The sequence below is a fragment of the Chitinophaga filiformis genome, from assembly GCF_021646545.1.
GTDB lineage: Bacteria > Bacteroidota > Bacteroidia > Chitinophagales > Chitinophagaceae > Chitinophaga > Chitinophaga filiformis_A.
In genome coordinates this window covers 57,672-161,588 of record NZ_JAKIRP010000021.1, presented here as the reverse complement: position 1 = coordinate 161,588, position 103,917 = coordinate 57,672, and the positions used below count along the sequence as shown (strand labels likewise).

Annotated in this window: 76 protein-coding genes and 1 other RNA gene (1 of these 77 cut by a window edge); 47 read left to right on the top strand and 30 right to left on the bottom strand. The window is 47.5% G+C overall.

What is annotated here, in order from left to right; genetic code table 11:
* The 4 genes from L3C95_RS32370 to L3C95_RS32355 form a co-directional block, all read left to right on the top strand.
* The coding region (locus tag L3C95_RS32370) for a T9SS type A sorting domain-containing protein (protein ID WP_236394893.1) at positions 1-4,065 on the top strand (4,065 nt) is incomplete at its 5' end.
* A gap of 410 nt (positions 4,066-4,475) precedes the next feature.
* Positions 4,476-9,563: a gliding motility-associated C-terminal domain-containing protein gene (locus L3C95_RS32365; RefSeq protein WP_236394891.1), complete on the top strand. Its 5,088-nt coding sequence runs from the start codon at positions 4,476-4,478 to the stop codon at positions 9,561-9,563.
* A gap of 38 nt (positions 9,564-9,601) precedes the next feature.
* Positions 9,602-10,600, top strand: coding sequence for a type IX secretion system membrane protein PorP/SprF (locus tag L3C95_RS32360; protein ID WP_236394889.1), 999 nt, complete (start codon positions 9,602-9,604; stop codon positions 10,598-10,600).
* Positions 10,601-10,615: 15 nt separating this feature from the next.
* Entirely contained in the window at positions 10,616-12,457 is a 1,842-nt protein-coding gene (locus tag L3C95_RS32355; RefSeq protein ID WP_236394887.1) for an OmpA family protein, read from the top strand.
* Here the strand turns inward: L3C95_RS32355 and L3C95_RS32350 are convergent.
* A complete protein-coding gene (locus L3C95_RS32350; protein WP_236394895.1) occupies positions 12,448-13,797 on the bottom strand; it encodes a sigma-54-dependent transcriptional regulator in 1,350 nt (449 codons plus the stop codon). The genes L3C95_RS32355 and L3C95_RS32350 overlap by 10 nt on opposite strands.
* Positions 13,798-13,895: 98 nt before the next feature.
* Here L3C95_RS32350 and L3C95_RS32345 point away from each other — a divergent pair, with 98 nt between their 5' ends.
* The 4 genes from L3C95_RS32345 to L3C95_RS32330 all read left to right on the top strand — a co-directional run bounded on the left by L3C95_RS32345 (position 13,896) and on the right by L3C95_RS32330 (position 18,085).
* Complete coding sequence (locus tag L3C95_RS32345; RefSeq protein WP_236394884.1) at positions 13,896-14,579, top strand: hypothetical protein; 684 nt, start codon at positions 13,896-13,898, stop codon at positions 14,577-14,579.
* 499 nt (positions 14,580-15,078) lie between these two features.
* On the top strand, positions 15,079-16,305 hold the full coding sequence (locus L3C95_RS32340; protein WP_236394883.1) for an acyltransferase family protein: 1,227 nt from the start codon (positions 15,079-15,081) through the stop codon (positions 16,303-16,305).
* 15 nt (positions 16,306-16,320) lie between these two features.
* Complete coding sequence (locus tag L3C95_RS32335; RefSeq protein WP_236394881.1) at positions 16,321-17,406, top strand: sensor histidine kinase; 1,086 nt, start codon at positions 16,321-16,323, stop codon at positions 17,404-17,406.
* Complete coding sequence (locus L3C95_RS32330) at positions 17,378-18,085, top strand: LytR/AlgR family response regulator transcription factor (RefSeq protein ID WP_236394878.1); 708 nt, start codon at positions 17,378-17,380, stop codon at positions 18,083-18,085. The genes L3C95_RS32335 and L3C95_RS32330 overlap by 29 nt, the downstream gene beginning before the upstream one ends.
* 158 nt (positions 18,086-18,243) lie before the next feature.
* Here L3C95_RS32330 and L3C95_RS32325 read toward each other — a convergent pair whose 3' ends face one another.
* The gene (locus L3C95_RS32325; protein WP_236394876.1) at positions 18,244-19,707 is read right to left on the bottom strand and encodes a S8 family peptidase; all 1,464 of its coding nucleotides are present in this window, start codon (positions 19,705-19,707) and stop codon (positions 18,244-18,246) included.
* A 438-nt stretch (positions 19,708-20,145) separates the two neighbouring features.
* Here L3C95_RS32325 and L3C95_RS32320 point away from each other — a divergent pair, with 438 nt between their 5' ends.
* The 6 genes from L3C95_RS32320 to L3C95_RS32295 all read left to right on the top strand — a co-directional run bounded on the left by L3C95_RS32320 (position 20,146) and on the right by L3C95_RS32295 (position 30,555).
* Complete coding sequence (locus tag L3C95_RS32320; protein ID WP_317207727.1) at positions 20,146-21,345, top strand: GTP-binding protein; 1,200 nt, start codon at positions 20,146-20,148, stop codon at positions 21,343-21,345.
* 133 nt (positions 21,346-21,478) lie between these two features.
* Positions 21,479-22,084, top strand: coding sequence for an RNA polymerase sigma factor (locus L3C95_RS32315; RefSeq protein WP_236394874.1), 606 nt, complete (start codon positions 21,479-21,481; stop codon positions 22,082-22,084).
* Between the two features lie 15 nt (positions 22,085-22,099).
* Entirely contained in the window at positions 22,100-23,071 is a 972-nt protein-coding gene (locus tag L3C95_RS32310; RefSeq protein ID WP_236394873.1) for a FecR family protein, read from the top strand.
* Complete coding sequence (locus tag L3C95_RS32305; RefSeq protein ID WP_236394871.1) at positions 23,062-26,616, top strand: SusC/RagA family TonB-linked outer membrane protein; 3,555 nt, start codon at positions 23,062-23,064, stop codon at positions 26,614-26,616. Before L3C95_RS32310 ends, L3C95_RS32305 begins: the two co-directional genes overlap by 10 nt.
* Before the next feature lie 25 nt (positions 26,617-26,641).
* A complete protein-coding gene (locus L3C95_RS32300) occupies positions 26,642-28,171 on the top strand; it encodes a RagB/SusD family nutrient uptake outer membrane protein (RefSeq protein WP_236394869.1) in 1,530 nt (509 codons plus the stop codon).
* A gap of 662 nt (positions 28,172-28,833) precedes the next feature.
* The gene (locus L3C95_RS32295; RefSeq protein ID WP_236394867.1) at positions 28,834-30,555 is read left to right on the top strand and encodes a CocE/NonD family hydrolase; all 1,722 of its coding nucleotides are present in this window, start codon (positions 28,834-28,836) and stop codon (positions 30,553-30,555) included.
* 207 nt (positions 30,556-30,762) lie between these two features.
* Here L3C95_RS32295 and L3C95_RS32290 read toward each other — a convergent pair whose 3' ends face one another.
* Entirely contained in the window at positions 30,763-30,897 is a 135-nt protein-coding gene (locus tag L3C95_RS32290; RefSeq protein WP_236394865.1) for an alanyl-tRNA synthetase, read from the bottom strand.
* A gap of 147 nt (positions 30,898-31,044) precedes the next feature.
* Between L3C95_RS32290 and L3C95_RS32285 the strand changes: the two genes are divergently transcribed.
* From L3C95_RS32285 to L3C95_RS32270, 4 genes are all read left to right on the top strand, one after another.
* The gene (locus L3C95_RS32285) at positions 31,045-31,647 is read left to right on the top strand and encodes a phospholipid scramblase-related protein (RefSeq protein WP_236394864.1); all 603 of its coding nucleotides are present in this window, start codon (positions 31,045-31,047) and stop codon (positions 31,645-31,647) included.
* A gap of 148 nt (positions 31,648-31,795) precedes the next feature.
* Positions 31,796-32,392: a chemotaxis protein CheB gene (locus tag L3C95_RS32280; RefSeq protein ID WP_236394862.1), complete on the top strand. Its 597-nt coding sequence runs from the start codon at positions 31,796-31,798 to the stop codon at positions 32,390-32,392.
* Between the two features lie 78 nt (positions 32,393-32,470).
* Entirely contained in the window at positions 32,471-36,379 is a 3,909-nt protein-coding gene (locus L3C95_RS32275) for a CheR family methyltransferase (protein ID WP_236394860.1), read from the top strand.
* Positions 36,380-36,606: 227 nt separating this feature from the next.
* Positions 36,607-37,068, top strand: a complete 462-nt coding sequence (locus L3C95_RS32270; RefSeq protein WP_236394858.1) for a carbohydrate-binding protein — start codon at positions 36,607-36,609, stop codon at positions 37,066-37,068.
* A 931-nt stretch (positions 37,069-37,999) separates the two neighbouring features.
* Here L3C95_RS32270 and L3C95_RS32265 read toward each other — a convergent pair.
* Positions 38,000-38,521, bottom strand: coding sequence for a hypothetical protein (locus L3C95_RS32265; protein WP_236394857.1), 522 nt, complete (start codon positions 38,519-38,521; stop codon positions 38,000-38,002).
* Between the two features lie 427 nt (positions 38,522-38,948).
* On the opposite strand from L3C95_RS32265, the gene L3C95_RS32260 reads away from it, so the two are divergent.
* A complete protein-coding gene (locus L3C95_RS32260) occupies positions 38,949-42,209 on the top strand; it encodes a SusC/RagA family TonB-linked outer membrane protein (RefSeq protein ID WP_236394855.1) in 3,261 nt (1,086 codons plus the stop codon).
* An 11-nt stretch (positions 42,210-42,220) separates the two neighbouring features.
* On the top strand, positions 42,221-44,068 hold the full coding sequence (locus L3C95_RS32255) for a RagB/SusD family nutrient uptake outer membrane protein (protein WP_236394853.1): 1,848 nt from the start codon (positions 42,221-42,223) through the stop codon (positions 44,066-44,068).
* Positions 44,069-44,377: 309 nt separating this feature from the next.
* On the opposite strand, the gene L3C95_RS32250 is transcribed toward L3C95_RS32255, so the two are convergent.
* Complete coding sequence (locus tag L3C95_RS32250; protein WP_236394851.1) at positions 44,378-45,604, bottom strand: NADH:flavin oxidoreductase; 1,227 nt, start codon at positions 45,602-45,604, stop codon at positions 44,378-44,380.
* A gap of 496 nt (positions 45,605-46,100) precedes the next feature.
* Here L3C95_RS32250 and L3C95_RS32245 point away from each other — a divergent pair, with 496 nt between their 5' ends.
* Positions 46,101-46,616 (top strand): hypothetical protein, encoded by a 516-nt coding sequence (locus L3C95_RS32245; protein WP_236394850.1) that lies wholly within the window; start codon positions 46,101-46,103, stop codon positions 46,614-46,616.
* Between the two features lie 112 nt (positions 46,617-46,728).
* Here L3C95_RS32245 and L3C95_RS32240 read toward each other — a convergent pair whose 3' ends face one another.
* Positions 46,729-47,331 (bottom strand): Crp/Fnr family transcriptional regulator, encoded by a 603-nt coding sequence (locus L3C95_RS32240; RefSeq protein WP_236394848.1) that lies wholly within the window; start codon positions 47,329-47,331, stop codon positions 46,729-46,731.
* Between the two features lie 149 nt (positions 47,332-47,480).
* Between L3C95_RS32240 and L3C95_RS32235 the strand changes: the two genes are divergently transcribed.
* The 11 genes from L3C95_RS32235 to L3C95_RS32185 all read left to right on the top strand — a co-directional run bounded on the left by L3C95_RS32235 (position 47,481) and on the right by L3C95_RS32185 (position 59,300).
* A complete protein-coding gene (locus L3C95_RS32235; RefSeq protein ID WP_236394846.1) occupies positions 47,481-48,776 on the top strand; it encodes a PQQ-dependent sugar dehydrogenase in 1,296 nt (431 codons plus the stop codon).
* Positions 48,777-48,778: 2 nt separating this feature from the next.
* Positions 48,779-49,252 carry a c-type cytochrome gene (locus tag L3C95_RS32230; RefSeq protein ID WP_236394844.1) on the top strand — a complete coding sequence of 158 codons (474 nt, stop codon included), beginning with the start codon at positions 48,779-48,781 and terminating at the stop codon, positions 49,250-49,252.
* Positions 49,253-49,361: 109 nt separating this feature from the next.
* Positions 49,362-50,297, top strand: a complete 936-nt coding sequence (locus L3C95_RS32225) for a bifunctional helix-turn-helix transcriptional regulator/GNAT family N-acetyltransferase (RefSeq protein WP_236394842.1) — start codon at positions 49,362-49,364, stop codon at positions 50,295-50,297.
* Between the two features lie 361 nt (positions 50,298-50,658).
* A complete protein-coding gene (locus tag L3C95_RS32220) occupies positions 50,659-52,500 on the top strand; it encodes a glycoside hydrolase family 76 protein (protein ID WP_236394839.1) in 1,842 nt (613 codons plus the stop codon).
* A 228-nt stretch (positions 52,501-52,728) separates the two neighbouring features.
* Positions 52,729-53,910, top strand: a complete 1,182-nt coding sequence (locus tag L3C95_RS32215; protein WP_236394838.1) for a CapA family protein — start codon at positions 52,729-52,731, stop codon at positions 53,908-53,910.
* A gap of 12 nt (positions 53,911-53,922) precedes the next feature.
* A complete protein-coding gene (locus L3C95_RS35170) occupies positions 53,923-54,618 on the top strand; it encodes a C40 family peptidase (RefSeq protein WP_236394836.1) in 696 nt (231 codons plus the stop codon).
* 272 nt (positions 54,619-54,890) lie between these two features.
* Positions 54,891-56,528, top strand: a complete 1,638-nt coding sequence (locus tag L3C95_RS32205; RefSeq protein ID WP_236394834.1) for an acyl-CoA carboxylase subunit beta — start codon at positions 54,891-54,893, stop codon at positions 56,526-56,528.
* Positions 56,529-56,561: 33 nt separating this feature from the next.
* Positions 56,562-57,014 carry a ribonuclease HI gene (gene rnhA, locus L3C95_RS32200; RefSeq protein ID WP_236394832.1) on the top strand — a complete coding sequence of 151 codons (453 nt, stop codon included), beginning with the start codon at positions 56,562-56,564 and terminating at the stop codon, positions 57,012-57,014.
* A gap of 196 nt (positions 57,015-57,210) precedes the next feature.
* A complete protein-coding gene (locus L3C95_RS32195; RefSeq protein WP_236394830.1) occupies positions 57,211-57,765 on the top strand; it encodes a YceI family protein in 555 nt (184 codons plus the stop codon).
* 40 nt (positions 57,766-57,805) lie between these two features.
* Positions 57,806-58,834, top strand: a complete 1,029-nt coding sequence (locus L3C95_RS32190) for an LLM class flavin-dependent oxidoreductase (RefSeq protein WP_236394828.1) — start codon at positions 57,806-57,808, stop codon at positions 58,832-58,834.
* A 67-nt stretch (positions 58,835-58,901) separates the two neighbouring features.
* Positions 58,902-59,300, top strand: coding sequence for a hypothetical protein (locus L3C95_RS32185; RefSeq protein ID WP_236394826.1), 399 nt, complete (start codon positions 58,902-58,904; stop codon positions 59,298-59,300).
* Here the strand turns inward: L3C95_RS32185 and L3C95_RS32180 are convergent.
* Positions 59,297-61,708, bottom strand: coding sequence for an ABC transporter permease (locus L3C95_RS32180; RefSeq protein WP_236394824.1), 2,412 nt, complete (start codon positions 61,706-61,708; stop codon positions 59,297-59,299). The two genes, L3C95_RS32185 and L3C95_RS32180, sit on opposite strands and share 4 nt — an antisense overlap.
* Positions 61,709-61,891: 183 nt before the next feature.
* Here L3C95_RS32180 and L3C95_RS32175 point away from each other — a divergent pair, with 183 nt between their 5' ends.
* Positions 61,892-62,533: an START domain-containing protein gene (locus L3C95_RS32175; protein WP_236394822.1), complete on the top strand. Its 642-nt coding sequence runs from the start codon at positions 61,892-61,894 to the stop codon at positions 62,531-62,533.
* 11 nt (positions 62,534-62,544) lie between these two features.
* On the opposite strand, the gene L3C95_RS32170 is transcribed toward L3C95_RS32175, so the two are convergent.
* From L3C95_RS32170 to L3C95_RS32140, 7 genes are all read right to left on the bottom strand, one after another.
* The gene (locus tag L3C95_RS32170) at positions 62,545-63,039 is read right to left on the bottom strand and encodes a hypothetical protein (RefSeq protein WP_236394820.1); all 495 of its coding nucleotides are present in this window, start codon (positions 63,037-63,039) and stop codon (positions 62,545-62,547) included.
* A gap of 532 nt (positions 63,040-63,571) precedes the next feature.
* Positions 63,572-64,708: a hypothetical protein gene (locus tag L3C95_RS32165; protein ID WP_236394818.1), complete on the bottom strand. Its 1,137-nt coding sequence runs from the start codon at positions 64,706-64,708 to the stop codon at positions 63,572-63,574.
* Positions 64,709-64,728: 20 nt separating this feature from the next.
* Positions 64,729-65,169: an SsrA-binding protein SmpB gene (gene smpB / locus L3C95_RS32160; protein ID WP_236394816.1), complete on the bottom strand. Its 441-nt coding sequence runs from the start codon at positions 65,167-65,169 to the stop codon at positions 64,729-64,731.
* A 110-nt stretch (positions 65,170-65,279) separates the two neighbouring features.
* Entirely contained in the window at positions 65,280-66,128 is an 849-nt protein-coding gene (gene accD / locus L3C95_RS32155; RefSeq protein ID WP_236394815.1) for an acetyl-CoA carboxylase, carboxyltransferase subunit beta, read from the bottom strand.
* Between the two features lie 209 nt (positions 66,129-66,337).
* Positions 66,338-67,405, bottom strand: a complete 1,068-nt coding sequence (gene fbaA / locus L3C95_RS32150; protein WP_236394813.1) for a class II fructose-bisphosphate aldolase — start codon at positions 67,403-67,405, stop codon at positions 66,338-66,340.
* A 243-nt stretch (positions 67,406-67,648) separates the two neighbouring features.
* Positions 67,649-68,470: a helical backbone metal receptor gene (locus L3C95_RS32145; protein WP_236394811.1), complete on the bottom strand. Its 822-nt coding sequence runs from the start codon at positions 68,468-68,470 to the stop codon at positions 67,649-67,651.
* A gap of 27 nt (positions 68,471-68,497) precedes the next feature.
* A complete protein-coding gene (locus L3C95_RS32140; RefSeq protein ID WP_236394810.1) occupies positions 68,498-69,856 on the bottom strand; it encodes a pyridoxal-phosphate dependent enzyme in 1,359 nt (452 codons plus the stop codon).
* A gap of 528 nt (positions 69,857-70,384) precedes the next feature.
* Here L3C95_RS32140 and bioD point away from each other — a divergent pair.
* From bioD to L3C95_RS32085, 11 genes are all read left to right on the top strand, one after another.
* Positions 70,385-71,011, top strand: a complete 627-nt coding sequence (gene bioD, locus L3C95_RS32135; RefSeq protein WP_236394808.1) for a dethiobiotin synthase — start codon at positions 70,385-70,387, stop codon at positions 71,009-71,011.
* 11 nt (positions 71,012-71,022) lie between these two features.
* Positions 71,023-71,604, top strand: a complete 582-nt coding sequence (locus L3C95_RS32130) for a 5-formyltetrahydrofolate cyclo-ligase (protein WP_236394806.1) — start codon at positions 71,023-71,025, stop codon at positions 71,602-71,604.
* Positions 71,605-71,606: 2 nt separating this feature from the next.
* Complete coding sequence (gene lpxK / locus L3C95_RS32125; RefSeq protein ID WP_236394804.1) at positions 71,607-72,674, top strand: tetraacyldisaccharide 4'-kinase; 1,068 nt, start codon at positions 71,607-71,609, stop codon at positions 72,672-72,674.
* A gap of 11 nt (positions 72,675-72,685) precedes the next feature.
* Complete coding sequence (gene rnr / locus L3C95_RS32120; protein ID WP_236394802.1) at positions 72,686-74,818, top strand: ribonuclease R; 2,133 nt, start codon at positions 72,686-72,688, stop codon at positions 74,816-74,818.
* Positions 74,819-74,856: 38 nt separating this feature from the next.
* Positions 74,857-75,828 carry a polyprenyl synthetase family protein gene (locus L3C95_RS32115; protein ID WP_236394800.1) on the top strand — a complete coding sequence of 324 codons (972 nt, stop codon included), beginning with the start codon at positions 74,857-74,859 and terminating at the stop codon, positions 75,826-75,828.
* A gap of 89 nt (positions 75,829-75,917) precedes the next feature.
* Positions 75,918-77,567, top strand: coding sequence for an amino acid permease (locus tag L3C95_RS32110; protein ID WP_236394799.1), 1,650 nt, complete (start codon positions 75,918-75,920; stop codon positions 77,565-77,567).
* Positions 77,568-77,676: 109 nt separating this feature from the next.
* Positions 77,677-78,129, top strand: a complete 453-nt coding sequence (locus L3C95_RS32105; RefSeq protein WP_236394797.1) for a DoxX family protein — start codon at positions 77,677-77,679, stop codon at positions 78,127-78,129.
* 94 nt (positions 78,130-78,223) lie between these two features.
* Positions 78,224-79,252, top strand: coding sequence for a Smr/MutS family protein (locus tag L3C95_RS32100; protein WP_236394795.1), 1,029 nt, complete (start codon positions 78,224-78,226; stop codon positions 79,250-79,252).
* 34 nt (positions 79,253-79,286) lie between these two features.
* Positions 79,287-79,677, top strand: an RNA gene (rnpB, locus tag L3C95_RS32095) — RNase P RNA component class A.
* A 64-nt stretch (positions 79,678-79,741) separates the two neighbouring features.
* Positions 79,742-80,149, top strand: a complete 408-nt coding sequence (locus tag L3C95_RS32090; RefSeq protein ID WP_236394793.1) for a DUF4870 domain-containing protein — start codon at positions 79,742-79,744, stop codon at positions 80,147-80,149.
* A gap of 189 nt (positions 80,150-80,338) precedes the next feature.
* Positions 80,339-80,968, top strand: coding sequence for a hypothetical protein (locus L3C95_RS32085; RefSeq protein WP_236394792.1), 630 nt, complete (start codon positions 80,339-80,341; stop codon positions 80,966-80,968).
* Positions 80,969-80,970: 2 nt separating this feature from the next.
* Here the strand turns inward: L3C95_RS32085 and L3C95_RS32080 are convergent, their stop codons facing one another.
* The 11 genes from L3C95_RS32080 to panC form a co-directional block, all read right to left on the bottom strand.
* Positions 80,971-81,831, bottom strand: coding sequence for a sigma-70 family RNA polymerase sigma factor (locus tag L3C95_RS32080; protein WP_236394790.1), 861 nt, complete (start codon positions 81,829-81,831; stop codon positions 80,971-80,973).
* 65 nt (positions 81,832-81,896) lie between these two features.
* Positions 81,897-83,573 (bottom strand): hypothetical protein, encoded by a 1,677-nt coding sequence (locus tag L3C95_RS32075; protein ID WP_236394788.1) that lies wholly within the window; start codon positions 83,571-83,573, stop codon positions 81,897-81,899.
* Positions 83,574-83,770: 197 nt separating this feature from the next.
* Complete coding sequence (locus L3C95_RS32070) at positions 83,771-85,474, bottom strand: S8 family serine peptidase (protein WP_236394786.1); 1,704 nt, start codon at positions 85,472-85,474, stop codon at positions 83,771-83,773.
* Positions 85,475-86,108: 634 nt separating this feature from the next.
* Positions 86,109-87,638, bottom strand: coding sequence for an aldehyde dehydrogenase family protein (locus tag L3C95_RS32065; RefSeq protein WP_236394784.1), 1,530 nt, complete (start codon positions 87,636-87,638; stop codon positions 86,109-86,111).
* A 124-nt stretch (positions 87,639-87,762) separates the two neighbouring features.
* Positions 87,763-88,650, bottom strand: coding sequence for a DUF1338 domain-containing protein (locus L3C95_RS32060; protein WP_236394782.1), 888 nt, complete (start codon positions 88,648-88,650; stop codon positions 87,763-87,765).
* 9 nt (positions 88,651-88,659) lie between these two features.
* A complete protein-coding gene (gene panB / locus L3C95_RS32055) occupies positions 88,660-89,475 on the bottom strand; it encodes a 3-methyl-2-oxobutanoate hydroxymethyltransferase (protein WP_236394780.1) in 816 nt (271 codons plus the stop codon).
* A 59-nt stretch (positions 89,476-89,534) separates the two neighbouring features.
* A complete protein-coding gene (locus L3C95_RS32050; protein WP_236394778.1) occupies positions 89,535-90,416 on the bottom strand; it encodes an exopolyphosphatase in 882 nt (293 codons plus the stop codon).
* A gap of 76 nt (positions 90,417-90,492) precedes the next feature.
* Complete coding sequence (gene ppk1, locus L3C95_RS32045; protein ID WP_236394776.1) at positions 90,493-92,649, bottom strand: polyphosphate kinase 1; 2,157 nt, start codon at positions 92,647-92,649, stop codon at positions 90,493-90,495.
* A gap of 227 nt (positions 92,650-92,876) precedes the next feature.
* Positions 92,877-93,899, bottom strand: a complete 1,023-nt coding sequence (locus L3C95_RS32040; RefSeq protein WP_236394774.1) for a lysylphosphatidylglycerol synthase transmembrane domain-containing protein — start codon at positions 93,897-93,899, stop codon at positions 92,877-92,879.
* A gap of 25 nt (positions 93,900-93,924) precedes the next feature.
* A complete protein-coding gene (gene panD / locus L3C95_RS32035) occupies positions 93,925-94,269 on the bottom strand; it encodes an aspartate 1-decarboxylase (RefSeq protein ID WP_199658714.1) in 345 nt (114 codons plus the stop codon).
* A 125-nt stretch (positions 94,270-94,394) separates the two neighbouring features.
* Positions 94,395-95,252 (bottom strand): pantoate--beta-alanine ligase, encoded by an 858-nt coding sequence (gene panC, locus L3C95_RS32030; protein ID WP_236394772.1) that lies wholly within the window; start codon positions 95,250-95,252, stop codon positions 94,395-94,397.
* 109 nt (positions 95,253-95,361) lie between these two features.
* On the opposite strand from panC, the gene L3C95_RS32025 reads away from it, so the two are divergent.
* From L3C95_RS32025 to L3C95_RS32015, 3 genes are all read left to right on the top strand, one after another.
* The gene (locus tag L3C95_RS32025; RefSeq protein ID WP_236394770.1) at positions 95,362-96,180 is read left to right on the top strand and encodes a glycogen/starch synthase; all 819 of its coding nucleotides are present in this window, start codon (positions 95,362-95,364) and stop codon (positions 96,178-96,180) included.
* A 179-nt stretch (positions 96,181-96,359) separates the two neighbouring features.
* A complete protein-coding gene (gene metK / locus L3C95_RS32020) occupies positions 96,360-97,613 on the top strand; it encodes a methionine adenosyltransferase (protein WP_236394768.1) in 1,254 nt (417 codons plus the stop codon).
* Positions 97,614-98,184: 571 nt separating this feature from the next.
* Complete coding sequence (locus L3C95_RS32015; RefSeq protein ID WP_236394766.1) at positions 98,185-98,610, top strand: nucleoside deaminase; 426 nt, start codon at positions 98,185-98,187, stop codon at positions 98,608-98,610.
* A gap of 61 nt (positions 98,611-98,671) precedes the next feature.
* Here the strand turns inward: L3C95_RS32015 and L3C95_RS32010 are convergent, their stop codons facing one another.
* The 5 genes from L3C95_RS32010 to L3C95_RS31990 all read right to left on the bottom strand — a co-directional run.
* Positions 98,672-100,372: a GMC oxidoreductase gene (locus L3C95_RS32010; RefSeq protein ID WP_236394763.1), complete on the bottom strand. Its 1,701-nt coding sequence runs from the start codon at positions 100,370-100,372 to the stop codon at positions 98,672-98,674.
* Between the two features lie 115 nt (positions 100,373-100,487).
* Entirely contained in the window at positions 100,488-101,063 is a 576-nt protein-coding gene (locus tag L3C95_RS32005; RefSeq protein WP_236394761.1) for a gluconate 2-dehydrogenase subunit 3 family protein, read from the bottom strand.
* On the bottom strand, positions 101,060-101,842 hold the full coding sequence (locus L3C95_RS32000) for a hypothetical protein (protein ID WP_236394759.1): 783 nt from the start codon (positions 101,840-101,842) through the stop codon (positions 101,060-101,062). The genes L3C95_RS32005 and L3C95_RS32000 overlap by 4 nt, the downstream gene beginning before the upstream one ends.
* Positions 101,843-101,845: 3 nt before the next feature.
* The gene (locus L3C95_RS31995) at positions 101,846-103,006 is read right to left on the bottom strand and encodes an acyltransferase family protein (protein ID WP_236394758.1); all 1,161 of its coding nucleotides are present in this window, start codon (positions 103,004-103,006) and stop codon (positions 101,846-101,848) included.
* Positions 103,006-103,917: the 3' portion of a hypothetical protein gene (locus L3C95_RS31990; RefSeq protein ID WP_236394756.1), read on the bottom strand. Its footprint extends 768 nt past the window's final position; the window shows 912 of its 1,680 coding nt (coding positions 769-1,680); the start codon falls outside the window, past its right edge; it ends in the stop codon at positions 103,006-103,008. The genes L3C95_RS31995 and L3C95_RS31990 overlap by 1 nt, the downstream gene beginning before the upstream one ends.

Sequence of the window (103,917 nt, the reverse complement as noted above, 5' to 3'; positions counted from 1 at the left end):
GCACCTGGTAAGTACTTTGTAACAGCAACTACAGCTAATGGTTGTTCTACTAAGGACAGTGTAACTGTAGCTCAGGATATCAATAAACCAAACCTGACCATCGCCACACCTCCGGTCCTGACTTGTGATAGAACCAGTGTGAGTCTGACGGCATCCTCTACTACTGCAAACACCACCTTCACATGGACAGGTAGAGGCGTCGGTCAGAATCCGATAAGTGTGACTGCTCCGGGTAAATACTATGTGACGGCAACAACAGCTACTGGTTGTTCTACTATCGATAGTGTAATTGTAGCTCAGGATATCAATAAACCGAACCTGACCATCGCTACACCACAGGTATTGACTTGTGATAGAACAAGTGTGAACCTGACGGCATCATCTACTACGGCTAATACCACCTTCACATGGACAGGTAGAGGCGCCGGTCAGAATCCGATAAGTGTGACTGCACCTGGTAAGTACTTTGTAACAGCAACTACAGCTAATGGTTGTTCTACTAAGGACAGTGTAACTGTAGCTCAGGATATCAATAAACCAAACCTGACCATCGCCACACCTCCGGTCCTGACTTGTGATAGAACCAGTGTGAGTCTGACGGCATCCTCTACTACTGCAAACACCACCTTCACATGGACAGGTAGAGGCGCCGGTCAGAACCCGATCAGTGTGACTGCTCCTGGTAAGTACTTTGTAACAGCAACTACAGCTAATGGTTGTTCAACTAAGGACAGTGTAACTGTAGCTCAGGATATCAACAAACCGAACCTGACCATCGCTACACCACAGGTACTGAACTGTGATAGGACTACCATCAACTTAACGGCGTCATCTACTACAGTTGGTACCACCTTCACATGGACAGGTAGAACTGCAGGTCAGAACCCGATCAGTGTGACTGCACCTGGTAAGTACTTTGTAACAGCAACTACAGCTAATGGTTGTTCAACTAAGGACAGTGTAACTGTAGCTCAGGATATCAATAAACCAAACCTGACCATCGCTACACCACAGGTACTGACTTGTGATAGAACCAGTGTGAACCTGACGGCATCATCTACTACTGCTAATACCACCTTCACATGGACAGGTAGAACAGCGGGTCAGAACCCGATCAGTGTGACTGCACCTGGTAAGTACTTTGTAACAGCAACTACAGCTAATGGTTGTTCAACTAAGGACAGTGTAGCTGTAGCTCAGGATATCAATAAACCAAACCTGACGATTGCTACACCTCAGGTACTGACTTGTGACAGAACCAGTGTGAGTCTGACGGCATCCTCTACCACTGCAAATACCACCTTCACATGGACAGGTAGAACAGCAGGTCAGAACCCGATAAGTGTGACTGCACCTGGTAAGTACTATGTGACCGCAACAACTGCCAATGGTTGTTCGACTATAGACAGCGTGACAGTAGCTCAGGATATCAATAAACCAAACCTTTCCATCGCTACACCACAGGTATTGACTTGTGATAGAACCAGTGTGAGCCTGACGGCATCATCTACCACTGCAAATACCACCTTCACATGGACAGGTAGAGGCGCCGGTCAGAACCCGATCAGTGTGACTGCACCTGGTAAGTACTATGTGACCGCAACAACTGCCAATGGTTGTTCAACTATAGACAGTGTAACCGTAGCTCAGGACATCAATAAACCGAACCTGACTATCGCTACACCACAGGTACTGACTTGTGATAGGACTAGCATTAACTTAACGGCATCATCTACCACTGCTAATACCACCTTCACATGGACAGGTAGAACAGCCGGTCAGAATCCGATCAGCGTAACCGCTCCGGGTAAGTACTATGTGACCGCAACAACTGCCAATGGTTGTTCAACTATAGATAGTGTAACTGTAGCTCAGGATATCAATAAACCAAACCTGACCATCGCTACACCACAGGTACTGACCTGTGATAGAACCAGTGTGAACTTAACGGCATCATCTACTACCGCCGGTACTACCTTCACATGGACAGGTAGAACAGCAGGTCAGAATCCGATCAGCGTAACTGCTCCGGGTAAATACTATGTGACCGCAACTACAGCGAATGGTTGTTCGACTAGGGACAGTGTGACTGTGGCTCAGGATATCAACAAACCGAACCTGACCATCGCTACACCACAGGTGCTGAACTGTGATAGGACTACCATCAACTTAACGGCGTCATCTACTACTGCTGGTGCTACGTTCACATGGACAGGTAGAACTGCAGGTCAGAATCCGATAAGTGTAACTGCACCTGGTAAGTACTATGTGACCGCAACAACTGCCAATGGTTGCTCTGCTATAGACAGCGTGACAGTAGCTCAGGATATCAATAAACCAAACCTGTCCATCGCTACACCACAGGTATTGACTTGTGATAGAACCAGTGTGAGCCTGACGGCATCATCTACCACTGCTAATACCACCTTCACATGGACAGGTAGAGGCGCCGGTCAGAATCCGATAAGTGTAACTGCACCTGGTAAGTACTATGTGACCGCAACAACTGCCAATGGTTGCTCTGCTATAGACAGCGTGACAGTAGCTCAGGATATCAATAAACCAAACCTGTCCATCGCTACACCACAGGTACTGACCTGTGATAGGACAAGCATTAACTTAACGGCGTCATCTACTACAGTTGGTACCACCTTCACATGGACAGGTAGAACTGCAGGTCAGAACCCGATAAGTGTGACTGCTCCTGGTAAGTACTATGTGACCGCGACAACTGCTAATGGTTGCTCCAGCATAGATAGTGTAACTGTAGCTCAGGATATCAACAAACCAAACCTGACCATCGCTACACCGCAGGTACTGACATGTGACCTGAAGAGTATAAACTTAACCGCATCATCTGGTACGCCAAACACTACCATCACCTGGACAGGGTTTGCAGCTGGTCAGAATCCGGTAAGCGTAAATACTTATGGCAAATACTATGTAACCGCTACAGCTGCGAATGGTTGCTTTAAGAAGGATAGCGTAACAGTTATACAGAACATTACACTCCCTGCCGATGTACAGGCCAGCAACGACGGACCGCTGATTTGTACAAAGACGATGGTGAAGATTACAGGTAACACTACTACCGGAAATGTTTCTTACGCGTGGACCGGACCTGGTAATTTCAGTGTAACTACCAAAGATGCGAATGTAAATACGAAAGGTACCTATTCGTTGAAGGTTACCAACAATGCGAATGGATGTTATGTTACTACTTCCACAACAGTAGATCAGAACATTACACCTCCTGCAAACGTACAGGTAAGTAACGACGGGCCGCTGACCTGTGATAATGACATCGTTACACTGCAAGGCAGATCCGATCTCGGAGGCGCTACCTACCAATGGACCGGACCTGGAGTCAATAACGAATCGACAGCAACGATTTTTGTTACAAAACCCGGTACATATACACTGTTGGTAACAAATCCAGGCAACGGCTGCTTCGTCTCTACGAAAACAGAGGTAAAAGAAGATAAGAAACGGCCGGATGCAATTATTAATGCACCTGCAGCAATGCCTGAACCGCTGACCGAAGACGTGATCACAGCACAGACAGTTGTGAACGCAACGTATGCATGGACACTGACTTCGCCTGATGGTAGCTGGCAGATGATAGATGGCGATAAAGCCGCAACGCTGATATATCAGTCTGGTAATGCAGGTGTCAACGGAACATTTGAGCTCATCGTAACAGATAGAGGCAATGGATGTCAGAACACCGCACGACTGACGTTGACGGCAGTACCTGCTACCAATACTATGGCTTTAGCAGCGAAAGCCCCGAAAGCCCCGCCAGTGGAATACAAAACTTATCCTAACCCGTTTGTCGATAAAGCGTTCATCACGTTCAAGTCGCCGGTAAACGGAAAAGTGACAGTAGAGATCTATAACGCCCTCCAGGGACATATGGAGAAACTGTTATTCAATCAGCAGGTACGATCGGGAGAAACGTACAAGTTGACATTGGACGGCGGGACGCTGCCAGCAGGTGTACACTTCTGTGTCATAAAAGCTAACGGAATCACATATACGAGCAGGCTGTTACTCGTCAGATAAAATTATAACAGCCGGATATTTATTCTCTTGCATGCTTTGGACGCTTTCCTTTACAGGAGAGCGTTTGAAGCATGTGAGAAAATTGTCCATAATAGTATTTTATAGATGAGTTTTATTTCTTATTGTTAAGTAATTATATTATTTTTATATTAATAACAATAACAGCGAATAACCATCAGTTTTACACCTATAATACCCTTAATCTATGCACAACTTTACAAGTACCTGTATCCTGTTGACTTGCCTGCTGCCAGGTAAGGTTAGCGTTTTATAGACAAACTCATAGTAGCACCCAATGTTTGTCTGAAATAAATATTAACACTACGTATATTCTGTTACGTGATAGATGCTGATCATCCTGTCTGACCAGGATGCATGCTGCATACTATACGTTAAACTGCTGTTGCCTTATGTATCAGATATCTGGTTCTAACAACACTTGCCTGCCTGTATATTCGCGGCGGCTGCTTCCCCTGTTTATAAAGAAATGGTACAGTGCCGTAATACTATTGGCATTAAGTACACTCTTAGGTGGTTGGCTATTAGCCATGAATCGTCCGCCCGATGACAGAAAGATGAAACAACCAGCCGTCGCGCTTCCAAAAATGGCAGACGGTGTGGACATATTCGATGTGGCACGCGCCGAGGAAGGAGGCGGTCATGGTACTATTGCCTTTAGAATGCTGAATGGGGCAGTGGCGCCGGTTGACATAGAGATCATTTATACCATCAATGCCACAGTGACAAACGCCGCCATCGATGGTGTAGACATTTCCACCTTACAGACCACTATTATATTGCCTGCAGGACAAACAGAAGTGCTGCTGGATATTGCTGCTATAGATGATTCATTTATTGAAGGTGATGAGAACCTTGAAATTACAATGACATCAGCCCAGGGAACGGATGGTGTTGATTACCTGACACCACACCGCGGACTTACCACCACCGTCATAGATAATGATAACCGCATCAGCATTGAGAGAGTGAACAACGGACAGGAATTGGGTAGCGGTAACGCAAGTGACGGAAACTTCCTCATCAGTTTACCGCCGTCTCTTACATTCAATGAAGATATCCATGTGAAATATGCCATAGGCGGTACCACTACTGCTACTGGTGGCCCTGGCGCCACGTATGACTATAATAATACCACGCTGACAGGAGATGTAGTATTGCCTGCTAATACCAACAGCCTGACACTGCCGGTCAGGGTGAACGATGACCAGCTGGTGGAAGGAAATGAAATAGTGGAGATGACAATTCAGGACAACAGTTTCTCGGCGGTATCCAATATAAAATTCTCCTTTAATCCAACGAAGAAGACAGCCACTGTTCTCATTGAAGACGATGATATCAATGTCCCTATTGGCGTGCAGAGTACTGCCAACGGGAAAGAGCCTGGCGGCACTGGTAATGACGGTAGTTTCACAGTAGGCTGGCCAAACGGATATGCTGCTGCCGTAAGTGTGCTGGTGAGATATACAATAACCGGTACGGCAACAAATGGCGCGGACTATAATACGATCACGCTGACAAAAACAATTCTTGCAGGCACCAGCAATGTAACGATACCGGTAACAGTAAAGGATGACGCGACTATAGAGGGACCGGAAACCGTGATCCTGACTATCACTACCTTAACGGGTTTGTCAGGTCTGACAATAGGCAGCAGTAATAATCCAGGTACAGTTACAATAGCGGATAATGATGTGAAAGCATCGCAGCAATGGAAGAGCGCCAGCTATCCTGGTGCTGCTACCGGAGCTCCCGTGAAGGCGGGAGAGCTGATCACCTATACGGTGCATGTCCGCAATACAGGGAATGTTAATCTTACCAATGTAATCATCACTGATAATATCCCCGCCAATACACAGTTTGTTAGTGCGGATGGCGGTATAGTGCCTGACGGCACCGGTAAACTCACCTGGACAATCCCTGCGATAGCTGCAGGCGTAACAAATGAGGTCCGCCGTTTTACAGTAAGAGTGGCGAACGACCTGACGGGTGTTACTAATATTACAAATACCGCATCAGTGGACAATGGCGATGGCACGGGCGGTCATCCAACGACGCAGCCTGATCCAAACAATCCTGATAATCCGCATCCTACTCCTGACCCAAATATTCCATCTACAGACGTACCTGTTGATGGCGGCGGTAATAAATCCGCTAACTGGAAGAGCGCCAGCTACACAGGTTCCGGTGCTGCCGGAAAAGTGAAGTCAGGCGATCTTATTACTTATACTATACATGTACGCAACACCGGTCATATAACGATTCCCAGTGTTGTCATCAAGGATAATATACCAGCGTACACTGTATTTGTAAGCGCAGATGGTGGTGTTGTTCCCGATGCTACGGGTAAACTCACCTGGACCCTTACAAACATTCCTGTAGGTGCCGCTGATGTGACCCGCAGTTTTGTGGTAAGAGTGGCAAATGATCTGACTGGGGCAACCAGCATTATCAATACTGCTGGTGTTGATAATGGTGATGGCACCGGTGAACATCCAAGTACGCCACCCGATCCTAATAACCCGAATAATCCCCATCCGAGCCCTGATCCGAACGATCCTTCCACTGAAGTGCCCGTTGATCTGATTAAGAAATCTGCTAACTGGAAAAGTGCCAGTTACACGGGCACCGGCACAAATGGTAAGGTGAAGACAGGTGACGAGATCACATACACTATCCATATCCGCAATACCGGCAACGTGACGCTGACAAATGTATTGATCAGCGATATGATGCCTGCATATACCACCTTTGTGAGTGCCGACGGTGGTATAGTACCTGATGCTACCGGGAAACTCAGCTGGACGATCCCGACTATTGCAGTTGGCGCTGCCGATGTAGTGCGCAGCTTCACGGTAAGGGTAGCGGCTGATCTTACTGGTGCTACCACTATCGTCAATACAGCAGACGTAGATAATGGCGATGGCACCGGTGGGCATCCTACTACGCCGCCTGATCCGAACAATCCAAACGACCCACATCCGAACCCTGATCCGAACGATCCTTCTACAGAGGTACCGGTGGATAATAACAAGAGCTCTGCCAACTGGAAGAGCGCAACCTATACAGGTACCGGCGTCGGGGGAAAAGTAAAGGCAGGAGATGAGATCACCTACTTCATACATATCCGCAATACAGGTAACGAAGCGCTCACGAATGTGAACATCAGCGATCTGATCCCTGCTTATACTTCTTTTATCAGTGCAGATGGCGGTATCGTGCCTGATGCGGCGGGCAAACTAAGCTGGGTCATTCAGAGTATCGCCGTGGGCGCACCGGATGTTGTGCGTAGTTTCAAGGTGAGGGTGGTGAACGATCTGACCGGCGTTACCAGTATCGTCAATACAGCTGATGTAGACAACGGCGACGGCACAGGCGATCATCCTACCACGCCGCCTGATCCCAACGATCCTAATAACCCGCATCCGACTCCTGACCCGAATGAACCATCCACAGATATTCCGGCAGATGATGGCGGCAATAGATCTGTTAACTGGAAGAGCGCCAGCTACACTGGTTCCGGCACAAATGGAAAGGTAAGAACCGGAGATATTATCACCTATACAGTGCACGTCCGTAATACAGGTCATATCACGCTGGCAAGTGTCATCGTCACAGATAAGATCCCTGCCTATACGGAGTTTGTAAGCGCTGATGGCGGTATCGTACCGGATGCTACCGGTAAACTCACCTGGACCCTTACCAACATCCCGGTGGGTGGCGCAGATGTGACCCGCAGTTTTGTCGTAAGAGTGGCTACTGACCTCACAGGCGCTACCAGCATTATCAATACGGCCGGTATAGATAACGGAGACGGATCGGGTGAACATCCTAGTACACCACCAGACCCCAACGATCCTAACAATCCGCATCCGAACCCTGATCCAAACGATCCGTCCACAGAAGTGCCGGTTGAACAGGATAAACGTTCCGTGAACTGGAAGAGTGCGGCTTACACAGGTACAGGTATGAACGGTATGGTAAAGGCGGGCGATGAGATCACTTACACTGTTCACGTGCGTAATACCGGTAATGTGAAACTGGAGAATGTGCTGATCTCTGATCTTATTCCTGCTTATACGGCATTCATCAGTGCAGACGGTGGTATTACACCTGACGGCAACGGTAAACTTACCTGGACGATCCCTGAAGTTTTATTGGGCGCAGATGCTGTGCGTAGCTTCAAGGTACGGGTGGTAAACGATCTCACCGGTGCAGGATATATCACCAATACTGCGGATGTAGATAATGGTAATGGTACCGGTGGTCATCCTACCACACCATCTGATCCCAATGATCCTAATAACCCCCATCCGAATCCTGATCCGAATGATCCTTCTACGGAAGTGCCGGTAGATAATGGTAAGCACTCCGACAATTGGAAGAGCGCCAGCTATACCGGAACGGGAGCTAATGGAGGTGTTACAACCGGAGATGAGATCACCTATACCATTCATGTGAGGAACAGCGGCAATGCCACTTTGACGAACGTGGTGATCAGCGACGATATTCCTGCCTATACGGAATTTGTAAGTGCTGAGGAAGGTATAGTGCCTTCTGCCGGTAAACTGACCTGGACGATCGCGCAGATACCTGTTGGTGGCGCTGATGTTACCCGTTCATTTACGGTGAGAGTGGTGGAAGACCTGACAGGGGCAGTGAGTATTACCAATACTGCGGATGTAGATAATGGCAGTGGTAAAGGCAATGAGCCTACACACCCTGCCGATCCTAATGATCCGAATAACCCGATGCCCAATCCTCCGGCTGGTCCGTCGACAGATGTGAAGGTGGATACACTGGTGCGATTTGAAGCCTGGAAGGGAGTCGTTACCGCAAGCGGCGCAGATAAGGCTAGTCCGGGGGAAATACTGACCTATACCATCCACGTACGCAATACAGGCAACGTTAAGCTGCCGCTTATTACCGTGACGGATCCGGTACCTGCGCTCACTACTTTCGGGAGTGCCGGCGAGAATGGTGTCTTCAATGCAGGCAGCAACACGGTTACGTGGGAGGTCAGAGATATCGCTGTAGGCGCTGTTACAGACCTTACGTTTACCGTGAAGGTGGATGATAAGCTGGATTCCGGAGCGGTTATCACCAACACCGCTGTGGCATCTGACGGGAAGACAGATATACCTACATGGGGTTGCGATCCTCATGCGCCCGATTGCAGTGGTACACCGGGTACGGTTATAGGCACCCTGCCGGGAGGTGATCTTGAATTTGCGAATGCCATGAGTCCCAACGGGGATGGTAAGAATGAATACTTCGTGATCAGAGGATTGGAGAAATATCCGCCTGCTGCTTTATATGTATTCAATCGCTGGGGCAGTATGGTATACCAGTCGAAGGCATATCAGAATGACTGGTCGGCGAAGGGACTAAGTGAAGGCACTTATTATTATAAACTGGAGTTGAAATTAGCGGCAGGAATAAAATTATACAAAGGATGGATTGTGATAAAACGAAACTGATGAATAAGGACATTTTTTGTTTTACAAAACAAACAGTTATGTGCTTAAGAAAAGGACTGTTTACGGGTTTACTGATCATCGCCGGAATACACGCCGGCGCCCAGCAGAATGTGCAATTCAGCCAGTACGTATTTAATGGCCTGAGTGTAAATCCTGCCTATGCCGGGTATAAAGATGCCTGGTATCTTAACAATATCTACCGGCAGCAGTGGACAGGTTTTCCTGGTGCGCCGATCACTGCGGCAGTATCTTATGATGGTCCGTTTCGCCCGCTGAAAACAGGGGCAGGTGTAGGACTCGGGGTGCAGTTGATGGCAGATATGGCGGGACCACAAAAGTCATACTCTTTTTATGCTTCTTATGCCTACCGCATTCCGCTGGATGCGGAGCAGACACGCCGTTTATGCTTCGGTGTGGGAGCAGGGGTGACGCAGTATCATCTGGAAGGGAATACCCTGGCATACTTTGATGACGACGATCCCGTTTTCCCCGGAGGTGGGGTGAATGCCTATACACCCGATGCGAGGTTTGGCGTCTATTATCACGCGCCCTCATTTTATGTAGGGCTGTCAGTCATGGACCTGTTCAGCAGGTATACCAGTACTAAATATGCGTGGAAGGGATATAATTATCAGAATATCCGGAAGTCGCAGCATATCTACCTGACGACTGGTGTGATGCTGCCATTGTCCGAGCATCTGCAGTTGAAACCGTCTCTCATGATCAAGGATGATTTTAAGGGGCCTACCAACCTGGATGTAAATGCCATGTTGCTGATCGACCGGGTATTCTGGATCGGTGGTTCTTTCCGTACGGCCGTCCCTGTGTGGAAGAAACAATTGCCGGATGGACTGGAATCGCTGAACGCTGCGAGCGCCATTGTCGAATACTATATTGGAGGGAAATGGCGCGTAGGGTATGCTTATGATTTAAATATAAATGAACTGGCGGGAACACAGGGTGGATCGCATGAGATATCACTGGGTATTCTATTCCCGCAGAAGAAGTTTAGTACATCGAGTCCACGATATTTTTAAAAGGGGGGATTAAACATGTTACGTTGCAAGTTCGTTAAATTGATCATTTTACTTTGTTGCCCCGTGCTCTTATATGCACAGGAAGAGAAAAGCCTGATGGAATTGGGAGATGAGGCATTTATCCGGGAAGAATACGCCGTTGCGGTCAATCTGTATGGCAGGCTTGCAAATAAGAAAGGTAAAAGGGCGCCGCTTAAACTCCTGGAGAAGACAGCACAGTGTTACCGGGAAATGGCCCGCTTTGCAGAAGCAGGGTATTGGTATATGCGTATGATCGAGCATCCTGACTGCCCGTCTGCTGTTATGGCTGCATATGGTGAGATCCAGAAGAACCTGGGAGAATATGATACCGCCAGGTTATACCTGTCCCGTTTCAATCCTGCCAACGCAGATGAGACCCAGTGGAAGAATATGGCCATTGCGGGTTGTGACAGTGCACTGCTGTGGAAGAAAGATACGGTGGCAACCTATGCACTGGAAAATATCAGGGAACTGAGCACCGTAGGCGATGACTGGGTAAGCGGGGTGATGAAAGAGGGGCTTTTGCTTGAATCCAACGGGTACCGCAAAATGGCCCTGACGACAGGATCAGAGCGGAATCCTGACATGGACCCGAGGGTGAATCAACCTTACTTTAAACCATACCTTTTCAGGGAATATGCCCCGGGTAGCAGGGCAAATACCTTTCTGGAAGAAGTGTTACCTGATCTCCTGGGTAAGCTGCCCTACCATGTAGGTCCTGTATGTTATAATAACAGGAAGGATACTATATACGTCACGCTGAATGCAGACGATAAAGACATGGCGGACAAGAAAAAGAAAGGGCCTGTGAACGGACGCCGTTTAATGTCCCTTTACTGGTCTTTCAGGAAAGGGGACCAGTGGTCTCCGCTGGCTCCCGTTACGGCCTTGAACGCTGCCGGAAGTTATACCGGCAATGCCGTATTGAACAGTATCGGCAGTGTTATCTATTTTGTGTCTGACAGGCCGGGAAGTATTGGTAAAATGGATATCTGGTATAGTGAACGGTTACCCAATAACCAATGGGGCACGCCCGTTAACTGCGGACCGGTGATCAACACCCGGTATGATGAGACTTTTCCTACTATTAATGAGCAGGACGTACTTTATTTCTCCAGCAAAGGCCATCCCGGAATGGGCGGCTTTGACATTTTCCGGGCAGAAGGAAGCAGCGCAACGTGGGGCCAGCCCCGTAATCTCCGCAGCCCTTTTAACTCAGGCGCGGATGACCTGGGCTTTATTATGAAAGGCAATAACTATGAAGGCTATTTCGCATCTAATCGCCACGGCGGTGGAGGAGGGGATGATATCTATCGTTTCCTGGAAACACATTTTACAGAAAAGCTGAACGATCCGTCTGCCGGCAAACCGCCAGCACCGGTACCTGCTCCGGATACTACTACCAAAGCGCCTGATAGGACGGTTGCCGATAATACGCCCCCTAAGCCAACACTCAGTCCGACCGACAGTGCAGTGATACATAAGCTGCAGGAGCTACGCTTTCATTATGATTATAACAGCGCCATACTGCTCACCGAATCCAGGGAAATGCTGGATAGGGTAGCAGTGGTGCTATTACAGTATCCAGGCTGGAAACTGATGATACGCTCCTATGCGGATAGCCGTGGCACGGACGAGTACAATATCAAACTGTCGGCCCTGCGTTGTTATGCGGTGATAGATTACCTGATCAAAAAAGGTGTAGCGCCCCGCAGGCTCTATTATGAGAACCTGGGAGAAAAAGAACTGGTCAATCCCTGCGGAAATGGTGTGCCATGTCAGGAGACGGAACACCGGGAGAACAGAAGAACGATGCTGCGTGTAGTTTATAACTGAGTATTGATCCCGTATTCCTCGATCTTGCGATAGAGGGTAGCCAGGCCGATATTCAGCAGGCGGGCAGCTTCGGTTTTGTTGTTCCTGGTATGATGTAATACCTTGATAATATGCAGCTTCTCCACGCTGGCAAGATCAAAGGATGAAAGTCCTGAGGTCGATTTATCTGCAATCTGCAGATCGAGCGGGAGATGTTCTACGGATAAGTCAGCGCCTCCGGCAAGGATCACGGCTCTTTCGAGGACGTTCTTCAGCTCACGGATGTTACCTTTCCATTCGTGGAGCTGCAGCTTTTCGATAAAGGCAGGCGTGATCTGTGGTCTGCGCTGGTTAGTCTTGGCAGAGAAGAAACCTACAAAAAATTCGGCCAGCGCGGGGATGTCTTTCTTTCGCTCTCTTAGCGGAGGCAGGGTAATGGCAAAGACGTTCAGCCGATAGTAGAGATCTTCACGGAAATGCCCTTTTTCGGCCTCTTCTTTCAGATCGCGGTTAGTAGCTGCAATAATCCTGACGTTGACCTTAGTGGGCTTCGTATCGCCTACTTTGATGAATTCACTCGTTTCCAGTACCCTGAGCAACTTACTTTGGAGATCCGGAGGCATCTCTCCGATTTCGTCCAGGAAGATGGTGCCGGTGTTGGCCTCTTCGATCAGGCCTTTTTTATCGCGGTTGGCGTTAGTGAAGGCGCCGGCTTTATAACCGAAAAGCTCACTTTCCAGCAGCTCCCGGCTGAATGCACTACAGTTTAAAGCAACAAAAGGTTTACCTGCTCTCTTACTATTATTATGAATAGCTTGCGCAAATACTTCCTTACCGGTACCGGTTTCTCCCAGTAACAGAACAGTAGTATCCGCAGGAGCCACTTTATTGGCCTGCTCAATAGCGTCGCGGATAGGGCGGGAAGTACCGAGTATGCTGTCAAAACTGTACTTTTTGCCTACCTGGCTTTCCAGTTTTTCGATACGTTTCTGCAGCCGGACCTTTTCAACAGCCCTGTTCAGGAGCGGAATAATGCGGTTATTGTCATCACCCTTGGTGAGATAATCGAAGGCGCCATTCTTAATGGCCTGTACGCCGTCAGGGATATTCCCGTAGGCTGTCAGCAGGATGATTTCTATAGCAGGATATTTCTCTTTCAGCGTTTTGGAGAAGTCGACGCCAGTACCATCAGGCAGTTTCACGTCACAAAGCACCACGTCAATTTCCTCCTTGTCGATTATCTTCTGCGCACTTTTAATATTGCCTGCTTCCAGTACGTTAAAGCCTTCCAATGCAATAATCCTCTTCATGAGGCTACGCAGCTTCTCTTCGTCATCTATTATAAGAACAGTTCCGTTCATAAGATCATTTGCCGGCAAAATTACATATTCCTGGGGATCTTTATCTGATTCGGAAATGTCAGGGGAAATGATCATCTTGTGGCATTATCCTGATACTTATGAGAAACGTTCTAGTCATCATTGCGTTGTTTTGTGCGGGGTGTCTTAGTATGAAGATGCCGGAATTTATACCTGCCCACTCACGGAAAGTAGCCGTAAAATTAAAAGATACGCTTGGTGTAATGACGATGTATATACCGGAGCGGTATGATACTGGCTTCGCCTGGCTGCATCATTCAGATTGTGTGCCCTGCGATGAGATGAAATGTCGTTTTCAACCTAAGTCATCTCCGATAAAAATGGAACGGAGCTATCTCTGGTTCCTCCCGAAGGACTCAATAGATCAGCTTACCATCATTTATCATCCCTACCCCCATCCTTACGACCGTCCTGTTCGTAAGGGTGCGCACTTTGATCGACCTGAGATATATAAGGACAAGTCACGCTATGGAGATGATAGGGAAAATATGAAATTCTGGCCACCAGCCTTAAAATGTCTTGTGCTGGATACCACTTACAAAATTGGTGACAGGCCGTTGTTTGCATTTGGTACGTGTGAGTACGATCCCGAAACGAAAAGATACACCTATCTGCTGAAGGCAGAAACTTGTGTGAGAACTTCTCAAATAGAGTTTGAGTGTAAACTGATCACCGATAAACAGGATTCAATCAGCACTCACTTTATAGAGAATGCTGCAGATGTTCTTCGGACTATACGATTTTCCACGCCCTTATTCGAATAGTTGTTTCGTCGTTGTATCCTGACATTTATTAGATATGTTTTAATCGTCATTGTTCTGCAGGTACAAAGCGATTATTATGGTAGACATTTAATACCAACCACAACCATACTATCATAAGAAAAAATACTCATGATAGCATTTTGTTTTATTTGAGATTAAAAGATGGATAAACGGCATGTAAATTTTCAATCGTTTTCCATATATTTGATTTGCTAAATGGTTGTCGCAGACTGGCATAACCCTTTCATCTGCGCTACACCACCGTCTTACTTTTCATAGCCGCTGACTTCATGCCTATCGCCTTCACAGAGTTATATCCTATTTGAACCGTATTGGTGTTTATAACCAATTCCCATCTTCGGAGTTTATCTCTATAATAACCAGAAAACCGGTGCTCTCCAGGGTAAATAATGCTATTGACCCCGGGAAGCCTGCCATACGTCAAAGAAAGTTTAACAGGTATGCCGGCAGGGATACTTTTGGATAAAACATCCCCGCTATGCAAACTCATACCACTACCAGGCAAGCCTATCTCGACTGGCTGCGTATACTGGCCATCTTTGGCGTATTGGTTTTTCATTCTGCCATGCCCTTTGGAGCTGATCTGGAATGGCACATCCGGAACAGGGAAACCAGTAACCTTTTCCTCGAAATGGTATACTGGATGCACCTGTTCCGGATGCCATTACTGTTCTTCATTTCCGGTACCGTCAGTTACTTCATGCTGCAAAACCGTACAGGCGGTGGTTTTATCGGCCTGCGTGTCAGGAGGTTGCTTATACCGGTGATCCTTGGTATCCTCGTCATTGTTCCGCCGCAGGTTTACCTGGAACGTGTCACACAAGGCTTTAAGGGCAATTTCTGGCAGTTTTACGGCCAAATGTTTTCAACGGGGCCCTATCCTAAGGGAGACATCAGCTGGCATCACCTGTGGTTTGTAGTTTACCTGTTGATCTATGATATTCTTTTTGCACCCGTATTCGTCTGGATCGTCTCTGCCAAAGGCGCTGCCTTCCGCACTGCGCTGCAATGGCTGGAAAAGGGCAAAAGGGTATACCTGCTGGCAGTGCCCGGTATTGTGCTCTACGCATCGCTGGCAAGGCAGTATCCTGAAACGAACGACCTGGTGCATGACTGGTGTTATTTCTTCTACTGGTTATGTTTCCTGCTGCCGGGTTTTATCTGTATTGCACAACCTGCACTGATGAACAGCCTGGAAAATAACCGGAGCACTTCCTTCCTGGTCGCCTTTCTGTCTATTATAGCCCTCAATTACGTGCGCTGGAATGATCTGGAACCATGGGACACGCTGACCAACTGGGAACATGATCCGCGTACTTACGCGTTCCTTGCACTCCGGGCAATCTGTGCCTGGGGATGGGTGCTGACCGCTATCGGCTATGGTAAGAAATACCTCGACAAGCCACATTCCTCGCTGATCTATCTGAACCAGGCTGTTTATCCTTTTTATATCCTACATCAGACAATTATCGTTATCCTTGCATATTATGTTGTGCAAACGTCGGATACGATCGGTACAAAATACCTGTTCATCGTGATATGTACCTTTATCCTGTCAATGGGTATTTTCCATTTGCTGATAAAGCCTTACCCCGTTTGCCGCTTTTTATTCGGTATGAAACCACTGGCGAAAGCTAAAGACAGGAAACAACAACAGGAAAAAAAAGAAACAACAGAAGAGGGAATCTTGTTGCCAGTATCATAATGAAATAACTATTGCATGAGTAATTTCCGTCGATATTATTTCCCGGCCCTTTATGGCCTGATCACCTATTTCAGTATCCGGCTTTTGCTGGATACTGTTACTGGTATGAAATTCTGGGAAAGGACATTGGGTCTGAATATCATTGAGATCAGCGCCTCCATCTTTTTTGGATATCTCCTGATAGGCGCCCACCATTACCTGTACAGGTACTTTGATAAACATTGGGCAGAGATGGATTACCGGCAGCGGGTATGGAAAGAACCAGGTGTTATTACCCTGATGACTGTGCTGTTTCAGAACATTTTCATGCTGCCCATGGCCGCTTTTACTGATGACGGGGCGCAATGGTATGACGTGGCGGATATTAACGTAATACCCCTGTTATATTCACTGATCTATTACGGTATAAGCCGGAGTAATACTTTCCTGCAGGCGTATGTAAATAACAAGGTGAAGCTCCAGGAGGTAATGAATAATCAGCTGCAGGCCGAGCTGAAGTTCCTGAAGTCGCAGCTGCATCCCCACTTTCTCTTTAACGCGCTTAATACTATTTATTTCCAGATGGATGAAGACGTCAACGCTGCCAAGAAAAGTGTGGAGCAGTTCTCTGAATTGCTCCGTTACCAGTTGTACGATCAGCAGCAAACCGTTTCTATCCGGCATGAAATTCAATACCTGCACAGTTTCATCAATCTGCAGAAGGTAAGGGCCTCAGATAAGTTGGTACTAAACCTCCACCTGGACCCGGATCTGTACGATCAACAGGTCTATCCTTTACTGCTGTTCCCCCTGGTAGAAAATGCATTCAAGTATGTAGGCGGAGAATATTGGATCAATATACATGCATCACTGGAACAGAAACGGATACTTTTCAGTGTGGAGAACGCGATCCCTAAGATCAGGATGCCCGCAAAAGCTGGCGGTATAGGGCTGGAGAACCTGAAACGCCGGCTGGAACTTTTATACCCGGGAAAACATACATTTGAGATCAATAAGACAGAACGTACCTTCAGTGTGGCGTTATCTATAGAGACTGAACCTGTCGTTTACCAGACCATAATAACAGAAGCAGATGAAGATCAGATGCGTCATCACGGATGATGAGCCCTATGCAAGAAAAGGATTACAGGGGTACATAGGACAGATCGATTTTCTGGAACTTGTAAGTACCTGCGAGAGCGCCGTAGAGTTAAACACCTTCCTTAAACAGGAACAGGTAGACCTCTTATTCCTGGATATAGAAATGCCTTATCTCTCAGGCATCGACCTCCTGAAGACACTGGCCAATCCGCCTAAAGTGATCTTCACCACCGCTTACGAAAAATATGCTGTACAGGGCTACGAACTGGAGGTGCTGGATTATCTGCTGAAACCTGTTTCTTTCGATCGCTTTATGCGTGCTGCCAATAAGGCTTTTGACTATTTCAGCCTGCAACAGCAGGTAAAACCGCAGCAGGAGTACTTTTTCGTAAAGGTGGACAACAAGCTGGAGAAAGTAGTGATAGCAGATATACTATTTGCAGAAGGGATGGAAAACTACATCGTTATCTACACAAAAGAAAAGAAGCTGATCACACACCTTACGCTAAAGATGCTACAGGAACGCCTGCCGGCTGATAAATTTGTACAGCCGCACAAGTCTTACCTCGTCGCTGTCGACAAGATCGATGCCATTGAAGGCAATACGCTCGGACTTTCCGGATACCAGGTGCCCGTGTCCCGTTACCAGAAAGATGAGATCATGCAGCGCATCCTGCAGGATAAGATCCTTAAACGATGATCAGAAGCTAACGGTCACATGCTGCAGGATAAGAAAAATAGTCAGCAATACAGCACTGCTGCGATTCAATGCCTCTGTCGACAGCAGCATTGTTTGTCGTTACCTGATCACATACACCGGGGTTCGTCCTTAAAGGGGTATGTAGCTGCAAGCGATGATCACAAACCAACTGCCGCATCCGCATTAATAATCCCCCAGCCGAACTTACTGCTCCTGCTATTCGCAAAGCTGGATGCTCTCGCCATCCTGGCAATGATACTGTCCCGAGGATAGCCTGGATATTTACTCCATACAAGTGCTGCAATAGCCGAACAGCTGGCGGTTGCCACTGACGAACCGCCCACCGTGGAAGGAATGTCGCCACTCATGGCAATACTCAGCGGATTCCTGCCAGTAGAAGATTTCTGCATCACAATGGCGAAGTCCACTTTACTACCCGTGTGGCAATTGTCACACCTGTCTCTGAGATTATCTTTCATACCGGTCACTGCCACCACCTGTGGCTGATTAGCGGGGAAGATGACGCCTACAAAGCTGGCAAAGAAAGAAGTGGACGTACCCGCAGCACAGAACATCAGTTTCTGCTTACCGTATGCATAAACGAGGGCATCTTTGATCTGGCCTGAGCTAAAGACGGTACCCATACTCATGCTGATAATCCGTATTGCCGGATCATCAGCTCCCACTACATAGGCGTTGGTAACGCCATTGATAGCATCAGTAGAGAGCAGCACCACATTCTCGGCGGCATGTACAGTAATGAGGTCACAGTTATAGGCAATGCCCGCTGTGTTGCCATCGGTGCCTCGCGGACCTGCCAATACACCTGCCATGCTGGTGCCATGTCCGCAGGGATCGTCAGGACTACCGTTATAGTAAGTGCCGATCTTTTGTATGGTCCTGCCGGCAGACCAGCCCTGGTTGAACATACTGCCCAGATTTTCCTGCTGCGGACTCACACCTGTATCAATGATCATTACTTTGATATGCTGTCCGGTGGACCGCTGCCAGGCCTGTTCTATCCGATGATAGGGATAATTCCAGGAGAGTTTTGCGGCGGGGGATGTCACCGTATAATCAGCACCCGCTACAAGGTCAGTTTTAGCCGAATTATAGCCACAACCGGAGGCAAGGATGTCTGATGCCGCTGCGGCGTCTCTTGGGCTTATATCGCGCATAAATGCCCCATAACCGATGGGTTCTGCATAACGCACCTTAGAGGAGGTACGCAAAGCCCTGACTGTTTCAAAATGACTGATGCGTACGTTCAGGAACCGTAGTTTGTCGGCAGTGGAAGTACGCAGGTCCGTTCTTTGTATGCTGCCTTCCTTTTCTCCGATCATTTGTAGTATTTCGGCTGCGCCGGATGCCGTGGAATATCCTACAGATAAAATACTATCCCCATGCAGCAGTGCGCTCCAGACCATGGTGTCGCTGGCCATCTTCCAATCGAAATAACCATGTGTTTCCAGCTGCTGGTTCACAAAAGCATTGATAGCTGACTTGGGAATGATCTCCTGCGGGTCTTGCCGGGGAGGTGTGAATGGAAGGGTATCTGTTTTACGGCAGGAAGTGGACAGTATAACGACTACGCCCACCATTAGAAAATAAGGGGTCCTCATCTGTTACGTTTTATTTGATTAACAATCCTGACTGATAGATAACGTGGCTGTTGATACGTTTGGGTTCTTACTATTAATTTACGGAAAATTGTTGGGATATACCATTTCCGGACAGAAGTGGTGTGGCTTAGACACCAGTTACAACGACACCAGAAACAGCAAGAAACGTGGCAGCAAACTGCAACCCCAAGCCAGTGGCCGGTAAAAAGCCCCCCCGACCAACGCTTCCTGCACATTCCCCTGCCTTAACCACAATTTCTTTCTCGTCGCGAATTGCAAAGCAAAAATCATTTTAACAATGATTTGGTTTTAATGCTAAATAGTATACATTTGCAACAAAGATGCAAATGATATAGAGTGCAGTGCAGTAGCGCTGTACAGACGCTTCCGGGTACCCTTTATCCCGGTACGGACCTTCTATTTTAATAACTATAACATATGATCCCGAACAGACTGCCTGTTACGGTGCTGAGTGGCTTTCTCGGCGCTGGCAAGACTACTTTGCTCAATCATATCCTTCACAATAAAGAAGGATTGAAAGTAGCGGTTATTGTGAACGACATGAGCGAAGTCAATATCGATGCACAACTGGTGAGGAATGAACAGACACTCAGCCGCACGGAAGAGAAGCTGGTAGAAATGAGCAATGGTTGTATCTGCTGTACCCTGCGCGAAGACCTCCTGATAGCAGTAGAGAAGCTGGCAAAAGAGAGGAGGTTTGATTATCTGCTGATAGAAAGCTCCGGTATCAGTGAACCGCTGCCTGTTGCGCAGACATTCAGCTATCAGGATGAAGCGAACGCCATAGATCTTAGCCAGCTTTCAAGACTGGATACCCTTGTTACGGTAGTGGACTGTTTTAATTTCCTTCGTGATTTCAGCAGTGTTGAATCACTGCAGGACAGGCAGGTCACGGATATGGAAGGCGACCACAGGACGATCGTGAACCTGCTGACAGACCAGATCGAATTTGCCAATGTCATCATCCTCAATAAAACCGATCTTGTTACTCCTGAAGAACTGGGCATGTTACAGGCAGTGATCAGGAAGATGAATGCCAATGCCCGCATCATCCCTTCTTCTTTCGGTAAGGTACCGTTGCAGCATATATTGAACACCGGTCTCTTTGACTTTGAAGAAACCAGTCAGAGCGCAGGCTGGATCGAAGAACTGAACAAATCACATCATACGCCTGAAACAGAGGAATATGGTATCAGCAGTTTTGTGTACCGTAGCAGAAAGCCATTTCATCCGGAACGCTTCTGGCAATATCTGAACAACGACTGGCATTCTAATATCATCCGCAGTAAAGGCCTTTTCTGGCTGGCTTCACGTAAAGATGATGCCTTGAACTGGAGTCAGGCCGGCGGTAGCCTGCGTGCTGAACGTGCTGGGGTATGGTGGTCCAGCATGCCTTACGGTGAGCGGATACGTTATGCATCATTCCTTGATAACGAAGATGAGATCGAAGACAGATGGGACAAACGTTTTGGTGACCGGCACAACGAACTTGTCATCATTGGCAGCCGTCTTGATAAAGATACTATTATAAAGGAGTTGGAGGATTGTCTGTGTAATGAAGCAGAACTTGTAATAATGGAAAAAGGTGGAAGTTTTCCTGACGATTTCCCCCTGTAACCTGACAGAGATGATGAAGGAACGGGGCTGGTCTTTTGAGCCGGCCCCTTATTGTTTTTCGCCAGTTAACGTAAACATAACATATAAGTAAAAGGTCGCTTTATAATTTAGTGCCGCATATCGGCCAACAATTATGATAGAGAACCTGACAGACGCGGAATTGTTATCACTTTCACAAACTGGCGATGAGAAAGCATTTGAGGCGATCATGTATCGGTATAATGTACAGCTGTACAAGTATATCTACACGCGCATCCGTAGTGAACATGATGCAAAAGATCTGTTACAGGAGGTATTTATTTCCTGCTGGAAGAACCGGCATACTATTAATAATATAACAGCATATCTGAAAAGGTCTGTACACTATGCGATTATCGACTGGCAGATAGCAAACAAAAAGCTACTGGCCCGACAAACCACTCTACTGGAAAAGGACGAACCCACCACATACCCTGTAGAAGACCAGCTGATATCTATGGAGATCCGGGAAGAAGTAGAAACAGAGATCTCCCGGATGAATGAGACCATGCGTAAGATATTTGTATCCAGTCGCTGGGAATCCAAATCTATCCCTGAAATAGCCCGTGAGTACGGCCTTTCCGAGCAAACAGTAAAAAATAACCTCTCCCTTGCACTCAAACGCATCCGCCTGCGCCTGGCCGCTTTTTTCCTGATGCTTGTTTACGTTCTGGTAACATTGAGTTTACAATTCCTTAACGGTACCACTTTTCAGTTTTGAGGACTTTACTGATGAATGGGAACATCATCATCAGACAAAGCCGCGCTGTTAGCGCTTTTAGAAAAATACCGTGCCGGTGGGTGTACACCGGAGGAAACTGCCCGTATACAGGCGTGGTTCGACAGTTTTGAAGAACTGCCTGATAGCGGGGAGGTGAAAACTGCTGCTGATGAGGTGGTGGTCAATACGATGCACACGCTCTTCCCACGCAGGGGAGGATCTATAAGATATATCATGCTCAGCGCGGCTGCTGTACTGGTGGTAGCGCTTACCAGTCTGCTTTTTATATACAGGTTCTATATGAAAGCACCGGTCCCTGTCACTTATTCATCGTTTACAACAGGAAACGGTGAACGTAAAAAACTGACCCTGCCGGATGGTAGTACGCTGACCATGAACGGGGGCAGTACGCTGCGTATTCCCTCTAATTTTGGCGATAGTGCAAGAGAGCTGGTTTTTACAGGTCAGGGAACTTTTGATGTCAAACAGAATAGTAAACAGCCATTTATAGTACATACCGGAGATGTCCGCACAGTAGTACTGGGTACTGCTTTCGACGTGAAGGCATATCCTGGGGACAAGGCCTTACAGGTGGCAGTACTGAATGGTAAGGTGCGCATCGAGAAACAGGAGCAGGGCCATACGGAGGTGCTGGCTCCCGGTGTGACTAAAAACCAGCTGCTGACCTATGAAGCGACGTCGGGTAAGCATGAACTAAAGCCCTGTAAAGCCGATGAAATTGCAGGCTGGCAACAGAACAAATTATTCTTTGATCAGGCATCACTGGAAGAGATCGCAGTAATACTAGGGAGACAATACAATACACATATTACGCTCGCCGGCAAGGCGAAGCACAACTGCCGTTACACTTTGCAGTTAAAGAACGAACCGCTGGACAAAGCTTTGGTGCTGCTACAGCAGCTGTCGGGGATCTCTTATGTCGTAAACAACAATGAAATAAAAATCAATATTTCGTCATGCGAATAAAATGTAATGCGCCAACAACAAAGCGGCAGTTACGACTGCTCGTCTTATTTCTTTTTGCTCATGTGATCTGTTTTGCAAATGATGTGCAGAATCAGTATGTCACTGTTACCGTACGCAAAGCGCGTATCAGTTTAAACGTAAAAAATCAGCCCCTCAAAAATGTGTTCCTGCTTATCGAGCAGAAGACAGGCCTTTCCGTAGGCTACAATGCTACTGCAATCAATGCTATGGAACCTGTAAGCTACAAGGCAGATGACGAAATGTTGTCTACCGTATTTCAGGACCTGCTGAAAGATTACCAGGGTACAGTAAAGCAGGTGGATGAGAGCCACATCTTCCTGAAACTGGAAAAAAGAAAGGTGGTGGAAAAAGTAGTGCTGCCCGTGGCTGCCATTGCTGCTACGCCGATCGTAGTATCGGGTACAGTGACTGACGAAAACAATCAGCCGGTACCCGGTGTAAGCATTCATGAGAAAAATACTAGGAAAAATACGACCACCGATGCAGGTGGTAAATACAGCATTGCTGTCAATACCGGTGATGTGCTGGTATACAACTTTATCGGTTACGCTCAGCAGGAGATAACTGTAGGTGCTGAAAACATGATCAATGTACAACTGAAAGTGCAGAACAGTCAGTTGAAAGAGATCGTGGCTATCGGTTACCAGTCCGTCAGGAAGAGCGATGTAACCGGCGCTATTTCCAGTGTGAAAGCAAGTGAGTTGAACCTGACATCTCCTTCCGTAGGGCAGGCCCTGGTAGGTAAAGTAGCAGGCGTACAGGTATCGCAGGTGAGCGGTGCGCCTTATGCCAGCACGAAAATCCGTGTACGTGGTATCGGTTCCATCAATGCCGGTTCCAACCCGCTGTATGTAGTAGATGGTTATCCGATGGATAATGATATTTATATCAACCCGGAGGATATTGAGTCTATCGATATCCTGAAAGATGCTGCTTCTGCGGCTATCTATGGTTCCCGCGCTGCCGGCGGTGTGGTGATCATCACTACCAAACGTGGTAAGGAAGGCAAAGGTAAGTTTGAATATGATATTCAGTCAGGTGTAAACCAGCTGGCCAGGAAAGTAAAGCTCCTGAATGCAGACGAATTTGCACAGCTGATGATCGACGGCAGGAACAACTCCTACCAGGACCTGGTGGTAAACAGAGGGCTACAGTGGACTGATGCGATGTTCTCTGACGACAACGCCACGCGTGTGGCGAAAGTGGGTAACGCTAACTCTGTGCAGATCGATCCGACCTTTTACGACTTCGCCAGTCAGCAAATGATCAAGCCGAAATACAATACCGACTGGCAGGACCTGCTGTATCGCAATGCGATATTCAGCCGTCATAACCTGTCATTCTCCGGCGGTAGCAAAGAAGTAAAATACTATATCAGCGGCGGCTATCAGAACCAGGATGGTATTATCCTGAATACTGGCATTAAAAAGATCAACTTCCGTGCAAACATTGACGGTCAGATCAACTCAAAGCTGAGAGCGGGTATGAACGTTTCCTATACTAACAACCAGAACAAGGAAACAGAGGAAGGTCGCTGGGACCATAACCCGATTATGGCTGCATTGCTGATGCTGCCTACTTACCGTGCATATGACGACAATGGCAGGATTGTGAAGAATGAAGTGGCTGCGCTGTCTGCTACCTACGGTTATAACAGCTTTGAAAATCCATTAGCCATTGCGCAGGAGATCAACATCCGTCGTAAAGGCAATCGCAGTACCTACAATGGTTATGCTGTTTACCAGCTGCTGCCGGAATTGTCTGTGAAGGCCAACCTGGGTATGACCAATTATGCTGAGAAGTATGACTATTATTATCCGACCAGTCTGAGTAGCGGTGTAAATGCACCTTACTCCACACAGGCAAAGGCTGCCGCGAACGCAAAAGCGAAGAACACCGGCATCACCGATCAGCTGGGTGAGTTCACCGCCAACTATAGCAAACAGTTTAACAAGCATAAGTTAGATGTGCTGGGTGGTTATACCGTACAGAAAACGACCGGCGACATCCTGGAAGTAAAAGCCCAGGGATTCCAGGACGATCGTATCCAGGAGTTGAACGCTAAAGGTGCGGACGCTGCACTCTTCACGCTGACAACGGCCTCTAAGTATACCTATACACTGGTGTCTTACCTGGGTCGTATCAACTACAATTATGATAACCGTTATTACCTGACTGCCTCATTCCGTACTGATGCATCTTCCCGCTTTGGGCCTGAAAATCGTTGGGGTAACTTCCCTTCAGTAGCAGCGGGCTGGAACATCTCCAATGAATCATTCTACCATGATTGGTTAGGACAGCATTCTACACTGAAACTGCGTGCCAGCTGGGGCTTGAGCGGTAATAATAACATCGGTAACTACAACTCTATCCAGGTAATGGGTACGCCTACCGGTGTGCCATTGGGTAACGGTACCGTGAATACCGGCACTTTCGCAGGTGGTATCAAAGATCCGAAGATTGGCTGGGAGTCTACTTCACAGTATAACGGTGGTCTGGACATCGGATTGTTCAATGGCCGTCTGAATGTGATCGCTAACTACTACCTCAGTTATTCTTATAACCTGTTGTTCAATCAGCCCATCTCCGCTATTGCCGGTGCTACCACCGTGCTGACCAACCTGCGTGATTCCAAGATCCGTAACAGGGGTATTGACTTACAGCTGGATGCAAGAGTGATAGATGGCAATGATTTCCGCCTGAACTTCGCCGGTAACATCTCCGTGAACCGTAACAAGGTACTGGACATGGGAGGTGCAAATACGATCCTCACCGCAGGTGCGGAGCGTTCTTATCTGACGCACATTACACAGGCCGGACAGCCGGTAGGTATGTTCTACGGTTTCAGGGTGCTGGGCGTGGCTACAGAGGCCAATTATAAAACACTGGCGCCTTCAGCTTCCAGCTCTAACCCTTTACATCCGGGCGACCTGTACTTCTATGACAAGAATGGCGATCATGTGGTGAACGATGCTGACAAAGATGTGATCGGCAATCCTTATCCGAAGTTTACTTACGGCTTTAACCTGTCTGCTACTTATAAAGACTTTTATTTCTCTTCTTCCTTCAATGGTTCTTACGGCAACCAGGTGCTGGACGGGCAGGATTATTACCTGTACAACATGGAAGGTTCCGGCAACCAGTATGCCGATGTAGCACAGCGCTTCCGTTCTGTTAGTCAGCCGGGCAATGGCAAAGTATACCGTGCTTCCCGCGCAGGCACACAGAGTAACAGCACCCGCTTGTCTACCTTCTACCTGCAGGATGCATCATATTTCAGGTGTACCAATATTGTGCTGGGTTACAACTTCAGGTTCCGCAGCTTACAGGAGAAACTGGGTGTGACAAAGGCAACCATATTCGCGAGCGTAGACAACGCATTCACCATCACCAAATACAAAGGGTATAACCCGGAAGTAGATTTTAACGGAAACAGTACTAACCCGAACCTGGCGCCTGGCGTTGATTACGGTATGTATCCGCTGGTGCGTGCCTATAATGCCGGTGTTAAACTTGCTTTCTGATCTATTGACGCTTAAACAAAAAAGAATGAAGAAGAATATTTCGATTATACTGGGTTTTGCAGCTCTGCTGGCAACATCCGCATGTAACAAGGATTTCCTCAACCAGACGGATCCAAACAGCCAGACGGTGGGTAATTATTTCCAGACTGAGAACGACGTACTGCTGGCCGTGAATGGTGTTTACCAGGCCCTGAGAAGCAATAATGCGCTCGGGGAGAGCAGTGGACTGTTTTCGGAAGAACGTTCTGACAATACCGGCCGTAACGACAACCAGTCGAACGCCGGTGAGCCTTTCCAGTTTGGCGATTTTTCGCTGCTGCCAAGCAATACCTATCTGAAGTCGCACTGGGTAGACATGTACCAGGTGATCTCCAGGGCCAATCTGGTGTTATCCAACATCGATAACGTCACTTTCGCCAGTGAGGATACAAAGAAAGGTTATGCTGCTGAGGCGAAGTTCGTGCGTGCACTGATCTATTTCCACATGGTGCGCAAATGGGGCGATGTGCCTTTGGTAACAAAACAAATGACGCTCGATGAGGTGAGGGCTAATACCTTCCGTTCAAAAGATACTGCCGTGTACAGCCAGATCGTTGCCGATCTGCTGGATGTGGTGAACAGTTCCCTGCCCAATTTCCAGACAGGCACTAATGTTGGCAGGGTATCCAAAGCTGCGGGTAACGCATTACTGGGTCAGGTATATCTGACCATGGCGCTTACCATCGATAATGGCAAGCGTGACGAAAATCTCGCGAAGGCAAAACAATACCTGATGGCATGTTACGACATGCGTAAGTTCGGCGCGCTGAAAGAGATCCCTTATACGGACGTTTTCAGTGTAGATAAAAAAGGCACTTGTCCTGAGCTGATCCTCCAGATCGTGTACAAACAAGGCGATGCAACGTATGCTTCCAATATTGCAGCCAGTAACCAGGCGAACGGCGAGACCATCAACTCACAGAAAACCGCCAGCGGTGTAGGTGGTAACGTAACCGGAGACCTGATCAATGAGTATGAGAACAATGATCTGAGAAAGGATTTCTCCGTACACTTCGCCAATGCGAGCAACGTGAAGGACTGGTACATCACCAAATACCGTGACGTCAGCGATGCCGCAGGCAAGAACGGGTATGGCGGTAACGACTTTATCCTGATCCGTTATGCAGACGTCATCCTGATGTTGGCGGAGGTGAATATGTACCTGGGCGACAATGCCACAGCTATCCAGTTCCTCGATATGGTGCGTGAAAGAGCTGGCATGCCGGCTTATGCAACCGCTATGCAGGATGCGGCCTACAGCGCAAAATTCCCCACACTGAAACTGGCTATTCTGCATGAGCGCCGTGTGGAGCTGGCGTTTGAAAATCACCGCTGGTTCGACCTGCTGCGCACGTTCACCACACAGGAGCTGGTGGATTATTTCCATGCAAAAGACCAGGCGTCTTTTGGTATTGCAAAGTTGAGCAATTTCTCAACAAAAGACCGGTATTATCCGATTCCGTTTGACGAGTATAAACTAGATCCTGTAAGAATGTATCAGAATACAGGATATTAATACGATAGATGAATGCAACAGGGGACGCTTCCGTAAAAGGGGCGCCCCCTTTTTTATGCGTATTATTGACCGGGGAAATTGTATTCCGGACCCTCGGGGCGTTGCATTTTCGTTTTGGGGTTGTGCCCATTTTTGGGAACCGGGTGGTTGAAACCCCGCGCTACAAACACACAACCCCTGGCGGGGTTGATTGATGTTTTGTTACCCGGTTTATTGTGTAAGGGTTCGGTACCAACGGTGTACCAATGGCCTCATCTTATGTTCATCCTACGTTTTGAACGTAAGATGAACATAAGATGAGGCCATTGGTACACCGTTGGTACCGGATTGGTACCGGAGTGGATCGGATTACTTTTATGTACCTGATACTCGCTTTCATACCGCTTTGATACCGCTAATCCTACGTTGATCCTACGTTCATGAACGTAGGATCAACGTAGGATTAGCGGTATCAAAGCGGTATCAAGACGGCATTAAACAGCATGGTTTACTACAGAAAAACTTTACAGTTTTATTGCGGAGGTGCAGAATTGACTTTACAGCTGATGGTACATTCAGTGTTCCTTTTCCACCGGCCATAAAGACCTCCCTTGCTTTTTATCATCTTTTCACTATATTCATCGCAGATAAACCTACTCCTGTTGATCAGCCAAATCGAAACTATGCGTAAATGTCTGTTGTTCATTTCCTTAGCCCTCTTTATCTTTCCTTGTAGCCCACTTTCCGCGCAAACGAAACAGTATGTCACTGACAGTAGTTTACAGGTACCATTGAAGGATGGTACGATGCTGAGCTGTATGCTGGTGTATCAGAAGGGTGCTAAATGGCCTTTACCGGTTGTTTTAAGGATTAGTTGTTATCCAATGGCTGCTGATACCACCCGGGCACAGTTCGTGGCAGATAGCGGCTATGCAGGCGTTTTTGTCTATAACAGGGGGAAAGCCCGTTCAGGGGGTAGTTTTTATCCTATGGAGAATGATGCGGCAGATAATTACCAGGTGATCGACTGGATCAGTAAACAGGCCTGGTGTAACGGCAAGGTGGGTATGTACGGAGGTTCCTACCTGGGATTTGCGCAATGGGCCACGGTGAAGAAAGTACATCCTGCCCTCAAGACCATTGTGCCGCAGGTAGCAGTAGGACCGGGCATCGATTATCCTAATCCGGGCGGGATATTTCTTACCTACAGCCTGCAATGGCTGAAACTGGTGAGGAACAATCACTACATGGACCTGGCCACCTTCCAGAACGAAAAAAAATGGAAGGACCTTAACACCGAATATCTCTTGCGGGGCCTGCCTTTTAATAAGCTGGATTCCCTGGAAGGAGACGGAACGGATACGGTGTTTCAACGCTGGATCACCCATCCCGGCAATGACGATTTCTGGCAGCGGATGACGCCAACAGTGGAGGAGTTCTCCCGGATCGGCATCCCCATCCTGACCACAACCGGTTATTTCGATGATGACCAGCGGGGTGCTATGCACTATTACAACATGCATAACCGATACGGACCGAAAGAAGGGGTTAATCAGCACTACCTTTTCATCGGGCCTTTTGATCACGCCGGCGGACAGGGAGGTCCACGGAGGAATGTCATTCCCCCGTACCAGATCGATACGGTTGCCATGGTAGACCAGAAACAGCTGGTGCTGGACTGGTTTAATTATACGCTGAAAGGAGGGAAGAAACCGGCCTTCCTGCAGGACAGGATCGCGGTATTTGCAATGGGAGAGAACAAGTGGCATTACTTTCCTTCGATAGAAAAAATGAACCGCGATACGCTGTCTTTCTATCTCCCTGTTAAGTCGGGAGAAACCTTACACACAAGGAAAAGAGGAGGGAGGCCGCTGACATTCTCCTATGATGCTGCTGATCCTGTTGATGATACTATTGTGATCTATGACGGCGCCAGTTCTATCATTACAGAAGGGGTTTTCAGGAAGAAATATCTGCTGACTTTCAGCACTCCGCCTTTAAAGGAAGATATGATCATCAATGGGTCCATCACTGCAAACCTTTGGTTGTCTTCAGGTACACCCGATGCAGACATCATGATCAGTTGGTGGGAGATAGATGCCAACGGAAACAAATGGCCGCTTTCACATACTGTACAACGCTTGTCTTTAAGTATCGATAAGACAAAACCTGTTTACTGGAAGCAAAACGAAGTACATCATATCACGCTGGATGACAGCCACTGGATCTGTAAACAATTGAAAAAGGGGAGCCGTATTGTAATGACTATCAGTCCGGCGTCAAACCTGTACTGGCAGAAGAACTACGGTGCGGCAAAAGATGTGAGCCAACAGACTTTGCTCGATACCTTACTGCAGGAACTGAAGTTTTATCCTGAGTCTCATTTCAGTGTACCCCTCATGTAGCAGTATGTCCTATGCTGTTCGGTTGTACTTGTCATGTGGCAGCGGGGCATTTGGCAGTATGCCATATGCTGTTCAATTGTACCGCCATATGGCAGGATGGGCATGTAGCGGTATCCCGTATGCTGTTCGATTGTACCTGTCATGTGGTAGGGGCATGTAGCGACTTATCATATACCGATCGGATGGTATACTTGTCAGGTGGATATCCTATTTAAAAACATAGTAACCCAAAGCCAGCCACAGAAGGCCTTTCAGGAGGAAGAAGATAAAACCCCAGAAGCCGATACGCTTGATCCATTTAACAAAGTTCTTCCTGGGAGCGGGTTTAGACTGTTGTTCCATATACGTTAACATGAATGGCAATACCCTGCAAGTTACGGGATTGCAGCTATTGTATAAAATAAGTAAGGAAAAATAACAAAACATCCTGATATTCAGGAATTGTTGTATATATTTGTGCCCATTCTATAACCAACTTGATAAAACCTCATGGGACAAACGAAATTACCCGAATTCTTTCACTGTGATGATTATTTTATAGACGAGAAAGTAGGCCTGTTGAAATTTGCGAATGCTTATAAAGTATTTAACCAGGACGGTCAGCAGATCGGAAACATCCGTCAGGTCGTACCGCTGTGGCACAAGTTCCTGCGTCTTTTACTCGATAAAAGAATGTTCCCGTTTACACTGAACATTGCGGATGCAAATGAGCAGGTGGTGGCTTCTATTCACCGCGGCTGGACGTTCTGGATGTCGAAGATCGAGATCCGTGATATGAACGGTGTTGTAGTGGGTGGTATCAAACAGAAGTTTAAGTTTATGAAACCGCTGTTTCACATCCTGGATGCCAATGGTGCTGTACTGGCTGAGATCAAGGGCGACTGGAAAGCATGGAATTTCCAGATCGTTGATTCCGCTGACAGGGAATTGGGCGCTATCAGTAAGAAATGGGCCGGCGCTTTCAAGGAAGTGTTCACTACTGCGGATAAATACCGTGTTACCATAGCAAAGGAGTGTCCTGAAGATGTCAATAAGATGGCCATTGTAGCGGGCGCTATCACTATTGATATGGTGCTGAAGGAATCTAAGTAACAAAAGATATGAAGAAAGGGATGGTACATTACGGTGTATCATCCCTTTTCTATTATATCGGGCTCTCCGGGTCGATTCCACGCATTTCCATGGCCTGATATTTGACGAGGTTGCTTTTTAACATGATCCGTATTTTAAATCATGTCTTATGAATATAACCAGGCAGGAGCCATTGTTTTGTATCGGAATCGGGTGTTCGGCCGGAGGACTGACACCGGCATGTGAGTTTTTTCAACAGGTCGTGGAAAAAACAGGCGCTGCCTTTGTCGTAATTCCCCACCTCGGCAGAGAACATAAGAGCAGATTCAGCGCTATTTTAAAAAAGTTTACCAATATGCCGGTACACCGGGTGGAAGATGATATAAAGCTGGAGACGGACCACATATATGTACTTGCTGAAGACAGGATGATGATCGTGGAGGACGGTTATCTCAAAGTTCGGAGGCGTTATTCCCGGGAGATCATTAACAAGTCGATCGACATCTTTTTTAAATCCATGGCGAAAGCCTACAGGGAAAATGGTATTGGCGTTATACTGTCAGGTATGGGCAACGATGGCATTGAAGGTATTAAGGTGATTGAAGATTATCACGGACTGGTCATTGTGCAGGACCCGGACACGACCGATTTTAACATCCTGCCGCAGGCAGCCATTACTAAAGACGATCCGCATGCGATCCTGCCACCGGCAGACATCGCGCGTTTCCTGTTAAGGCACCTGAAAATGGATACCAGTGTGAATTGAACGGATTTGTTTTTTACATATCTTTAGCTGTTTTAAAGTATTGGTTGAAAAGACCAGAGATTAAGTAAAGCTGTTTGCATGTCGGATACACATACTGAAGGGGAGGTGAACAGGAGGCGATCTGGTTCTGCACCCAATGCCGCATTGAAAAGTATTTTAGCGATCCTGTCAGAATCTTCGGGTGTGGACTTCCTCCAATACAAGCTTTCCACGATCACCCGGAGGCTGCAACGGAGAATGTCGCTTGTGAATGTTCAGAGCTTTGAAGAGTATCTTACGTTTATAAAAGACAATGAAGATGAACAAAATATAGTTTATGCGGACCTGCTGATCCACGTCTCTTCCTTTTTTCGCGATGAAAGCAGCTTTGAATACCTGTTGCGGTATGTACTGCCACAGGTAGTAAAGCAGGCCCGTGAAAAGGAAGAACAGGTGCGTATATGGGTAGCGGGATGCGCTACAGGAGAAGAAGCCTATTCCATCGCTATCTGCCTTTATGAGTTAATGGGAGATGAGCACTTCTCCAACAAGGTGAAGATCTTTGCAACAGACCTTTCTGAAGCCGTGATTGCTACCGCACGTAAAGCCATTTATTCAAAGACACAGGTAGCGGGAATATCAGCAGCACGGCTGGCGCAATTTTTTGCAGAAAGGGAACAAGGTTACGAAATATCGGCCATCATCAGGGATGCATGCGTATTTGCCTGCCATAATATGCTGACAGATCCTCCGTTTGCAAATCTGCACCTGATCAGTTGTCGTAACGTGCTTATTTACATGCAACCGGTATTGCAGAAAAAAATGCTGAGCATATTCAACTATGCGCTGACAGACCGTGGTTTTCTGTGGCTGGGCAAATCCGAAACCAACAGATCTCCCGATCTCTTCGATATGCCATCGAAGAAAACGAAGATCTACCTGAAAAAGAATGTAGATAAATGGACGCTCAGGAATGCGTTCCCGACTAATAAAAAAATAAAGCATATGACACCAAGCTTTGATCAGGAGAGGGATGAGAATATTGATGCTCAGAAAGCGGCCGACAGTATTATACTTTCGATGTATGCACCGTCTGCTGTGCTGCTCAATGAGAAGTTCGATATTATTGAGTTCAGAGGTGTTACCATGCAGTTTTTTGAACATGGCCCTGGAAAAGCCAGTCTGAACATTCTCAAACTTGCGCACAGGGATCTCGTACATAGTCTGCGGAGTGCGCTCAGCCATGCGCAATCTGCCAAAAGGAATGTACGGAAAGAGGGACTGACCGTCACAACGGGTAATACAACACTCCATGTCTCATTCGAAGTGGTACCTATCAGCAACCTGAATGAAAGTTACTACCTGGTGATCTTCAATCAGCAGCAACAGCAGGAGTTGAGCGGGGAGCTCCAGGCAAGGAAGCCTGATGTGCCGGAAACGACTGACGAAAAGAACCTGCGCATTCTGCAACTGGAGCGTGAAGTGCAACGCTATAAGGAAGAGTTACGTGCGGTTGCGGAAGCATATGAGGCTACCAACGAAGAATTGCAGTCTGCCAATGAAGAGCTCAAAAGTCTGAATGAGGAACTGGAAGTGTCGCAGGAGGAGCTGCAGGTGATCAATGATGAACTCAGCACCCGCAACAATGACCTGGTTGACAGAAATAATCAGCTGAACAATGCCCGGTTGTACGCCGAATCTATCGTGAATACTGTACACGAATCCCTGCTGATCCTCGATACAAATATCCGCGTAGTAAGCGCAAATGCTTCTTTCTATCGTACGTTCAAAATGGAAAGGAAAGAGACGGAAGGAAAACTGCTGTATGAACTGGGCAACAAGCAATGGAACACGTCAGAGCTGCGTTCGCTGATGGAGAACCTGATGACTTCCAGGACACCCTTCGCGAATTATGAACTGACATACAAGGCTACCGGCAATGGCCTGAGAACCATTAAGATGAATGGTCAGTTAATTATTTCTCAGGACCTGAAAGAAGAACTGATCCTCATCGCCATAGAAGACATCACCGAGGTAAGGGAAGCCAGGGAGCGCATTGCGCGCAAACAGGAAATAGTGCGTAACAACGAGGAAAGGCTTCGTCTGGCGCTGGAGGGGACAAAGACAGGTACCTGGGATTTTAACCCGCTTTCACAAGAGCTGTTACTGTCTGACAGAAGCAGGGAGCTGTTTGGTATCACATCTTCCACACCATTGGAATTTGAGAGCTTTATCAAAGCTATTCACCCTGCGGATGCACCGGGTGTACGGGGGCGCATCGCTGCAGCCCTGGCAGGTAAAGACAACGGATATCTCCATTTTGACTTCCGCATTAACCTTGCCGAAGATAAAGTGGTTTGGATATCCTGCAAGGCGCAGGTCTTCTACGACGAGAATGGCACGGCAGTACGTATCCTGGGCGTGGTGACGGACATTACAGAAAGCAAACAGTTTGAGAAGCACCTGCAGGAAGTGAACAATAAACTAAACTTCGCCCTGCAGACCGGACGGCTGGGTTCCTGGGAACTGGAGCTGTCTTCCGGTATGATGCATTGTAATGAACAGTTCAGAAGCAATTTCGGGTTGTCTTCACAAACACAGCTGACCTATGAGAAATTGTTATCGCTGATATTACCGGAAGATGCGCAGCGTGCAGACGAATCGTTTCAATATGCATTGAATAACCGGGTATTGTATGTGGAGGAATACCGTATTAAATGGCCGGACAATTCCATTCACTGGATAGCGGCTACCGGACAGGGTGTCTACGATGAAGAAGGTACGCCGAAAAGAGTGATAGGTGTAGCGCTCGATATTACCGAGAGAAAACAGGCCCAGCTGAATCTGCAGCAAAGTGAGGCCTACTTCCGTATGATTGCCGATACGGCGCCAGCAATGATCTGGATTGCAGAAAAAGACGGCTCCTTCTCTTTCTTTAACAAGGCCTGGCAGAAATATACAGGGCGTTCGCTCTACCAGAATACGGATAGCGGGTGGTATGATATTATGCACCCGGAGGATATCGATAAATGGAAGATCAGTTTCAGCCGCTCCTCCCGCGACAGGAAGAATTTCTATGCAGAGTTCCGCCTCAAAAGGCATGACGGTACTTACCACTGGCTGGCCTGTTCAGGTATACCACGCTTCAATTCACAGGATGAATTTGTGGGCTTTATTGGTGCCTGTACAGATATTGACGATCAGAAGATGGTGGAAGATGCATTGGAGCGGAAGGTGCGGGAAAGGACCATTGCCCTCGAAGATGCCAATGCCAATCTCTCGAAGCGGAACCATGAACTGGAGCAGTTCGTTTTCATCACTTCCCATGATCTGCAGGAACCATTACGTAAGATCCGCCTGTTTGCCGACATGCTGGAAAGCGTGAAGCCCGGCACCACTAAGATTGATACGGCGCTCTACCTGCGCAAGGTAAAGCAATCGGCTATACGCATGTCTGACCTGATCCGTGACCTGATCGCATATTCCCGGCTGGAACTGGGTGAGAATGCATTTCTGCCGGTGGATCTCAACCAGATCGTGACGAACGTCATAGAAGATTTCGAGCTGCTGATCAAAGACAAGAACGCAGTAATAGAAGTGAACGAACTGCCGGTGATAGATGCAGTGCCGTTACAGATGAACCAATTGTTCTATAACCTGATCGGTAATGCCCTGAAATTTTCCGGCACAGATGGCGACAGCCGGGTTACCATCACCGCCAATAAGATCTCGGATGCGGAATTAAAGGACCTGCCTTCGCTGTCCGAGGGTCCTACCTATTACCGGATCGTCGTGGCCGATAACGGCATTGGGTTCAACCAGGTCTATGCGGATAAACTGTTTGTCATATTCCAGCGTCTGAACCAGAAAGAGAAATTTGAAGGAACAGGTATTGGTCTGGCGCTTTGCCGGAAGATCATGGATATCCATAACGGGGATATTCAGGCGTTTGGGGTGGAGCACCAGGGAGCTTCTTTCCATGTTATTATTCCTGAAACACAACAGTAAGACACAATAAAATAACTTTTCCAGCGTAATATACCCACAGAAATGGCTCCCCCGGGGGGCCATTACTATTTCCAGCATTATGCAAACAGCCCGCGTTTAACATATTGGGAATCAGAGTTTATTATTATTGTAATTTTTAATATAAATTTGCGTAATTTTTCGACCTAATTAGTATTTTAGACACTGGTTGGGCTGCTTGTAAAAGACGCCGACCTACCATATTTGTTATGAGGCCTATCCTATGTCTTTTTTTCATTATTGTGCAGCTCATCGCCCGGGGACAGACGGCGCCTGCACCTCCGTCTACAGCACCGCCTCCGGCGGGCACAGTAGCTCCGGCAGGTCCGGTGAAAAAAGGCAATTTTGAAACAGAATTTAAAATGAAATCGGGAAGTTACCTGGGCTTCGGACAGGTGAATCTCGGTATGGGGGAAATAGGGTTTAAGGTGGTTGTGTTCTGCCAGAATAAGGATAAGAAGAACGGCCGTCTTGAATTTCGCATTGACCGTCCTAAAGGAAAGAAAAGCAGGCGTATCGGTACGCTGAAGATCCCTTTTACGGGAGATACGACCTATGCATTAAAGTTAACCGGTAATCCCAAATACTCCTATGGGATACACGATCTTTATCTTGTAGCGAAAGGTAATCCCTTCAGTATTACTTCCATCACTTTTGTGCAGGATTATTGACGAGCGTCCTCTGACTTGATAACATTTTCATTATTCATGTGAAGTAGCTGGTTCAGTGTCTGCCCTCGGTGCACTCAATGCTGTTTTTATTATTCACGCTAAGTACCCCGGTTTCAGTATGGGATGCCGGTCGGCGCCTCTCTGGAATGCTATTGGGCGCTGTCGGGCGAATAGGATTTGGGATGTAGATTGAACTGCACTTGTCGTGTCGCCGGAGAGCCGAAGGCCCGACATTCCCATCTGAAACCGTTGCTACTTCCGCTCTCCCTACTATGGCATATGGGGAGCTGCTTGTTAGGACGATTGCGACGGAGGTTTTCTTAATACTGTTTTTATTATTCACGCTAAGTAGCCGGCTTCAGTATGGGATGCCGGTCGGCGCCTCTCTGGAATGCTATTGGGCGCTGTCAAGCGAATAGGATTTGGGATTTAGATTGAACTGCACTTGTCGTGTCGCCGGAGAGCCGAAGGCCCGACATTCCCATCTGAAACCGCTGCTACTTCCGCTCTCCCTATGACTAGTTATGGCGCCATACTTGTCGGGAGGTAATTGCCTATTGCTCATACAGTGTAAGGATATAAGGATAATCTTAACAATGAGGACAGACGTTTCTCAACGTCCTGCAGTTCCTTACTATAAGCGGATGCCAATGAGTATAACGGTTTCAGGTGGGAATCACTGGCCTTAGTTATTTGAAGTGCTCACGCGTCGCACCAGGGGTTTAATAGTCCCCCAACGCCAACCCGCCTTCCCAAAGCTGACAGTAAGGAACTTCAAAGAACTACAGCCAGTGATCCCAGCCTGAAACCGAGGTATCGCCAATCTCGAAGACAGGCATTACGGATACAAGCAATAACAAGGAACTCAATTGGGATACACGCAATTGTCGTTGGAATTCAACGTGAATGCAGACAACTCCCTGCAATAGGATCACTGGGGTAATCCCTGTAATGCGTAAGCCGATACAGACAATTGCGGCTGTATTTTCAGCATGAATGTCTGCACTTCCTGTTGGTCAGGATTGCTTAGCAGCTCACCTGTTGTCAGAAGCATATAGTCGCCCAGGACACCAAGCAGTGTAAGCGTCGCTGTTGTATACACGATCGCGACTTTGTGAGCAGCCTTGTTGGTGATATCGGAGGCAACGATCTCGAACCGGTGGCTTTCAAAAGGAACAGGATTTCCCAGGTTATCCGTCAGCCCCGGGATCTGTTGCTGCAGTTCCTTCACAAATAATCCTATCGAGAAACCCACTTTATAATTGAGCGACCCCGCTTTGGGGTTGGCGCCCCGCACCTGTTCCCAGGTACTGAACTGGTGATCCCGGTTGTAGGCCTGTACCTGCATGAGGAATTCGTTATAGCTCTCGTGAAACACATCCTTTTCGAAGGAGGTCCTTGCATGCATATCGATGATCTGTCGGAAAGAAAGTTTTATCAGCGCTTTTTCCATTGTTCAGCATTTATGTCTAAGGTAGTGTTTTCACGGCAGCCGGCCATGGTGGCCGCCGTACTTAGCGGTAAACAGGCGGTTTTTGTAGGTTAACCGTAACTTGATAAGCATTTTTTCACTCCGATATTATCGCAGTATGTTAAAAGAAATATAAATCTTGATTATTTTTTCTATTTTAGGTGTGAAATTGACACGTTGCGAAAAGTATCGTTATGAAAATCAGGCTGCACACTATGTAAATTGAAAACCTATGTAGTTGTACTGTGCTATTGACCCGCTACCATGTATTCTTTAACTAGCAAAAAACACATTTTAAATGATGATGACGACCAGTAGTGTCTAGGGACGGAGGTGCTATTGCATTGTCCGTCGTAACCAAAATCAGCGATAGGAGTTCGCCTTTCTTTTAACCACACAATTTAAACGTATGAAAAATGTAGACCTGTTGAAGGTCAGGCCCCCTCATGCCTGGCAGTCAGCACTATTGCGCATGAAATTTACTCTACTGCTTTTTTTGCCCGCACTGTATCCGCTTATGGCTGTTGCGGATGGCTATTCAAACTCATTTTCAATCCGACAGGATATCATATTAAAGGGGAAGATCGTTGACAAAAATAAAGAGCCGGTGATCGGCGCCACTATCAAAGTTGTAGGGACTTCAAAAGGGACAACCACATTACCCGATGGCTCTTTTTCGTTGAGCGTCGCAAATGGCGCTCAGGTGACTATTAGTGCAATCGGTTTCCTTCCACAAACACTGACTGTCAACGGCAGCGCTCCGTTGAACGTAACACTCGATGCAGACACCAAAGGCCTCAGTGAGGTAGTGGTGGTAGGTTATGGCGCCCAGAAGAGAGAAGCTGTATCCGGTTCCATTGCAACGGTAAAAGGTGCTGATCTTGTCAAGTCGCCGGCTACCAACCTGTCCAACTCCATCGCCGGACGTATGCCAGGTGTAACTGCCATGCAGAACAGCGGCGAGCCTGGTGCTGACGGTTCTTCCCTCCGCATCCGTGGTTCCAACACCCTCGGAAACAACGACCCGCTGATCGTAATAGATGGTGTGGCTGGTCGTACCGGCGGTCTGGAGCGATTAAATCCGCAGGATGTCGAGAGCATATCCGTACTGAAAGACGCTTCCGCTGCGATCTATGGCGCCCGTGCAGCCAACGGTGTTATTCTCGTAACAACCAAACGCGGTAAGAGCGGCAAACCTCAACTGTCTTATTCCTTTAACCAGGGCTGGTCACAACCCACACACATCCCCGAAATGTCCAACGCTGCCGAGTATGCGCAACTGAGGGATGAGCTGAGCCTTTACCGTGATGTACCCGGAAGAGAGTGGGCGGCTGCCTGGGACGTATACAAACAAAACGGTACCTATACTTCCCCGACTACCAACAAGAAATGGGACGTGGCTTTCGGTCAGACGGAGATAGAGAAATTCCGCAACAGTACCGACCCCTGGCTGTATCCGAACACAAACTGGTACAAATCCACTTTTAAGACATGGTCGCCGCAATCCAACCATAGCGTACAGGTGTCTGGTGGTAATGAGAACATGCGTTACCTCACCTCCTTCGGTTACCAGTCGCAGGATGCTTACTATAAAAAATCCGCCACCGGTTACGATCAGTACAGCCTGCGTGTCAACCTGGATGGAAAGATCAATAAATTCGTGAATGTCAGCGTAGACATGTTAGGTCGCCAGGAGGAGCGTAATTATCCTACCCGTAGCGCCAGTGACATCTTCCGTATGCTGATGCGTGGTAAACCTACTGAGCCCGCCTTCTGGCCGAATGGTCTGCCTGGTCCGGACATCGAGTACGGTAACAACCCAGTGGTGATCACTACCGACCAGACAGGATACGACAAGGATAAACGTTACTATGTACAGACCAATGCCCGCCTGGATGTGTTAATCCCCGGGGTGAATGGTCTGAAGCTGAGCGGTAACGTGGCATTCGATAAGTATATCAAGAGTACTAAACGCTGGATGACACCCTGGTACCTGTATACCTGGGACAAGAAAACCTATGAGCAGGATGGTAAAACGCCGCTGTTAGTAAGGGGCAAACGTGGTACTGATCAGGCTACCCTCAATCAGGGAGATGAAGATCAGAGCAACCTGTTATTACGTGGTTTGCTGACCTACGACCGTACCTTCAACAAAGATCATACAGTGAACTTTGTGTTCGGTGTAGAAAGGGAAACTGTCAATTCTGAGACTTTCAGCGCCTTCCGCAGGTATTTCATTTCTCCATTGATCGACCAGATGTTTGCCGGCGGCGATGCAGAGAAAGACAATGCCGGTAGCGCCTGGGACCGTGCCCGTCTCAACTATTTCGGTCGTGTGGCCTACAACTATAAAGAGAAATACCTGGCGGAGTTTGTATGGAGGAATGATGGCTCCTACATGTTCCCCAGCAATTCCCGTTTTGGTTTCTTCCCTGGTCTGATGCTGGGCTGGCGTATATCTGAAGAAAACTTCTTCAAAGAGAACGTGAAGTTCATGAGTTACCTGAAACTGCGTGCATCATGGGGTAAACTGGGTAACGACCAGGTATACTTCGACGATAACGGCGATGGTACGCTCACGCTGCAGGAATATCAGTATTATTCCACTTATGGTTTCGGCAGTTACATCCTGGGAGGCAATGTTGTAAAATCACTCTTTGAAGCACGTATACCTAACCCGTACATCACCTGGGAGGTAGCCAACAACTACAACGTTGGTCTGGATGGCGCCCTGTTGAATGGTAAGATCTACTTCGAACTGGACGCGTTCATGAACAAGCGTTCCGGCATCCTGGTAAGAAGAAATGCATCCGTACCACAAACAACGGGTATGACGCTGCCTGCAGAGAACATCGGTAAGGTAGATAACAAAGGTTTTGAATTCCGCGTTGGCTACAACGATAATGTTGGCAGTAAGTTCCGTTATGACGTTAGCGTGAACGGCGGTTATTCGAAGAACAAGATCGTGTTCTGGGATGAAGCACCTGGTGCTCCAACCTGGCAGCGTTCTACCGGCAAGCCGATGAATACTAACCTGTATTATGAATATGATGGTGTATTCAAAGACTATGCAGAGATAGATAAGAATGGTATAGACTATACTGCGCTGACAAATAACCTGCGTCCGGGCGATATGAAGTTTAAAGATATAGATGGTAACGGAAAGATCGATGGTGATGACAAGGTAAGATATGGAAAGAGCAATCAGCCGACCTTTACCGGTGGTCTGAACGTGAACATGCAATATGGTAACTTCGATATGGCCATTCTCGTGCAGGGAGCTACGGGCGGTGCATTGCACATCAATACAGAATCCGGTGAGATCGGCAACTTTACGAAAGATTACTATGACAACCGCTGGAGCCCTGACAATCCAAATGGCGAACACCCACGTGTAAATGACCGTAATGATACCTATTGGGCCACAGGTAACACGTATTGGGTCCGCAGTACTAACTACGTACGTCTGAAGAACCTGGAGATCGGCTACAGCATACCCGATTTCCTGAAGAAGAGAAGCGGTATCACTACGCTGAGATTATATGCAAACTGTCTGAACCTTTTCACCCTGGACAATCTGAAGATCCTTGATCCTGAATCTGTGAGTGGTAATGGTCAGTATTATCCGCAGTCAAGGGTATTGAATGCAGGTTTCAATTTAACTTTTTAATCAGCAGTATCATGAAACAACTACTTAAGAAAATATACATCTGTATTGGGATGGCAGGCGCGTTGACTGTTGCTGCGTGTAATACCGATTTCCTGAATACAAGACCTTTAGGGGAAGCTACCAAAGATGATGTGTGGCAGGACCAGGCATTGACGGAAGCCTTCGTAAATGAAATCTATAATGGCCTGAGCAGCGGTGGTTTCCTGGAAACCATGTTATCATCTGCCACCGACGAGACCATGTTCACGCACAACTACGGTATGAAGAACATGGGAGAGGCGACTATCAGTCCTACGGATGCTGAGTACGTGAACAACCGCGGTACTTTCCAGTGGGATGATATGTACAAACGCATACGCGCATGTAACGTATTTTTCCAGAACATACAGAAAGTACCTTTTGATAAAGCGGGAATGGGAGACCGTCTGAAGGGAGAGGTATACTTCCTGCGTGCTTACTATTATCATCAGCTGGTGCGCGCTTATGGTGGTGTGCCATTGATAGATACGGTGTATACTTTGGCGGATAAGGATTATACTATCGCCCGTAACTCTTTCTCTGATTGTGTGGAGCATATTGTGCGGGACTGCGATTCTGCTGCCCATTTACTGCAGGGTAAGGAGAGCATCACTGTAAAGGGCCGTGCTACAGAAGGAGCGGCGCTTGCGCTGAAATCACGTATACTGATCTATGCGGCAAGTGATTTGTATGACTTCCCTACTGCCAGTGTCAAAGCCCAGGTGATGAAAAATATCGAGACACCTGATGTATTAGGCTATACGAGCGGCGATCGTCCTGCACGCTGGAGGCGCGCCAAGGCTGCTGCCCAGGCGGTGATAGCACTCGGCCGTTATTCGCTGGCATTTGCTACACCTGCGTCACCTGAAGAGGCGAGCACTAATTATCAGCAGATGTTCCTGAAGGATAATTCTGAAAGTATTTTCTCCCGTTACTTTGTGAATGCCAAGTCAGAAGCTGGCGGACAGATCGGGCTTTACAATGGTTTGAATGGTTATCACAACTGGTCCGGTAATACGCCTACCCAGCTGCTGATAGACGACTATGAAATGGCGGATGGTACACCTTTTAACTGGGGCAATCCTATGCATAAGGCGCAACCATACTTAAACCGTGATCCGCGTTTCTATGCAAGCATCCTGTATGATGGGGCGAACTGGCGTCAGCGTCCTTCTGACGTTGCGGCGAAAGATCCGGCTAACCAGGCACAGACGGGTATTTACCAGGTGTGGGACGCGGAGCGTTCACAGGTGATCACTATGCCTGGACTGGATACCCGCCAGGGACCGATAGAAAACTGGAATGGTAGTTTCACGGGATATTATATGAAGAAGTTCATTGATCCTGCTGTGGATGCACAGTATTTCCGTCAGGAGGTGCCATATCCATTCTTCCGGTATACGGAGGTGTTGTTCAACTATGCAGAGGCTTGTATGGAGCTGGGTGAAGAAGATGAGGCACGCAGGACACTGAATGAGATCCGTACCCGTGCAGGCATGCCGGCGATCACAGAATCGGGGGCGGAGCTGAAAGCGCGGTTCCAGCGTGAGAAGGAGATAGAGATGGTGTTTGAAGAGCAGCGGTTCTTCGATGTGCGTCGCTGGATGGTGGCGCCGGCAACTGTAGGACGTGCGTTACGCGGGATAAATGTAGTGGGTAAATTAAAGCCGAATGTCAAGGTAACTTTGTATCAGCATGATGAGAACAGTTATGACTATACTTATACGCCGGTGACGTTGGTGAATGAGAACAGGATGTGGTTGGATAAGATGTATTTTATGCCGTTGCAGCGGGATGAGATGAATAGGAATAATAAGTTAGTGCAGAACCCGGGGTATTAATCCTCGACTTGCTGCGGTTTCCTGAAGCAGTTATTTCACAAGGGAAGTTCTATACTGTGCGGCAAGCGGTATAGGACTTCCTGCATTAGTCATGGCCTGGCTTTGTGCTGACGCGAACCAGTTGTGTTATCTGGGCGGCATTCGCAGGATGTACTATACTGTGCTGCAAAACGCTCTTTAGAACGTTGATTTGGCGACGGTGAGCGTGTGGGATTGGGAGCGCTATTTACCTTCGTCAATCGTATCACGCGTCTTGAAGGCACAGTATAGTACTTCCTGCTGCGCCTACACAATGGGCGGTAGACGGCTTTAGTTAATTGTCGTCGCTGCCGCGGTTGCTGTTGTTGTGGAAGTGGCTGTAGCTGTAGCTGCTGTTGCGGATGTTGCGGATGTTGCTGCAGCTGGTGTCGTTGTCGTTATTGCCTTAGCCTTGAGCACTTCTTTGGTGTGGGCGAGGGTCAGGCTGTCTTTAATTAATTCTTTGAAGAATGGGGCTATTGCTGTTCCATTCTTTATTTTTTCAGGAAGGTCAGGATTGGTAATCGCTGTTCTGCCGATGGAGATCAGGTCTGCTTCGTGATTGGATATCAATTTGGTAGCCAGAGCTGTGTCGTGCATGCCGCCATTTACAATGACTGGCTTTCCTGTGATTTGTTTTGCTATACCATTTGAGGAACTTCCATTGTCGTATAATGATTCTCTTGCCCAGTTCCCGCCCTCGGATGCGATGTGGATGTAGCTGACGTCCACTTGTTTTAGAATGTTGAATATTTCCTTCGCTGTTGCTGCGCCGCCCGGCCATCTGTAAGTGAGGTCGTTCACTTTGCTTTCTGAGAGGCGTATGCCTACGATGAAGTCTTTCGGGACAGCGGCCTTGATGGCGGTGAATACTTCAATCGGGAATCGTAGTCTTTTTTCATAATTACCTCCATATTCATCCTCTCTTACATTCGTGTGCGGAGTGATAAACTGGTCCAGCAGGTAGCCATTGGCTGCATGTATCTCTACGCCGTCGAATCCCGCTATTAATGCTCTGATGGCCGTTTGTACAAAACCGTCTTTTGCCTCCTGCATGTCTTTTCTGCTCATGGCTGAAGGCAGGGGGAATGGGCCCTGCAGACCTCCGGGTTCTGTGTTTCGGAGGCCCTTGGGCTGTATGGCGGAAGGAGCAATTGTTTTAGCACTATGCTGAGATAGTGCGCCTCCGTGCATTAATTGGAGGATAATGAGCGCGTTGGGATCTGCCTGGTGTACTTTGTCGGTTACCTTTTTCCAGCCTTCTACCTGTTCATGGGTAACGAGGCCCGGCTGATGGTTGTCGGTCTTGCTGAAAAGATTGTCTGTGTAAGTGCCTTCAGTAATGATAAGACCGAAGCCACCTGCTGCGAAGGCTGCATAGTAGTCTGCCATTTCGTTCGTTGGTACACCGGTAGCTGTAGCGCTTCTGCGCGTCATGGGAGCAACGGTGAACCTGTTCTTTAGTGTATGGCTTCCTAATTTTATTGGCTGAAATAGTATGTCTGTATTTGTGTTCATAGATCGTTTGATTAGGATACAAAGATGAGATGGAGGAGGGGAGATGGACGTATAACTAATTTAATATTTGGGGTTAAAATTGTTTAATATCGTATGTTCAATGCCTGTACGTGTGTTGATCATTCGCTGCAATCGGCTCCGTAGGTGCCGCGTGTTTGTAGCGCGGGGTTTTCAACCCCGGGAATTTTGAATATATTGCGCACGAAAGAGAATAGGAAAAGCGATTGATTTTTGCATATTCGTTTGCATTTTTGCCATTTGCATTGGTTTTGGCGCTGCTTTCTTTGCTAAGAATTGTCCCTGTATATTTTAATGAAATTCCCTATTATGGCTTGAAGGTTTTTTTTGTATCAATACTTTTGGTTCCTTTTTTCGGATTTATTATGGGTGCTGTAAATTGGGTCTTTTTGAACTTCGGAGATTATTTGTATTCCTGTATGCTTAATATCTGGGGCAAGGGGAAAGGCAGAAACTAATGACTGCTATAACTATTAAAATGAATAAAAAGTATGTTTTAGATAATACCACTTCATCTACTCAAATGGGTGTGATCGTGGCGTCATTATCATTGGGTTGCTTCTTCTTTCTCTTTTTTTTTATAGACTGGGATTGGGGATCTATAGTTCTGGGAATCATCGCCATGCTGTTTTCTGTCCCACTCAACATGTTTATGAAACTGTTTTCGGAAGTTTATACCGATGGAACCTCCTTTTTTATAAAAAATATTTATCAAAAAGAACAGCGGATAGATGCTGCACTTTTCGATAGAATAATAGATATGCGAACTGTTATCCCGTACCGTGACAGCCGGTATTATACTATTCTTTTCAAAAACGGAATGAAATTCCATTTTATGAAGAAAACGACTAGTTTGCTGGGACCTCCCCCGAAAGATAAAGCCAAACTCGCGGAGGAGTTAACCAAAGCAGTAAATGACTTTCTTAAGGCGAAAACAACACTCTCTTTTTTATTTTTTATCTTTTGGGTTAATCAGACTCAATTTTCTCTCTGATTAATGTATAACAATGAAAATATTCACTTTTGTTTCTTATTTGGCGGCTTTAATATTGGCCTATTTGGCAACTTATGGGTGGGTTATATTTTTTCGAAGACCGGCATAGGTTTCACCGCTTCCCGCCCTTCCTGATCTGACTCAAAAACACCGGCGTTATCCCTAAAAACGAGGCTATATGCTTCTGCGGCATGCGCTGCTCCAGTGTCGGATATTTCTTTACCAGCGCCTCATAGCGCTCGGCTCCCGTCATTGAAATTGAGTTTAGAATGCGCTGATCCTGAGAGATCATTGCCTGCTGATTCAATATCCGCCAGAACTTTTCAAAAGCGGGAATGTCCGTGAAAAGCTGTTCCAGCCCGTTCCTGTCTATTTGCAGTACGACGGTTGCTTCCTGTGCGATGATATTGATCCTGGAGGGGACCTGTGGTATGAAGCTGCTGGCATCGCTGATCCACCAGTCTTCCATGGCAAAGTGGAGGGTGTGCTCATCGCCATTATCATCTACATAAAAGGAGCGGAGGAAACCGGAACACACGTAGCTCTCGTGCTTACATATTTCGCCCTGTTGCAGGAGGTACTGCCGTGGCAGCAGCTTGCGCAAAGTAAGGAAGCTGCAGAAATGTTCCTGTTCTTCCGCAGAAAGGTGGATCCGTTTCTGAACGTGATGTAAGATAAGCTGATGCAGATCAGATAGTGGCGGCGTAGCACTCATAAGACTGGTTTCTTCTTAAACAAATATAGTAACCATCTTAAAAAATAGTAAGGCGAATCAACCTTTTATAGAATTCCTCCCAACTTTCCCTGTTAGTTTTTGTAATTTTCCCCTGGCTTTATTCAATAAAACCCAATTACCATATGCTGATGCAAAAGACAAAGGTGTGTCTGATCGTTGCCCTGGCAATGACAGCCATCACCACTTCCGTATTTGCCGGCGGTCCGGGCAAACCCGGCGCCATTGACGTTAAACCGGATGCCAACAATGCCGGACTGAAATTACCCGCCGGTTTCGGTGCACTGAAAGTAGCCGACAGCCTGGGCAGGGCCCGCCATATCGCCGTAACCAGCAATGGTGGTATCTACATCAAACTGGACAGGGCAAAGAACAATAATGGTATTCTCTTTCTCCAGGATGCAAACGGCGACGGTAAGATTGATAAGAAGACCGGCTTTGGCGTCTACGGCGGTACAGGTATCTATGTAAAAGGCGATTACCTGTATGCTTCTTCCAACGAAGACATCTATCGTTATAAACTGGATGCGCAACAGCAGGTGATCGATCCTGAACATCCGCAAACGGTGGTGAGCGGCCTGATCAACCGCAGACAACATGAATCGAAATCGATCGTGCTGGACGATAACGGAAATATCTATGTTAATATCGGAGCATATTCCAACTCCTGCCAGACGAAAGACAGAACAGCAGGTTCCCTGGGTATGCAGCCTTGTCCGGTACTGGATTCTGCAGCCGGTATCTGGCAGTTCAAGGCCGATAAACAGAACCAGACCTACGGCGATGGCGTACGCTATGCCACCGGTCTGAGGAACGTGGTGGGACTTGACTGGAATAAGTCCCTCAACCAGCTGTTCGTTATGCAGCACGGCCGCGATCAGCTGCACGACCTGTTCCCGAATCTGTATACTGAGAAACAGTCGGCCGACCTGCCGGCAGAATGTATGTATGCGCTGAAACAGGGTTCTGACTGTGGCTGGCCATATATTTACTACGATCCGTTCCAGCATAAAAAGATGCTCGCGCCCGAGTATGGCGGCGACGGCAAAAAGACTGGTGGCGATAATATAGAGGAGCCTGTAGTGGCTTTTCCTGCCCATATGGCGCCTAACGGCTTACTGTTCTATACAGGTACTCAGTTCCCCGAAAAATACCGTAACGGGGCTTTTGTGGCCTTCCATGGGTCATGGAACCGCTCTCCTGAGAACCAGGCCGGTTTTTATGTAGTGTTCGTGCCGTTCAAAGATGGTAAGCCTTCCGGTAAATGGGAAGTGTTTGCAGATGGATTCGCAGGTCCCGGCCCGATAAAATCGCCCGGCGATGCAGCACACCGTCCGTGCGGACTGGCACAGGGACCGGATGGTTCACTGTACGTAACTGATGATGTGAAAGGAACTGTTTACAGGATCGTATATAAGACTAAATAGACATGAGAAAATGGATACTGGCAGTTATGCCACTGATCGTTGGAGCACTGGCTGTGCATGCGCAGGTGAAGAAACCTGCTTCGGCAAAACCGGCAGCTAAGCAGGCCACCGGAGCCACCGCCAAACAAGCCGCCGGCGCCGGCGCTCAGATAGCAAAAGGTAAGGTACTTTATAAACAGTACTGCATGTCCTGTCACCAGGAAAACGGAACGGGTGTACCCCGTATGAATCCGCCGTTGGTGAAGACCGAGTATGTGCTGGGCGACAAGACAAGATTGATCGGGATATTACTGAACGGACTAAACGAAGACGTGGAGATCGACGGGGAATATTACTCCAATCCGATGCCTTCACAGGCGGCCCTGAAAGACCAGGAGATCGCCGATATACTGTCTTATGTCAGGAATAGCTTCGGCAATAAGGCCAGCACCGTTTCCGCAGCAGAAGTGACTGCGGTGCGTGCAACCGTAAAGTAAAGAATGTGAATATTTTAACAGCGGCATTTATCCAGTGTGGGTAAATGCCGCTGTTTTTTAATTGCTTTTGTCAAACAGATTTCTAACATTTGCGGAAAATTTTAGGGACATGTCAGTGAATCCAGAAGTGGTGCGGGAGGTTAGTGAATTCAATAATTATTACAACAGCCTGGCGGAATTGTTAAACAGGCACTTAGCGGACAACAATCTATCATTATCAGCATTACGTGTACTGATAAAGTTAAAGGAGGAAGAAGATCAATGCACTGCAGGTAAACTGATTGCGACCCTTGGTATAGACGGCGGATATCTCAGCCGCATCCTGAAGACCTTTGAAACGAATCAGCTCATTTCCAAGCGTAAATCCACCATGGATGGCCGTACCTGGTATCTGCAGCTGACCCCCAAAGGACGTAAATTGCTCGAGATCCTGGAAGAAGGGTCCGCGCAGCAAATATCCCAATTGCTGGAGCCACTGGGCACAGAACAACAACTGGCGCTGGCCGGGGCTATGAAAACGGTAAGGCATATCCTCTCTGACGACGCTAAGATCTCTGCGGATGATATTACCTACAGACGCGACCTCCAACCGGGGGATGCCGGCTTTATCATGCACATGCACGGCTCTCTGTATGCGAAGGAAGCAGGGTACAACCTCGAATATGAGACGCATATCTGCAAGACCTTCTATGAGTTCCTGGAAGCTTATAATTCCTCGAAAGACCAGGTGTTCCTGGCCATGCATGGCAACCAGATCATCGGTTCCATCGCTGTATTGGGGCACTCGCGTTATGCTACGCAGATGCGCTGGTTCCTGGTGCATCCCGATTATCGCGGACTCGGTATCGGACAGCGTCTGCTGACAGAAGCGATCAATGCTGCGAAAGAAAAGCTGTTCCAGAAGATCTATCTCATTACCACTGCCCAGCAGGTGGCCGCCACAACATTGTTTAAGAAGAATGGCTTCCGTAAGTCAGGCGAAAAACATATGCCAATGTGGGGACTGCAGCTCACGGAAGAACGCTATGAAATAGACCTGATTTAGCAAGAAAGACTTTTATTGTTAACCCCTTGCTTTATTTAAAACATTTAAATATTTTTAGTACGCTGTAGTTTATCCAGGGTTCATTGTAATCATTACATAAAACCCTTTAAATGAAACATCTGCTAACCCGTATGCCGGTTTTGCGATGCAAAACGGCTATGATTTGTGTAAAGACACACATATTAGCAAGGTCTCTCTTCCCCTCCATTTACAATCAATCAGTCGATTATGGCCCATAACCCGTAAGGTCAATGGCGTCTCTATACCATTAACTGCCTTCGCAGGCAGATAGGCTGTGTTTACTTATAAAAACCACGTTCACATTATTCCTCATCCTTCAAAATTCAAAACCATTTTAAACATGAAAACACTTTTACAGGTGGCAGTACTGGTGCTGTGCTTACAATTCAGCAGCGCAGGTCAGCTTACCAATTTCAATGCAACAGCAGAAGCATTACAAACCAGCATGTACAACACTTTCGGCGTGCCTAATGAAAACTACTGGTGGTGCGCGCATGGTGTGGATGCACTGCTGGACGGTTACATGCGTACGCGTTCCGAGACCTATAAGACACGTATGAAATCATTGTTGCTGGGCATCAGGAGTTTCAATGGTAATACCTACATCAACTATTTCTACGACGACATGGAATGGCTGGGTATATCCACTTTACGCGCCTGGCATGAAACAGGTGATGCTGATTATTACAACGTAGCCAGTACACTGTGGACGGATATTAAAGGTGGTTACAGCAATGGCGCTATAGACTGGAATAAAGGTTGTGCCGGATGTAAGAACTCCTGCGCTAATGCGCCGGCGATCATCCTGGGAGCAAGGATGTACCGCATCAACAACTCCGCAGCAGATCTGCAATTAATAAAAGACATCTACACCTTTATGAAAGCCCACCTGGTAGATCCGGTAACCGGGGCTGTATGGGATAATATCAATCTGAATACCGGTGTTACCAACAAGGATTGGATCTTCTCCTACAATGTCGGCACTTTCATTGGTGCAGGCTGGGAACTGTATAAGGTGACCGGCGATGTTAACTATCTGAATGATGCGGTAAAAACTGCTGAATATGCGATGAACAGCAGGCGTACCAACGGTATGTTCTTTGCCAATGAAACAGGTGGTGGTGATGGCGGTCTTTTTAAAGGGATCTTCATCCGCTATCTTTCTGAGCTGGCCCGCGAAGGGAATATACCCGCAGAGACAAGAGCACGTTACAAGGAAGCTATCCGCTTTAATGCACAAACCTTAAAGACCAGTGGTATCAATCCTTCTACCAACCTGGTAGGCACTGTATGGTCGCAGCAGCCATCCGGCAGCACAGATTACGCTACGCAACTGAGTGGCGTAAAAGTTATAGAGGCAGCTGCTACTTTGGATCAATCATTCTTCTACAAGGATATTAATTATGGTGGCAGTTACTGGGGATTGAATGTAGGTAGTTATAATACTGCTGCACTGGTAGCAAAAGGCATCCTCAATAATGATATTACTGGTTTTGCCATTCCTGCAGGTTACCAGGTAAGGCTGTTTAAGAATGACAATTACCAGGGGGAAAGCCTGACTGTTTCCGGCAACAGTGCATGGATCGGCGGCGCCTGGAATGACAGTGTTTCTTCGCTGATTATCAACTATACAGCCGGCGCCAGTTTCTTTAAAGACTGTAACTATACTGGTGATGTGATAAGTCTGGAGGCGGGCGATTATACCGTGACACAGTTACAGGCAAGGGGTATATCGAATGATGCGATATCTTCTCTAAAAGTGAGCAGTGGTTACCAGGTAATACTATATGAGCACGACAATTTCGCTGGCACTTCTGTGACTACTTCCACAGATCTCAGCTGCCTGGTGAGCCAGAATTTCAATGACCTGACAAGCTCTTTGCGGATCATTGCAACAGGTGCTGCGCCTGTCGCATCAACGCTGGCACAGATGGCTCCTGCAGAAAAAACCACGATCAAAGGATTGATATTATATCCTAACCCTGCAGGCAACACGCTGTATGTAAAGACACAGGATGATCTTAATGGTGCAGATATAACGGTAACGGATCTCAGCGGCAGGATGAGGATGAGAAACCGGTTGACAGGTAACAGTATTAACGTATCTGGTTTATCGTCGGGTGTATACTGGATCACGATAGTGAAAAACGGAAAAAAGATCACACTTTCTTTTGTGAAATAACTGCTTGTAACAGAATCATCTATTCAATTGCATGCCGGTTCCGATGATCAGGGACCGGCATGCTTATTGTAAATTACAAGAGGATTAATATATATTTGCTGCCGTAAACCCCTAAGGGACGGTTCGTGAATGCATAAAGAGGATGTTCTGAATATCTTATTGTTCCCCTTGGACAACATTATTGTTTATTAAGCGACTGAATTTCAATTTTAATATATTATCTACTGTATGCCGAAGCGTGCCAAAAAGAGCATTTATTTATTTTCTTTCAATGTTGTCATATTCTTTTCAATGGCGTACATGTTGTCAGGAAACAGGAGGGATGTGCCATGGTTTAAGCAGAATGTTTTCCAACAGCTGGTTGATACAGGAGGCATAGGGGCAACAAATGGATATTCGCTGGCGGGCAATAAAGTTTTCGCTTCCCGTAACAATACCGATACTTTACCTGATACGATCAGTTTTTCTATAGTGGGAGATATGATGGTAGGTTCTTCCTATCCTTCCGCTTTTTTTCTGCCGCCGGCAGAAGAAGGGAATATTCTCCAACACGCGATGCCGCTTTTACAGCAGACAGACCTGCGTATCGGCAACCTGGAAAGCGCAGTCTCCGATAGTGCTAAAGTGTACAAGAACTGTGGCCCCAATCCCAGCCAGTGCTTCGCGTTCCGCACGCCCTATAAGTGTGCCATTTGGTACAAGGAGGCCGGTTTTGAATACCTGAACATGGCCAATAACCACTCTTTCGATTTTGGTATGGCGGGAGTGAAACATACCCTGGCATTCCTGGATAGTAACAATATTAAGACGAGTGGTGTGCCGCAGCGCCGTTTTGATACCCTGACCGTCAGGAATACCAGGATAGGTTTCGTATCCTTCGCTCCTCACAGCAATTGCCTGGACATGAACGACGACTCCCTCGTAAGGGCAACTATTGCTGAGGTACGTCCCCTCTGCCAGCTGCTGGTGGTATTCTTCCATGGTGGCGCGGAAGGCTCAGCCCGCATGCACACGCCTAAAGGCAGGGAGTTCTTCTACGGACAGAACAGGGGAGATGTAAGACATTTTTCACATATGTGTATTCAGGAGGGAGCAGACCTCGTAATCGGCTCCGGTCCCCATGTGGTAAGGGGTATGGAGACATACAAAGGAAAATTAATTGCTTACAGCTTAGGAAATTTTGCAACTTATCATCAATTCAATTTAAAATATCCCAATAATATTGCACCTTTGCTGCAGGTAAAAATCACCAGTGAGGGAAACCTGGTGGAGCATAAAGTGTTTTCTTTCCTGCAAGAGGGGGAAGGCATACCTAAACCGGATACAACATTGAGAGCTTTCAAAATGATCCGTACCTTATCTGTTGAGGACTTCAAATACTCGGAGGTGGAGGCGGGGACATTTGATTAAAACCTTGTTACTGTGAAGAAGTTATTGCCGATAATCATATCCATTGCCAGCATCGCCACAGCAGGCGCACAAGTAAAGAAGAAACCAGTTAAACACGTACCAGTAAAGAAACATACTGCCTATCATAAAAAAGCAACCGTCCGCAAGCCTGTTGCTCATAAGAAAGTGGTGACGCCACCGCCGCTGCCTGATAGTTTATATTTTCCTAATTCCGACATCACCCTCAATACATACGATACTTCCGGTCTTAAAACCAATATCAAGCAGCTGCTTGCTGTCCTGGAGGCCGAGTTGGGCAAACCATATATCCGCGGCGCTATCGGGCCTTTCGCCTTTGATTGCAGTGGATTGATGAAGTTCGGGTTCTCCGTTATCGGTATGACCCTGCCCCGTACTGCGGCCGATATGAGCTCACTGGGTAATATCATTACCCCCTCCGACTGGAGTCCCGGCGATCTGCTGTTCTTTGCCGGCAGAAGAAGCACCAAATCCAAAGTGAAAAGGATCGCACATGTAGGCTGTGTCTATAAAGTAGACAACGGTAAGGTGCTGATGATCCATTCCAGCAACCAGGGGGTGAATATTGTCGATATCACCAACAGCGAGTATTACAAGAAACGCTTTATCGCCGCCCGCAGAGTGATCCAGGTAGATTCTACCAACATGGTCGTACCACCGGCGCAGGAGGGTAATTCGAGCGATTATTAAGCTGTAATCACATTCTCTTAAAAATATCAATATCCCGCAATAAACACAGGTGAGATCTCGCGTACCTGTGGTAGTCTGATATTGGATATATCTGATGCTGATCTGGCACAGGGAAAAAGGCCGTTTCATTTTTTCTTTCGTCCGGAGGGCGATGGCTGGAAAAATATTTTACCAAAAGACGCGCTACCCGGCTGCCGGATGTGCAGATGACATGCTGTTTTTCCTTATTTTTAGTCACGGCCAATAAAAGGTCGTGAACCAAAAACAATCATATGGATGCACAGCAACTGGACATGAACCGGAACGAAGATGCGATGCGCAGATCTCTCAGCGCGCTAAAACAACGCCTCTCCGTCATAGAACAGGGAGGAGGCAAAAAGAACCTCGAAAAAGTCCGCCAGAAAGGCAAATTAACCCCGCGTGAACGTATTGCCTACCTTCTGGACAAAGACACTCCATTTAACGAAATAGGCGCCTTTGCGGCCTATGAAATGTACCCCGAACATGGCGGTTGTCCTGCAGCCGGCACCGTAGGTGGCATCGGTTATATCAGCGGCCGTCAGTGTATGATCGTGGCAAATGATATGACGGTAAAAGCAGGCGCCTGGTTTCCTATGACGGGAAAGAAGAACCTGCGCCTCCAGGAGATCGCGATGGAAAACAGGTTGCCGGTCATTTACCTGGTAGACAGTGCCGGCGTATACCTGCCTATGCAGGATGAAATATTCCCCGACAAAGAGCATTTCGGCCGTATTTTCCGCAACAATGCACGCATGAGCGCTATGGGCATCACCCAGATCGCCGCTGTAATGGGCAGCTGTGTGGCCGGCGGCGCTTATCTGCCTATTATGAGCGATGAAGTGCTGATGGTGGAAGGCAATGGCTCTATTTTCCTGGCAGGCCCTTACCTGGTGAAGGCGGCTATCGGAGAGACCGTTGATGCCGAAACCCTTGGAGGCGCCGTGACCCATACCGAGATCTCCGGTATTGCCGACTACAAATTTGATACGGATGAGGAATGCCTGGATCATATCAAAAAGATCGTCAGTAAGATAGGCGAACCTGCCAGTGCAGGCTTCAACCGTGCTACTCCAGCGCTGCCAGAGAAGGACCCGGCAGAATTATACAGTATGATCCCTGAAGACAGTACCCGTCCGTATGATATGCTGGAGATCATCCACCGGCTGGTAGACCGCTCGGAGTTTGACCAGTATAAGGAAGATTACGGCAAGACGATCCTCTGCGGCTATGCCCGTATTGATGGCTGGGCAGTGGGCATCGTGGCCAACCAGCGTAAGATGGTCAAAAGTAAAAAGGGGGAAATGCAGATGGGAGGCGTGATCTATAACGACAGCGCTGATAAAGCCGCCCGTTTTATCATGAACTGTAACCAGAAGAAGATACCGCTGGTGTTCCTGCAGGATGTGACCGGTTTTATGGTAGGCAGTCGCAGCGAACATGCCGGCATCATTAAAGACGGGGCCAAACTGGTGAATGCAGTAGCTAATTCCGTTGTGCCCAAATTCACTGTAATAGTGGGCAATTCCTATGGCGCGGGCAACTACGCCATGTGTGGTAAGGCTTACGATCCCAGGTTCATATTTGCATGGCCTAACGCTAAGATCGCGGTAATGGGCGGCGAGCAGGCCGCAAAGACCCTGTTGCAGATACAGGTGGCTTCCCTGAAGGCGAAAGGTGAGGAGATCACCCCGGAACAGGAGAAAAGCCTGCTCAACGAGATCACAGCACGCTATAACAGCCAGACCACTCCTTATTATGCAGCGGCACGTATGTGGGTAGATGAGATCATAGATCCGCTGGATACACGTAACATACTTTCCGAAAGCATTGCAGCGGCCAATAATGCACCTGTGGAAGATACGTTCAGCTTAGGCGTTTTCCAGGTGTAAAAGCATAGCGCTTAATCCTTATCTTTGCCCGCTATGTCGGAAGTTATTATTTACACGGACGGTTCCTCCCGTGGTAACCCTGGCCCTGGTGGCTACGGCGTTATCCTGATGTGGAACAGCGTCCGCAAGGAATTATCACAAGGATACCGTCTCACCACCAACAACAGGATGGAGCTCATGGCCGTGATCGTGGCCCTGGAAGCCCTGAAAAAAGATGGACTGCAGGTGAAGATCTTCACAGACAGCCAGTATGTGGTCAACAGTATTGAGAAAGGCTGGTTATGGAGCTGGGTGAAGACCGGTTTTAAAGACAAGAAGAACAAGGATCTCTGGCAACGTTTCATTCCTGCTTTCAAGAAACATCAGGTGAAGTTTCAATGGGTAAAAGGACACTCTACAAATCCCATGAACAACCGTTGTGATGAACTGGCCACGCAGGCCGCAGATAGTGGTAACTGGCTGGAAGATGTTGGTTTTGAAGGATAGTGTTATCTGATCATAAACGTTTATAGATATTGAAGGGCTGTTCGCTATTGCGAATGGCCCTTTTTGCGTTTCTCTTTAACATTTATTTAATGATTTGTCGAAATTAGTCCACCAATAACAAAATTCTGTGCAACCACTGAAAGCATATCGCTGCTTACTTTTAGGGTATTAAATCAATGCCTTAAACGACTAAGTTATGACACACTGGAAGATTGATGAATCACACAGCGAAATTGGATTCAAAGTAAAGCACCTGATGATCACTAACGTGAGTGGCTATTTTACACAGTTCACCGGAAGTATAGAGACCGACAGCGAGGATTTCCACGATGCAAGCATTACTTTTGAAGCAGCTACAGACAGTATCAGCACCCTGAATAAACAAAGGGATGAGCATTTAAGAGGCAGCGATTTCTTCGACACAGCGCATCATCCGAAGATCACTTTCGTATCTAAAAAGATCAAAAAGATTACTGAGGAAGATTATAAGGTGGTGGGAGACCTTACCATCAAAGGGCATACACATGCAATTGAACTGGAGGTAGTGCGTAATGGTGTTGTGACAGATCCTTATGGCCAGGAGAAAGAAGGCTTTTCCATCAAGGGACGCCTGCACCGCGCTGATTATGGTCTACGCTGGAATGCAGCTACAGAAGCAGGCAGTATTGTGTTGAGTGATGAGGTGAAACTGCATATGGAGATCCAGCTGGTAAAGGTGACTGAACCTGTATTGGTTGCAGTGGCGCAGTAATACCAGGAACAGCTAAATAGAATTTTCTCTGATAAAAGATATGATAGAAATAGGAATAGACAGTTTTGCAGCCCGGTTTACCGACAACGCGGCGGCAGCATTGAGTGACAAGGACGCGATGTTCCAGTTGCTGGAAAGAATGGAACACGCGGACAAGTCGGGCCTGGATGTATTTGGTATTGGTGAGCATCACCGGAAAGGCTTCCTGGACGCAGCGCCTACACATATACTGGCGGCGGCCGCTTCCCGTACAAAGCGGATAAAGCTGGCCAGCGCAGTGACGGTATTAAGCGCAATAGACCCGGTCAGGGCATTTCAGAACTTCGCTACATTGGACTTAATTTCCGGTGGCCGTGCGGAAATGGTGGTAGGCAGAGGCTCATTTACAGATGCTTTCCCCTTGTTCGGTTACAACCTGGATGATTATGATGATCTCTTCGCGGAGAAACTGGAACTCTTACTGGAAATAAGAGACAATGAATATGTGACCTGGTCAGGTAAATTCAGGCCTGCATTAAAGAACCAGCCGGTTTACCCAAGACCAATACAGGAACAATTGCCGATCTGGCTGGGCGTGGGAGGAACACCGCAATCGTTCGTACGTGCAGGAGCACTGGGATTACCATTGATGGTAGCGATCATCGGCGGGGAAACACACCGTTTCCGTCCGCTAATAGATCTCTATCGGGAAGCAGGACGAAGGGCAGGACACGCGCCTGAAAAGCTGACTGTAGGTCTGCACTCCCTGGGATATCTGGCTGAGACGACTGAACAGGCAATAGAAGATTTCTATCCAGGCTATGCTGCCAGCATGACGAAAGTGGGAAAGGAACGTGGCTGGCCTCCGATGACGAAAGAACGTTTTATGAGCCAGATGGGTCCCACAGGCGCCTTGCTGGTAGGCGGAGTGGAAGAGATCGCGGAAAAGGTATTGCGTCATGCCAATGCGCTGGGAGGCATATCCAGGCTTACTTTTCAGATGGACTCTGCGGAAGTATCGCATGAGAAATTGATGAATGCTATTGAGTTGATAGGAAAGAAGCTGAAGTCATTGGTAAATGCCAAATAATAAATGATTCCTGGTTCATCAGATTTAGGGAAAGTATTAGTATATTAGTTGAAATACCCTGAACCTGATGAAACCAGGAAAATTCCTTGATTATGTTATCCCGTTAATCCTTTTGGTGGTACAGCTTTACACGTTGTATCTGATTAACACAACGAATTATGTAGTGAATAACGACAGTAAATTCTACATCGGTATCGGCGCTGTGCTGTCAAGCATAGTTATAATGCGCTTTAATCCCCGGATAGGGAAACTGATTACACTGGCCGTATTGGTGGCCGGGCTTTTCGGTTGGATTGTCTTCACATCTACGCGCACGGTTTTCTCAACAAATATCTTTTTCGGAATAGAATACCGGCTTGAATTCCTCTCGCTTGGGCTATTGCTCCTGTTTACGATCCTCAATTTCAGGTCACTTAAGCGATATTTGAAGTGGTTGCTGCAGGAAGAATCCAACTCCACTCCTTAATCCGCTTTTAAATACTTCACCGGATTTGTCAGCGCTATTTTCAGCGCCTGATAGCTTACCGTCAGTACTGCCACCACCAACGCAAATACACCTGCCAGTACAAACATCCAGCCACTGATCGGAATGCGGTAAGCAAAATTATTGAGCCATTTATCCATGGCCCACCAGGCTATAGGGCAGGACAAAAGAATAGCGATGAATACCAGTTTTACAAAATCCCTCGAAAGCAATAATGCGATATAGGAAGACGACGCACCCAGTACTTTCCTTATGCTCACTTCTTTGATGCGCAATTGTGCGGCATAAGCCGATAATCCGAACAGGCCCATACAGGATATAAATATTGCAAAGGCCGCGAAGGCTTTGAATATAGTGCTCATCTGATTCTCAGATGCATAGAGCCGGTTAAGTTTATCGTCAATGAAGGTATACGTGAATGTACCGGTTGGTGTCAGCGTCTTTATTTTCTTCTCCATGAAAGCAAGGGCGGGCTGTATACGTCCGGGCCTTATTTTCAACAGCAGATAATTGGCGCGATAAGGGTCATATTTGATCACCAGCGGATCTACAGGCGTATGCAGGGATGCGAAGTTGAAATTCTTCACTACACCTACCACAGTGCCGGTATCGCCATCGAGCACGAAACGCTCACCGATGGGCGATGTCAGGTGATAAGCCTTCACTGCTGATTCATTGATGATATACTCTTTGTGCTTTACTGCCGGCATCTGGTTGAGAAAGTTCCTGCCTTCCAGCAAAGGGATCTGCAGCGTCGGTAGAAGCCGTTCGTCCGACCACATGATGCGGCTGTTGTCAAATTCCTGTTTGGGATCTGAAGACAAAGGCATGAAAGGCTGTGAACTGAACCGGTCGCCGGGAAGTGTGGAAACTATAGAGAAATCGGCTATATCAGGGCTTTGATTAATGTCATTGATCAGTGAACCGAAGCGTTGCCACATAGGTCCGTAGATAGTGACAGCCGCAAGTTGAGTGCGGTCGAACCCAAGGTCCTTGTCATGGAAAAATCTGATCTGCCGGTAGATCACGATCGTACTGATGATCATAAACACGGATACTACAAACTGAAAAATCACCAGTCCTTTCCTGATCGCATTCACAGAAGATCCCGGCGTACCCTTGCCTTTCAGTGCTGTAACAGGATGGAAGCGCGCCACACTCCACGCAGGATAGCTTCCGGCCAGCAAACCGATAAAGATGATCAGTAATGCAATGATGCCGAGATTCGAAAAGGTGAAAAGTTCACCGGCGTAAAGTGAGCGGGATGCTATTACGTTGTAGAAAGGGATCGCTGCTTTGAACAGGATCAAAGCCAATACACTGGCGGCCAGCGAGGTTATTAACGATTCTGCCAGGATCTGTATGATCACCTGTTGCCGTGTAGCGCCTACTACTTTGCGCATACCTATTTCCTTCATCCTGCCGAAGGCTTGCGCGGTATAGAGGTTGATAAAATTGACTGCAGCTATGAGTAGTATGAATAAGGCTGCCAGGGAAAAGATCCTGACATAGGTAATGTCACTGTTAGGCGCCATTTCCTTCTCCAGCTTGGAGTGGAGGTGGATGTCGGTGATGGGTTGCAGACCGATCTCCCTGTCTGCCAATATCTCTTCACGTGTTTCACCCGTTGGCAGAAAAAATTTTACGGTAAGATCATTGAGGCGCGATCTTACCTTTTCAAAGGAAGCGGCTTTGTCCAGCACTACATAGGTGTAAAAGCCATTCCAGGTCCTGTTAGCCAGCGACTGATCGTTCTGATGATGGCGAATGGTAGCCATCGACAGCAGGTAATCAAACTGCAGGTGGGATGGGTAAGTATGCTCGCGGATGACGCCTGTTACCTTTAAGGGAGCGTTGTTCACATCATCGCGCAGTACTTTGCCAACAGGATCGGTGTCGCCGAAGTACCGCTGTGCCATTTTCTCTGTAATAACAATGTTATCAGGCCCCTGCAGTGCCGTAGCCTTATCTCCGGCCACAAAATCCAGGTCAAATACGTCCGTTACAGTTGGATCGGCGAAGAAGCCGTTTTTCTCCTCAAACTTGTTTATAACGCCATTGGGAGCAGTGTAACTGAACACCTGGAGCGGGTAGGGCCGGTGAAAGCGTACGATATTAACCACTTCAGGAAATTCTTCCTGCAGGGCAGGACCGGTAGGAAAAGAGGTGGCAGCCCAGTGACGGGCGCCTTCTCCCTTACCCTGTAAGGTGACACGGAAGATGCGGTCGGCTTTGGAGTACCCCTCGTCATAACTCAGTTCCTGTTTTACATGAAATATGATGAGCAGGGCGCAGGCCATTCCCAGTGCGAGACCGGCTATGTTGATGGTGGTGAAGATCTTATTCTTCCACAGGTTGCGTAAGGCTATTTTAAGATAACTCTTTAACATACAATGATGAAATATACTAAGTATCATCCAAGTAAGTGCCGGATTGTTAATGCGTTAATAATCAGTAAAGTATTTATAGGGGTAAGGACCAAAATGTCCGTTTTTAATACAATATCTGTCCACTTTTAAAAAAGTTCGCCGTAGTTCGGTAGTTTTGTGACGGATTTCAACCTATAGATGAACATGAAACATTTATCGATCGTTAGCCTGGCCCTGCTTTTCAGCCTGGTGAGTTTTGGACAGGAAACCTGGACATTAAAGAGTAACAAAGATGGCATCGCCATCTATACCAAGACTATAGAAAACTCTAATTACAAGGGCATCAGGGTAAAGTGTTCTTTACCAGCTACTTTGTCCCAGTTTGTAGCGGTGATTATGGATGTGAATACGGCCACTGAATGGCTGTACAGCACTAAATCGAGCACTTTACTGAAACAGGTATCTCCCGCTGAGGTTTACTACTATTCCGAAGTTGGACTGCCCTGGCCGCTAAGTAACAGGGATTTCGTTTGTCATCTGACGGCGAAGCAGGACCCACGTACCAAAATAGTGACTATTGACGGTCCTGTAGTACCGGACTATATGCCGGAGAAAAGCGGTATTGTACGTGTAACACGTTCTTCCGGAAAATGGATCATTGCGCCCGGAGAGAACAATACAGTGAATATTGAGTATACATTGGAGGCTGATCCTGGTGGAAGCATTCCTGCCTGGCTGGTGAACCTGTTTGCCACCAAAGGCCCGATGGAGTCTTTCAGGAAACTGAAAACCCAGATCAACAAACCGCAGTACAAGAAAGTGCAGTATGCCTTTATAAAGAACTGACGGTTACCTGATTAAAATTTCTTCCCTGCAACTTTCCCTACATAAGTGCCCTGCATTTGTCGGCCAGCTACGGTGATGTCGAAATCTATTGTGAAGGTTTCTCCGTTATTGCTGACATTCATAGTGCCTGCTGTTACACCCGTAATCTCAAATCCATTACCATATATGCCGCTGGGCGTATACTTTACTACCGCATTGGAAAAATGCTTTCTTTTATCGTAAGCAGCGTCATTACGATCCAGGTACGTATACTTATGAGAGAAATAAAGGCTGTCAACGAAGATCTGTACAGCGTTTTGAATATATGTGGGAGCTTGCGGAACATTGGTGAGTACTAATCCGTCATTACCTGTCCAGTAAGTATAGTCGGACAGGTAAGATTTCCCTTCTATCGTAAATTCCCCGCCTGTTGGTCTGACTTCATTTTCCTTTTCCACTTGCCCGTCTTTTCTGCATGCGCTGGCAAAAGTGCTTGCCGCAAGCAGGAACAATGCGAGTTTTTTCATTGATCTATGGTTTGCTATATTGTTGTTGTGGTAACAGGCTGATGCAGACCTGTTTGCGTTTGCAAATATACATATTAATTTATTATTTATATCCCTGGGGTTTCACCCCGCGCTACAAACACTGGACTCCTGACGGAGTCCTATTGTGTTTTGTTGATGGCGATGGTTGCCGCGGGGCGTTGGTCGCCGGGGTTCCGTGGGGCGTGGCTTTCCCGTGGTTTTCGGGGGACGCGGTTTCCCGGGGTTTCCCGGCGGGACGCGGTTTCCCGTGGTTTCCCCGTGGTTTCACCCCGCGCTACAAACACTGGACTCCTGACGGAGTCCTATTGTGTTTTGTTGATGGCGATGGTTGTGGGGGGGCGCCGGGTGGGCCTGGTTTCCCGTGGTTTTCCCGGGGCAGTGGTTCCTCGCGGTTGACGGGGTTTCACCCCGCGTTATAAACAATAGGCCCGCCGCGGCGAGCCTATTGTTTATAGAATGATGTTCCGTTCCGCGGTTGCATCTCTACTGAGATTACACCTGGGATCTCTCCTTACATATTGTTGTAGATATTCTGCATATCACGTGTCAGCTGATCATAGATCGGTCTGGTGAACTGCAGGAACAATTCCTGCGGAGGAGGTGGAGCTACGTCTTCTCCAACCATCAGCGCCTTGTCCTCATCGCTCAGCGCACGTTCGTCACCTTTAAAATACCCGTATTGATTCAGCCAGGTGTAGCTGCCCGGGAGTCTGTCGGTACGGATGATATTGTTAGTCGCCACATCGATCAGCTGATAGTCCAGCAGGCCTTTGGATACAACGGTCGCCTTTACAACGTACACTTTGGCTTTTACGGTGCCATAGCGATTGATAGTAGCTTTACCAGTGCTGTCTTTTACAGTTGCCACGACGATCTGTTTGGACACTTCTCTTTCTGAGCGGTCTACGTAGGTTTGTCCTACTACGAAATCGTTGAAACTCATTTCCAGGAACTGGTCGGGTTGTATTTTATTGTTCCGGGCGATGCGCTCGTCCGTAAATTTCACAAACCGGTTGATGTTCCGCTGTTGCAGGTTACGGATCAGTACATCCCGGAACTGGTCGGCGCTGAACTGATAGTAGGGAGAGCGCACGTCTACGTGTCTCACTACCACATTCACAAGGCCTCTCTGGTAAGATTCGTCCATGAGCTGCGCCGAATTGCGGTAGTTAGGGATCAGGTTCAGGGCGGCCTGGAATTCATCAAAGGCTTGTCTGGCGGCGGCTTTATCGCCCTGTTCAAGCAGGGAGACGCCTCTGTCATACCTTACCTGGGCCGCATTTTCCTGGGCGCCGGTAATGGCATTCCGATAATCTTTCGGTTTTACAATGGCCAGGGCTGCAGGAGAGGCATGGATGCCATCGTACAGACGCTGGAGCGCACGGTATTCCGAGCGGATGTATTCCCATTTCAAAGGGTCGTTGGAGACCATGTAGCCATTGACTTTATCTTCGTGGGAACGTTGGGCCTGTGAATAGGCCTGAGGAAGTAGTTGTAGTGAGACAGTGTGTTCAGGTCTTTTCTGTAATTTTTTTACGAACGACATTACCGCTTCATCGTAGCGGCCTTTGTTGTAGAGTTTTTCACCCGATTTACAGGACAGGATCAATAGGATAGGGGCTATGAGCCACCAGAAACGGTTTTGCATATGCTCGAATATAAATTTTCTTATTTCAGGAACCTTCTGATCTCCCTGTCCGTTTCACGCTGTTTAATGCTTTCACGTTTATCATGCAGCTTTTTACCTTTACCGAGGCCGATCTCGATCTTTGCGAGGCTTTTGTCGGTAATAAAAATGCGAAGCGGGATAATGCTATAGCCGCGTTCTTTTATCTTATTCTCAAGTTTCCGCAGTTCCCGCTTGGTCAGCAGTAACTTGCGTTCACGCAGGGGATCATGATTAGCATAAGTGCCGTGTGAATACTCGGCGATATGCAGGCTTTTAACAAACAATTCTCCTTTTGAGAAATAGCAGAATGAATCGTTGAAGCTTACCCTGCTTCCACGGATGGACTTGATCTCTGTGCCTGTCAACACCATGCCGGCAATATACTTATCCTCTATTGCGTACTCGAAATATGCCGATCTGTTCTTGAGTTCTGCTGCCATCTTCTTATTAGTTAGGAGCTAAAAATTAGGAATTAAAAATTGAAATCCGGAAGCGCTGCCCCAATTCCAATCCTTAATTCCTAATTTCCTGATTTCTTCAGTTTTGGTGCTTAGTGTTTAAATAATTCCAATAACACTGCCAGACGTTGTTTCATCTCCTTACGGTCGATGATCAGGTCCAGGAAGCCATGTTCCAGCAGGAATTCTGCACTCTGGAAACCTTCAGGCAGGTCTTTTTTAATTGTTTCCTTGATAACACGCGGACCGGCAAAACCGATCAGTGCTTTAGGCTCTGCAACATTCAGGTCGCCCAGCATTGCGAAAGACGCCGTCACACCACCGGTGGTAGGGTCTGTCATCAGGGAAATATAAGGCAGCTTTGCTTCTGCCAGCTGTGTCAGTTTTGCGGACGTTTTTGCCATCTGCATCAGGGAAAAAGCGCTTTCCATCATACGGGCGCCTCCTGATTTGGAGATGATCATCAACGGCATTTTGTTTGCGATACAATGATCGATAGAACGGGCGATTTTTTCACCTACTACGGAACCCATGGATCCACCAATGAAGGCGAAGTCCATACAGGCGATCACCAGGTCGTTACCCTGTACCTTACCTGCACCTACCCGCATCGCATCTTTCAGTCCTGACTTCTTCTGTGCATCTACCAGTCTCGCACCATAAGGCTTGAGGTCTTTAAATCCGAGAAAGTCTTTCGGATAGATGTTTTCAAAAAGCTCTTCGAACTGATTATTGTCAAATAGTATTTCGAAATACTCAGCCGAATTAATGCGATTGTGGTAATTACACTTGTCGCATACATAATAGTGCTCCTTCAGATCCTTTACTGTAGAGGTTTTTTTGCAGTTAGGACATTTGTGCCACAACCCATCCGGCGCCTCTTTCTTTTCACTTGTAGACGTTTGAATGCCTTGTTTAATGCGCTTAAACCAGCTTGACATATTGTGCTATTAGGTTACAAAATAGTTGTGCAAGATACAAATTATATTAACTTCCAAAGTATTCTACCCCGAGATTTATACTTAAAGTACCTGGCAACCAATAATTTGATTGGAAAGATATATATATAAGTGCTATAATAAAAGTGTATTTACAAAAAAATCCTCAGGAATGACTTCCTGAGGATCGATAAATTGTACCGCTTCGCGGATTATGCGTTCCTGTTCAGACAGTTCAGGTCAGCAAAGGCTTCTTCCAGACGTTTAACGAAAGTTTCTTCGCCTTTACGCAGCCATACGCGTGGGTCATAGTATTTTTTATTTGGTTTATCTGCACCTTCAGGGTTACCCAGCTGGCCCTGCAGATAATCTCTCTTCGCTTCGTAGAAGTCATGTACACCTTCCCAGAATGCCCACTGCATGTCGGTATCGATGTTCATTTTGATCACACCGTAACCCAGTGCTTCGTTGATCTGGTGTTTAGGTGAACCGGAACCACCATGGAATACATAGTATACCGGTTTAGGAGCAGTACCGTGTTTCTTCTGGATGAATTCCTGGCTGTTGTGCAGGATCACAGGACGCAGTTCCACGTTACCTGGAGAGTATACACCGTGTACGTTACCGAATGCAGCAGCTACAGTGAAACGGCTACCTACTTTAGACAGTGTTTCGTAAGCGTAAGCTACTTCTTCAGGTTGTGTATACAGTTTGTGGTTTTCAACGCCGGAGTTGTCCACGCCATCTTCTTCACCACCAGTTACGCCCAGTTCGATCTCGATGGACATACCCAGCTTGTTCATTCTCTCGAAATATTTCAGGGAAGTTTCTATATTCTCGTGCAGTGGCTCTTCGGAGAGGTCCAGCATGTGGGAGCTGTACAGTGGCTGACCAGTCTGTTTCATGAACGCTTCACCAGCATCCAGCAGACCGTCGATCCATGGCAGCCATTTTTTAGCAGCGTGGTCGGTGTGCAGTACTACAGGAACGCCATAGTATTTTGCCACCTCGTGTACGTGTTTTGCACCGGAAATACCACCGGCTATATTTGCCTGCAGTTTGTCGTTCGGCATTCCTTTACCCGCAAAGAACTGCGCGCCACCATTGGAAAACTGAATAATTACAGGTGAATTTACTTTGGCAGCGGTTTCCAGTACTGCGTTTACGGAATTGGTACCTACTACGTTAACAGCAGGCATTGCCCATGCGTTATTCTTGGCATCATTGTACAGCGCATCCAGCTCTTCGCCGAATAACACGCCAGCTCTGTATTTTCCCATAGCTTTCGGATTGTTTTACATTTAAGGAACGCAAATATAAGTACTAAAGATTAACTATTATAGTAGATTTCTGATTTAGAATTGTATGAATCACAAAAAATCTGGTGATTTTTATATGAATTCGTCATTTTTTGAGGCAAATTCTTATTGCTGGTCATTGATTTGGCCCTTATAATTCGATATTGTGCGATGCATCCTACGCTCTCTTCCGGTTGTCTGAGGTTGTTCTCCTTGTATCGCCTGTCAGGATACCCTATGAGGCAATTCTTCCAGCTTTTGCCTGAATTCATGTAAATACACAGCCGCTTTCTCCAGCCGGCTGCCATACCAGGAAAACATTTCTCCGTCCACCAGTTCAATACGAACGCCTGGCAGTACATCCTGCAACTCTCTGATATGTTTCTCTTTGAATGGGTAAGGCTCGGAAGAAAGCAATATCAGCTGGCAATTGCTTTTCAGTTGGTCAAGGTCAATGGTCGGGTAACGTGCCGTCCCGGCAAAAACATTCTCCAGCCGGCAATACGCCAACATGGTATGGATGAAAGTATCGCCGCCCGCTACCATCCACGGTTCCCGCCAGATGAAATAAGCGGTGTGCAATGGTGGCCGGGCCTGCAATGTTGTGGCCAGTTGTCTGAAACTGAGGTCGATATTGCCGGCTATTTCAGCAGCGCGTTCTATTTTACCGGTGATGTTACCGATGCTCCTGATCATATCCAGCGCATCTTCCAGGCATTGGATATCACTGACCCATACCGGTACGTGCTGCATCAGGAATTGCACCTGTTCAGCAGTATTTTCCTCCTTATTGGCAATCACCAGGTCGGGCTGTAAGGCCAGGATTTCTTCCAGGTGCAGTTGTTTAGTGCCGCCTATGCGTGTCTTATGCCGGAACCATGCCTCCGGATGAATGCAGAATTTTGTAATGCCGATCACCTCTTCATCCAGTCCGAGGTCGTACAGTAATTCTGTTTGCGAGGGAACCAGTGAGATGATCCGGCGGGGCGGGTAAGCGATGCTCACTTCCCGTCCCAGCTGGTCATTGTAAGTATTTGTTGCCGGCATCAGCTGCCTGTTGTTTTTAGTAGTTTATCAACTTCCAAGGGCCTGAATGATGTCGTATTTCGTCACAATATGCGGTTTGCCGCCATCATCTTTGGTAATCACTGCTCCGTTCTCCTTGTTGATGTAAACGCTCAGTTTCTCTATCGGCGTATCCATGCTCACTTCCGGGAAAGCAGCCTGCATCACCTGTTTGATCTGGGCGTCTTTCAGGTTCACATCGTCGATCAGGCGATTGAAAAGTCCTCCTTCGGAAATAGCCCCAACGATCTGGTTATTATGCAGTACCGGCAGGTGTTCAATGTCGTACTTCTTCATCTTCACAATGGCCTCACTCACTTTCTCCTCCTGGTCAATCGTTACCAGCGGCTGATTACGGCGGCCATTCACTACATCCTTCACAGTCTTCACATCCAGGAAGCCACGCTCCATCATCCACTGGTCATTGTAGACCTTCCCTACATAACGGCTGCCATGGTCATGGAAAACAACTACTACCAGGTCAGTCGGTTTCAACCTGCTTTTCAGCTGCATTAAGCCCGATATGGCCGATCCTGCAGAGTAGCCTACAAAAATGCCTTCCTCCTTGGAAATGCGGCGGGCCATTACAGCACCATCCTTATCGGTCACTTTTTCAAAATGATCGATCACGCCCATATCGTAGTTCTGCGGAATGAAGTCTTCGCCAATACCTTCCGTGATGTAAGGATAAACCTCGGTCATGTCCAGTTCGCCGGTTTCATGGTATTTCTTCAGCAGGGAGCCGTAACTATCTATTGCCCATACCTGGATGTTCGGATTCTTTTCTTTCAGGAACTTACCAGCGCCGGTAATGGTACCTCCGGTGCCGGTGGCCACCACCAGGTGCGTGATCTTTCCGTCCGTCTGTTCCCAGATCTCCGGGCCGGTCTGCTCATAGTGAGCGTCCCTGTTGGCCAGGTTGTCGTACTGGTTCACGTAGAACGCATTCGGGATCTCCTTCGCCAGCCTGCGAGCTACTGAATAATAGGAACGGGGATCTTCGGGTTCTACATTCGTAGGGCAAACGATCACTTCTGCGCCTACCGCTTTCAGTATATCTACTTTTTCCTTGGATTGCTTATCTGTGGTAGTAAAGATGCATTTATATCCTTTGATCACTGCGGCCAGTGCCAGGCCCATACCGGTATTACCGGATGTTCCTTCAATGATGGTGCCGCCGGGCTTCAGCAGGCCCTGTTTCTCTGCCTCTTCGACCATTTTTACGGCCATACGGTCCTTGATAGAGTTGCCGGGGTTAAAAAATTCAACTTTTGCCAGTACCGGACATGGAAGGCCGGCGGTAACGCGGTGTAATTTAACGAGGGGGGTGTTTCCGATTGTTTCGAGTATGTTGTTGCAAAATTTCATATGAATCTTGTTGGACTCTGGCGAAAGTAAGGAATTTCCGGTTGTCACGTTGTCCTGGCTGATACCGCCGCGCTACAAACACAGCCCACCTACGGAGGGCTATTGCCGCGGATGATTCCCGTATTGGTAATATGCGTTTACCATGGCGTTGATATGCCTTTGATATGCCTTTGATGTGGACTTATAACAATTCCCTGTGCTGTTTCCTCATGCTTTCAAACCTTCCGTTATTACCGACCTATTTCGGTTCAATCCCGTATTGAATACGCTTTGATCCCTATATCTCCATATCCTTATAAGCTCATCTGGATATCACTTCACCGTCATATGTATATCCCTTCGATATAGAGATGTAGGTAAAGTGATATAGAAATGACGGTAAAGCGATATGGAAATGATGGTGAAGTGATATGAACGGTACAGGTTTCAAACAATACCAGAGCGGATCCTGAACCGCAACAATAGCTAACGGTTTCTTAACAGGAATTGATTATCAAAGTAATTCCTATTATACTATCTTTGCATGTCATGAGTGAACGGATTTTTATAACCGGGATAGGTACCGGGGTCGGGAAAACAGTCACTTCGGCCTGTGTAGTGGAAGCACTGCAGGCAGATTACTGGAAACCCGTACAAACAGGATTAACAGAAGGGACAGACACAGATACGGTAAAAAGTTTAATATCAAATCCGGTGTCGGTATGTCACCGGGAAGCCTACTGTCTGGAAGCGCCAGCCTCGCCACACCTGGCCGCCAGACTGGAAAATGTGAGCATTAACGTAAAGGAGATACTTGCGCTGGCAAACAGTATTCAGCCATCCAACCGGCCGCTGGTCATAGAAGGGGCCGGCGGACTAATGGTTCCGCTGACGGAACAGGTCTTCACCATCGATTTCATAGAGCAACTGGAGGCAAAGGTCATTATTGTAGCCCAGAATTACCTGGGTAGCATCAACCATGCGCTATTGACCGCACAGGTACTGAAACAACGCGGTATCCCTGTACTGGGCTGGATTTTTAGCGGAGAATACCACAGTAATGAAACCGAGGTGGTAGGGTGGAGCGGCTATCCGCTGCTGGGAAGGATACCTCACACTGCACTGGTTGACAGGGCTTTTGTGAAGGAACAGGCAGAAAAGCTATCTTTGTGGTAATACAGATCCACTTGTTAACAAAAAAGGATATACGAAAGCAATACCTGGAAAAACGTTTGAATCTTCCGGATGATGTGATTGCCACCCTGAACAGGGAGTTACTGGACCAATGCCGGCGGCTGGACTTCAGCGCTTACAGAATGGCACACATTTTTCTTCCTATCACTGAAAAGAAAGAAGCAGACACATACGCACTGGTGCACTGGGCCCGGGAGGCTTATCCTAAACTGCAGTGGGCGCTGTCCAGGTCAGACATGCGCAATGCAACGATGGAGCACTTCCTGTGGAAAGAGGAAACCGTGTTGGTCAGGAACGACTATGGCATACCGGAGCCTGCCGGTGGAATACCTTTGATGTCTGCCGAGATGGACCTGGTTTTTGTACCTATGCTCGCATTTGACAAAAGCGGACAGCGGGTGGGATACGGGAAGGGGATGTATGACCGTTTCCTGAAGGAATGCCTGCCAACGGCGACCACTATCGGACTGTCATTGTTTGAACCGGTAGACGCTATCGCAGATGTGAACGAGAACGATGTTCCCCTGCAGATGGTCATCACGCCACAAACAATTTATGATTTCAAAAAAAGCTAAGAATGCTGAAACACCTGAAAATCTTATTATACCCTTTTTCACTGTTGTACGGCCTCGTGATGTGGGTCCGCAACCGTTTCTATGATACCAATGTACTGACTGCCGTAGAGTTTGACCTGCCCGTTGTTGCTGTAGGCAACCTTTCCGTGGGAGGTACCGGCAAAACCCCGCATGTAGAACATCTTATCAGGATATTAAAGGATAAATACCGTATAGCCACACTCAGCCGGGGATACAACCGGCGTAGCAGCGGCTACCTGCTGGCAGATGCTGCCAGCACAGCGGCGCAACTGGGCGATGAACCGATGCAGTTCCATCGTAAATTCCCGGATATAGAGGTCTGCGTAGGTGAAGAACGCATGCTGGCCATACCCCAGCTGCTGGGAGAACGCCCGGAAACAGAAGTGATTCTGCTGGACGACGCCTTCCAGCACCGTTCTGTGAAACCGGGCATGAACATCCTGATCACCGAATACAGCCGCCGCTTTACCAAAGATCATGTAGTGCCTTTCGGTCGTCTGCGCGAAGGCCGCAAAGGCTATGAGAGGGCCAATTGTATCATTGTGTCCAAATGTCCGCCGCAACTGTCGGCAACAGAAAAAGCCGCCATCAGGCAGGAAATCAAGCCCCTGCCACATCAGCAACTGTTCTTTACTTCTCTGAAATATGGCGAGCTATACGACATGTTCAGCGGCAGCCCGGTTACCGCGCCTGCAGATACCACGGTTCTCCTCGTCTGTGGTATTGCCCGTCCGGAACCGCTTTTACAACAACTGAAGGAAAGCTATAAAAACGTGTTCCTCCTGCCTTTTCCGGATCATTATTACTATTCCGTCCCTGATCTGGAGAAAATAAACAGGGAACTCAGCAACCTTCCCGGCAACCGCAAACTGGTGGTAACTACGGAAAAGGACGCGGTAAGACTACAACTGCTCGAAGACCGCCTGCGTCCCATGAACATACCCATCGCCGTTATGCCGGTTGAAATATCTTTCCTCAATGGGGAAGGAGAATCATTTAATAATTATATTTTTACTTACGTGGATCAGTTTGGAAGTAACCATGATTAAACGTTACGAGAATGACTAAAAAGAAGAAACCTCAAAAACACAGCAGCCAGAAGAAAACCTTCCGTGGCACTGTACAGATAACCCGCTCCGGGATGTCCTTTGTTATTATTGAAGGACAGGAGAAGGACATTATGGTCCGCCAGAAGAACCTCAATACTGCTCTTGATGGAGATGACGTGCTTGTTGATGTGATCAAACAGGGCAAGAATGAAGGACGTATGGAAGGGGTTATAACGGAAATCGTTAAACGCAAGAAGATTGAATTCACCGGTACCCTGCAGGTCAACAAAGGCTTCGCTTTCCTGGTACCGGAAAAAGGGCTGTTCATGCCCGATATATACATCCCTGCCAATTCCATGAAAGATGCGAAGAACGGGGATAAAGCCGTAGTACGTGTCGTGGCCTGGGGCGAAAAAACACGTAAGCCGGTGGGCGAGATCGTGGAAGTGCTGGACGCCAGCAATACCAACGACCTGGCCATGAAAGAGATCCTGATAGAAAGCGGATTCCCGCTCAGCTTTCCCGACGAAGTCACAAAAGAGCTGGGGCATATCGCTGAGAACATTGACGCAGAAGAGATCAAAAAGAGGAAGGACTTCCGTAAGATCCTGACTTTTACGATCGACCCTGTGGATGCAAAGGATTTTGATGATGCGATCTCCATCCGTAAACTGCGTGGCGCCTGGTATGAAGTAGGCGTGCATATTGCGGACGTCAGCCATTATGTGCTGCCTGACACCGCATTGGATAAGGAAGCTGACAAACGTGCCACCTCTGTATATCTGCCGGACCGCGTACTGCCAATGCTGCCTGAAAAGATCTCCAACGAGCTGTGCTCCCTGCGCCCGCATGAAGACAAGCTGACCTTTTCTGCCGTTTTCAAGATGAATGAGAAGGGCGAGATCAAAGAACACTGGCTGGGCAGAACGGTGATACATTCCAACCACCGCTTCACGTATGAAGAGGTGCAGGACGTCATTGAGTCCGGCGAAGGCCCTTACCAGGAGGAAGTGCTGTTGCTGAACAAGATTGCGCAGATACTGCGTAAACAACGTTTTGAGAATGGTGCTATCAATTTCTCATCCCAGGAAGTACGCTTCCAGCTGGATGAAAATGCGAAGCCGGTCGGCATTATCGTAAAAGAGAGCAAGGAAGCCCACCAGCTGATCGAAGAGCTGATGCTGCTGGCCAACAGGACAGTGGCGGAATATGTATATAATATCCGCATAGGTACTAATCAGCATGTGCCATTCCCATACCGTGTGCATGATACACCTGATGAGGAAAAGCTGAAGGTATTCTCCGGTTTCGCCCGTAAGTTCGGTCACAAACTGGAGATCGATAATCCGGATAAACTGGCCCGTTCCTTCAATGAAATGCTGCAGCTGGCCCATGGCAAGCCGGAACAGCATGTATTGGAAACCCTGGGCATCCGTACCATGGCGAAGGCCGCCTATACGGTGGAGGACATTGGCCACTACGGACTGGGATTTGATCACTATTGTCACTTTACCTCACCGATACGCCGTTACCCGGATGTACTCGTACACCGCGTACTGCAGCAATGTCTGACACACGATATCCATCCTGATAAGCAGATGGAGAAAAAGTGTAAGCACTCCTCTGAAATGGAGCGTAAGGCCATGGATGCGGAAAGAGCTGCGAATAAATACAAGCAGGTAGAATACATGCAACAGTACATCGGTGAAGAATTTGACGGTGTGGTGAGTGGTGTGGCACACTTCGGATTCTGGGTGGAAACGGTAGACACCAAATGTGAAGGCCTGGTGAGCATTCACAATATGACTACCAAAGACGAGTTCAAATACGATGAGAACGAGTATGCACTGATCGGTATGTATACCGGCAGAAGGATCCGTATAGGTGATAAAGTGAGGATTCAGGTGGTGGCCGCCAACCTGGTGAAGCGCCAGCTGGACTACGACCTGATAGAGGATGGAGAAGAAGAACAGGCGCCATTACGGAAGTCAGTCCGTAAGAGCGTAGCCGCTGAAAGACCAGGACGGAAACCTGCTGCTGGCCGAAAGGAAACTAAGACCAAAGGGAAAAAGAAAGAAACGGCTAGTAAGAAGAAACCTGCATCTGCAAAGAAGCAGGCTTCCTCTTCCCGTAAAAAGCCATAATTTATATAACTTACAGCCGCTTATTCGAAAAATACACCATGCATTCATTTAAAGACCTGACTATCCGGTTTGGAGAACATTTCAGTAAAGAACAATTCCCTGAGCAGCCGAAGAAACTGTATAATGCTGCCAGCCATATCCTTAATATAGGCGGAAAGCGTATCAGACCAGTGCTGAGTATTATGGGCAATGAACTGTTTGACGAGATCCACCCGGATGCATTTGAGGTGGGCACCGCCGTGGAACTGTTCCATAACTTCACACTGGTGCATGATGATATTATGGACAAAGCGCCGCTGCGCCGTAACCAGCCTACCGTACATACGCTGTATGGTGAGACCGCAGCTATACTGGCCGGAGATGTGATGCTGATCAAAGTATACGAATACCTGAACAGGGTACAGCCACAGTATAAGCAGAAACTGATCAGCGCTTTCAACAAGGCTGCTATAGAGGTATGCGAGGGACAGCAGATAGATATGGACTTTGAAGAGATGGAGCCGGAGCAGGTGCGTTATGATGATTATGTGAATATGATTGCCCTGAAAACGTCCGTATTGCTGGCCGCCAGCCTGAAAATGGGTGCTATCATCGGTGGAGGCAGTGAGTATAACCAGCAGCATTTATATGAATTCGGTAAAAATATAGGGATCGCTTTCCAGATCCAGGACGACTACCTGGATGCATTCGGCGACCCTGAGAAATTCGGCAAACAACAGGGAGGGGATATCCTGGTAAATAAGAAGACCTTCCTGTTGTTAAAAGCCCTGGAACTGTGTAACCCTGCGCAGCATAAAAAACTGAAAGAACTGCTGGCCACCAGCCCGGATGACAAGGTGGGGCAGGTACTGGAACTGTTCCATGACTGTAAGGTGGACGCCTGGGCAGAAAAGGAGAAAGAACGTTTCCAGCAGCTCGCTTTTGAACACCTTGAGCATATTGCAGTGATCTCAAACCGTAAGAAACCGCTGACGGAACTAGCCAACTACCTGTTGAACAGGGAACATTAAGGGGAAGACTATCTGCTTCCTCCAAATTTGTGTATCGGTTAATTTATATATATTCGCGCATTAGCTAAACCTGTAACCAAAATACCTAAATGTCCAAATCGCTTTTTCGTAAGAAATCTATTATCAGTATACTGCAGGATAGTCAAGATGGTTTGACGGATGCGCATGGAGGAGGAGGATTAAACAAGGTATTACGGGTGCGGGACCTGACCGCTTTAGGTATCGCCGCGGTGATCGGCGCGGGTATCTTCTCTACCATCGGGGAAGCCTCTTATCACGGAGGTCCCGGTGTTTCCTTACTTTTTATTATTACTGCTGTTACCTGCGGGTTTTCTGCGCTCTGTTATGCGGAGTTTGCATCCCGTGTACCGGTATCCGGCAGCGCCTATACTTATTCCTATGTGACTTTCGGGGAACTGGCCGCCTGGGTGATCGGGTGGGCGCTCATCCTTGAATATGCCATCGGGAATATAGCCGTGGCCATTTCCTGGAGCGGGTATTTCAATAACCTGCTGGCGGGGATTGGAAATGCAATGGGGGTGAACCTTTCATTCCCTGACTGGCTGACCAGCAACTATGATAGTGCATCGCCTGAATTGTATGCCGCCGCGCCACGTATAGCAGGTATCCCTGTGATATTGAACCTGCCGGCATTTATTATTGTGGTGCTGGTCACTTACCTGGCCTACGTGGGCATCCGGGAGAGTAAAAAGAGCGCCAATTTCATGGTCGGCCTCAAGATACTGGTGATCCTCTTTGTGATCGTGGTGGGTGCTTTTTATGTGAATGTCGACAACTGGTCGCCTTTTATGCCTAATGGATTTTCGGGTGTATTAAAGGGGGTATCTGCTGTGTTCTTTGCCTATATCGGATTTGATGCTATTAGTACTACGGCGGAAGAGTGTGCCAATCCACAGCGCGATCTTCCTAAGGGAATGATCTATTCACTGGTTATCTGTACGGTGTTGTATGTGCTCATTGCCTTTGTGCTGACCGGAATGGTGTCTTATTCCCAATTGAAGGTAGATGACCCGCTGGCCTTTGTATTCAATGCGGTAAACCTGCCTAAGGTAAGCTTTCTGATTTCGGTAAGTGCGGTGATAGCTACTACCAGTGTACTGCTGGTGTTCCAGATCGGGCAGCCCCGTATCTGGATGAGTATGAGCCGTGATGGGCTGCTGCCGAAGAAATTCAGTATCATTCATCCGAGGTTCAAAACGCCATCGTTTGCTACTATTATAACGGGTTTCCTGGTGGGGGTACCGGCTTTGTTCCTGAACCTGACCATTGTGACAGACCTGACCAGCATAGGTACCCTGTTTGCCTTTATTCTCGTGTGTGGCGGGGTGTTGTTACTGCCACCCCAGGAGAAAGATCCTCATTCCAAACGTTTCAGACTGCCGTACATCAACGGGCAGTTTATCGTACCTGCTGTTATCATCCTTTTTGCTTACCTGTTCCGCAATGAATTGCCGCAGCGTTTTTCTTTTGCGGGCGGCTGGGACGAGTGGAAGCATAATATTCCCTTCTTCTTCTTCGTGGTGGCGGCTTTGCTGTTCACCGTACTTTCCTTCCTTAAAAAGCTGTCACTGATCCCGGTACTGGGATTGCTGAGCTGTTTCTACCTGATGACAGAGATCGGGTTCAGGAACTGGGTGGTATTTTTCATCTGGTTGCTGATCGGTCTGACCATTTACTTCCTTTACGGCTATAAAAGAAGTAAGTTAGCGCAAGCATAACAAAATCATGGTTTTAGGTCGTTTGTTGCTGCCGTCAAGTTAAATGTTGCTATGGTCAAGTTTATTTCGTATATTCGGATAAGCTCTTTGATCATTAAAATCATGTGTTATGAATCTGCTACAACGAATCGACCGTTGGGGCGAACGCCATCATCCCCGCTGGCTTGATGGCATCCGTGTCCTGTTAGGGGTATTTTTATTCTACAAAGGGGTGGTTTTCATACAAAATATCGATGTACTCAAAACTGTGATCGACCAAAGCCCGTGGCTCACAGTAATGTCTTTCTGGATTGCTCATTATATCGTATTTGCTCATTTGCTCGGAGGTCTCCTTATTGTTTTCGGTTTACTTACACGTGTGGCCATTCTGGCTCAGATTCCAATTCTTCTAGGCGCAATCTTCTTTGTACATACCGCAGCCGCGTTGAACGCTACGGGAATATTTAATGTACATGCAGAGACCGGCCTTTCTATCCTTGTTCTGCTGCTTCTGATCTTCTTCCTGGTGGAAGGCAGCGGCCCCATTTCATTTGACGATTATATGCGCCGCCATCCGGCTTGAGGATTATTTGTCTTACCTTTGCCCTCCGCGATGCGGACTGCTTTGTATTGGCAGTTCACGTTAAAACTGTATTTTCTATCGCGGGCCTGCAAGTATGAAGTTTGAGATTGGCGATAAAATATTACTGCTACATTCCAAGGAGGAAGGGACAGTTGTTGACATTATCAACGCCGATATGGTAATGGTAGAGGTGGGCAAGGTCACCTTTCCGGTGTATCTTGACCAGATAGATTTCCCGTATTTTCATCGCTTTACTACGCCTAAGCCGACTCCTCCGCCACAGCGGATCCAGGGGTATGATATTAAGCCCGAGAAGAAGAAGTATGAAGATAATATCCGGATGAGCCGGGGGATGTTCCTCTCAATATTGCCAGTTTTCAGGATGGACGCTTATGAAGAGCACGTCCAGTCGCTTAAATTTCATCTGCTGAACGAGACCAGCGAAGCCTACCGTTTTAACTTCCAGGTATGGTTGCGGAACAGCATGGAACTGGAGATCCGTAATGAGATCCAGCCATTCAGCAACTTCTACCTGTCTGATCTGTTGTTTGAATCGCTGAACGACAGTCCCAGACTGGAATTCGTTTTCTTCCCGAAAGAGAAAAACGATAAACTGGCGCCTTCCTTCCCGAAAACCTGGAAGCCGAAGGTAAAACAGCTCTTTCTGCAGCTTTCAGAACTGCAGGCGAGGAGGGATGCTACGCTTAGCCAAGTGCTGTTCGAAAAGTATCCGGAAAAGAGTAAAAACGACAAACCTTATTTCGACGCCAGCAGTATCGGTTCATTATCAGCGGGCAGTACGCCTGCAGCTCCTGTAGCACCAGAACCGCCTGCACAGCCTAAATATGAGCTGGACCTGCATATAGAAATGCTGGTAAAGGAGTGGCGCGGGCTCAAGAATATCGAAATACTGGCTATACAACTCAACGAGTTCGTACATTACCTGGAGCTGGCTATTGTGCATCATCAGCACAGTATGATCGTCATCCATGGGGTAGGGAAGGGCAAGCTGAAGGACGAGATCCATGCCATTCTGCGGGATACGCCCGAAGTGGAGCGGTTTATCAATGAATACCATCCCCGTTATGGCTATGGCGCTACCGAGATATTTTTTCGGTACTAGCCCATATGCCGTCTTTTCTATTACATTTGCAGAAACTACAGACCGTGCTATCGCTTCCGCCGAAAGGTGGATGAGGAAAGTCCGGACAGCATAGAGCAACGCACCACCTAACGGGTGGGGCTTTTCTTTCTCCGTTAAAAGAGCGAAGAAAGGCACAGATAGTGCCACAGAAAATTACCGCCTTGTTCCGCGCAAGCGGGCAGGGTAAGGGTGAAAATGTGGGGTAAGAGCCCACGTCTGGGTGTGGTAACATGCCTGGAGGGTAAACCTTGCGTGCTGAAATGCCATGTATACGGTCGCTTAAGGGCTGCTCGTCCAATGACCGAGGGTAGGCAGATACAGGTGCCGTGTGAACGGCATCGAAGATAAATGATAGCATCCTCCGTAAGGGGGAACAGAATCCGGCTTACAGGTTTGTAGTTTTATTTTTAGCTTATCAACCAACGGGACAAAGCCCTAAAAAATATAACCCGAAACTATATAATCTCTATGCAACAACAAGAAGAAAGAAACTGGGCGCTCGCCATGCACCTGGGCGGTCTTGCCGGTATGCTGTTCATTCCGCCTGCTGGTAATATCATCGTTGCGCTGGTCCTCTGGCTGATCAAACGCAACGAATCAGACTTCCTGAATCACACCGGAAAAGAAGCCCTTAACTTCCAGATCACATTGAGTATTGTCAACGTCGCCCTTAATCTGTTCGGTATGCTCAACCATTGGGACTGGGCCTGGGGAAGACCTGGCTTTCACTATTGGGACGTAACGGATATATCCATTTTCCATGGCACACGCGGCATTATTTACCTGTTGAATATCATCTTTTCTGTGATTGCGGCCACGAAGGTGCATAACGGGGTGTTTTACCGGTACCCGGTGAGCTGGAGGATAGTGAAGTAAGGAGGCCTGCTTTTGTTATAAAGCCAGATGCAGTGAAGATTGTTCTCAGAAGTGTATAAATGACTACCTGATCCGTCAGGTATCCGATAAAAGAGCTTGTATCTTATTCAGATACAGGCTCTTTGCTTTTTTATAGAAATTTTTGTCACAAAATTCCGCTAATGCACTCTATCTGCAAAAGCATATTTCATGACAACAGAAAGTAAACGACAGGCTGTTAAAACGCTACACTATTTTTCGGGCATTACGCTTTCCCTATTTATTGGTATTCATCTGCTTAATCATTTGTTCTCGTTCGCCGGGCCGGAGGCGCATATGGCATTGATGGAGAAATTCAGGAAGGTATACCGGCATCCTGTGATTGAGACCATTTTGGTGTTGGTGGTGCTGGTCCAGGTGGTATCAGGTGTTAAACTATTATTTAACCGGAAGCCTAAGATACTGGCAGAGAAAATACAGATATATTCAGGGCTTTATCTTTCGCTTTTCCTGGTAGGTCATGTGGGGGCTGTCTTTGCCAGCAGAATGTTTGAGCACCTGGATACCAATTTCTATTACACGGTTGCAGGGTTCAATCTTCATCCTGCGACCTTGTTCTTCATACCCTATTATTTTCTGGATGTTTGTGCCATCAGCCTGCATGTAGCAGCGATACATTACCTGAAAACCAGGTCGAAGTGGAGCGCCCGGCTGATAGGAGGGACCGGCATCGTAGTAGCCATGCTCATCGTTGCAGGATATACAAACTGGTTTCAATGGCGGGAAACACCTCCGAAAGAGCGCGCGTTTATAGAGAAATACTTTGGTAAAGGATATTGATATCAGGTAAGGTATTTCATTTTATCGGGGTTTCTGATGCCGAACAATTGCGAGATCTGTCCATCCTGATTGAAAACGGGTATCAGGACTGTGTCAAGATCGGCTGTCAGTGTGTTCTCAAACAGAACCCCGGTTTCCATATTCACTGCTTTGATCGTGTAGGAGATGTTCGCGCCAAATTTAATAGCGCCCCTTGTCAGGTACAGCATTACGTTTTCGAAACCAGCAATAGGTTTGGTGGCAGTAGCAGCCTTGCCGCCGCCGTCCATAAAGAGGGTGATCTCTTTTGACAGATAGGTTTCCAGCTGTTTGACATCGCCGTTTAAACATGCCAGCAGAAATGCTTTTGTCATTTCTTCTCTTTCCAGACTGGTAGGACTATATCGTGCATTGCCGGTTTTCAACTTTTCTTTAGCGCGATGTAAGTGTTGCCGGCAGTTGGCTTCACTGATACCTATTAAAGAAGCCACTTCATCATAATCGTAATCAAAGCTTTCGCGTAGCAGGAAAACAGCTCTTTCCACAGCATTTAGTTTCTGCAGCAGCACTAACAATGCATAAGAGATATCATTCTTTTGAAGGTCCGGAAAACGGTCATAGGCCAATGGTTCAGGAAGATTGATCCCTGGGTAAACCACGTTCTTTCTTTTTTCAAGTATGGCGAAGCATGCGTGAATTACTGAGCGGACAAGGTATCTTTCAGGTTCTCTTATCTGGTCAAAAGGTTGACGGGAAAAGGAGATGTATACATCGCTTAAAATATCCTCAGCATCAGTTACGCTTTCGGTCATTTTGTAGGCGAGTCCATGTAATCTGGATCTCTGTTGTAGAGAGAATGATAAATGAGCCTGGTCTTCTGACATTAGAATACGATAATGAGGCGCAAAAATAATTCTAATTGTTGATGTTATTTCTCCAAAAAAGTTACTTATAGCCTGACACCTGATATGAAGGATAATCTTTGGATATCATTGACTACCGCATAATTATTCAGCTGCCCGTCGTTATCTGTATTTCCATTTTGTCTCTTTGTTTCAGAATTACAAATGATTTTGTTAGGAACAGATTCTTCTTCCTCTATAAATACGTCGCTGACGGCATCAACGCGATCCAATAATTGCTGCAGTGTTACCGTGGCCCTGTCGGTGTAATTTGGAATGAAGAAATTGACCGCAGGTTGTAACAATGCCCATGCCTGCAAATCGTTCAATTGTAATCCTTTGACTGTATGTGGCATATAATTACCCAGGGTCAGGTTATTCCTGAAAGCAGCTACTGTTGTACTGCCTTTAATAGCAGGCAGAGAGCCTATCAGCGCGTTCAGGAAGTTGAATACATCGATCCACTTTTGGGTAGCCTCTCTTCGCGGATGTCCGGAGAAATCGGCTCTTACATCATAGCTGATCGTTTTGATCGGATTTAAAATGGGGCTGAAGCCTAATCCCTGACTTTTTTGTTCCCATATCATCTCCAATACTTTCTTTTTCACAAATGTCTCGACAAGATAGAGGTGTATATGATTGGCATCACTTGTCAATGGCACAATGTTGTAGGGCGCGGCGGGTCCTCCCAGGTTATCGTTTAACAAATGTCCTTCAATATAGTAGGAGCCGGTGGTAGCTATTCTTTTGTCCAGTCGCTCTAACCATGGTGGCCGGAACTGGGTTTTATCGGCCTTGGAGCCTGTTACGACGCTTTGTTTTTGATCACCATGGAAAGTTGCAGTCACACGGGTGCCCATACCTTTATGCAGTGCGCCCCATCTTGGCAAGATAGCCTGGGCAAGGGTATCTCTCGATACAGTAGTTTCCCTCGCTACCAGGTCCCACATCTCATTTACACATTGTTCCACAGCCACACCGGCCCAGACATTATTCGCATCAGACATGCGCAAACTGGTATTCTTGTCTACGAATTGATGGTCCATCTTTTCGGCGAATTTGAGGCCTTTTTCGTATAACGCCTTCATGTCAGTCCTGGGTTGGCCTTTCCACAATCCCGCTTTCTCAAGCTTGCTTTGCGCGCCGTCATAGTGTGTTTCTACGAAGTTGGCCCAGTTGCTTTTGTGTGATAGGGTATCTCCAAACTGGTAAGCATTCTGGAAGCCCAGTATGCCTGTTGGCCTGGTGATGGTTAGTCCTCCGGTTGCATCCTCAGCATGATTATCCACAAAGACATCCTCTAATCCATAAGGACTGGTATGAGTGCCACCTCCCTGTTTACGTAAATGTGCTTTTTCTTTGGTAGGTTCGGCCTTACCATTCATGTAATTCAGGAAATGTTTATAGTCCTTGAAATAGTAGGCGCGATAAGGATCGTGCATCAGTCGTAGTGCCCTTGTCTGTTGCTTTTCCGTCAGTGCATTCCAGGTAGGGCCACTCATTTTTGGATTCATAAGACCTCCTCCGTCCTTCCTGAGCACTCTTTGGACAACTGCAACATTACCAGCATGATCATTGGCCGGCAATGTTTCTTTCATCTGTATGGAACCGGCTTTGAGCACCGGAGAAACAGCTGGCATGGCAGCACCTGACGAAGTGGAATGATATGCTGCTGCGCGTTGGGGGGCCTGGGGTGTTTGCTGGCGTCTGTGAAGCTCTGGCATAGCGGATTTGGATTTGATCTTAGGATGTAAGCGTAACGAAGTTACGTGTTTATATGTGGGAATAGCGAACTTTTTCTTCACAAGAAAGGCGTTCGGGAGGGGCTGGATACCGTACAGGACCCTTTTTAGTTAGCAAAAAAAGAGAGCCAACGAGCATCCCGCCCGTTGGCTCTCTTTGATTATTGTCTTACAGATGTTTACCCTTTCTTAATGGCCTCCATCTTTACTTTCTTCTTTTTCTTCGGCTTCAGCTCTTTATTCCCCTCAATACTATCCGCCAGTTTCAAAGCCTCATACGCATTCACCAATCCACCGGAAATAGACAGATCCGCAAAAGGAACCTTCACATCAGGCGTTCCCGGCTTTGTCACTTCTGTAGTGCCATCAGGCAGAGGAGTGGCTGATTTCACAAGGATGTACTTTAACTGTTGAGCAGTTAACTGAGGATGGTAGGAGAGCACCAGGGCTGCAACACCTGCTACAACAGGAGCTGCCATACTCGTACCGCTGGCATTACCATATTTATTACCACCAGGAACGGTAGAATAGATCTGTACACCGGGAGCGAAGATGTCTACGTTCTTTTTACCGTAGTTGGAGAAGCTGGCTACTTTTCCGTTTTTGCCGCTACCGCTGGCGCCTACAGTAATGTAGTTGCTCGCTCTGGCAGAATGATCTGCATAATCAGGGTTAGGGAAGTTGTCTACTACATCATTATCATTGCCATCATTACCTGCAGCATGTACGAGTAATACGCCTTTCTCTTCCGCATATTTCACAGCAGCATCTACCCAATCCTTATGAGGGGAGAAGCCTTTACCAAAACTCATATTGATAACCCTTGCACCATTGTCTACCGCATAACGGATGGCCAGGGCTACGTCCTTATCACGTTCATCACCATCAGGAACAGCTTTCACCATCATGATGCGCACGTTGTCATTAATACCGTCTATACCAACACCATTGTTCCTTGCTGCCGCAATGATACCAGAAACGTGTGTACCGTGGAAACCGAATTGCCCCATCACATCGCTGTTACCGTAGTATTTGTCGTTGATGTCGTTCACATTGTCCCCTACGATGTCTGCACGTTTATCAACCGGTGCTTCACTGTCAGCCAGTTCCGCTTTCTTTTTCAGATCCGCCAGGTATTCGTCAAATTCTGATTTCAGTTCAGAGTAATTGAGGTTTTCCTCGCCTGTATTCTGGAAAATGCGCAGCAGGAACTTCTTGGCCACCATTACATCCTGGTCAGGAGTTTGTATACTATCCAGCTTTGCTGCATTGAAATCACTCTGGTGCAGGTAACCGGTAATAAGCGCTTCGCATTTGCGCAGGCTTTCCTGCAGTTTCAGCATGGTCTTGTACGTAACCTTGCTTTCACCGGAAGGCTTGGCTACTTTACCCTGCAGTTTCTGCCAGTAAGTATATTCCTTGGATTGTTTGTCGAGTGCAGAATCAGGATTACCGTAAAGGCTCTTATAGCGGTAATATTCGCGGGTCGCTTCGTCAGAATCTTCTTTCACACTACGGCCGTCTTTACCACCCAGGAAATTCCATCCGTGGATGTCGTCGACATAACCATTTCCATCATCATCCTTGCCGTTGCCGGGAATCTCCTTCGGGTTCACCCAAAGGATGGATTTCAGATCTTCATGAAGCGTATCAATACCGGAATCTATCACAGCTACCAGTATAGGGCTGCCTTTCTTTCCTTTCAGCAATTCATTATATGCTTTCTCAACACCAGTTCCATACACACTGTCCTGCGCATAGTTCAATAGATGCCAGTTCCTGGGAGTCGCTGAAGATTGTGCATGAGTCGGGTTAGCGGTAGTAAGAGCAGCCATCAACACAACACCACCAGCCATGACTGCCATAGCTCTGTTAGATTTCATCAGTCTGTTTTTTTCTCAATAAGCTTTACAAAATCAAAAACCAAATTAGAATAAAGGTACGCAAAATGTCAGGGAATCACTTGCGTTAAATGATGAGCGAGATATACAATATGCCAGTAGCTCATTAGGTGGATAGCCGTTCACGTAACAACAACCGCTGAGATAGAAGTGCCTGTAACTCAATAATATTCGCTCATCTACTGTTAATTTAACAATTCTACAAATATGAGCGAAATTTTTCTTTTAGAAAATGAGGAAGAATGTTGTCACAGAAGTCGCTACTGCATTGAAGTCAGCCTATGAAAATGACCGTTCGTCAAAAAATAGTTGCAAATACCACAAAAGTAGAATATGAAATTCCGGAAAAAAGTGTAATATTTAGAGCTGGAAGAGTACTTGATAACTTTCCAAAAAGTTATAGTTACTTTTCTCATAAGCATGGTTTCCGTTTAACGAAAAAGCGAGGTTATCTAACCTCGCTATTCTTTTTGATCTACATTGTTCGCTCACAGCATTGTAAAAGAACGGTACCGCTTCTACAAGCTAATAATATATTGCGATTAATATCAGTTTAAAAGTTATCCGCATATTAAACGGTCTATTATTCCAGTTATTGTGTAAGGAAAAAAAGTTTTTACAGGTCAAACTTAATACCCTGTGCCAGTGGCAGCTGAGTGGAATAATTGATCGTATTCGTCTGTCTGCGCATATAATTTTTCCAGGCGTCTGAACCGCTTTCCCTGCCGCCACCGGTTTCCTTTTCTCCGCCAAACGCGCCACCGATCTCGGCTCCGGAGGTACCGATATTGACATTAGCGATACCGCAGTCAGAACCGGATTGTGACAGGAACAATTCGGCTTCCCGCAGGTTTAGCGTCATAATAGCAGATGACAGGCCCTGTGGTACCCCATTCTGCATAGCGATGGCATCCTCGATGTTGCTGTATTTCATCACGTAGAGGATGGGAGCAAAGGTTTCATGCTGCACGATGGCATAACTGTTCTCTACTGCGGCAATACAGGGTTTTACATAACAACCGGACGCATAGGCATCGCCTGACAGTACGCCTCCTTCCACCAGGAAAGTACCGCCTTGTGCCTTCACCTTTTCGATGGATTCCTGGTAAAGACGTACCGCGTCTTTATCGATCAACGGCCCTACGTGGTTTTGTTCGTCCAGCGGATTGCCGATACGTAGCTGCTGGTATGCTTTCGCCAGTTTCTGTGTAAATGCGTCATATACACTGTCGTGGATGATCAGCCTTCTGGTACTGGTACAACGCTGGCCGGCGGTACCTACAGCACCGAATACACACCCGATAAGGGACATGTCGAGGTCTGCATTGGCGGTGATGATGATCGCGTTATTACCGCCCAGTTCCAGTAGGGCGCGTCCCAGACGGGCGCCTACTACGCTGCTTACCGCTTTACCCATACGGGTGGAACCGGTAGCAGAGATCAGCGGTACGCGGGTATCGGCCGCCATCCATTCGCCCACCTCACGACCACCTGTTACCAGGCAGCATACACCTTCCGGTACGTTATTCGTTTTGAGCACATCCTGTATGATCTGCAGACAGGCAATGGCTGACAAAGGTGTCTTTTCTGAGGGTTTCCAGACGCATACGTCGCCGCAAACCCATGCAAGCATAGCATTCCAACTCCACACCGCAACAGGGAAATTAAAGGCTGAAATGATGCCTGTAATGCCCAGCGGATGCCATTGCTCGTACATCCTGTGACCCGGACGTTCAGAGTGCATGCTTAGCCCGTGCAACTGACGGGAAAGACCTACTGCAAAGTCGCAGATATCGATCATTTCCTGTACTTCCCCGTAACCTTCCTGCAGGCTTTTTCCCATTTCGTAAGACACCAGTTTGCCCAGTGCGGCTTTATTTTTCCGCAGTGCTTCTCCCATCTGACGCACTATCTCGCCACGACGGGGAGCAGGCCATGAACGCCATTCCTTAAACGCTTCCTGCGCTTTTTCGATCACTGCATCATAGTCGGTACGGCTGGCTGCTTTGACGGTTGAAATTTCTTTCCCGTCTACGGGTGAAGACGCCGGAATACTTTCTCCTTTTGCATCCAGCCAGGTAGTTCCTGTGCTGACGCCACTGTTTACATTGCTGATATTTAATTGCTGCAGAATATCCTGGATCATGTTGTACTGTTTATGCCGTGCGGGACACGGCGTGTTTTGATGTATGTCTGAGTTAACGGCAATAGTCTGTAATATATTGGCTGTTGGCAGCGCGGCAGGACGCTGCTGCGCTGCCAACCACTAGTTATTGCTTGTTTGTCTGTGAGCTGTAGGTACTTTCGAAAATGCGGTCCGCATTGCCGGCTTCAAAACCTTCCCGGCGATGTGCACGGGTAATCTGATCGGCCGGAAGATCGGCAAACTGTGGCAGCACCTTGCGCTCGGCAAATTCTACGTAGGAGCCTGCTATCTTATGAACCTCAGCACCGGCAAAGGTGGCGGGAATCATTTTGGCCACCGTGCTACTCTGTAAGAGCAAACCATCCGGACTGGTCTTGATCTTGCCGCCGGCGTTGTTTAGTACAAATCCTTGTTTTTCAAGGAAATTATTGAAATCTGCTACCGTATTGTAACCGGCAGGCAGGTTCTGTACACTGATCGTAAAATGGTTCAGGTAATACCTGTTGTAGATCACCCAGGCTGCATATTCGCTCTCGGCTGCCAGTGCCTGATAATCCTCCAGCGTAGGCGTGCGCCACAGTGAACTATGCAGGAATTCATCCACTACAGGCCCGTCGTCCAGGTTAAGATTGAGCACCGGGTCTACCAGTACTTCTTTGGTATAACTTTTAATGATCTCTTGCGCAGCAGGGCTCAGGTCCTGTACCCTCAGTTCGCTGATAAAGATTCGCGGATAGTTGGGTGATGGCGGTGCATACCAATAAGCGTCCAGCTTCTTTTCCTTGAAATGGTAGGCATCTCTTCTGGTGTAACCGTAGTGGAGGAAGATCTTCTCCAGCGACTGTATCCCGAGCTCGGGTACGCCTATTGTGCGGAAGGCAATATGATCATTTTCAATGTCTTCCGGAACCTTGATCAGATTTTCACTGATCATGGCGGCAATAATAGCTGCAACGTCGGGAACCCGGTCCTGGTAACGCTGCATCAGACCGCTAAGAACATAGTCTAACATAAAACAATTTTAATATTGTTCGCTATCGTTCGGAAAGTCTTTGGCTTTCACATCGTGGATATATTGCTGCGATGCCTTGTAAATTTCGTCATATAAATTGAGATAGCGACGCAGGAAACGTGGTTTAAAATCCTTGTTAATGCCCAGCATGTCATGCATAACTAATACCTGGCCGTCAACATACTTGCCGGCGCCGATACCAATTGTAGGGATGCGCAGTGCTTCAGCCACCTTTTTACCCAGTTGGGCGGGGATCTTTTCCAGTACAATGGCAAAGCAACCCGCTTCCTCGAGCAGGCGGGCGTCGTTGATCAGTTTCTGGGCTTCTGCCTCTTCGGTAGCCCTTACGGTGTAGGTACCAAATTTATTGATAGACTGGGGGGTTAGTCCCAGGTGTCCCATCACGGGTACACCGGCTGAGATAATTCGTTTTACCGATTCAATAATCTCTTCGCCGCCTTCTATTTTTACGCCATGAGCGCTGGTTTCTTTCATAATACGGATGGTAGATGCCAGTGCTTCTTTGGAATTGCCCTGGTAAGTACCAAAAGGAAGGTCGACCACCACAAAGGCCCGTTTGATAGCCCTTACCACAGAAGCACCGTGATAGATCATCTGGTCAAGCGTTATGGGAAGTGTTGTTTCAAAGCCGGCCATCACATTAGATGCAGAATCGCCTACCAGCAGGATATCCATACCTGCATCATCAAAGATGCGGGCCATGGAATAGTCGTAAGCGGTAATCATGGAGATCTTCTCTCCGTCGTCTTTCATTTTCTGCAATATATGTGTCGTTATCCGTTTAACTTCTTTGTGCGTAGACATCCTAATGACTGTTATATGTGATAAGTAAAAGCGCGCGTAAGGTAACCAATATTTGGAAATTACCTGCTGATCTCTGCATAGAGTGACTGGATAAGGCCATCTGCCAGACCGATCTTGGGTACAAAGATCTCTTCGGCATCCGCCCAGCGCATAATGTTGATGTAGATCTGAAGGGCGGGCACGATCACATCGGCGCGGTCTTCCCGGAGATTATAAATATGGATACGCTCTTCGACGGTGAAGCTGTTAAATTCCTTGTAGTAGTCTTTCAGGACGTCCAGCGTAAGCGGTTTGCCTTCTTTACGCTTGGAAAGGGAGAAGATCTTGTTGATATTACCGCCTGAACCGATGGCTGTCACATTGTTGATGCCCCGGAGACGGGATTTAATGGTATCCTTCATATACTGCCACTGGTCTTCCTTTACCTGGTTCTGCATCAGGCGGATAGTGCCGATATTGAAGGACTCTTTATGTTTAAGGCTGTTGTTGCTGAAGATAGTGACTTCAGTACTACCACCCCCTACATCGATATACATGTAGGAGCGGGTCTTGTCCAGGTTTTCTGCGATGTGGCTCTCGTACAGGAAAGAGGCTTCTTCCTGTCCGGATATGATTTTGATATCTATTCCCGTCTGCTGCCTGACGTTGTGCAGGATCGCTGCTGAATTGGATGCATCGCGCATAGCTGATGTGGCGCAGGCTTTCAGGTACCTGACTTCATATACCTCCAGTAAAAGCTTATACGCTTTAATGGTATTCAGCAGGTGATCAGCTCTTTTTTCAGAAATAGCGCCTTCGGTGAACACATCAAGACCGAGGCGTAAAGGCACCCTGACCAGGTTTACTTTGGTGAAATCCATCCGGCCCTGGCTGTTGGGAGATGCTTCTGAGATGAGCAGCCTGGCAGCGTTGGACCCGATATCAATGGCAGCAAGCTTCATGGGCGCAAATGTATACAATTAGAATCAGGAATCAGGAATTAATCAATACTCAAATCCTGATCCCCGCTTCCGGTTCCTAGCTATTATATTGTTTCTCGTGGAGATATTTGAAAATCTCTACCTGTGACCTGATCTTCTTGCCACTGTCACGTTTATACTCATTTTTCTGATCGTTATCGAGTATACGGGCTTTTACATTGCCACTGAGTTGTATGGCCAGTATATCTTTCAACTCCTGCTGGATGCCCGGGTCTGTGATGGGAATAGCCACTTCCACACGGTAGTCGAGGTTACGCAGCATCCAGTCGCAGGAGGCAATGTATACCTTTTCCTGTCCCTCTTTACCGAATACAAATACACGGGCATGTTCCAGGTATTCATCCACAATGCTGACAGCGGTGATATCTTTCTTCCACTTCTTGTTGTCCGTATAGGCACAGCAGATACCGCGGATGATCATCTTAACGTCCACACCCTCTTTTGCTGCTTCATATAAGAGGTTGATCATTTCCGGATCGGAGAGGGAGTTCATTTTAATGATCATGGAGCCGCCTTTCTTATGACGGGCGTTCTTGATCTCTTTCTCGACCTGGCGCACAAAGAATGAACGCATGCTGTAAGGGCTTACCGGAAGGGTATGACATGCTTCCAGCATCTTGATATCATGTTTGCTGTTCTCCAGGTAGGCGAAAATACGGTTGATATCTGCCATGATGTTCCTGTTGGCTGTCAGCAGACAGTGATCTCCATACACCCTTGCTGTTTTCTCATTCAGGTTGCCGGTGCTGACAAAGCCACACTGCACTGTCTTGGTACCGATACGTTTCTTGATCACACAGAGCTTGGCATGGATCTTCAGGCCGGGAATACCGATCAGCACTTTTACGCCTTCATCTTCCAGGCGGGTCTTCCATTCCAGGTTGTCTGCCTCATTAAAACGGGCTCTTAACTCGAGGGCGACTGTTACCTGTTTACCGTTGCGTACGGCGTTCACCAGGGCATTCACGATCTTGGAGTTGCGGGCCAGCCTGTAGGCCGTGATCTTGATGCTGGTCACATTAGGATCGATGGCAGCTTCCCTGAGCAGGTCTATGATAGTATCGAAAGAGTGGTAGGGGAAATGGAGCATCACATCCTGCAGCTGTATGACGTGCATCACGCTGGATGCATTGGCAAACAGCGGATGGATGAAGCTCTTGCGCTGTGAGTGCGTTCTTTCTTTGAATACGCTTGTCGGGAAGTCCATAAAGTCCTTGAAATTATGGATACGGGCTCCCGGAATGAGGTTGTCCTTGCTGGACAGGCCCAGGCGCCGCATCAGGTATTCCAGCAGCAGCGGATCAATGTCCTTATCGTATACAAACCGTACCGGCTTTCCCTTACGGCGGTCTTTCAGGCCTTTTTCAATCTGGTGTATCAGGCTCGTCGAAATATCATTATCGATGTCCAGTTCCGCATCTCTCGTTACCTTGATGATATGTGCCGTGAACTTGTCAAAGCCGAAGTAAGAGAAGATATGCGGCAGGCAGTAGCGGATCACGTCTTCCAGCAGGATAATATCTTCTTCACCTTCTTTGGAAGGGAGGATGATGAAACGGGGCAGGATAGAGGTCGGAATCTCTATCAGCGCAAACTTCTGTCTGACGGAGTTATCCTGCCTGGCCAGTACTACCGCCAGATAGATGGATTTATCCCGGAGGAAGGGAAAGTGCTGGATACTTTCGATCATCAGCGGGATGATATTGGTACGTACTTCTTCATTGAAGTAGTTGAGTACAAATTTCTGCTGATCCTTATTTAAATGTTTTTCCGTGCGGATGAAGATCTTCTGCGCCTTCAGTTCGTCTTCGATACCCTCCCAGATGCGGTCAAACTCACGCTGCTGGTCTATCACCATGCTCTGTATCTCATCGAGGATCTCGTCGGGGTTCTCTTCCATATGCATACGGGTGGACTTGCCAACCAGCAGCATTCTTTTAAGGGTGGCAACGCGTACGCGGAAAAATTCGTCCAGGTTGTTCGAAAAAATACCGAGAAAACGGATACGTTCATGAAGAGGAACGGTGTTATCAGCCGCTTCCTGCAGAACTCTTGCATTAAAGGCCAGCCAGCTGATGTCCCGGGGGATCATCTTAACTTTCTTAATCGGCACAATCTTTTTGCTATTGCTTTTCTTTTCCATCACCGGATCTTGTGTGTTTATGTCTATTGGCTCACTAAGTGACAATCGCATCTGAAAGGTAATTAACGGTTGTGGTTATACTGGTTTAATACTGCTAATCACAACAATACAGATTTTTGGAATAGATCTTATGTTAAATTTCTGATACGCATTCTTAAAGATAAGGAATTATAAAGCGATAGCGAATAGCGTATAGACGATAATCTATAGTATATTTCTTAGATATACTTGTATATATCATTTATAGGGGAATGATCCGGAGCTGATTAACGCTTGTATCAGGTAGTCTGACCGGCATCGGAGGATGGGGTTTGTGCCTTGTCCTTGTTCAGCAAGGGGAGGGCAATCAGGCTGCCCAGGCCAACGATAAGTACCAGCAGGGTCTGGGCCGACCATACGATCCATCCGAAGGCATATGCTGTTGTATCGAGTACGCCGTATACCATGAGGGTCCTTTGTACCAGGAACTGGTAGGCGCCCGTACCGCCGGGTGTTACGATCATACCTACACTGCCGATGATGAGTACTGCAAGCGCGGCTTTCAGTCCCAGGTAACGGGTTTCTTCCATACAATAGAAGCCCAGGTACATCATAGCAAAGTACATCATCCAGATCAGTATGGAGTAGAAGATGAACCAGCCTTTCTTTTCCATCTGACCGATAGAGCGGATACCATCCCATACGCCATGGGCCAGTGCACGGATCTTGATCCCGATTTTGGAACGGGAAATGAGGCGGAAAACAATATAGGTAAGTAATATAAATATGACTAAAGCGCCGATGATGATCAGTGAACGGGCACTGCCTGCATTCCCGAGTTTATTCTCAATGGGATGCCAGATCTCTGCGACGAATAAGCCACCGATCACGTCTATTTGAATAACAACGGTGATCACCATGAGGATGAGGAGCAGCAGCATGTCAACAGCGCGTTCTGCGATCATGGTGCCTACCAGTTTATCTACCGGGATCTTCTCATAACGGGCTACGATACCGCAGCGGGTCACTTCTCCCAGGCGGGGCACCGCCAGGTTGGCCAGATAGCCGACCATTACCGCAAAGAATGTATTCAGTGTGCTAGGATGATAGCCCATGGGCTCCATGATGAGCTTCCAGCGGACAGCCCGGTACCAGTGGCTGGCAATACCGACTATGATAACAGGGATCAGCAGCCAGTAATTGGCATGCTCCAAAGAGTTGAAGATGTCATCTTTCTCCTTATCAGTAAGGTTGTGCGTAACAAGCCAGACTAATCCTAGCCCAATGGCTAAAAAGCAGATGAACTTCAAAAATTTGGGCATAGTAAGTCTTTTTTGGGATCAGCAGTTACAGTTTATTATTTTCTTTCGGGAATATGGCGATCGGAGTATGCTTCTTAGCCTCCTCAAAGTCCATAGATGCGTAAGAGATAATGATTACAATATCGCCAACCGCACAGAGGCGGGCAGCGGGGCCATTCATACAAACAACACCTGAACCGCGTTTCCCTTTGATGATATAGGTCTCCAGGCGTTCTCCGTTATTTACGTTCACTACCTGTACTTTTTCATATTCGATGAGATTAGCAGCATCCAGCAGATCTTCATCAATAGTAATACTGCCTACGTATTGCAAGTTTGCTTCGGTAATAACTGCTCTGTGTATTTTACTTTTCAGTACTTCGATGTGCATGATAGAAATAACCCACTATTGTGGTCTGGTGTAGCGCAAAATTAGGGAAAAAATACAATACGACGCTTCAGCGCGGTCAGCGCGCGCCGTGGAGAAGGCCGGTCTGTTGACAGCCGTCCGGCTGGTCAGTTCACCTGCATATTGTCAATCAGCCTGACGTTGCTGCTGATCTCTCTGGCAGCTACCACCGCATAAAGCGGATCTTTGCCGGCAGTTGCAGGAAAATTAATGTTCCCGTCAGGTGCTACAGATACCATATCGAGGTAGTCAACATCGAAACCATTGCCTTTCAGCTCGTTAATGGCCTTATCGGCGATTTCCTTTAATGGGGCGTGGTTAAGATTGTCTTTTATATAATATAGTGCACGGGATATGTGCAGGGCGTTTTGCCTTTCGGTAGGATTGAGACGCAGGTTACGGCTGCTCATGGCCAGGCCATCCTGTTCACGGAGGGTAGGACAGATAACCAGCTCGACCTTTAAGTGTAGCAGTTTGATGAGTCGGTTGATTATCAGGCACTGCTGAAAGTCCTTTTGTCCCATGAAGAGTTTGTCCGGCTGCACCAGGTCTAACAGCTTATGTACCACCTGTCCAACACCCTGGAAGTGTCCGGGGCGGTGTGCACCTTCCAGTACCGTTTCCAGCTGACCGAAGTCATAATGCATGTCCGGGGTCAGTCCCTTAGGGTACATTTCCTGCACAGATGGCAGGAACAGTACATCGTTGCCGGCGGCGGTAAGCTGGAGAATGTCCTGGTCTATGGTAATGGGATATTTCTCAAAATCGGCCGGATCGTTAAACTGGGTCGGGTTGACAAATATGCTGCACACGACGAGGTCGGTGTTTTCTTTTGCGGCCGCAATAAGGGACAGATGCCCCTGATGCAATGCGCCCATAGTAGGCACAAAACCAATACGTTTACCCTCTTTCCGTGCTGTTGATAAATGCCTTTCGAGATCGTCTTTCCGCTTGAACAGATACATAATTTATTGCTTAAAAGGATGTTAAAAGTGCCAATTTGTCTTTTCTTCCGTTAAAAATCCGTAATTTTGCAAACCAAATTTAAAATTACTGCATTAATATCAGCATTAGATGTCCACAAAGAAACGAATTCTTTTTATTGCTCAGGAAATGTCGCCTTATCTGGAATTAACAGAGTATGCGAATATGGTCAATAAAATGGCAATTAAGTCCAATGAGTCCGGGCTGGAAGTGCGGGTGATCATGCCCCGGTTTGGCATTATCAACGAGAGAAGGCACCGGTTACACGAGGTGGTAAGACTGTCTGGCATTAACATTGTGATAGAGGGCGACGATTATCCGTTGATTATCAAGGTGGCATCATTGCCAAACGCCCGTTTGCAGGTTTATTTCCTGGACAATGAAGATTACTTCAAGCGTAAAACGCTGTTCACGGACGAAAACGAGCAATTCTATGACGATAATGCAGCCCGTGCAGTATTTTTCTGTAAAGGAGCGCTGGAAACAGTAAAGAAGTTTGGCTGGCCGCCGGACATTATTCACTGTAGCGGATGGATGACTTCACTGATCCCTTTATACCTGAAAACTGCTTACAAAAAAGAACCGGTATTTGCTCATTCCAAAGTGGTATATTCCATGGAGCCCAATTCCTTCAAGGAGAAACTGGGCGCCGGCTTTGTGAAGAAAGCTACTATCAGCACCCAGATCAAAGAAAAGGACCTGGAGCTATATAAAGAAGGTACCAACAGTGCACTGAACAGAGGCGCCGGTAAATATGCCGATGCCGTAGTACTGGCAGGTGAAAAGACAGAAAAGAAAGTAGTGGATGAACTGAAAGCGGAAAAAGGCAAGATCATTCTCCCTTACAAAAAGGAAAATGAAGACCTCGCGGATTATCTGCAATTGTATACCCAGCTACTTGGAAAATAGTTTTTCTCTACAGAAAAAAGCCCCGCTTCAAACGGGGCTTTTTTTATTCGCTGAAAGTTCATTCTCAAACTATTTTCCTATTTTTGCCGCAGTTTACCATGAGGCATACCACCAAAATGCAAAAAGTTGGTAAATTGTACTAAATCAATACTAATCTAAAAGCGAAATTCAATTATTTTATGCCTTATTTATTTACCTCAGAATCTGTTTCCGAAGGCCATCCGGATAAAGTGGCCGATCAGATATCCGACGCATTGATTGATCATTTCCTTGCTTATGATACTACCTCTAAAGTAGCTTGCGAAACGTTGGTGACAACCGGTCAGGTGGTTCTGGCGGGTGAAGTAAAATCTGAAGCTTACCTGGATGTGCAGGAAATTGCCCGTGAGGTAATCCGTAAGATAGGCTATACAAAGAGCGAATACATGTTCGAGGCTAACTCCTGTGGTATCTTCTCTGCTATTCATGAGCAGTCTCCTGATATCAACCAGGGCGTTGAGCGTAAGAACCCGGAAGAACAGGGCGCAGGCGACCAGGGTATGATGTTCGGTTACGCTACCCGCGAAACTGAGAACTATATGCCACTGGCTCTGGACCTCGCTCATAAACTGCTGATCGAGCTGGCTGCTATCCGTCGCGAAAATAAAGAGATCGCTTACCTGCGTCCTGACGCTAAGTCACAGGTAACTATCGAATACTCCGACGATAACAAACCTGTTCGTATCGACACCATCGTTATCTCTACACAGCACGATGATTTCGATTCTGAAGACAAGATGCTGGCCAAGATCAAGAGTGACATGATCAACATCCTGATCCCTCGCGTAAAGGCACAGCTGAAACCAGAATTACAGTCGCTGTTCAATGACAAGATCACTTATCATATCAACCCTACCGGTAAATTCGTGATCGGTGGTCCTCACGGTGATACCGGCTTAACCGGCCGTAAGATCATCGTTGATACCTACGGTGGTAAAGGTGCTCACGGTGGTGGTGCTTTCTCTGGTAAAGATCCTTCCAAAGTAGACCGTTCTGCTGCTTACGCTACCCGTCACATTGCTAAAAACCTGGTAGCTGCAGGTCTTTGCGATGAAGCACTGGTACAGGTATCTTACGCGATCGGTGTGGCTAAACCTTGTGGTCTCTTCATCGATACCCGTGGTACTTCCAAAGTTAAAATGACGGATGGTGAGATCGCAAGAAAGGTAGAACAGATCTTTGACCTGCGTCCTTACGCTATCGAGCAGCGTCTGAAACTGCGTAATCCTATCTATAGCGATACAGCTGCTTATGGTCATATGGGCCGCGACAGCAAGGTAGTTACCAAGGTGTTCAACAAGGGCAAGAAGAATGAGAAGAAAGTAGAAGTTGAGCTGTTTACCTGGGAGAAACTGGATTATGTTGAAAAAGTAAAATCAGCTTTCGGATTGTAATAGCATCCGCTGAGAAATAATTTTTGAAGAACCGTCTCGTATGAGGCGGTTTTTTTGTTATTGCTGATTGACATTGCTTCGGTTCCTGGGGACCATTGACTGCGTTGTTTGGAGGTTGCTTGGAAAGTCGTATTGGGCGATTGCTTCGGTTCCAGGTGGGACCACTGGCTGCGTTCTTTGAAGTTGCTTGCTATGGAACGATGGGAGGTCGTGTTGGGCGATTGGATATCTCATTAAACCCCTGGTAGGGCGCGTCAGCATACTTCAAACAACGAAGGCCAGTGATCTCCACCTGGAACCGCCGCTGCTCCTGAGTTACTGTTTTATTTATAACTGCCGCTGCTTTCCTCCTTATGCATATCGTGCAGTATGCAGTTACAGGCTATTTATGTTTACACCGTACGGGCGAGGTCTGTCTGGGATGAGCAAATGGGATGTCTGCCAGATCTCTTCTGTAGTTCAGGAATTATACAGTATATTAGGGATATACGCAGTGTTGTATAAGCGATCAACAGCGTTTGTTGTATTTCCTATTTGCTGATCTTCAAGATATAATACTATGGACAATTTTATGAAAGCCGCGATAGATGAGGCAATGAAAGGTCTTAATGAAGGCGGTATCCCTATTGGATCTGTGCTGGTACATAAAGGAGAGATCATCGGGCGTGGACATAACCGGAGGGTGCAAAAAGGGAGTGTTATCCTGCATGGGGAAATGGATGCGCTGGAGAATGCCGGCCGGCTTACTGCTGCTACTTATAAGGAATGTGTGCTGTATACAACGTTATCGCCTTGTCCAATGTGTACGGGCGCTATATTGCTGTATGGTATTCCGAAGGTGGTGATAGGTGAGAATAAGACATTCATGGGTGCAGAGGAGCTGTTAAAAGCCAATAACGTAGAGCTGACAGTAGAAAATAACAGTGAATGCATTGAGATGATGCAGGCCTTTATTCAGCAGCATCCTACGCTTTGGAATGAGGATATAGGTGAATAAAAAAGAAGCTGCCTCATATGAGACAGCCCTTTCTGCTTGTGGACGGTTTATCAATAAAAAATCAAAGGTTTCCTTTCTTTAGTTCCCCGACGGCAAAATCACAGGCTCTTGCTGTCAATGCCATATATGTCAGTGATGGGTTCTGACAGGCGGACGAAGTCATACAACTACCGTCAGTAATAAACACATTCTTTACTTCATGCAGCTGGTTAGTGCCATTCAGTACGGATGTCTTAGGATCTCTTCCCATACGGGCGGTACCCATTTCATGTACACACTCTCCGCCGACGTAGTGGTAATCGAAGCCCGTTACATTTGAAAAGCCGCTTTCTTCCAGCATTTCTGCTGCGCTGTGCTGCATGTCCTTACGCATAGCCCTTTCATTGTCGCGGATGGAAAATGCCACCCTGGCCAATGGCAGGCCCCATTTATCGCGTTGTATGGTATCCAGTGTTACCCTGTTATCGGCATAAGGCAGTGTCTCGCCCCAGGCCCCTAACCAGAACGCCCATTTGCCGGGGCGTAGCAGTTTCTCTTTGAATGATTGGCCGAAGCCGTCTTCTGTGAGGCCGGTGTACATCCAGCCTTCCCGTTCGCCATAGCCCTGGTAACCAAAACCGCGTATATAATCGCGTTTTGAGGCCGCATCGCCCAGGTTCCGGAAGCGGGGGATATAGATACCCGTCGGCCGCCTGCCTTCATAATACCAGTCATCCAGGCCGTGATAGTCGCCCATGGCGCCCACCTTGAAATGATGGTCCATCAGGTGCCGTCCTACCAGGTCGTTGGAGTTGCCCAGTCCCTGCGGGAATGCAGCTGAAGTGGATTGTAGCAATATGGTGGCAGAACCGATGGTGGAGGCGTTCAGGAAAATGATCGTCGCATAGAAGTCGATCACTTCTTTCGTTTCCGCATCTATGACGCGTACGCCACTGGCCTTTCCTTTTTCTTTGTCGTACAAGATCTCCGATACGATGGAAAAGGGACGCAGTGTCATATTGCCTGTGGCCGCAGCTGCTGGCAGGGTTGCAGCATTACTGCTGAAGTAACCGCCATAGGGGCATCCACGGCTGCACAGGTTGCGATACTGACAGGGGGCGCGCCCACGCCAGCCGCGTGTCAGGTTTGCGACCCTGCCAATGGTAACACAGCGTCCCTCGAAGCGCTGCTTTACCTGCTCGCGGAAATGTTTTTCGAGTATGTTCATTTCCATGGGCGGGAGAAACTCGCCGTCGGGCAATTGCGACAGGCCTTCTGGCTGACCGCTGATGCCTGCAAACTGCTCCACATAGCTATACCAGGGCGCAAGGTCCTTGTAGCGGATTGGCCAGTCCACGCCATGACCGTCTTTCCCGTTGGCTTCAAAATCGAGGTCACTCAAGCGGTAGCTCTGCCGCCCCCAGGTGAGGGAACGTCCGCCTACCTGGTATCCTCTGATCCAGTGGAAAGGCTTTTCCTGTATATAGGGGTGCTCTTTATCGCGCACAAAAAAATGCCGGTTGCCTTCGTTGTATTCCGCACTCTGGACAGGATCTTCCGCGAAGTCCTTCTCCGTATTTAATCCACCATGCTGGAACTCCCAGGGTGTTTTAAAAGTGGTCACATAATCTTTGATATGCTCCACATTACGTCCTCTTTCCAAAACCAATGTCTTCAGTCCTTTCTCACACAACTCTTTGGCGGCCCAGCCTCCGCTGATGCCAGAGCCAATGACAATAGCATCATAAGTGCGCTGCTGAGCACTCTTAATGTTCAGATTCATGATTCTAAAAGGATTAACTGTTAGGCTGCCTGCAATGTCCCATGGCAGCGCTGTATTCCCGTCTTACGTTTCTTTGTCCTCGTGATTCTCGTTAAACATTCATGACAACCTGCTGCTATTCGGTAGCCCAGGCCTTCTGGCCGGGCTTCAATCTTACAGCGCCCGCGTAATGTCCGGGTACATAATCGTAGGCAAGGCCACGTGTTGCTCCTTCCATGGAGGTGCAGTACCCTATTACGGTATACTTCTTCATGATAACAAAGAAGGCATCTCCCATGACCTTGTGGCTGATCTTTCCGGCGAGCCCTTTATAAGGGCGGTCACGCTTTTCGAAATGATCAGCAATAGCCGCACGCTGTTCAATGTTACAGCGGGCAAATGAGCGGTTGTAGTGGTGCCTGGCATAGGCTTCTACTTCGTCCAGTCCCATGAGAAAGCGATTCTGTTCTTTCTTAGGCGTGCAATCCCTGATCATCCTGATGATGAAGGGGGTAACACCTGCCGCTTTTGCGCCCGGCGTGTCTGTGGCGGGTATAATGGTCTCCGCCAGTTCGGTGATCAGCTCCGCATGTTCTTTCAGCTTTCCCAGATCGGGAGTGCTGTACAGCTTGCGCAGCCTGATGCCCGACCACGCGGCCGCTCCGGCGCCGGCTAAGAGCAGTAAACTGCCCAGGGCTTTCCTCCGGTTCATCTTTTTCTCTTGTATTGAAGCATCCATTCATAAATGCTCATATTGTCCGTACTGTCCCTGTAAGCAGGATCGTAGAACTCATGCCAGCCGGTATGCGCTTTTCCGTGTTTTGTGAGCTTTACGAGGCCTTTCTGATAGTGGTTGGTACTATCTATGCAACGCAGGCTGTTCTCCAGGAATTGGGGCTCCGCAGTGCCGGCAAAGTACCATGCATGCAGCCCTGCATCTGACACCAGTTTGAACCTGCCATAGTTCTCAGGGTACATAGGCGCGGGCGACATAGGCACAGTGGCTGCGATACGGGAGGTAAGGCGCCTGCTTTCTGTCATCGACATCAGCGTACACCATCCGCCTGCACTGTATCCTGTCAGATAGATGCGGGAGGAGTCAACAGGGTACTTTTTCAGTACATCATTCAGGATAAATTCCAGTTGTGGTGGATTGATACCCCAGCTCTCTGCCAGCGGGGCCAGTACCATGAATTTGTACAGCTTACCGTCTGCTTTGTTAACCGCCTCTATTTTGCGGCCTTCTTTGATCTGACGGGGAATACCTTCCCGGTACAATTTGGAAACGTCGTGACCTGCGATGCTTCTTCCATGGAAACAAACGATCAGCGGAAATTTCTCTTTAGGGCTTCCCTGCGGAACGTGTAGTAAAGCCGGCACTTTATGCCATTCATCGGTCGGGACAATTATTTGCCTGAACGCTCCCGGTTTGCCAGGAGCACCTGCCAGGCTGGGGATAGTCAGCCCGGCAAGAAATAATACTTTTTTCATTATCTAGTTTTTTGTGCTGAGTGTTGTGGCTTTTACCGGTGTGTTGCCGGTAGTGAATTTATCTTTAAGTTGAGTAAATCGTTGTTCAATGAAATGAAAGCTGAGTAGTGCGAAAACATACACCACCGGTACATCCACCAGGAATAACCAGTACTTGTTGCTTTCGCTGACGGGGATCCATCGTTCTACCAGCTGCGTTTGTATGACCCAATGCAAAATGTACATACCGTAGGAGACCTTGCCTATTGCTACCAGGACATTGTTCTCCAGAATTCCCTTTACAAAATTGCCCGGCACGCTGTTGTAGGAGGATACCAGCAACAACAGCAGGGATGCGGTAAACAGGTTGAGCACCGTGTAGTACCAGATATGCTGATAACTATTCACATCCCCAAAGTTGTACCCCATTGAAGTAGGCAGTGAATGTCCGTGACTTTCGTACAGGTAATTGATAATACCTGCACCCACTGCGAGCAGGCAGCCCAGCACGAACAGCCATTGGGGCTTTTTGATCCGGTCTTTCAGTCCCAGCAGCGGAATAGCGGTTCCTGTGAAGAATGCATCCAGATGACTGAGCGGAAACCAGTAAATCACATCGAATACTTCGAATGGTGCTTTACCTATGTGTACCAGATAGTTGCCAAAGGCCCAGCGGAACAGCGGACCGGCTATCAGTACTATTACCAGCAGGCCACGCAGATTGCGCCTCGAAAGCAGGAAAACAATAAAAGGGAAGAACAGGTAAAACTGCTCTTCAACACAGAGCGACCAGAAATGCGTGTACACCGGACTTTCATGCCAGCTGTTGGCAATCCTGGTCAGATTGAAGGTATAAGAATATAGATAGGGCAGGTCCCTGAAATAGCCCGGAGGAAAAGCTGTAAAGAGGCAGATGACCACAAATACTGTGAGGTAGATGTAGTACAGGGGGAATATGCGCAGACTTCTCCTGATCCAGAACTTTTTAAGGCGTTGGGTTAGCGGGGATGGCCTGTCTTTTTCCTTCAGCAATATACTGCTGATGAGAAAGCCGGAGAGTACAAAGAAAAGCTGTACCCCCATCCAGCCAAAGCGGATAATGCCGAAATGGAATGCCATTACCAGCAATATCGCAATGGCGCGGACGCCATCCAGGCTTTTAATATAGTTAGTCTGTGTTTGCATTACAGATGAATAGGATAATAGGTGACCGTTACACCTGGTGGCAACAATGGCTTGTATGCTGCCAGTTTATTATAAAGAGGCCTTGCCTCAGCAGGGTCTACCGCATAAAAGAATACCTCGTCGCCTCCGCAGATCACGTTGTTGGAGATCTTCCAGGAAGCTACTTTCTTCCATTGCTGCAGCAATGAGCTGTCAAACCAGGTATCATACACTACTGCGATCTTCACGTTCTCCTGGCCGGTGAACCGCTGCAGGAATTGCGGAGAATATTGTCCATGTAGTTTTCCTGCTGCCACTGCGTTGTTACCCAGTCCCCAGAGGTCCAGTATCCTGTTGTTGGACAGATAACTTACTGCCCCCACATCATTCGCAGCTACTGCGGTATGCTGATAGCTGGTTTGCAGGAAGCGTCCCATCTGGTACTGCTGCTCATAGATATTACGGGCCGCGGCAGGCAGGTTGTGGAATGCACCGGCAGCTCTTAAGGGCAGCGGTGCAAATGCAAAGAGCAACAGGAAGGCGCCTGCAGCTTTTTCCAGTGGAGAATAACGCCGTTGACTGCGGACCAGCTGGCGATAGTAGTAATACAACAGTATAGCCACTACCGTGATATCCAGCGCCAGCAGGTATGCCTCATACCGGAACAGCCATCCCACTGCGGCCAGGGCCATATGCAGGAAGGTGTTGATCAGCGGAATGCAGGCCAGCTGTTTTACTTTACCAATGGTATTGACATTATCATTATCCGGCCGCAATAGTATGATCAGCGCAGGGATGATCAGCAGCATTCTTACCACCGTAGTACCTGAAAGCGATGAAGAGCCTTCCGGGTAGTATTTGTTCGTGAAGATGTTTACCATCGTATTGTTGCCGTACAACAGTTTGTAGACTACAATTTCCTGCAGGCTGCT

Coding starts and splice junctions, on each gene's coding strand:
- L3C95_RS32065 (WP_236394784.1), bottom strand. CDS start 87,638: ATGATCCAGGATATTCTGCAGCAATTAAATATCAGCAATGTAAACAGT.
- L3C95_RS32350 (WP_236394895.1), bottom strand. CDS start 13,797: ATGAACGGAACTGTTCTTATAATAGATGACGAAGAGAAGCTGCGTAGC.
- lpxK (WP_236394804.1), top strand. CDS start 71,607: ATGCTGAAACACCTGAAAATCTTATTATACCCTTTTTCACTGTTGTAC.
- L3C95_RS32250 (WP_236394851.1), bottom strand. CDS start 45,604: ATGAACACAAATACAGACATACTATTTCAGCCAATAAAATTAGGAAGC.
- L3C95_RS32335 (WP_236394881.1), top strand. CDS start 16,321: ATGAGTAATTTCCGTCGATATTATTTCCCGGCCCTTTATGGCCTGATC.
- L3C95_RS32275 (WP_236394860.1), top strand. CDS start 32,471: ATGTCGGATACACATACTGAAGGGGAGGTGAACAGGAGGCGATCTGGT.
- L3C95_RS32245 (WP_236394850.1), top strand. CDS start 46,101: ATGAATAAAAAGTATGTTTTAGATAATACCACTTCATCTACTCAAATG.
- L3C95_RS32115 (WP_236394800.1), top strand. CDS start 74,857: ATGCATTCATTTAAAGACCTGACTATCCGGTTTGGAGAACATTTCAGT.
- L3C95_RS32235 (WP_236394846.1), top strand. CDS start 47,481: ATGCAAAAGACAAAGGTGTGTCTGATCGTTGCCCTGGCAATGACAGCC.
- L3C95_RS32310 (WP_236394873.1), top strand. CDS start 22,100: ATGGGAACATCATCATCAGACAAAGCCGCGCTGTTAGCGCTTTTAGAA.
- L3C95_RS32260 (WP_236394855.1), top strand. CDS start 38,949: ATGAAAAATGTAGACCTGTTGAAGGTCAGGCCCCCTCATGCCTGGCAG.
- metK (WP_236394768.1), top strand. CDS start 96,360: ATGCCTTATTTATTTACCTCAGAATCTGTTTCCGAAGGCCATCCGGAT.
- L3C95_RS32320 (WP_317207727.1), top strand. CDS start 20,146: ATGATCCCGAACAGACTGCCTGTTACGGTGCTGAGTGGCTTTCTCGGC.
- L3C95_RS32265 (WP_236394857.1), bottom strand. CDS start 38,521: ATGGAAAAAGCGCTGATAAAACTTTCTTTCCGACAGATCATCGATATG.
- L3C95_RS32000 (WP_236394759.1), bottom strand. CDS start 101,842: ATGAAAAAAGTATTATTTCTTGCCGGGCTGACTATCCCCAGCCTGGCA.
- L3C95_RS32225 (WP_236394842.1), top strand. CDS start 49,362: ATGTCAGTGAATCCAGAAGTGGTGCGGGAGGTTAGTGAATTCAATAAT.
- L3C95_RS32255 (WP_236394853.1), top strand. CDS start 42,221: ATGAAACAACTACTTAAGAAAATATACATCTGTATTGGGATGGCAGGC.
- accD (WP_236394815.1), bottom strand. CDS start 66,128: ATGTCAAGCTGGTTTAAGCGCATTAAACAAGGCATTCAAACGTCTACA.
- L3C95_RS32180 (WP_236394824.1), bottom strand. CDS start 61,708: ATGTTAAAGAGTTATCTTAAAATAGCCTTACGCAACCTGTGGAAGAAT.
- rnr (WP_236394802.1), top strand. CDS start 72,686: ATGACTAAAAAGAAGAAACCTCAAAAACACAGCAGCCAGAAGAAAACC.
- L3C95_RS32220 (WP_236394839.1), top strand. CDS start 50,659: ATGAAAACACTTTTACAGGTGGCAGTACTGGTGCTGTGCTTACAATTC.
- fbaA (WP_236394813.1), bottom strand. CDS start 67,405: ATGGGAAAATACAGAGCTGGCGTGTTATTCGGCGAAGAGCTGGATGCG.
- L3C95_RS32100 (WP_236394795.1), top strand. CDS start 78,224: ATGAAGTTTGAGATTGGCGATAAAATATTACTGCTACATTCCAAGGAG.
- L3C95_RS32050 (WP_236394778.1), bottom strand. CDS start 90,416: ATGAAGCTTGCTGCCATTGATATCGGGTCCAACGCTGCCAGGCTGCTC.
- panC (WP_236394772.1), bottom strand. CDS start 95,252: ATGTATCTGTTCAAGCGGAAAGACGATCTCGAAAGGCATTTATCAACA.
- L3C95_RS32270 (WP_236394858.1), top strand. CDS start 36,607: ATGAGGCCTATCCTATGTCTTTTTTTCATTATTGTGCAGCTCATCGCC.
- L3C95_RS32195 (WP_236394830.1), top strand. CDS start 57,211: ATGACACACTGGAAGATTGATGAATCACACAGCGAAATTGGATTCAAA.
- L3C95_RS32080 (WP_236394790.1), bottom strand. CDS start 81,831: ATGTCAGAAGACCAGGCTCATTTATCATTCTCTCTACAACAGAGATCC.
- L3C95_RS32075 (WP_236394788.1), bottom strand. CDS start 83,573: ATGCCAGAGCTTCACAGACGCCAGCAAACACCCCAGGCCCCCCAACGC.
- ppk1 (WP_236394776.1), bottom strand. CDS start 92,649: ATGCGATTGTCACTTAGTGAGCCAATAGACATAAACACACAAGATCCG.
- L3C95_RS32015 (WP_236394766.1), top strand. CDS start 98,185: ATGAAAGCCGCGATAGATGAGGCAATGAAAGGTCTTAATGAAGGCGGT.
- L3C95_RS32190 (WP_236394828.1), top strand. CDS start 57,806: ATGATAGAAATAGGAATAGACAGTTTTGCAGCCCGGTTTACCGACAAC.
- L3C95_RS32205 (WP_236394834.1), top strand. CDS start 54,891: ATGGATGCACAGCAACTGGACATGAACCGGAACGAAGATGCGATGCGC.
- L3C95_RS32140 (WP_236394810.1), bottom strand. CDS start 69,856: ATGAAATTTTGCAACAACATACTCGAAACAATCGGAAACACCCCCCTC.
- L3C95_RS32090 (WP_236394793.1), top strand. CDS start 79,742: ATGCAACAACAAGAAGAAAGAAACTGGGCGCTCGCCATGCACCTGGGC.
- L3C95_RS32110 (WP_236394799.1), top strand. CDS start 75,918: ATGTCCAAATCGCTTTTTCGTAAGAAATCTATTATCAGTATACTGCAG.
- bioD (WP_236394808.1), top strand. CDS start 70,385: ATGAGTGAACGGATTTTTATAACCGGGATAGGTACCGGGGTCGGGAAA.
- L3C95_RS32215 (WP_236394838.1), top strand. CDS start 52,729: ATGCCGAAGCGTGCCAAAAAGAGCATTTATTTATTTTCTTTCAATGTT.
- L3C95_RS32060 (WP_236394782.1), bottom strand. CDS start 88,650: ATGTTAGACTATGTTCTTAGCGGTCTGATGCAGCGTTACCAGGACCGG.
- L3C95_RS32105 (WP_236394797.1), top strand. CDS start 77,677: ATGAATCTGCTACAACGAATCGACCGTTGGGGCGAACGCCATCATCCC.
- L3C95_RS32175 (WP_236394822.1), top strand. CDS start 61,892: ATGAAACATTTATCGATCGTTAGCCTGGCCCTGCTTTTCAGCCTGGTG.
- L3C95_RS32145 (WP_236394811.1), bottom strand. CDS start 68,470: ATGCCGGCAACAAATACTTACAATGACCAGCTGGGACGGGAAGTGAGC.
- L3C95_RS32005 (WP_236394761.1), bottom strand. CDS start 101,063: ATGAACCGGAGGAAAGCCCTGGGCAGTTTACTGCTCTTAGCCGGCGCC.
- L3C95_RS32345 (WP_236394884.1), top strand. CDS start 13,896: ATGAGAAACGTTCTAGTCATCATTGCGTTGTTTTGTGCGGGGTGTCTT.
- panD (WP_199658714.1), bottom strand. CDS start 94,269: ATGCACATCGAAGTACTGAAAAGTAAAATACACAGAGCAGTTATTACC.
- L3C95_RS32360 (WP_236394889.1), top strand. CDS start 9,602: ATGTGCTTAAGAAAAGGACTGTTTACGGGTTTACTGATCATCGCCGGA.
- L3C95_RS32185 (WP_236394826.1), top strand. CDS start 58,902: ATGAAACCAGGAAAATTCCTTGATTATGTTATCCCGTTAATCCTTTTG.
- L3C95_RS32165 (WP_236394818.1), bottom strand. CDS start 64,708: ATGCAAAACCGTTTCTGGTGGCTCATAGCCCCTATCCTATTGATCCTG.
- L3C95_RS32295 (WP_236394867.1), top strand. CDS start 28,834: ATGCGTAAATGTCTGTTGTTCATTTCCTTAGCCCTCTTTATCTTTCCT.
- smpB (WP_236394816.1), bottom strand. CDS start 65,169: ATGGCAGCAGAACTCAAGAACAGATCGGCATATTTCGAGTACGCAATA.
- L3C95_RS32040 (WP_236394774.1), bottom strand. CDS start 93,899: ATGCCCAAATTTTTGAAGTTCATCTGCTTTTTAGCCATTGGGCTAGGA.
- rnhA (WP_236394832.1), top strand. CDS start 56,562: ATGTCGGAAGTTATTATTTACACGGACGGTTCCTCCCGTGGTAACCCT.
- L3C95_RS32315 (WP_236394874.1), top strand. CDS start 21,479: ATGATAGAGAACCTGACAGACGCGGAATTGTTATCACTTTCACAAACT.
- L3C95_RS32070 (WP_236394786.1), bottom strand. CDS start 85,474: ATGAAATCTAACAGAGCTATGGCAGTCATGGCTGGTGGTGTTGTGTTG.
- L3C95_RS32085 (WP_236394792.1), top strand. CDS start 80,339: ATGACAACAGAAAGTAAACGACAGGCTGTTAAAACGCTACACTATTTT.
- L3C95_RS32240 (WP_236394848.1), bottom strand. CDS start 47,331: ATGAGTGCTACGCCGCCACTATCTGATCTGCATCAGCTTATCTTACAT.
- L3C95_RS32290 (WP_236394865.1), bottom strand. CDS start 30,897: ATGGAACAACAGTCTAAACCCGCTCCCAGGAAGAACTTTGTTAAATGG.
- L3C95_RS32325 (WP_236394876.1), bottom strand. CDS start 19,707: ATGAGGACCCCTTATTTTCTAATGGTGGGCGTAGTCGTTATACTGTCC.
- L3C95_RS32300 (WP_236394869.1), top strand. CDS start 26,642: ATGAAGAAGAATATTTCGATTATACTGGGTTTTGCAGCTCTGCTGGCA.
- L3C95_RS31995 (WP_236394758.1), bottom strand. CDS start 103,006: ATGCAAACACAGACTAACTATATTAAAAGCCTGGATGGCGTCCGCGCC.
- L3C95_RS32330 (WP_236394878.1), top strand. CDS start 17,378: ATGAAGATCAGATGCGTCATCACGGATGATGAGCCCTATGCAAGAAAA.
- L3C95_RS32170 (WP_236394820.1), bottom strand. CDS start 63,039: ATGAAAAAACTCGCATTGTTCCTGCTTGCGGCAAGCACTTTTGCCAGC.
- L3C95_RS32280 (WP_236394862.1), top strand. CDS start 31,796: ATGAATATAACCAGGCAGGAGCCATTGTTTTGTATCGGAATCGGGTGT.
- L3C95_RS32355 (WP_236394887.1), top strand. CDS start 10,616: ATGTTACGTTGCAAGTTCGTTAAATTGATCATTTTACTTTGTTGCCCC.
- L3C95_RS32365 (WP_236394891.1), top strand. CDS start 4,476: ATGTATCAGATATCTGGTTCTAACAACACTTGCCTGCCTGTATATTCG.
- L3C95_RS32285 (WP_236394864.1), top strand. CDS start 31,045: ATGGGACAAACGAAATTACCCGAATTCTTTCACTGTGATGATTATTTT.
- L3C95_RS32025 (WP_236394770.1), top strand. CDS start 95,362: ATGTCCACAAAGAAACGAATTCTTTTTATTGCTCAGGAAATGTCGCCT.
- L3C95_RS32340 (WP_236394883.1), top strand. CDS start 15,079: ATGCAAACTCATACCACTACCAGGCAAGCCTATCTCGACTGGCTGCGT.
- L3C95_RS32230 (WP_236394844.1), top strand. CDS start 48,779: ATGAGAAAATGGATACTGGCAGTTATGCCACTGATCGTTGGAGCACTG.
- L3C95_RS32010 (WP_236394763.1), bottom strand. CDS start 100,372: ATGAATCTGAACATTAAGAGTGCTCAGCAGCGCACTTATGATGCTATT.
- panB (WP_236394780.1), bottom strand. CDS start 89,475: ATGTCTACGCACAAAGAAGTTAAACGGATAACGACACATATATTGCAG.
- L3C95_RS32305 (WP_236394871.1), top strand. CDS start 23,062: ATGCGAATAAAATGTAATGCGCCAACAACAAAGCGGCAGTTACGACTG.